At 61.0% G+C, this 114,733-nt stretch carries 99 protein-coding genes, 4 tRNA genes, 4 pseudogenes and 1 riboswitch (2 of these 108 running past the window's edge); of the genes and pseudogenes, 66 read left to right on the forward strand and 41 right to left on the reverse strand.

All coding sequences use genetic code 11. The features are described from left to right. From murI to ACPDZI_RS21465, 3 genes are all read right to left on the reverse strand, one after another. Positions 1-327: the beginning of a glutamate racemase gene (murI, locus tag ACPDZI_RS21455; protein ID WP_323945830.1), read on the reverse strand. Its footprint begins 468 nt before the window's first position; only the first 327 of its 795 coding nucleotides appear in the window; the start codon lies at positions 325-327; its stop codon lies off the left edge, out of view. Between the two features lie 105 nt (positions 328-432). After that, complete coding sequence (locus ACPDZI_RS21460; protein ID WP_438833764.1) at positions 433-2,310, reverse strand: TonB-dependent receptor domain-containing protein; 1,878 nt, start codon at positions 2,308-2,310, stop codon at positions 433-435. 52 nt (positions 2,311-2,362) lie between these two features. Then, a riboswitch (cobalamin riboswitch) is annotated at positions 2,363-2,540 on the reverse strand. A 35-nt stretch (positions 2,541-2,575) separates the two neighbouring features. Beyond that, positions 2,576-3,478, reverse strand: a complete 903-nt coding sequence (locus tag ACPDZI_RS21465) for a LysR family transcriptional regulator (protein WP_438833765.1) — start codon at positions 3,476-3,478, stop codon at positions 2,576-2,578. 111 nt (positions 3,479-3,589) lie between these two features. Between ACPDZI_RS21465 and ACPDZI_RS21470 the strand changes: the two genes are divergently transcribed. The 4 genes from ACPDZI_RS21470 to ACPDZI_RS21485 all read left to right on the forward strand — a co-directional run bounded on the left by ACPDZI_RS21470 (position 3,590) and on the right by ACPDZI_RS21485 (position 6,515). Next, complete coding sequence (locus ACPDZI_RS21470; protein ID WP_438833766.1) at positions 3,590-4,516, forward strand: sodium-dependent bicarbonate transport family permease; 927 nt, start codon at positions 3,590-3,592, stop codon at positions 4,514-4,516. A 4-nt stretch (positions 4,517-4,520) separates the two neighbouring features. Further along, positions 4,521-4,823, forward strand: a complete 303-nt coding sequence (locus tag ACPDZI_RS21475; RefSeq protein ID WP_005306985.1) for a P-II family nitrogen regulator — start codon at positions 4,521-4,523, stop codon at positions 4,821-4,823. Positions 4,824-4,884: 61 nt separating this feature from the next. Further along, complete coding sequence (gene purE / locus ACPDZI_RS21480) at positions 4,885-5,394, forward strand: 5-(carboxyamino)imidazole ribonucleotide mutase (protein WP_323934508.1); 510 nt, start codon at positions 4,885-4,887, stop codon at positions 5,392-5,394. Continuing rightward, positions 5,391-6,515, forward strand: a complete 1,125-nt coding sequence (locus ACPDZI_RS21485) for a 5-(carboxyamino)imidazole ribonucleotide synthase (protein ID WP_438833767.1) — start codon at positions 5,391-5,393, stop codon at positions 6,513-6,515. The genes purE and ACPDZI_RS21485 overlap by 4 nt, the downstream gene beginning before the upstream one ends. Before the next feature lie 74 nt (positions 6,516-6,589). Here the strand turns inward: ACPDZI_RS21485 and ACPDZI_RS21490 are convergent, their stop codons facing one another. The 3 genes from ACPDZI_RS21490 to ACPDZI_RS21500 form a co-directional block, all read right to left on the reverse strand. After that, positions 6,590-7,780 carry an L-lactate MFS transporter gene (locus ACPDZI_RS21490; protein ID WP_005306992.1) on the reverse strand — a complete coding sequence of 397 codons (1,191 nt, stop codon included), beginning with the start codon at positions 7,778-7,780 and terminating at the stop codon, positions 6,590-6,592. A gap of 109 nt (positions 7,781-7,889) precedes the next feature. After that, positions 7,890-8,621 carry a LytR/AlgR family response regulator transcription factor gene (locus ACPDZI_RS21495; RefSeq protein ID WP_335853247.1) on the reverse strand — a complete coding sequence of 244 codons (732 nt, stop codon included), beginning with the start codon at positions 8,619-8,621 and terminating at the stop codon, positions 7,890-7,892. Between the two features lie 46 nt (positions 8,622-8,667). After that, the gene (locus ACPDZI_RS21500) at positions 8,668-10,341 is read right to left on the reverse strand and encodes a sensor histidine kinase (RefSeq protein WP_017410531.1); all 1,674 of its coding nucleotides are present in this window, start codon (positions 10,339-10,341) and stop codon (positions 8,668-8,670) included. 171 nt (positions 10,342-10,512) lie between these two features. On the opposite strand from ACPDZI_RS21500, the gene ACPDZI_RS21505 reads away from it, so the two are divergent. Then, complete coding sequence (locus tag ACPDZI_RS21505; RefSeq protein WP_101150446.1) at positions 10,513-10,953, forward strand: hypothetical protein; 441 nt, start codon at positions 10,513-10,515, stop codon at positions 10,951-10,953. A gap of 172 nt (positions 10,954-11,125) precedes the next feature. Here ACPDZI_RS21505 and ACPDZI_RS21510 read toward each other — a convergent pair whose 3' ends face one another. Beyond that, positions 11,126-14,575, reverse strand: a complete 3,450-nt coding sequence (locus tag ACPDZI_RS21510; RefSeq protein ID WP_438833768.1) for an ATP-binding protein — start codon at positions 14,573-14,575, stop codon at positions 11,126-11,128. A 2-nt stretch (positions 14,576-14,577) separates the two neighbouring features. After that, positions 14,578-15,201, reverse strand: coding sequence for a response regulator (locus ACPDZI_RS21515; RefSeq protein WP_429045279.1), 624 nt, complete (start codon positions 15,199-15,201; stop codon positions 14,578-14,580). A 597-nt stretch (positions 15,202-15,798) separates the two neighbouring features. Between ACPDZI_RS21515 and ecpA the strand changes: the two genes are divergently transcribed. From ecpA to ACPDZI_RS21545, 6 genes are all read left to right on the forward strand, one after another. Further along, complete coding sequence (gene ecpA, locus ACPDZI_RS21520) at positions 15,799-16,371, forward strand: common pilus major fimbrillin subunit EcpA (RefSeq protein ID WP_438378113.1); 573 nt, start codon at positions 15,799-15,801, stop codon at positions 16,369-16,371. 59 nt (positions 16,372-16,430) lie between these two features. Next, the gene (locus ACPDZI_RS21525) at positions 16,431-17,096 is read left to right on the forward strand and encodes a hypothetical protein (protein WP_438833769.1); all 666 of its coding nucleotides are present in this window, start codon (positions 16,431-16,433) and stop codon (positions 17,094-17,096) included. Positions 17,097-17,177: 81 nt separating this feature from the next. Next, positions 17,178-19,241 carry a TcfC E-set like domain-containing protein gene (locus ACPDZI_RS21530; RefSeq protein WP_438833770.1) on the forward strand — a complete coding sequence of 688 codons (2,064 nt, stop codon included), beginning with the start codon at positions 17,178-17,180 and terminating at the stop codon, positions 19,239-19,241. A gap of 116 nt (positions 19,242-19,357) precedes the next feature. After that, complete coding sequence (locus ACPDZI_RS21535; protein ID WP_438833771.1) at positions 19,358-19,624, forward strand: CS1-pili formation C-terminal domain-containing protein; 267 nt, start codon at positions 19,358-19,360, stop codon at positions 19,622-19,624. Further along, positions 19,624-21,249, forward strand: coding sequence for a hypothetical protein (locus tag ACPDZI_RS21540; protein ID WP_438833772.1), 1,626 nt, complete (start codon positions 19,624-19,626; stop codon positions 21,247-21,249). The genes ACPDZI_RS21535 and ACPDZI_RS21540 overlap by 1 nt, the downstream gene beginning before the upstream one ends. A 2-nt stretch (positions 21,250-21,251) precedes the next feature. Beyond that, positions 21,252-21,938 carry a fimbrial biogenesis chaperone gene (locus ACPDZI_RS21545; RefSeq protein ID WP_438833773.1) on the forward strand — a complete coding sequence of 229 codons (687 nt, stop codon included), beginning with the start codon at positions 21,252-21,254 and terminating at the stop codon, positions 21,936-21,938. A gap of 43 nt (positions 21,939-21,981) precedes the next feature. Here ACPDZI_RS21545 and leuE read toward each other — a convergent pair whose 3' ends face one another. Next, positions 21,982-22,620, reverse strand: coding sequence for a leucine efflux protein LeuE (gene leuE / locus ACPDZI_RS21550; RefSeq protein ID WP_323945845.1), 639 nt, complete (start codon positions 22,618-22,620; stop codon positions 21,982-21,984). A gap of 199 nt (positions 22,621-22,819) precedes the next feature. Here leuE and ACPDZI_RS21555 point away from each other — a divergent pair, with 199 nt between their 5' ends. Beyond that, a complete protein-coding gene (locus tag ACPDZI_RS21555) occupies positions 22,820-24,040 on the forward strand; it encodes an MFS transporter (RefSeq protein WP_411637850.1) in 1,221 nt (406 codons plus the stop codon). 187 nt (positions 24,041-24,227) lie between these two features. Here the strand turns inward: ACPDZI_RS21555 and ACPDZI_RS21560 are convergent, their stop codons facing one another. The 3 genes and pseudogenes from ACPDZI_RS21560 to ftnA all read right to left on the reverse strand — a co-directional run bounded on the left by ACPDZI_RS21560 (position 24,228) and on the right by ftnA (position 26,096). Next, positions 24,228-24,443 (reverse strand): NAD(P)/FAD-dependent oxidoreductase, encoded by a 216-nt coding sequence (locus ACPDZI_RS21560; protein ID WP_438833774.1) that lies wholly within the window; start codon positions 24,441-24,443, stop codon positions 24,228-24,230. After that, positions 24,443-25,414: pseudogene (locus tag ACPDZI_RS21565) on the reverse strand (aminoacetone oxidase family FAD-binding enzyme); the annotation flags it as partial. The gene ACPDZI_RS21560 and the pseudogene ACPDZI_RS21565, both read right to left, overlap by 1 nt. Before the next feature lie 157 nt (positions 25,415-25,571). Continuing rightward, a complete protein-coding gene (gene ftnA, locus ACPDZI_RS21570; protein WP_016348910.1) occupies positions 25,572-26,096 on the reverse strand; it encodes a non-heme ferritin in 525 nt (174 codons plus the stop codon). A gap of 209 nt (positions 26,097-26,305) precedes the next feature. Between ftnA and ACPDZI_RS21575 the strand changes: the two genes are divergently transcribed. After that, complete coding sequence (locus ACPDZI_RS21575; protein ID WP_438834607.1) at positions 26,306-28,096, forward strand: diguanylate cyclase domain-containing protein; 1,791 nt, start codon at positions 26,306-26,308, stop codon at positions 28,094-28,096. Positions 28,097-28,112: 16 nt separating this feature from the next. Here ACPDZI_RS21575 and fabV read toward each other — a convergent pair whose 3' ends face one another. Continuing rightward, entirely contained in the window at positions 28,113-29,300 is a 1,188-nt protein-coding gene (fabV, locus tag ACPDZI_RS21580; protein WP_438833775.1) for an enoyl-ACP reductase FabV, read from the reverse strand. A gap of 465 nt (positions 29,301-29,765) precedes the next feature. On the opposite strand from fabV, the gene ACPDZI_RS21585 reads away from it, so the two are divergent. Both ACPDZI_RS21585 and trpS read left to right on the forward strand, forming a co-directional pair. Next, entirely contained in the window at positions 29,766-30,200 is a 435-nt protein-coding gene (locus ACPDZI_RS21585; protein ID WP_010635648.1) for a universal stress protein, read from the forward strand. Between the two features lie 191 nt (positions 30,201-30,391). After that, positions 30,392-31,405, forward strand: coding sequence for a tryptophan--tRNA ligase (gene trpS, locus ACPDZI_RS21590; protein WP_202012354.1), 1,014 nt, complete (start codon positions 30,392-30,394; stop codon positions 31,403-31,405). On the opposite strand, the gene ACPDZI_RS21595 is transcribed toward trpS, so the two are convergent. After that, positions 31,384-32,358: a LysR family transcriptional regulator gene (locus tag ACPDZI_RS21595; protein WP_011704088.1), complete on the reverse strand. Its 975-nt coding sequence runs from the start codon at positions 32,356-32,358 to the stop codon at positions 31,384-31,386. The two genes, trpS and ACPDZI_RS21595, sit on opposite strands and share 22 nt — an antisense overlap. Positions 32,359-32,449: 91 nt before the next feature. Here ACPDZI_RS21595 and ACPDZI_RS21600 point away from each other — a divergent pair, with 91 nt between their 5' ends. Both ACPDZI_RS21600 and ACPDZI_RS21605 read left to right on the forward strand, forming a co-directional pair. Beyond that, entirely contained in the window at positions 32,450-33,349 is a 900-nt protein-coding gene (locus ACPDZI_RS21600) for a DMT family transporter (RefSeq protein ID WP_185423346.1), read from the forward strand. Further along, positions 33,334-33,495 (forward strand): hypothetical protein, encoded by a 162-nt coding sequence (locus ACPDZI_RS21605; protein WP_016348904.1) that lies wholly within the window; start codon positions 33,334-33,336, stop codon positions 33,493-33,495. The genes ACPDZI_RS21600 and ACPDZI_RS21605 overlap by 16 nt, the downstream gene beginning before the upstream one ends. A 138-nt stretch (positions 33,496-33,633) precedes the next feature. On the opposite strand, the gene ACPDZI_RS21610 is transcribed toward ACPDZI_RS21605, so the two are convergent. Beyond that, complete coding sequence (locus ACPDZI_RS21610) at positions 33,634-34,092, reverse strand: DUF6314 family protein (protein ID WP_429045292.1); 459 nt, start codon at positions 34,090-34,092, stop codon at positions 33,634-33,636. A gap of 43 nt (positions 34,093-34,135) precedes the next feature. Here ACPDZI_RS21610 and ACPDZI_RS21615 point away from each other — a divergent pair, with 43 nt between their 5' ends. Continuing rightward, positions 34,136-34,990, forward strand: a complete 855-nt coding sequence (locus ACPDZI_RS21615) for a carboxylate/amino acid/amine transporter (RefSeq protein ID WP_039214096.1) — start codon at positions 34,136-34,138, stop codon at positions 34,988-34,990. A gap of 7 nt (positions 34,991-34,997) precedes the next feature. Here ACPDZI_RS21615 and ACPDZI_RS21620 read toward each other — a convergent pair whose 3' ends face one another. Next, the gene (locus ACPDZI_RS21620) at positions 34,998-35,861 is read right to left on the reverse strand and encodes a GGDEF domain-containing protein (RefSeq protein WP_175610366.1); all 864 of its coding nucleotides are present in this window, start codon (positions 35,859-35,861) and stop codon (positions 34,998-35,000) included. Positions 35,862-35,931: 70 nt separating this feature from the next. Further along, positions 35,932-36,645 carry a 3-deoxy-D-manno-octulosonic acid kinase gene (locus tag ACPDZI_RS21625; protein WP_011704082.1) on the reverse strand — a complete coding sequence of 238 codons (714 nt, stop codon included), beginning with the start codon at positions 36,643-36,645 and terminating at the stop codon, positions 35,932-35,934. A gap of 152 nt (positions 36,646-36,797) precedes the next feature. Here ACPDZI_RS21625 and ACPDZI_RS21630 point away from each other — a divergent pair, with 152 nt between their 5' ends. The 7 genes from ACPDZI_RS21630 to ACPDZI_RS21660 all read left to right on the forward strand — a co-directional run bounded on the left by ACPDZI_RS21630 (position 36,798) and on the right by ACPDZI_RS21660 (position 44,301). Continuing rightward, positions 36,798-37,892 (forward strand): glycosyltransferase family 9 protein, encoded by a 1,095-nt coding sequence (locus ACPDZI_RS21630; RefSeq protein ID WP_438834608.1) that lies wholly within the window; start codon positions 36,798-36,800, stop codon positions 37,890-37,892. 271 nt (positions 37,893-38,163) lie between these two features. Next, positions 38,164-38,790, forward strand: coding sequence for a guanylate kinase (gmk, locus tag ACPDZI_RS21635; protein WP_045788738.1), 627 nt, complete (start codon positions 38,164-38,166; stop codon positions 38,788-38,790). A gap of 79 nt (positions 38,791-38,869) precedes the next feature. Beyond that, positions 38,870-39,145 (forward strand): DNA-directed RNA polymerase subunit omega, encoded by a 276-nt coding sequence (gene rpoZ / locus ACPDZI_RS21640; protein ID WP_005307060.1) that lies wholly within the window; start codon positions 38,870-38,872, stop codon positions 39,143-39,145. A 136-nt stretch (positions 39,146-39,281) separates the two neighbouring features. Continuing rightward, positions 39,282-41,399: a bifunctional GTP diphosphokinase/guanosine-3',5'-bis pyrophosphate 3'-pyrophosphohydrolase gene (gene spoT / locus ACPDZI_RS21645; protein ID WP_011704079.1), complete on the forward strand. Its 2,118-nt coding sequence runs from the start codon at positions 39,282-39,284 to the stop codon at positions 41,397-41,399. A 222-nt stretch (positions 41,400-41,621) separates the two neighbouring features. Next, positions 41,622-42,365, forward strand: a complete 744-nt coding sequence (gene trmH / locus ACPDZI_RS21650; RefSeq protein ID WP_024945900.1) for a tRNA (guanosine(18)-2'-O)-methyltransferase TrmH — start codon at positions 41,622-41,624, stop codon at positions 42,363-42,365. Next, complete coding sequence (locus ACPDZI_RS21655) at positions 42,355-43,395, forward strand: alpha/beta fold hydrolase (protein ID WP_438833776.1); 1,041 nt, start codon at positions 42,355-42,357, stop codon at positions 43,393-43,395. The genes trmH and ACPDZI_RS21655 overlap by 11 nt, the downstream gene beginning before the upstream one ends. 93 nt (positions 43,396-43,488) lie before the next feature. After that, positions 43,489-44,301, forward strand: a complete 813-nt coding sequence (locus tag ACPDZI_RS21660; protein WP_016348894.1) for a Cof-type HAD-IIB family hydrolase — start codon at positions 43,489-43,491, stop codon at positions 44,299-44,301. Between the two features lie 47 nt (positions 44,302-44,348). Here the strand turns inward: ACPDZI_RS21660 and ACPDZI_RS21665 are convergent, their stop codons facing one another. From ACPDZI_RS21665 to ACPDZI_RS21680, 4 genes are read right to left on the reverse strand one after another with little or no spacing between them, the layout of a single operon-like run. Further along, on the reverse strand, positions 44,349-44,663 hold the full coding sequence (locus tag ACPDZI_RS21665; protein WP_438833777.1) for a hypothetical protein: 315 nt from the start codon (positions 44,661-44,663) through the stop codon (positions 44,349-44,351). 51 nt (positions 44,664-44,714) lie between these two features. After that, positions 44,715-45,992: a sigma-54-dependent transcriptional regulator gene (locus ACPDZI_RS21670; RefSeq protein ID WP_438833778.1), complete on the reverse strand. Its 1,278-nt coding sequence runs from the start codon at positions 45,990-45,992 to the stop codon at positions 44,715-44,717. Next, complete coding sequence (locus tag ACPDZI_RS21675) at positions 45,976-48,408, reverse strand: ATP-binding protein (RefSeq protein WP_438833779.1); 2,433 nt, start codon at positions 48,406-48,408, stop codon at positions 45,976-45,978. The genes ACPDZI_RS21670 and ACPDZI_RS21675 overlap by 17 nt, the downstream gene beginning before the upstream one ends. Next, positions 48,405-49,664, reverse strand: coding sequence for an ABC transporter substrate-binding protein (locus ACPDZI_RS21680; RefSeq protein WP_438833780.1), 1,260 nt, complete (start codon positions 49,662-49,664; stop codon positions 48,405-48,407). The genes ACPDZI_RS21675 and ACPDZI_RS21680 overlap by 4 nt, the downstream gene beginning before the upstream one ends. A gap of 313 nt (positions 49,665-49,977) precedes the next feature. On the opposite strand from ACPDZI_RS21680, the gene ACPDZI_RS21685 reads away from it, so the two are divergent. Beyond that, positions 49,978-51,315 (forward strand): MFS transporter, encoded by a 1,338-nt coding sequence (locus tag ACPDZI_RS21685; protein ID WP_076362528.1) that lies wholly within the window; start codon positions 49,978-49,980, stop codon positions 51,313-51,315. A 67-nt stretch (positions 51,316-51,382) separates the two neighbouring features. After that, complete coding sequence (gene pyk / locus ACPDZI_RS21690; protein ID WP_438833781.1) at positions 51,383-52,462, forward strand: pyruvate kinase; 1,080 nt, start codon at positions 51,383-51,385, stop codon at positions 52,460-52,462. A gap of 4 nt (positions 52,463-52,466) precedes the next feature. On the opposite strand, the gene ACPDZI_RS21695 is transcribed toward pyk, so the two are convergent. The 5 genes from ACPDZI_RS21695 to ACPDZI_RS21715 form a co-directional block, all read right to left on the reverse strand. After that, positions 52,467-52,976 carry a ricin-type beta-trefoil lectin domain protein gene (locus ACPDZI_RS21695; protein WP_438833782.1) on the reverse strand — a complete coding sequence of 170 codons (510 nt, stop codon included), beginning with the start codon at positions 52,974-52,976 and terminating at the stop codon, positions 52,467-52,469. A gap of 185 nt (positions 52,977-53,161) precedes the next feature. Then, a tRNA-Pro gene (locus ACPDZI_RS21700) sits at positions 53,162-53,238 on the reverse strand. A 72-nt stretch (positions 53,239-53,310) separates the two neighbouring features. Next, positions 53,311-53,396 (reverse strand) — tRNA-Leu (locus tag ACPDZI_RS21705). A 20-nt stretch (positions 53,397-53,416) separates the two neighbouring features. Continuing rightward, positions 53,417-53,492: transfer RNA gene (locus ACPDZI_RS21710), tRNA-His, on the reverse strand. A 50-nt stretch (positions 53,493-53,542) separates the two neighbouring features. After that, positions 53,543-53,619 (reverse strand) — tRNA-Arg (locus ACPDZI_RS21715). Positions 53,620-53,879: 260 nt separating this feature from the next. Here ACPDZI_RS21715 and ACPDZI_RS21720 point away from each other — a divergent pair. The 10 genes and pseudogenes from ACPDZI_RS21720 (at position 53,880) to ACPDZI_RS21765 (ending at position 70,330) form a co-directional block, all read left to right on the forward strand. Beyond that, positions 53,880-54,443: a TetR/AcrR family transcriptional regulator gene (locus tag ACPDZI_RS21720; protein WP_016348886.1), complete on the forward strand. Its 564-nt coding sequence runs from the start codon at positions 53,880-53,882 to the stop codon at positions 54,441-54,443. A gap of 32 nt (positions 54,444-54,475) precedes the next feature. Further along, positions 54,476-55,582 (forward strand): efflux RND transporter periplasmic adaptor subunit, encoded by a 1,107-nt coding sequence (locus ACPDZI_RS21725; RefSeq protein WP_011704066.1) that lies wholly within the window; start codon positions 54,476-54,478, stop codon positions 55,580-55,582. A gap of 15 nt (positions 55,583-55,597) precedes the next feature. Continuing rightward, positions 55,598-58,678 carry a multidrug efflux RND transporter permease subunit gene (locus ACPDZI_RS21730; protein WP_076362530.1) on the forward strand — a complete coding sequence of 1,027 codons (3,081 nt, stop codon included), beginning with the start codon at positions 55,598-55,600 and terminating at the stop codon, positions 58,676-58,678. 122 nt (positions 58,679-58,800) lie between these two features. Beyond that, entirely contained in the window at positions 58,801-60,768 is a 1,968-nt protein-coding gene (locus tag ACPDZI_RS21735) for an ATP-binding protein (protein ID WP_175610364.1), read from the forward strand. Between the two features lie 76 nt (positions 60,769-60,844). After that, positions 60,845-62,194 (forward strand): glutathione-disulfide reductase, encoded by a 1,350-nt coding sequence (gene gorA / locus ACPDZI_RS21740; protein ID WP_146061492.1) that lies wholly within the window; start codon positions 60,845-60,847, stop codon positions 62,192-62,194. 348 nt (positions 62,195-62,542) lie between these two features. Next, positions 62,543-64,224: pseudogene (gene kdpA, locus ACPDZI_RS21745) on the forward strand (potassium-transporting ATPase subunit KdpA). A 55-nt stretch (positions 64,225-64,279) separates the two neighbouring features. Continuing rightward, positions 64,280-66,337 (forward strand): potassium-transporting ATPase subunit KdpB, encoded by a 2,058-nt coding sequence (kdpB, locus tag ACPDZI_RS21750; protein ID WP_438833783.1) that lies wholly within the window; start codon positions 64,280-64,282, stop codon positions 66,335-66,337. A 60-nt stretch (positions 66,338-66,397) separates the two neighbouring features. After that, positions 66,398-66,925, forward strand: coding sequence for a potassium-transporting ATPase subunit C (locus tag ACPDZI_RS21755; protein WP_106553656.1), 528 nt, complete (start codon positions 66,398-66,400; stop codon positions 66,923-66,925). A 103-nt stretch (positions 66,926-67,028) separates the two neighbouring features. Further along, positions 67,029-69,616, forward strand: a pseudogene (locus tag ACPDZI_RS21760) (DUF4118 domain-containing protein). Positions 69,617-69,646: 30 nt separating this feature from the next. After that, positions 69,647-70,330, forward strand: coding sequence for a response regulator (locus ACPDZI_RS21765; protein WP_011704058.1), 684 nt, complete (start codon positions 69,647-69,649; stop codon positions 70,328-70,330). Positions 70,331-70,334: 4 nt separating this feature from the next. On the opposite strand, the gene ACPDZI_RS21770 is transcribed toward ACPDZI_RS21765, so the two are convergent. After that, positions 70,335-71,462: a multidrug effflux MFS transporter gene (locus ACPDZI_RS21770; protein WP_438833784.1), complete on the reverse strand. Its 1,128-nt coding sequence runs from the start codon at positions 71,460-71,462 to the stop codon at positions 70,335-70,337. A gap of 92 nt (positions 71,463-71,554) precedes the next feature. Between ACPDZI_RS21770 and ACPDZI_RS21775 the strand changes: the two genes are divergently transcribed. Next, on the forward strand, positions 71,555-72,379 hold the full coding sequence (locus ACPDZI_RS21775; RefSeq protein WP_438833785.1) for an AraC family transcriptional regulator: 825 nt from the start codon (positions 71,555-71,557) through the stop codon (positions 72,377-72,379). On the opposite strand, the gene ACPDZI_RS21780 is transcribed toward ACPDZI_RS21775, so the two are convergent. Further along, entirely contained in the window at positions 72,309-72,542 is a 234-nt protein-coding gene (locus ACPDZI_RS21780; protein ID WP_016348875.1) for a hypothetical protein, read from the reverse strand. The two genes, ACPDZI_RS21775 and ACPDZI_RS21780, sit on opposite strands and share 71 nt — an antisense overlap. Before the next feature lie 283 nt (positions 72,543-72,825). Here ACPDZI_RS21780 and ACPDZI_RS21785 point away from each other — a divergent pair, with 283 nt between their 5' ends. Further along, complete coding sequence (locus ACPDZI_RS21785) at positions 72,826-74,082, forward strand: valine--pyruvate transaminase (RefSeq protein WP_168968389.1); 1,257 nt, start codon at positions 72,826-72,828, stop codon at positions 74,080-74,082. A gap of 73 nt (positions 74,083-74,155) precedes the next feature. Here ACPDZI_RS21785 and ACPDZI_RS21790 read toward each other — a convergent pair whose 3' ends face one another. Further along, on the reverse strand, positions 74,156-74,596 hold the full coding sequence (locus ACPDZI_RS21790; RefSeq protein ID WP_108614333.1) for an Hsp20 family protein: 441 nt from the start codon (positions 74,594-74,596) through the stop codon (positions 74,156-74,158). Positions 74,597-74,688: 92 nt separating this feature from the next. Beyond that, positions 74,689-75,102: an Hsp20 family protein gene (locus tag ACPDZI_RS21795; protein ID WP_041214186.1), complete on the reverse strand. Its 414-nt coding sequence runs from the start codon at positions 75,100-75,102 to the stop codon at positions 74,689-74,691. 280 nt (positions 75,103-75,382) lie between these two features. Here ACPDZI_RS21795 and ACPDZI_RS21800 point away from each other — a divergent pair, with 280 nt between their 5' ends. The 4 genes from ACPDZI_RS21800 to ACPDZI_RS21815 all read left to right on the forward strand — a co-directional run bounded on the left by ACPDZI_RS21800 (position 75,383) and on the right by ACPDZI_RS21815 (position 78,418). Then, on the forward strand, positions 75,383-76,153 hold the full coding sequence (locus ACPDZI_RS21800; protein ID WP_438833786.1) for an MBL fold metallo-hydrolase: 771 nt from the start codon (positions 75,383-75,385) through the stop codon (positions 76,151-76,153). Between the two features lie 91 nt (positions 76,154-76,244). Next, entirely contained in the window at positions 76,245-77,204 is a 960-nt protein-coding gene (locus ACPDZI_RS21805) for a helix-turn-helix domain-containing protein (protein WP_438833787.1), read from the forward strand. 65 nt (positions 77,205-77,269) lie between these two features. Then, complete coding sequence (locus ACPDZI_RS21810; protein WP_438833788.1) at positions 77,270-77,974, forward strand: helix-turn-helix transcriptional regulator; 705 nt, start codon at positions 77,270-77,272, stop codon at positions 77,972-77,974. A 66-nt stretch (positions 77,975-78,040) separates the two neighbouring features. Next, positions 78,041-78,418: a VOC family protein gene (locus tag ACPDZI_RS21815; protein ID WP_168968381.1), complete on the forward strand. Its 378-nt coding sequence runs from the start codon at positions 78,041-78,043 to the stop codon at positions 78,416-78,418. 116 nt (positions 78,419-78,534) lie between these two features. Here ACPDZI_RS21815 and gyrB read toward each other — a convergent pair whose 3' ends face one another. The 4 genes from gyrB to dnaA form a co-directional block, all read right to left on the reverse strand. After that, the gene (gene gyrB, locus ACPDZI_RS21820; protein ID WP_016348869.1) at positions 78,535-80,946 is read right to left on the reverse strand and encodes a DNA topoisomerase (ATP-hydrolyzing) subunit B; all 2,412 of its coding nucleotides are present in this window, start codon (positions 80,944-80,946) and stop codon (positions 78,535-78,537) included. After that, entirely contained in the window at positions 80,943-82,046 is a 1,104-nt protein-coding gene (recF, locus tag ACPDZI_RS21825; protein WP_438833789.1) for a DNA replication/repair protein RecF, read from the reverse strand. The genes gyrB and recF overlap by 4 nt, the downstream gene beginning before the upstream one ends. A 2-nt stretch (positions 82,047-82,048) precedes the next feature. Next, positions 82,049-83,152 carry a DNA polymerase III subunit beta gene (gene dnaN, locus ACPDZI_RS21830; protein WP_011704048.1) on the reverse strand — a complete coding sequence of 368 codons (1,104 nt, stop codon included), beginning with the start codon at positions 83,150-83,152 and terminating at the stop codon, positions 82,049-82,051. Between the two features lie 83 nt (positions 83,153-83,235). Continuing rightward, a complete protein-coding gene (dnaA, locus tag ACPDZI_RS21835; protein WP_005307141.1) occupies positions 83,236-84,606 on the reverse strand; it encodes a chromosomal replication initiator protein DnaA in 1,371 nt (456 codons plus the stop codon). 313 nt (positions 84,607-84,919) lie between these two features. On the opposite strand from dnaA, the gene ACPDZI_RS21840 reads away from it, so the two are divergent. The 8 genes from ACPDZI_RS21840 (at position 84,920) to mnmE (ending at position 91,195) form a co-directional block, all read left to right on the forward strand. Beyond that, a complete protein-coding gene (locus ACPDZI_RS21840) occupies positions 84,920-85,678 on the forward strand; it encodes an amino acid ABC transporter substrate-binding protein (protein WP_005307144.1) in 759 nt (252 codons plus the stop codon). Next, positions 85,679-86,347 (forward strand): amino acid ABC transporter permease, encoded by a 669-nt coding sequence (locus ACPDZI_RS21845; RefSeq protein WP_011707929.1) that lies wholly within the window; start codon positions 85,679-85,681, stop codon positions 86,345-86,347. A 12-nt stretch (positions 86,348-86,359) separates the two neighbouring features. After that, positions 86,360-87,094, forward strand: coding sequence for an amino acid ABC transporter ATP-binding protein (locus ACPDZI_RS21850; protein WP_011707928.1), 735 nt, complete (start codon positions 86,360-86,362; stop codon positions 87,092-87,094). Between the two features lie 269 nt (positions 87,095-87,363). Then, entirely contained in the window at positions 87,364-87,498 is a 135-nt protein-coding gene (gene rpmH / locus ACPDZI_RS21855) for a 50S ribosomal protein L34 (RefSeq protein WP_005307156.1), read from the forward strand. Further along, on the forward strand, positions 87,498-87,857 hold the full coding sequence (rnpA, locus tag ACPDZI_RS21860) for a ribonuclease P protein component (RefSeq protein WP_011707927.1): 360 nt from the start codon (positions 87,498-87,500) through the stop codon (positions 87,855-87,857). Before rpmH ends, rnpA begins: the two co-directional genes overlap by 1 nt. Further along, positions 87,824-88,072 (forward strand): membrane protein insertion efficiency factor YidD, encoded by a 249-nt coding sequence (gene yidD / locus ACPDZI_RS21865; RefSeq protein WP_081013031.1) that lies wholly within the window; start codon positions 87,824-87,826, stop codon positions 88,070-88,072. Before rnpA ends, yidD begins: the two co-directional genes overlap by 34 nt. 5 nt (positions 88,073-88,077) lie before the next feature. Further along, the gene (yidC, locus tag ACPDZI_RS21870; RefSeq protein ID WP_438833790.1) at positions 88,078-89,724 is read left to right on the forward strand and encodes a membrane protein insertase YidC; all 1,647 of its coding nucleotides are present in this window, start codon (positions 88,078-88,080) and stop codon (positions 89,722-89,724) included. 109 nt (positions 89,725-89,833) lie between these two features. Beyond that, positions 89,834-91,195: a tRNA uridine-5-carboxymethylaminomethyl(34) synthesis GTPase MnmE gene (gene mnmE, locus ACPDZI_RS21875; RefSeq protein WP_201355072.1), complete on the forward strand. Its 1,362-nt coding sequence runs from the start codon at positions 89,834-89,836 to the stop codon at positions 91,193-91,195. Positions 91,196-91,266: 71 nt separating this feature from the next. Here mnmE and fhuB read toward each other — a convergent pair whose 3' ends face one another. The 5 genes from fhuB to ACPDZI_RS21900 all read right to left on the reverse strand — a co-directional run bounded on the left by fhuB (position 91,267) and on the right by ACPDZI_RS21900 (position 98,844). Next, the gene (fhuB, locus tag ACPDZI_RS21880; RefSeq protein ID WP_438833791.1) at positions 91,267-93,249 is read right to left on the reverse strand and encodes a Fe(3+)-hydroxamate ABC transporter permease FhuB; all 1,983 of its coding nucleotides are present in this window, start codon (positions 93,247-93,249) and stop codon (positions 91,267-91,269) included. After that, the gene (locus tag ACPDZI_RS21885; protein ID WP_194760177.1) at positions 93,246-94,172 is read right to left on the reverse strand and encodes an ABC transporter substrate-binding protein; all 927 of its coding nucleotides are present in this window, start codon (positions 94,170-94,172) and stop codon (positions 93,246-93,248) included. Before ACPDZI_RS21885 ends, fhuB begins: the two co-directional genes overlap by 4 nt. Positions 94,173-94,190: 18 nt before the next feature. Then, entirely contained in the window at positions 94,191-94,955 is a 765-nt protein-coding gene (locus ACPDZI_RS21890; protein ID WP_005307174.1) for an ATP-binding cassette domain-containing protein, read from the reverse strand. Positions 94,956-94,977: 22 nt separating this feature from the next. Then, positions 94,978-96,636, reverse strand: coding sequence for a multidrug ABC transporter permease/ATP-binding protein (locus ACPDZI_RS21895; protein WP_429045333.1), 1,659 nt, complete (start codon positions 96,634-96,636; stop codon positions 94,978-94,980). A 78-nt stretch (positions 96,637-96,714) separates the two neighbouring features. Next, a complete protein-coding gene (locus ACPDZI_RS21900) occupies positions 96,715-98,844 on the reverse strand; it encodes a TonB-dependent siderophore receptor (RefSeq protein ID WP_438833792.1) in 2,130 nt (709 codons plus the stop codon). Positions 98,845-99,227: 383 nt separating this feature from the next. Between ACPDZI_RS21900 and mioC the strand changes: the two genes are divergently transcribed. From mioC to glmU, 15 genes and pseudogenes are all read left to right on the forward strand, one after another. Further along, positions 99,228-99,677, forward strand: coding sequence for an FMN-binding protein MioC (mioC, locus tag ACPDZI_RS21905; RefSeq protein WP_408800152.1), 450 nt, complete (start codon positions 99,228-99,230; stop codon positions 99,675-99,677). 509 nt (positions 99,678-100,186) lie between these two features. Then, complete coding sequence (gene mnmG, locus ACPDZI_RS21910) at positions 100,187-102,076, forward strand: tRNA uridine-5-carboxymethylaminomethyl(34) synthesis enzyme MnmG (protein ID WP_106553672.1); 1,890 nt, start codon at positions 100,187-100,189, stop codon at positions 102,074-102,076. 20 nt (positions 102,077-102,096) lie between these two features. Further along, on the forward strand, positions 102,097-102,723 hold the full coding sequence (gene rsmG, locus ACPDZI_RS21915) for a 16S rRNA (guanine(527)-N(7))-methyltransferase RsmG (RefSeq protein WP_024946269.1): 627 nt from the start codon (positions 102,097-102,099) through the stop codon (positions 102,721-102,723). Positions 102,724-102,749: 26 nt separating this feature from the next. After that, positions 102,750-103,553 carry a ParA family protein gene (locus ACPDZI_RS21920; protein WP_011707916.1) on the forward strand — a complete coding sequence of 268 codons (804 nt, stop codon included), beginning with the start codon at positions 102,750-102,752 and terminating at the stop codon, positions 103,551-103,553. Then, the gene (locus ACPDZI_RS21925) at positions 103,550-104,458 is read left to right on the forward strand and encodes a ParB/RepB/Spo0J family partition protein (protein ID WP_011707915.1); all 909 of its coding nucleotides are present in this window, start codon (positions 103,550-103,552) and stop codon (positions 104,456-104,458) included. The genes ACPDZI_RS21920 and ACPDZI_RS21925 overlap by 4 nt, the downstream gene beginning before the upstream one ends. 190 nt (positions 104,459-104,648) lie before the next feature. Further along, a pseudogene (locus ACPDZI_RS21930) lies at positions 104,649-105,058 on the forward strand (ATP synthase subunit I). An 8-nt stretch (positions 105,059-105,066) separates the two neighbouring features. Then, positions 105,067-105,849: a F0F1 ATP synthase subunit A gene (atpB, locus tag ACPDZI_RS21935; protein ID WP_011707913.1), complete on the forward strand. Its 783-nt coding sequence runs from the start codon at positions 105,067-105,069 to the stop codon at positions 105,847-105,849. A 58-nt stretch (positions 105,850-105,907) separates the two neighbouring features. After that, the gene (atpE, locus tag ACPDZI_RS21940) at positions 105,908-106,150 is read left to right on the forward strand and encodes a F0F1 ATP synthase subunit C (protein ID WP_005307205.1); all 243 of its coding nucleotides are present in this window, start codon (positions 105,908-105,910) and stop codon (positions 106,148-106,150) included. Positions 106,151-106,202: 52 nt separating this feature from the next. Beyond that, positions 106,203-106,673: a F0F1 ATP synthase subunit B gene (gene atpF, locus ACPDZI_RS21945; protein WP_011707912.1), complete on the forward strand. Its 471-nt coding sequence runs from the start codon at positions 106,203-106,205 to the stop codon at positions 106,671-106,673. A gap of 13 nt (positions 106,674-106,686) precedes the next feature. Further along, a complete protein-coding gene (gene atpH / locus ACPDZI_RS21950) occupies positions 106,687-107,220 on the forward strand; it encodes a F0F1 ATP synthase subunit delta (RefSeq protein ID WP_011707911.1) in 534 nt (177 codons plus the stop codon). 15 nt (positions 107,221-107,235) lie between these two features. Beyond that, positions 107,236-108,777 (forward strand): F0F1 ATP synthase subunit alpha, encoded by a 1,542-nt coding sequence (gene atpA, locus ACPDZI_RS21955; protein ID WP_011707910.1) that lies wholly within the window; start codon positions 107,236-107,238, stop codon positions 108,775-108,777. Between the two features lie 43 nt (positions 108,778-108,820). Beyond that, positions 108,821-109,687 carry a F0F1 ATP synthase subunit gamma gene (gene atpG, locus ACPDZI_RS21960; protein ID WP_011707909.1) on the forward strand — a complete coding sequence of 289 codons (867 nt, stop codon included), beginning with the start codon at positions 108,821-108,823 and terminating at the stop codon, positions 109,685-109,687. 33 nt (positions 109,688-109,720) lie between these two features. Next, complete coding sequence (gene atpD, locus ACPDZI_RS21965; protein ID WP_005307215.1) at positions 109,721-111,109, forward strand: F0F1 ATP synthase subunit beta; 1,389 nt, start codon at positions 109,721-109,723, stop codon at positions 111,107-111,109. An 18-nt stretch (positions 111,110-111,127) separates the two neighbouring features. Beyond that, entirely contained in the window at positions 111,128-111,556 is a 429-nt protein-coding gene (locus tag ACPDZI_RS21970; RefSeq protein ID WP_005307217.1) for a F0F1 ATP synthase subunit epsilon, read from the forward strand. A 92-nt stretch (positions 111,557-111,648) separates the two neighbouring features. Then, the gene (gene glmU / locus ACPDZI_RS21975; protein WP_438833793.1) at positions 111,649-113,010 is read left to right on the forward strand and encodes a bifunctional UDP-N-acetylglucosamine diphosphorylase/glucosamine-1-phosphate N-acetyltransferase GlmU; all 1,362 of its coding nucleotides are present in this window, start codon (positions 111,649-111,651) and stop codon (positions 113,008-113,010) included. A gap of 50 nt (positions 113,011-113,060) precedes the next feature. Here glmU and creD read toward each other — a convergent pair whose 3' ends face one another. Next, complete coding sequence (gene creD, locus ACPDZI_RS21980) at positions 113,061-114,422, reverse strand: cell envelope integrity protein CreD (RefSeq protein WP_201905850.1); 1,362 nt, start codon at positions 114,420-114,422, stop codon at positions 113,061-113,063. A 117-nt stretch (positions 114,423-114,539) separates the two neighbouring features. Further along, positions 114,540-114,733, reverse strand: the final stretch of a protein-coding gene (gene blaOXA / locus ACPDZI_RS21985) for an OXA-12 family class D beta-lactamase (protein WP_043161813.1). It continues 601 nt past the right edge of the window; 194 of the gene's 795 nt are visible here — the last part of the coding sequence; its start codon lies beyond the right edge, outside the window; the stop codon is at positions 114,540-114,542.

Here is a 114,733-nt window from a genome sequence, read left to right on the forward strand (position 1 = left end):
GCAACCATTGCGGGTAAGTGCGGCCGCGGGCTTGATGGCGGGTACCACGCCGACGACCGGTACTGTCATGACTGCGCGCAGGGACGGCAGAGCGATGGTGCTGGCCGTGTTGCAGGCAATCACCACCAGATCGATTGCATGCTCGACCACCATGTGGCTGACCAGTCTGGTGCAGGCTTCGGTAAGGGCGGCCTCGCTCAGCTCACCATAGGGGAAGTTGGCGTTGTCGAAGCAATAGATATAGTTGTGTGCCGGCAATGCGCGGCGGATCTCGCGGTAGATGGTCAACCCACCCATACCGGAGTCGAACACGAGAATATTGGCCACTTGAGCTCCCCTTTGCTGCAGGTCGGCGATCATACTCCCGCCGACCGCCAATAGAAAAGGCCCCACCAATGGCGGGGCCCCTCATTTATACAATCACGGTCGGGATCAGAGTGAGTAGTCGACCGTCACGTAATAGGCACGCTCGTCGGCCGGGTAGCCCACCGCAGTCTGGTACTCCTTGTCCAGCAGGTTGTTGATCTTGCCGGAGACCTTCCAGGAAGGTGCGACCTGATAACCTACAGCCAAGTTCCAGACGCTATAGCCACCCAGCTGGGTCGTGTTGGCTGCGTCGCCATAGCGCTCGCCCTGATAGATCCAGCTCAGGGAGCCATCAAACTGCTGCCACTGTGCCTGGGTAACCCACTTGGCGCCCTTGCGAGAGATCAGTTGCAACTGCTTGTCGGTCACCTTGTCCTTGGGATCCTTGTACTCGGCAGAGACCCGGTGGCTCAGCCAGCCGGTGTCAAATTCCCCTTCCAGCTCGACACCCTCGATCCGCGCCTTGCCAACGTTCTGAGGGCTCCAGAGGCTGTTAGAATCACTCGGATTAGTGGGTGCCCACTGGATCATCTGCTCGAAGTCGTTGCGATAACCAGTCACACGCCACTCGACACCGGCAGTCTGGCCATCGAGCATCAGCTCGCGGCTCTTTGACTCTTCCGGCTTCAAGTCAGGGTTGCCTGAGCTCGGGTAATAGAGGTCATTAAAGGAGGGAGCGCGAAAGCCGGTGCCGTAACGGGCACTGAGGCGATAATCCTCCGCGAAGCGCCAACCAGCCCCGGTCTGCCAGGTGTTGTGACGACCAAACTGCTTGTTGTCGTCACTGCGACCGCTCAGCTCGGCCTGCCACGTCTGGTTGTCAAACTGGGCCAGAGCATAGAGCCCGGTGTTGTCGCGCTCGTCGGCATCGCTCGGGAAGGCGGAGCCGGAGGAGCGGGAACTAGCATCCAGCATGTCGCGCTGCCAGTCGGCGCCGCCACCCAGGGTCCAGTTCTCGTCCAGTTTGACGTTGTTGACCCAGTTCAGGGTGTACTGACGGGTATAGAGCCGGTCAGTGGCCTGATCGCGACCGCTGCTGTCCGGGTAGTCGTAGGCATCCTGTTTGGAGAAGGCACCGCGCAGTTCGCTCAGGTAACGCTCGTCGTGATAACGGGACCCCAGCTGGTAGCTCTGGTTCTCGGTCCAGGTTTCGTTGCGCTGATGGTAGGACGGGCCCCAGGCAGAAGCGGCGGACGATCGGTCGTACTGGGCAATGTTGCGGAACCAGCGGGTCGTGCCGAACAGATCCCAGTTGCCGGTCAGCGCATGCTGATAGTCCAGCATGGCGTTATAGCCCCGGTGACCATGCTTGTCGCCATCGTTCACCCCTGCGATGGGGTGGACGTTGTAGCCGGTCTCATCATCAAAGCCCCCGGCAACCTTGAGCTGGCCAGCTTCACCGATCTGGCTGGCGCTGCTGAAGGCGGCCTGGCGCTGTTTGTGAGAGCCGGCACCGACATTGAATTTGTGCTTGTTGGTCGCGGGATCGGGACGGGTGATGATGTTGATCACCCCGCCGATGGCATCCGAACCATAGATAGTGGCGCGCGCACCGCGGATATATTCGATGCGCTCCACCTGGTTGAGCGGCAGGTTGTTGAGCTCCGTCATCCCGGCGGTCAGGGAGGCGCTACGCACCCCGTCCACCAGCACCAGGGTCTGGGAAGAGGTGCCGCCACGCACCCGCAGCGAGCTCAGCTGGCCACGGCCGCCATTGCTCACCACTTCCACGCCGGGCAGGGTCTTGACCACATCGGTCACGGTCTGGGCTTGCAGACGGTCGATCTCGTCACGGGTCACCACGTTAACGGGAGCCAGCACGCTGGAGGCAGGTTGGGCGACACGGGTGGCGGTCACCACCATGGTGGGGTTGACGGGGATGGTCAGTGGCTGGGCGAAGGCCGCCGTTGGCAACAGGGCAGCCGCCAATAATTTCTTGGACATGAGAGATCCTTAAGTTCGCGTAAGCATCTACTTCGTGGCCGGTTTCTCTCGGCCCGAAATACGAACTTTGGCAGGTCTTCGGGCTGGGGGGCTGATGGCCTACGGCGACGGCTTCCCACCTGACGGCAGTGCCCTGATGTCGCTTCGTTCCCCCTTACCGCTGCGCGCCAGCTCCGGATTTTCACCGGATTCCCTATTAAGCATGATGCGCCAAAGCGCAGGGATTATAGGCAGGGCGGAGGTGGATGTATAGCCATCCAGATTTCTATTTCTTGTCAGCCAGTGCAGCCAACCGCTGCTTCGCCCCCTCCATCACCGCCTGTACGCCGGGATGGGAGAGGTGACGACCGGCCGACACCAGATAGTAGGAGAGCGTCACCTCGGTCAGGGTTGCAATGCGTTCGACACCGTAGAGTCGCGCGATCTCGTCGGCCATGGCCAGCGGCGCCGGAAAGATCCCCATCCCCGCCTTGCCGAATGACTTCATCAGGGTGGAGTCATCGAACTGACCGACCAGATGGGGATGAATGCCTTGCTGCCGATACCAGGCCAGCAGGCTGTCATGAGTCGCCGACTTCTCCCCCGGGATCAGCAGCGGCAGCCCTTCGAGGGAGGCAGGAAAACCCTGCCGCGCCCGGGCAGCCAGCTCGGGGCTGGCAAACAGCGCCAGCGGGCTGCGTCCTAGCTCGTGGTTATAGCCGCGCACCCCGCTGTCGGGGGGGAGCGGGCGATCGATCAGCACCATGTCCAGCTTGTGGCTGGCCAGCTCGCTGAACAGCTGTTCCGCCCGCTCTTCATGGCACACCAGCCGCAGCGGGGTGGCCAGCGCCATGGCGGGCGCCAGCAGCTCGAACGCCAGGGTGCGGGGCACGGAGTCGGCGATCCCCACCTGCATGGTCAGCTCCTGGCTGGCATGGCGCAGGGTATGCTCCAGATCGGCGCCGAGCGAGAAGATGGCGCCGGCCTGTTCGAGCGCCTGGCGACCGGCGGCGGTCAGGGCAAGCCGCCGCCCCACCCGGTTGAACAGCGCCACCCCGAGCGAGAGCTCCAGCTCGGCCACCTGACCGCTGACGGTCTGCGGCGTGAGGTGCAACTGCTCGGCGGCCCGCGTCACACTCCCGCTGCGCGCCACGTGCCAGAAGTAATAGAGCTGTTTGTAGTTGAGCATCGGGCCCCTTATCAGTTTCTACCGAACAATCATCAATAAAAATCTGATTTTATCGAAACATCTTGCACTCTAGCATGCAACCACCCTGTGAATTGCCTCCTGCGAACTCCCATGCTGGATGTTGTTGTACTCTTTTTCCTGTTTGGCCTGCTGGCCGGTCTGGTGCGCTCCGAGCTCAAGCTGCCGCCCGCGCTCTACGATACTCTCTCCCTCTTTCTGTTGCTGGCCATCGGCCTCAAGGGTGGCGTCGGCCTGGCGCAGCAATCACTGCAACCGTTATTACCGCAACTGGCACTGGTGATCCTGCTCGGCATGCTGCAGACCCTGGCCGGGTTTGCCGTGCTGCGCCTCAAGATGAATCGGGTCGATGCCGCCGCCACCGCCGCCCACTACGGCTCGGTCAGCGTGGCGACCTTTGCGGTCGGCGTGAACTGGCTCACCGAGCGCGGCATCAGCTTCGAATCCCAGCTCTCCATCTTCCTGGCGGTGATGGAGATCCCCGCCATCCTGGTCGGCATCGTGCTGGCCCAAGGGGTGAGCCGGCAGACCCGCTGGCGCCAGCTGGCCCATGAAACCTTCCTCGGCAAGGGGGTCACCCTGCTGCTGGGCGGCATGGCCATCGGTTATCTGGCCGGTCCCGACGGGATTGCCCCGCTCAAACCCCTGTTTGTCGACCTGTTCAAGGGGGCGCTGGCGCTGTTCCTACTGGAGATGGGCCTCATCGTCGCCCGCCAGTGCCAGGACCTGCGCCGCCACGGCCTGTTCCTGCTCGGCTTCGCCCTGCTGATGCCACTCGCCTCGGCTGGCCTGGGCCTGGTGATCGGCCAGCTGATGGGGCTCTCCCTCGGGGGCCTGACCCTGCTGGCCACCCTGGCAGCCAGCGCCTCCTATATCGCCGTGCCGGCCACCATGCGCATCGCCGTGCCCCAGGCCAATCCGGGCCTGTCGCTCAGCGCCGTACTGGGGGTCACCTTCCCGTTCAACATCATGCTGGGGATCCCGCTCTACCACAGCTGGGCCCGCCACTTCACGGAGTAGCCACATGCAGACCGAGATCCGCACCCTGCTCACCGTCATCACGGAAGCGAACCTGGAACCCACCCTGCTGCGCACCCTCACCCGCGAGGGGCTACGCGGCTACACCATTACCGATGCAAGAGGCCGCGGCGACCACGGTGAGCGCAACGCCAGCTGGAGCGAGAGCGGCAACATCCGGCTGGAGGCGATCTGCAGCCGCGAACAGGCGGAACGCCTGCTCGCCCACCTGCAGAGTCGCTACTACCCCGACTATGCCATGGTCGCCTTTTTACAACCGGTCGAAATCGTGCGACCCGAAAAATTCTGAGCCTGCTTGCCGGCTTTTTTGCCAACCAGAGACAAACGTTTTACTTCAAGGAGTCACAACCATGAACACCCCTCCCCTGATCGGCCTGGTAATGGGATCCGACTCCGACTGGCCCGTGCTGCAGGCCGCCGCCCGCATCCTCAAGGAGCATGGCGTCCCTTACGAGGCGCGCGTGGTCTCGGCTCACCGCACCCCGGATCTGCTGTTCGAATATGCCGCCAGCGCCCGTGAGCGTGGCCTGCGCGCCATCATCGCCGGGGCTGGCGGCGCCGCCCATCTGCCGGGCATGGTGGCCGCCAAGACCACCATTCCGGTGCTGGGTGTGCCCATCCCGACCCGCCAGCTCAAGGGGATGGACTCCCTGCTCTCCATCGTGCAGATGCCCAAGGGGGTGCCGGTCGCCACCTTCGCCATCGGCGAGGCGGGCGCCGCCAACGCCGGCCTGTTCGCGGTCTCCCTGCTCTCCGTTGCGCAAGACGGCGATGCCCCCCGCTATCAGCAGCAGCTCGACGGCTTTCGCGCCAACGAACGCGACCGGGTGCTGGCCCTCACCCTGGAGGACCCGGCATGATACTGCCACCCGCCACCCTCGGCATGCTGGGGGGCGGCCAACTTGGCCGCTACTTCGTGATGGCTGCCCACCGTCTCGGCTACAAGGTGATAGTGCTGGACCCGGACCCCATCAGCATCGCCGGTGCGGCAGCCGATCACCATATTGTTGCCGCCTATGACGACCCGACGGCGCTGCACGATCTGGCCAGCTGCTGCGCCGCCGTCACCTGCGAGTTCGAGAACGTGCCGGCCACCGCCCTGGCCCTGCTGGAGCAGTACCAGCCGGTACGCCCGGCCGCCGGTGCCGTGCGCATCTGTCAGGATCGCCGCGAAGAGAAGGCCTTCTTGAGCAGAGCCGGCATCCCGGTCGCGCCGAACCAGACCCTGCAGCCGGGTGAGCCGCTGCCGGCACTGCCCGCCTCTCTCTTCCCCGCCATCCTCAAGACCGCCCGCGAGGGGTATGACGGCAAAGGCCAGTGGACCATTCAGGCCGCCGACCAGCTGCCGGCAGCGCTGGCCGCCAGCGGCGTACCCTGCGTGCTGGAACAGCGGCTGGCGCTGGAGGGCGAGTTTTCCCTGACCCTGGCCCGCAGCCCGAGCGGTGCCATCGGTGCCCTGCCGCTGGTGCAGAACTGGCACAGCGGCGGCATTCTGGACCAGACCCGCTCCCCGGCCAATGTGCCAGCGCTGGAGGCCGACGCCAGACACATCGCCGAGCAGCTGATCGCCGCCCTCGACTACGTCGGCGTGCTGACGGTGGAGTTCTTCCTGGTGGCAGGGAAGCTGCTGGTCAACGAGCTGGCGCCACGCCCCCACAACTCGGGCCACCCCAGCCTCGACAACGCCGAGTGCAGCCAGTTCGAGCTGCAGGTGCGCGCCCTGTGCGATCTGCCGCTGCCAGTCCGGATCGCCGTGCGCCCCGCCATGCTGCTCAACCTGCTGGGGGATCTCTGGCAGGCTGGCACACCAGACTGGGCCGCCCTGCTGGCACTGCCCGGCGTGCATTTGCACCTCTACGGCAAGGGGGAACCCCGCCCCGGCCGCAAGATGGGCCATGTCACCATCACCGCCGCCGACTGGCCAACGGTGGAAGAGACCTGCCAGCGGGTGCGCCAGCTGTTGGGGCTGCCGCCACGCTGAGCCCTGAGCCGCGCACAAAAAAAGACCCGGGCCTGGCCCGGGTCTTTTCATTGCTTGCTGCGGTAAGAAGGTGATCAGGCCCGCTCGACCGATACCGGCGCCGGCAGGCGGATGGTGAGGGAGAGCACCAGCGCCACCACCAGCAACACCAGGATCAGGTTGAAGGTCGCCATGAAGCCGCCGAACAGGGAGGCCACGATGGAGCCGATGATGCTGCCCAGACCAAAGCCCAGATAGATGACGCCGTAGTTCTTGGTCAGGTTGTTGAGACCGAAGAAGTCGCTCACCAGCGAGGGGTATACGGTGATGGTGCCGCCGAAGCTGAACGCCACGCAGGCCACCGCCACGAAGAACAGGTTGGCGTTGAGCGGCACGAACAGCAGCAGCGCCATCCCGGCCAGGGTAATCAACTGGGCGATGGTGATGACCCGGATGCGGGACATCTTGTCGGAGAGGATGCCCAGCACCAGCCGGCCGCCCAGGTTGGCCATGGCGATGATGGCGACGGCGTTGGCGGCGACCACGGCCGGCAGGCCCACCATGTTCTCGCCGATGTCCTTGGCCACGCCGATGACGTAGAGACCGCTCATGCAGGCGGTGAGGAACATCAGCGCCAGCATCCAGTATTGGGGCTTGCGCATCGCCTCGGCCAAGGTGAAGTCGCGGCTCTCGCTCTGCTGCACGGCGGCCGCCTGCTTGGGCGCATCCTTCATCAGCATGCCACCCACCAGCACCATGGACATGGCGATCAGCCCCCACAGCTGGAAGGTGGTCTCCAGCCCGTTGCTGGAGAGCAGCAGCAGGTTGATGTACTTGAAGCCCAGGCTGCCGAGGCCGTAGGCACCGATGGAGCAGGCGGAGATCAGCCCCTTGCGCTCCGGGAACCACTTCACGCAGTTGGAGAGGGTCATCAGGTAACCGGTACCGTCGGCAAAACCGACCAGGATGCCGGCGCAGAGGTAGAGCATCGCCAGGTTGCTGGCGTGAGCGGTGAGGAAGAAGCCGATGCCGAGCAGCACGCCGGCACCCAGGGTAACGTTGCGCACCCCGAACCGCTCCTGCAGCTTGCCCGCCAGGGAGGAGGCCACCGCCAGGGAGAGGCTGAGCAGGCCGAAGGCGAAGGCGACCTGGCTGACCGGCTCGTCCAGCTTGTCGGAGAGCTGGGCGTTGAACAGGCTCCAGGTGTAAACGGATCCCAGTGCGAACTGGGTGATGATGGTCCCCAACAGGGTGAGGTAGCGGGTGCGATTCAGATCGATGGTCATGATGCGTCTCGGTCAATGGCCTTAAGGAAACTGGGGCCACTATAGGCAAGACGCCATTCCCGCCGACCGATTAAGGCATGAAATGCAGATCGGCGGGAATGAATGACAATCAGAGCCGCATCAGCTGACGGAACGCCTTGATGTTGCTGCGGCTGACCGGCACCTCGAACGGCAGGTCATGGAGCCGGATGAGATAGGTGCTGTTGAACCAGGGCACTATCTCGCGGATCTTGTTGATATTGACACAGTAGGAGCGGTGGCAGCGGAAGAACCCCTCGGCAGGCAGCCGACTGACGAACTCGCTGAGGGTCATGGTCATCACGTAGCGATCATCGCGGGTGTAGACATGAGTGAGCTTCTCGTCAGCTTCCGCGTAGTAGATCTGCTCGCAAGGGGTGACGATGATGCGCTCCCCCTTCACCAGATTGACGGTGCGATTGTGCGGCGTGCCCGGCTCGCTCCCCTGCCCCGCCTGCGACTTGCCCGCCAGCTCCAGCTTTTGCAGCAGACTGATGAGGCGCGGTTCGTTGTAGGGTTTGAGGATGTAGTCGAACGCCTCCAGCTCGAACGCCTCCACCGCAAACTCCTTGTAGGCGGTGACGAAGACGATGTGGGGCGGATGGCTCGACTTGTGCAGGTTCTTGGCCAGCAGCAGGCCGTCGATGGAGGGGATCTGGATGTCGAGGAAGACCACATCCACCTCGTGATCCTGCAGGTATTTGAACGCCTCCAGCCCATCCTCGAAGCTCGCCACTATCTCGATGGTGCTGTGCTGCCCTACCAGGTAGGCCAGCTCCTCGCGAGCCAGATATTCGTCTTCCACTATGATGGCTTTCAGCATGGCAACGCCTCGCGAGTCAGACACTTAACCTCCTCAATGATGGCCTTCAGCATGGCATCGACTCCTGATCCGGCAGATAGAAACTCACCTCGGTACCCGGTTCCAGCCGCTTGAGGTGCAGGCCGTCACCATAGAGCAGCTTGACCCGCTGATGCACGTTCATCAGGCCGATGCTGCGGCTCTCCACCCGACCGGCGGCGACCCCGTCGATCACCTCCTGGCTGATGCCGTAACCGGTATCCCGCACCGCGACCCGGATGCCGCCCGCCAGCTGCTTCACCTCGATGGTGACCCGACCCGGCGCGCTGCGGGGCTGGATGCCGTGCAGGATGGCGTTTTCCACCAGCGGCTGCAACAACAGGCTCGGCACCTGGATGTGCACGTCGTCCACCTCGAATACCACCTCCAGCTTGTCGCCGAAGCGGGCCTGCTCGATGGCCACGTAGTCGCGCACCTGCTGCAGCTCCTCCTGGATGTCGATGAGGGTATCCCCCTTGTTGAGGTTGTAGCGCAGGTAGTCCGCCAGATTGGCAATCAGCTGGCGCGCCTGCTGGGGCCGAATGCGGATCAGCGACGAGATGGCATTGAGGGCGTTGAACAGAAAGTGTGGGTTGATCTTGCTCTGCAGCGCGGTGAACTCCGCCTTGCGGGTCATCTCCTTGAGCTGCTCGATGCGCGATACCTCCATCTGGGTGGAGATGAGCTGGGAGAGGCCCACCGCCATCTCCTTGAGGGAGCTGGTGATGCTGTGGGTGCGGCGGTAGTAGATCTTGAGGGTACCGCTCACCGAGCCGTTTTCCCGCAGCGGAATAATGATGACCGAGTGGAAATCGGATAGGTGATACTGGCGCAGATCGTTGTTGATGATGATCTGGTCCAGCAGCACCGCCCGCTGGGTCATGTCGCTGATGGCGTGGTGCTCGTCCAGCTCGTAGTAATCCTTGCCCACCCCTACATAGGCCAGCACGTCGCGAGTATCGGTGATGGCCACCGCATCGGCGCTGATCTCGCTGCGAATGATGCCGCACACCTGGCTCAGGGAGTGGCGATCGATGTTCTGGAAGAAGGGCAGCGTCTTGTTGGCGATGTCGAGTGCCAGCTTGGCCTGCTTGGCGGCAATCAGCTCCTTCTCGTCATCCAGATCCTGCACCAGCTTGATGATGAGGCCGATGCAGAGCGCCCCGGCGATCATCGGATAGGCGATGTGGCTGACAATCTCCACTCCTACCGCATGGGGCTCGGTCAGCAGCCAGATGAGCAGCATGGTGAGCCCTTCACACAACATCCCCGCCAGTATGCCGTACAGCCAGAGCCGCGACTTGCGACAGCGCAGGTGCAGCCAGGTGGCGAGCAGGCCGGCGATGATGCTGGCGATGAGGCACGGGATCGAGGTGTGGCCATCCATGTCGATGAGATAGCGATGCAGACCCGAGATGACCCCGGCCGGAATGCCGACCCAGGGGCCAAACAGGATACCGCCGGAGATGATGGCGATGATCCGCACGTTGATGAGGGCCCCTTCGACCGGAATGCCGGTATAGGTGCTGAACACCGCAAACAGGCAGAAGATGGCTGCCACCAGCACCAGCTCGGCCGGGGTGTGATCCCGCTTCTGGAACAGCCGCTGGAATGGCCGGGTACGGGTCAGGAAGAAGAGGGTCATCAACATCAGCGCCGCCCGTTCGAACACCGCCAACAACATCATCTGATTTTCGAGCAAAGCAGGGATTCCATATCTATGACTAAAGGGAGGGCAAGGCGCGGGATCATACCTTGTATCCCGTGTCAGCTCATTCCGAATAGTGGGTTCCAGATTAAGCTTTGCTGCTGGCGGGTCGATAAATGAGTGACCCCGGCAGCGGGGTAACCTCGATATCCAGGAGATAATCATATGTCTCAGAAAGGAGTTCTGGTGGCATTACTGGCTGGTAGTTGCGCGATGGCAGCTCAGGCCGACACGCAAACCTATCAGCTCACTTGGCCCGCCACCGCCAGCAAGAGCACCGGGATGGAAATCTCGCTCACCCACCCGGGCCAACAACCGGTCAATTCCCCTTTCACATCCAGCCCGGTCCAGACCGAGGCCATCAACCTCAGCAATCCGGATTTCAACACCACCTACCAATTGCAGGCTCGCACCCTGTATGCCAGTTTGCCAGAACAGGCCGGTACCGACTTCAAGCTGGCCCTCAACGGCCAGCCACTGCCACAACACCATGCTCTGCCTCTGACCCAGGCCACCCGCTACTTCCTCAGCTATCTGGCCCCGGCAGCCAAACCGGACCAAACCGGAGCAGCCGCCTACGAACTGCTGGTCTACTGGCACGGTTGACCATCCATGAAGGCATGCCAAGCATGCCTTCATTTCTATCCCGGTTCGGACTGCATTTGCACCATGGCCTGCCTGACAATCCCGTAGGCATGCTGCAACTGCAGCAAGGCCCCCCGCAACCCCTGTGGCGCGAGCCCGCCTGATTCTATCTCGCCACACACCGAAACCAGTGTCATCGCCCCCATGATCCTGGCCCCCCCTTCAGGCGGTGCACATAGTCGAGAAAGCGGGCCAGTTCGGCGTCATCGGCGGCTTGCTGCAGGCCCAACAGGTCATCGTCGCTGGCCCGCACAAACTCACTCAACAAGGGTTGCATCAGCGCAGGCTGATTGCCGGTCAAAGGTCCGAGACTCTGTTTGATCTCCTGCATGCAGTGCTCGATCTCCCGCTGCCCCTCATGCTGCATATGGCGACACAGGCAACGCTCCAGCTCCTCCAGCCCCACCGGCTTGAATAGACAGTCGTCCATGCCGGCAGTCAGCCCCTCGCTCACCTGTTCCTGGCGGGCATCCGCCGTCAATCCGAGGATGAGGCAACGATGCGTACCCCGGCTCAGCTCCAGCGCCCGATACTGGCGGGTCAGTTCAAAGCCGCTCATGCCAGGCATGTTGAAATCGGTGATCATCACGTCAAAGGGTGTGTTGGCAAACAGTGCCAGCGCCTCGCTCCCTGACTCGGCAGCCGTGGCATCATGCCCGAGGTATGCCAGCTGCTGGCTGACCAGCAGCCGGTTGGTGGGATGATCGTCCACTATCATGACCCGCAGCCGCCGGTGATGGCCTGTCATCGAGCCCAAAGCCACAGGCGGCACTGACTCGACGGCACTCGCCAACGGCAATTTCATCTCGATGCTGATGCACGTACCGTGTCCGGGTTCGCTCTCCAGCAGCAGCGAGCCCCCCATCGACTCGCACAGCGAGCGGGAGATCATCAGTCCCAGTCCGGTACCGGAGCGCTGGATGTGCTCGGGCTGCCTGGCCTGACCGAAAGGCTGAAACAGCCTGGCTTGCTCCGCAGGCGCAATCCCTATGCCCGTATCCCGGATCACCAGTTGCAAGGTACACCAGCCATCGCTGGTTTTTGACTGCAGCTCGACCCGCACCGATCCCTGATCCGTGTACTTGATTGCATTGCTGATGAGATTAGAGAGGATCCGTTTGTAACAGAGACCATCGATCTGCACCCAGCGGGCCTCTCCGGCAATCAGCTCCAGTTGCAAGTGCTTCTGCCTGGCCAATGCACTGAACACGGTGACGACAGAACCGGTCAGCGCAGCAATGTCGTGGGGCTCCGGCTTCAGTTCGAGCCGACCGGACTCTATCTTGGAAATGTCCAGAATATCGCCAATCAGGCTCAGCAGATCATTGGCCGAACCATGGGCGATGGAGAGTGAGGCCTTGTCCTCTTCGTGCAGTCGATCGCGTCGCAGGGTCAATTCCAGCAACCCTATGATGGCGTTCATGGGTGTGCGGATCTCGTGGCTCATGGTCGCCAGAAAGGTCGACTTGGCACGATTGGCCTCCTGGGCATCCTGACTGGCCAGAGCCAGCTCTTCAAGCAGACGCAGCCGCTCGCTCACGTCGATCCAGCCACCGATTCCGCCCTGAACATTTCCCTCGAGGTCATAGTAGGGCTGTACCCAGTGATAAACGGTCACAGACCCTGTCGCCATGGACAGCCGATGATCTCCCTGTCTGGCACAGCGCACTGAACCCGCGGTGCTCAGGTCCTCGAACAAGGGAGCCAGAAAAGGCCAGCGCTGCACATCCTCCGCCATGGTGGCGCCCAGCAGGCGGCTTTTCTCTTCACCGAAAAAACTGGCATAAGTACTGTTGCAGAGCACCAGCCGACCCTCCTGATCTCTGGCGTAGATGGGATGGGGTGTGCCGTCCACCAGATCTTCGATGAACTTGAGCTGGGTGCTCAACGCGATCTCAGCGACACGACGCTGACGCACCTGTTTGTGCAGGGACAGCCCCCACAAACCAATCCAGATAGTCAGCAGCATGATCAAGGCGATAATGCCGCCAAATTCACGTATCAACTCTTGCCAGGTAATGGCCTCCTGCTGGGTACTGACTCGCCAGCGGTTGGAAAGTCCCTCCAGCTCATCCGGCGGAATGACTGCAATCACCCGGTCCAGAATGTCACGCAACATACGCTGCTTGGGCGAAACGGCAAACGCCGCACCAATCGGGATGGAGTCGAACAGCTCGCCAGTGATGAGCAAACTGTCCGGAAACTTGCTGTTGATGTAGTACTTGGCAACCCGCAATGGCAACACGGTCACATCGCAGTGCTCGGTCGCCACGCAGCGCAGCGCATCTTCGATCCGCGCAAACTTTCTGGTGGTCAGCTTGCCATACTTGTCCTCTATCGCCTGCTCGGAAATGAAGTCCTTGATCATGGCGACCGTACCAGTTTTGAGCAGCGTCTCCGGCACCGTCGCCTCATGTCGAACGCCCACCACATAGGCCAGCGGGTCGAGCACAAAGGCGCGGCTGAACAGGTAACGGCTGCGACGCTCTTCCGATGGGCTCAACACGGCAATATCTACCTGGCCGTCCTCCAGCTGTTGCTGTACCTGCCTTGGCGTTTTGACCGGCACCACCTCTATTTCAACGCCCAGCTTCGCGCGCAATACCTGCAGCAAATCGGCCACCACTCCATGCAAGGTATCGTTGATGTCGAGAAAACTCAGTGGCGGTACCCCACTGTTGACGGCAATCCGGATTTTTTTCTGCTGGCCCAGCCAGGTCCATTGCTCACTGGTCAACTCAACCTTGCTAGCCCCGATGGAGAGCCCCCCGCCATTCCAGCGTTTGGCAATTTCCTCCCGCTTGCCTTCCAGAATTTCATCCAGAGCGATATTGATGATTTTTTTAAGCCGCTGATTTTTCCTTTCCAGCGAAAACGAGAAACCATGGGTGTCTATATAAAGAGGTTTCAGTAATTGAATGCTGTCTTGATAAAACTTATTGACAATGAAGTTCCCAGAAATCATGTCCAGCATGACGGCATCGACCTGGCCATATGCAACCGCAGACAGCGCGCTATAACGAGAGGAGTACATTTTTACTTGGACATTGGGCAGGTAGCGCATCACATCAAGTGCTGGCAAATAATACTCCGGGACGGCCACCGTTCTTATCTCACGCTCCTTTACGTGTATATTCTTATATATGGCCGGGTCATCCGGCATATATTTATCGGTCAATAAGAGTTGCTGCTCCTCTTCGTAGGCATTGGAGGTACTCAGCAGATCGACCTCTCCTCGCTTGAGCGCATCAATAGCTGCGGCGCGAGACGGCAGATTCTTTACGACTATCTCAACACGCAACAGATGGCTCAGCATGCCGACAATGTCGGCGGTAACGCCTTCGTAAGCATTGGCACGCAGGGTGATATCCATCGGCGGATTGTCGGGCATGGGTACCCCGAGCACCAGCCGGCCGCGATTTCTCAGCCATATCCAGTCCTCCGCATGCAGCGGCAAAGTCTGCCTCCCGAGGTACTCGCTGTCGTTGCGCGCATAGACATGTAGAAAGGGCGCCGCCAGTTCATGCGCAGAAGCGCATAAGGCACAGAAACAGATCAGCAGAGCTGCAAGCGAATGCCTCATGATCACAGCAACTCTTGGCGTTTGGCCAGGCTGATCAGATCAACCATGGTGGTGACATTGAGCTTTTGCATCAGCCGGCTCTTGTAAGTGCTGACCGTCTTCTCACTGAGCAACATGCTCTCTGCAATCTGCTTGTTGGTATGCCCCTGACATATCTGCAACAAGACGCTCATCTCTCTATCCGAGAGCGCCGACAAGAGATCTTTCCGATCGACTGCATGGGCATTCTTGGCGCCCGCAATCACATCGCGGGGGAAATAGAGCTGACCTTTCCCTATCTTTACCAACACACTTTTCAGCAAGGAAAGGTCATCCAACTTGGATATGAAGCCGTTGGCACCGGCTTGCAGGCAGCGCACCATAATGTGATGCGTGGCTTGTGCCGACAATATTACCACCTTGATATCAGCATCCATCTCTTTCAGTCTTTTTATCACCTCAATGCCGTCCAGCCTGGGAATGCCGATATCCAGCACAACCATATCAGGTTGATGTTTTCTCGCCATTGACACTGCATCAACGCCATTATCAACCTCGGCAACAATATGATGCTCATCCTGCTGCAGCAGGATATTTACAGCCATTCTGATGGCAGGGTGATCATCTACTACCAATACTTTTGCCATATATTTTCCTGTCATTACCTCATTTGATTCAACGTATATTAACTACAAAATCAGTACGTGTACCATATGGCGACCAAATATTAAATATATGTTACATGTTTCAGGTTGAGACTCATTTTCTCGCTCCTCATTCATTTTTATTTGATATTTTTATAGATGATCATCAAATACTTACAGATATATATATTCTTTTGGATCTCTGTTTTTTCTTGTATTCATTCCCGCACGGCAACGCCTCCCACACAACCCCACCAGAGGGACACGCTATCTAGATAAGAAAAGCACCAAAACTCTTAAAAATCAAAATCATAAAAAAATAAAAAGCACTGATAAGAGAATGAACAAGGTTTATTTTAAGTTGTAGACAACAACCATCTTTTAGGACTTTTCCTACACAGCATTCAATCGATCAGGGCAGGTCCGTCCAGTATCTTTGTCGGCGAAAAGATGAGCTGGCTGATGAAGCATTGCGCTTCGGCAACCGGCACGGTTGCTTGGACAAACCTGTCCAGCAAGGTGAAAAGGAATGCACTCTGGGTGCGTGAAATCAAACGGGTGGCAAATGCCCCCATCAGGAAATGTGTAGGAAATATCAAGATGAAAAAGACTCTGATTGCGCTGACTGTTGCAGGACTGGGCTTCGCCGCCGCCGCTCAAGCTGCTGTAGAAGCAACATCCGTTGCCAAATGGAAGGCAACCGCCAAAAAGGACACCGAATCGGCACTGGTTGTCACGCCGCTCGACAGCCTCTCTTTCCAATACGCGGAAGGGATCAAGGGTTTCAACACCGTGAACGGCCTGTTCGACGTAGCCATCAAGGGTGATGCCAGCGCCACCGACTTCACGCTGAAGGCCAAGAAGCTGAGCGGCACCCTGAACCACCTGAGCGGCGGCTCCACGGTTGATGTCGGCGTGTTCTGGATGGGTCAACCGGTCCCCGCAAACACCTATACCACGCTGATCGATACCGCAGCCGGTATCACGGGCGGTGACCTGTCTCCGCTGGCCAGCGCCTTCAAGGATGACACTCAGCGCAGCACCGCCCAGGGCTCGTTCACCTTCAACATCGAGAGCGCGACCGTCAACGGCACAGAAGCCGCTTTCGACACCCTGCCGGATGGCCTGTGGAGTGGGGAAGTCAACGTCGAGTTCGTTGCCAACTGGTCCTAATTGCCGCGACGCATAGTATTAGGGGCCCTGCGGGGCCCTTTGCAATCATAGGAGTTCCCATGAACCTGAAAATGCTGATGGCATGGATGCTGTTTATTCCCGGGGTCAGCCAGGCCATCAACGTCGGTTCCGTTACCACCTTCATCGATGCGGGCAGCCAGGATGTTGCCAAGGAGATCGAGAATGGCAGTGCTCAAGCCAGGCTGGTCACCATCTCCGTCAGCCGCATCTCTTCACCCGAAGAGGGTGGCCAGGAGATCCCGATGGAAGTGGCCGGCGAGCTGATGCTCTCCCCCAGCCGACTAATGCTGCCCGCCCATGCCAAGAACAACGTTCGTTTCTTTTACAGGGGACCGCAGGACGGCAAGGAGCGCTACTACCGCATCCGCTGGCTGGACACCGCCCTGTCGATGGACGACCAGAGCAACAATCGCCGCCAGGCGGTTGCCACCACCTCTGCCCAGATAGGCACCATTCTGGTGGTCACGCCACGCCAACAGCACTTCGCCTACAACCTGCAAAACGGAATGTTGAGCAATCAGGGGAATGCCTCTTACCGCACCGTGGCCTACGGCCCCTGTCTGGACCACAAGGCACAGGCGCAGTGCAAAGAGACCTACTACGACCTGCCCGGCAAGCAACGCCGCTTCAAGAAAGTCGATATGCAGGATCCGCAAAGTCATCTTGGCCTCTGGCTGGGTCAAGAATTCGTCGTCGTTAAATAACCCGTTTGTGCTGGTACTGCCTTCACCACCCGGTTGAGTGGCGGTGTTGTTTTGCCGAAATCTGAAACCATGGTGCGTGATATGTTGAAAAATACCTGTTTGTTGCCGCTCTCATTGCTGATGGTGATCTCCGCCTCGGCCAACAGCGCAGCGCCACTCAAGATCGCCAACGTCATCATTCCGGCCAGTTTTGCCCAGGCTCTGGCAGAAGGGCTGGCCGTTCCCGTTCGCCTGCAGTACACGGATGAAAAAAACCGGCTCGACACCCTGACCGATAACCCGATCGGCAATGCCACCCTGCTGCTGCAGGACGGCAAGCTGCATCTGCTGCACATCGATTTTGGTGCTGGCCAAGAGCAAGGTCTGCTCAACGACCAGCTGACCGCCATGCTCGCCAGTGAAGAGAAGCGTACGTTTTCTGCCGAGGGCAGCTTGCAGATAGATGCCAATGCCAACATGCAGCTTGACCTGGTGGCCATGTTGCTGACGATTCGGGTTTCACGTGATGCATTCGGCCAGGCCAAGCAACCGGACAACCGGGTGACCTTGACCCCGACCGTCGACGCCCTGACCGGGGTGCATCGCTACAATCTGGGCTACTCCTTCAACAGCAATCGGCAAAACGGTCACAGCGACTCCAACTTCCTGCAACTGGACAGTACCGTTGGACTGGGCGCCCATCACGTGGCGCTGGACGCATCCCTCTACAACCTCGGGGAACCTGAGCAGAGCGGTGACATCTATCGTGCCATGTACGAACGGGATCTTGACGATCGCCGTATCGCGGCCGGCATGGTCTCGACTTGGGATCTGCAGACGCTGGGGGTGGTGACCGGCCTGAGCACTGGCCGTATTTATGGGGCATCGTACGGCAACCAGGCCCAGTCACGTAAACAGAAAGCCGATGCGTCGACGACCCCGGTACAAGTCTTCATGCCTGCCAATGGCGAGGTCAGGGTGTACCGAGAGGATCGCCTGATCAGCCTGCAGAACCTGGCCATCGGCAACCAGAATATCGACACCTCAGCCTTCCCTAGTGGCATCTACAACGTCACGGTCGAAGTCTATGTCGATGGACGGCTGACCAGCACCACGACCCAGCGCGTCACCAAGCTGGGCGGCAGTCTGGGCTTTACTCAGGAGTGGGGATGGCAATGGTGGGGAGGCATGATGGAAGGCACCCAGAACAACGGCGATTCACCGCTGCTGGGGGCATCGCTGGCACGTTCGCTGGATACTCTGGAGCTGGCCACCACAACCTATGCTTTCAAGGATGCAGCAGTAGGTGAAGCCCGTGCAAACTGGCAGGCAACCGATCGTATCAGTGCCCAGTTGCAAACCATGCTGGCCTCCGATCAATCGTGGCGCTTCGCATCCAGCCTTGTCCTGCAGGCCCATGACAATGCCTCCTTGTGGCTCAGCCAGGAGAAACTCGAGACCGGCAGCGCCCTGACGGTAAGCAACGCAGAGCTCTACTCCGCCGGCATCACGCTCAATCTGGGTGGCTGGGTCAGCGGTCTCGGCCAGCTCACCTTCAACACCCAGCACGACCACCAGATGAACAGCGATCGCAGTTATGCCGATTACTACCAGCACCTTTATGCCGGCAAATACGGCAACCTGTCGCTGCGCGCCAGCCTGCAGAGCGACAGCGGCACGCTCAACGGATTCAACAACAAGAGCATCACGCTGGATTACTCAATCCCGTTCGACAACCTGTTCAGCTTTGGCATGAGCAGCAACGAGCAGGGCCAGACCACGGCCAACCTCAACTACCAGAAACGCATGGACGGCGTCATCAATCTGGCCTCGTTCAATGCCTCGCGCATGATGCACGGCAGTGATGAACACAATATGGCGCTCTCCGGCACACTGGGGTTCGAGAACAGGGTCATCGGCGGCACCATGACACTGGGCCGCGGCCATGGTGGCGACATGAATGGCAACCTTATTGCGCGCGGCGCCCTGGTCACGACGGAGGACTCACTGGTCGCCTCGAGTCGCAGCTCTTCAGGGGCCGGCTTGATCATCAATACCGGGATAGATCGCGAAGGACAGATGCTCGCCAAGGTCAACGGTCAGGATTATCCCCTGCAGGGCGAGCAGACCTTTCTCGCACTCCCCCTTACGGGGAGTACGAGATAGAGCTGCTCAACAGCAAACGGGGCAAGGACAGCTACGACATCAATACCGGCAAGCAGCGCTACACTCTGTTTCCCGGCAACGTGGCCACCCTGGATGCAAGCAGCACGATCAAGGAGATGGTGACTGTCTTCGGCATACTCAGGGCGGAAGACGGCTCCTTGCTGGCCAATGCCCGCATCGACAACCATATCGGCACCACGGTGACCAACGAGGCTGGCGAGTTCTCGCTGGATGTGGATAAAGCCAACCCCATGCTGACCTTCCGCCAGGGGAATGACTTCTGTGAGGCCGAACTCGATCTTGAAACACACACCGGCGCAGCCTGGGTAGGCACCATTACCTGCCAGGGGCTGCCCACCTATGCCATGGTGAGAGAGTACTGATGATGAATCCCGTATATAAATGGCTATTGGCGATGGTAATTGCCACCAGCTTGGCCCCGCAGGCCAGTGCAGCTGTATCCAAAACTGTCTGGCCAGATGCTTCGCTACGAAACTTTCTGTTTATTGAGAATCAGGAAGACAACAACCTGTTTGTGGCACCTACCGACGGATTAGATCCACGTTTGACCGGTGCAAACGCCTGGACCTCCCTTAAAGGGAATGGGCAAGTGAGCCTGGCGTATGTTGATAATGGATACAACACCGATATTAACAATTGGAACGTCGACATGTGGGAAAACGGTCCGATCCGTCACCCTTATGTCAATCAACGTTGCATCATGACATATACCCGCTGTGATCCCAACACGGCAGAAGCGGTTAACAAACCCGCCGTGGTAGATGATCTTGGTTTTTTCGGTCTCATTGGCGCATCCGCGGGATGGGGGCACGGCAAGCTCAGTGCAAGTTTCTTTGACTATCTGCGCACCATGCCTGTCGGAGGTGTTTTGAACAGGGAAATGAACCTGTGCAGGACCACGCTAAAATACGACGCTGCGGCTGGAGATCGCTGTATCAATCAGAGCAGTGGTAACTGGTACGTGAGAAACATACCGCACAAGAAGGCAGGTCATCTACGCTTCGTGCAAACCAACGCGATTAGTGAAGTCATTGTGGACAGCAATGGCGTTCCTTATGTCTTGCCCGGTTCACAAGGCTGTGAAAATTACAGACTGGGTACTCGAGATGGGATTTTGTGTCGTTTCCTTGATTACAACTTCAACGAAGATGGCAGTCAGAACTACACCGAGCCCTATATGTATACCAATGTCAAAAACAGCTCGCTGAATAGCGCCATTGCCTCTGCAGATCTGCAAATGAGCGCAGATTTGAAAAATTGGGCAAGCAAAGGCTCTCGCTACAACATCAGCTATTTAAGAGGGCAGTCGTCCGTTTATCTTTTCTTGTCCAGCAACTTCTTCAAACAAGTTTTGAGGCTGGGACTACAAGATCAACTGACTCGTAGTCTGATCAACTTCAATATGAAGAATGGATATGCTCCCGAGAGTGGATATTATGAGTTCAGTGGCACAACAGAGATACATATTAAACCACGGGACTTCAGCGTATCGATTTTGTCATCCGATGGTATAACCACCCCCTACAGAGAAGGTAGTGTTGGAAAAGATATTCTGAATTTTCCCTACAATATTTCTGATAGTGGCCCGATTAGTGCCGATCTGCTCGAAATATCTATTTCACAAGACCAAGGCGCACCTTATCAAGGGCATTGCACTTTTTACCCTGCCGGGAAGGTATCATCCGAGCAGGCAGTGCCAATCCCGACCAGGCTGGTGTTTGATTCAGGGACTCATGGTGCCGCTTCCCAGCATTCCATTGAATGTGATGGACGCTCTGTAGATATCCGGGCCTTGGGCATACAAGACAACCAACCACCACAAGAGTGGGACGATCCCATCAACGGGAAAGGCATTACCCGATTCTACAAGCTGGCGCTGGAATTCGATCTGACCGATCCCATAGTGCAACGAACGATTGGCAACGATTTGTGGGAAGGAGAAGTACAGCAAAGCGGAACCATTACCATCAAAGGGACCTGGCGCTGACCATGAAAAATGACATGTATCGCATTCTCTGGCTCTTGCTGGCCAGCACGCTGACCCCACAGACCATGGCCATCGACATAGGCGCCATGACGCTTGCCATGGCACCGAACGAGGAGTTCATCGCCCGGACCGTCACCAACACCAGCGACTCGCCCAAGGTGTACGAAGTGCAGATGGAAAAAATCAGCAATCCCACGGCCACGGGGACAAGCGTTCCGACAGTGCCCGGCGAGCTGCTGTTCGCCCCCAAGCGCTTCACCCTGCACGCCAAGCGCATGCAGAACGTCAAGTTCTACTACAAGGGACCAGCGGATGGGCAGGAACGTTACTATCGCATCACCTTCACCGAGTCACCGGCGGCCCAGTTTGATGAAAGTGGCCAGGCCAGGCGCCGTGGCGCGTTGGAGATGAAACTGGCGCTGCAATCGACTCTGGTGGTGCGCCCGCGCCAGGTGCATTTTCAATACCAGCTGGACCCGGCAAGGAGCAGCATTACCAATACCGGCAACACCTACTTCGAATTCATGGTGAAACGAGGGTGTCAGCAGGCGGACAGCGAGGCCGACAGCAAATACCTGCTGCCCGGTGAAACCTACCAGAACCCCGGGATCGGCCAAGTAGGCAACCAGAAGCTCATCGTCTACCGATCACGGTTCATCCGGGTTGGCAAGGATTGCTGGCCTGACTAGCCGCTCGCGAGCGGGCGACCGGGATTGGGCAATGACCCGACCATCAGGATGACAACGTGGCCAGCCGGGCGGCAAAACCCATGAAGAACAGGCCGATGAGACCGTTGCCAAGTCTGGCGAGGCGTACCTTGCGCGCAAAGAAGCGCGCCATCAGGGTGCCGCCGAAGATCAGCAGGGTCAGATAGACGAAGCTCATGGCCTCCAGCATGCTCGCCAGCACCAGGTAGGAGACCCAGGTATGGGCGTAGTTGAAGTCGACAAACTGCACGAAGAAGGAGACATAGAACAGGATCGCCTTGGGGTTGGTGAGGCTTAAGGTGAGCGCCTTGGAGAAGTAGCGCTCGCCGTGCTCGACCAAGGGCGCCTGCCCTTCCCGCCTGGCGATAAAGTTGGCGTGCAAGATCTTCACCCCCAAGTAGAGCAGATAGAGGGCGCCGAGATAGCGCACCAGGGTGAACAGCAAGGGGGTGGTGCGAATGAGGGAGGCGATGCCCAGATAGGCGCAAAAGATCAGGATGGCATCGCCGACGAAGACCCCGAGGGCCGCCTGGTAGCCCGGGCCGATGCCGCGGCTCGCCCCGGTACGCAGCACATAAATCGAGTTGGGCCCCGGCGCTATGATGATGAAGAAGAGCCCCACCAGATAGGTCCAGACATTGATGACTCCCAGGCTCTCAAACATGATCCCTCCATGGCGGGTAGCGACCCACATAATGCGACGACGAGGTTTCTATACTAATCCTCCGCCCGCCGAGCACAAGCACCGAGCAATGATCCGCTCGTCTCTGGGCAACCCATCCCCGCACTCACCACTTTGTGGTGTCCAGACGCGTCGGGATCAGGCATGTTAAGCCATACCCAGACTCACAGAACCCGCCCTCATGGAAAAGAGCCTCAGTACCGATCAGCCACTCGCCGCCGCTGCCGCGCACGACACCTTGAATCGCACCAGCTATCCGGTGATCGCCGCCATCAGCTTCTCGCACCTGTTGAACGACATGATGCAGTCGGTGTTGCTGGCCATCTATCCGCTGCTCAAGCTCGGCCTCAACCTGTCGTTCGCCCAGATCGGCCTCATCACCCTCACCTACCAGTTTACCGGCTCGCTGTTGCAGCCGCTGATCGGCCTCTACACCGACCGCCGGCCCATGCCCTATTCATTGCCGTTCGGCATGGGCTTTACGATGATCGGCTTGCTGTCGTTGTCGCAGGCGGCCAGCTTTGGCGCCGTGCTGCTGTCTGCCATGCTGATCGGCATCGGCTCGTCGGTGTTCCATCCGGAATCTTCCCGGGTCGCCCGCATGGCGGCCGGTAGCCAGCCTGGCCTAGCACAGTCCCTGTTCCAGATCGGCGGCAACCTGGGGTCGGCCATAGGCCCGCTGCTTGCCGCACTGATCATAGTGCCGCAGGGCCAGGGCAGCGCGGCCTGGTTCTCGCTGTTCGCCCTGGTCGGCGTCATCGTGCTCAGCCTGGTCGGGCGCTGGTCCAGCCACCACGCCGCCAACTTCCATAAACGGATGAAGGCGCACCTCGGTCACGGTCTGAGCCGCCGCCAGATAGGCTGGTCGCTGGTCATCCTCGGCCTGCTGATGTTCTCCAAATTCTTCTACATGGCCAGCCTGAGCAGCTATTACACCTTCTATCTGATGGACAAGTTCAGTCTGTCGCTCGACAGCGCCCAGCTCTATCTGTTCGCCTTCCTGTTTGCCGTCGCGGCGGGTACCGTGCTCGGCGGGCCAATTGGCGATCGCATCGGCCGCAAGCGGGTGATCTGGATCTCCATCCTCGGCGTCGCCCCCTTCACCCTGCTGCTGCCCCATGTCGACCTGTTCTGGACCTCGGTGCTCTCGGTCATCATCGGCCTGATCCTGGCCTCGGCCTTCTCTGCCATCCTGGTCTACGCCCAGGAGCTGGTTCCCGGCAAGGTCGGCACCATCTCAGGCCTGTTCTTCGGCTTCGCTTTCGGCATGGGGGGCATAGGGGCTGCTCTGCTCGGCCAGCTCGCCGATGCCACCAGCATCGAAACCGTGTACCGGGTCTGCGCCTACCTGCCGCTCATCGGCTTGCTGACCGCGTTCTTGCCAACCCTTAGAAAGGGATAACGGGCCACCCCGCGAGGGATGCCACCCATAAAAAAACGCGGCCGAAGCGGCCGCGTCTGAAATTGATGAGGGCAAGGGTAGGTCAGCAGTACTGGCCAGCCACCCAGCCGCCAGGGCTACAGCCCCACTGGAAGTTGCCCCCCAAAGGCCGCTATCGCGCTCATCGACGATATAGAAGCAGCCTCCATCAGCAGTACTGGCCGGCTACCCAACCGGAAGACCAGGCCCACTGGAAGTTGTAGCCACCGAGCCAGCCAGTCACGTCCACCACCTCGCCGATGAAGTAGAGACCGGCCACCTTGCGCGCCTCCATGGTCTTGGAGGAGAGCTCGTTGGTATCCACCCCCCCAGGGTCACTTCGGCGGTGCGATAACCCTCGGTGCCGTTGGGCAGGATCTGCCAATCCCCCAGCAGGGTGGCTACCGCCTCCAGCTCCCGCTCGTTGTACTGGCGCATCGGCTTGCTGATCAGCTGGCCCAGCTCCACCAGCTTGTCGACGAAGCGCTTGGGCAGCTCGCGCCCCAGCACGGTTTTCAGCTCCTGCGCCGGATGGGCCTGGGCCCACGCCCTGAGGGTGGCGGCGATGTCGAGCTCCGGCAGCAGGTTGATGTGGATCTTCTCCCCCGCCAGCCAGAAGGAGGAGATCTGCAGGATGGCGGGGCCCGAGAGGCCGCGATGGGTGAACAGCATGGCCTCCTTGAAACAGGTACCATCCTCGGCGGTCACCGCTACCGGCAGGCTGACCCCGGCCAGATCGGCGAAGGCCTCTTTCTCGGCCTGATGCAGGGTAAAGGGCACCAACCCGGCGCGGGTCGGCAACACCTTGAGGCCGAACTGCTCCGCCAGCTTGAAGCCGTAGGGGGTGGCGCCGAGTTTCGGCATGGAGAGGCCGCCGGTGGCCACCACCAGCGAGTGGCAGCTGATCTCCCCCTGACTGGTGGTCAGCACGAAACCCTCGTCACTCTTGCTGACGGTGAGGATCTCGGTCTGGAACTGCAGGGCCACGCCGGCCCAGTCGCACTCGGTCAGCAGGATGTCGACGATCTCCTTGGCACTCTCGTCACAGAACAGCTGGCCCAGGGTCTTCTCGTGATAGCTCAGTCCATGCCGGTCCACCAGATCGATGAAATCCTGCTGGGTGTAGCGCGCCAGCGCCGATTTGCAGAAGTGGGGGTTGGCCGACAGGAAGGCATGAGGACCAGCCTGATGATTGGTGAAGTTGCAGCGACCGCCGCCACTGATGAGGATCTTGCGGCCCGGCTTCTTGGCGTTGTCGAGCACCAGCACGGAGCGGCCCCGATAACCGGCCTGGGCCGCACACATCAATCCGGCCGCCCCGGCACCGATCACCACCACATCAAACTGCTTCATCATCACTCACTCATCCAAAGAAAAACGACCCCTTTATACGAAGACCGTCATTGTATCCGGCAGCAACCAGCAACGCGGTTTCATGGCTGCAACAATAGAAAACGGCCCCTGTTAAGAGGGGCCGTCATTGTACTGGCTGAACACTAAGTGTCCACGACTATCAGGCGTTGCCATCCATGATGCTGGCAGGGGCGCCCTTGGCCAGCTCGGCCAGCTCCTTGTCGATGAAGTAGAGGCCCTTGCCGTCTTCACCCACCAGCGACAGGCGGTCGACGATGCTCTTGAACAACTTCTCCTCTTCGTGCTGCTCAGCCACGTACCACTGCAGGAAGTTGAAGGTGGAGTAGTCCTGAGTGGTGAACGCCACGTGGGCCAGACCGTTGATGCACTTGGTGATGTGGTACTCGTGCTCGAGGGTGGTGCGGAAGATGTCACCCAGCGACTTGAACTCGTGGGGAGGAGCATCGATGGCACCCAACAGCGGCATGGCACCGGTCTCGCTCACGTAGGTGAACAGGCGCTCCATGTGCTGACGCTCCTCGACGGCGTGCTGGCGCAGGAAGTTGGCCGCCCCCTCGAAGCCCTTGTCCTCGCACCAGGCGCTCATCTGCAGGTAGAGGTTGGAGGAATAGAATTCAAGATTAATCTGCTCGTTCAACTTCTCGATCATGGCTTTGGCCAACATGATGATTCTCCACTGTGATTTGGTCACGATTGTCGCCACAGTTTCGTTATGAAGCAACCAGATACCGCTGCCCAAGCTCTCAGTTGTGACAGCTTTTCGCCTCATCCTATCCCCCATACGGTTATAGAGAAGCAAAGAAACATGGTGTAGGTGGATTCAGCCATTATGATGGCGCCAGTGGTCGGGGAAAGGATTCAATGAGATTCATAATGGCACTGGCGCTGCTCTGGATGACCCAGCTGCAGGCCACTCCCTCCTTGCTGAAAGAGGCTGAACTGCAGGCGGCGCGCGATCCGGTCGGCTATCTGCAACGCCTCGACGCCAACCCGCAGCAGGACATGGAGCAGTTTTACGCCAGAGCCCTGGCCCAGGCCGCACTGGGGCACTATCCGCAAGCCCTGCTCGACAACGCCCGTGCCCGCGGGCTGGCCAGTGCCCAGCAGGAGACCCAGCGCCTGCTCGACTTCCGCTTGCAGCAGATCGCCCTCACCCTGGATACCGAAGCGCCGGATCAGGCGCTCACCCTGCTGGAGCAGCTCAAACCCGCCGTCGCCGGCCATCCGCAGCAGACCTCGGAGTGGCACGCCCTCAACGGGCTCGCGCTCTATCGCACCCAGCAGCTCAGTGCGGCGATCGCCGAGCTCAAGACCGCCTTTCGCCTCAAGCAGACGATACCAAACTCCACCATCGCCAGCCTGCAGTGCGCCCGCCTGCTGATGACCCTTGGCAACCTCTACGCCGACCTCAATCTGGCGCGGGAGGCCGAAAGTTATTATCTGGAGGCGCTACAGCGCATGGTGCAGCTGGACGAGCCCAACAGCCAGATCATCATCCGGGCCAACATGGCGCGGCTCTATATCGATACCGAGCGCCCCGCCCAGGCCAGACGGCTGCTGGACAATCTGCTGGCCAACCCGGCGCTGGCGCCGGACTACCGTGCCATCATCCTCGGCTATCAGGCCATGGCGCTCAATGCCGAGCGCGACTGGGCCGGCTCCCTGCGCGCCCTGGACGAGGCGCAGGCACTTTATCAACAACTGGGCTACCCGGAAGCCGGGGTGCGTCTGCTGGAGACCCGAGCCAGGGCGCTGCAGGGCAGCGGCGAGAAGCAGCTGGCGCTGCAACTGCTGACCAGCCAGGGGCCTGCCGGTGCCGGCAGCAAGGCCTTGCAGGCCAGTCTGCTGGCGGATCAGGGGCGCTACCCCGAGGCCTATCAGGCGCTCAATGAATATGTGAACGACTACAAGCAGCACTTTAACCAGACCCTGAGCCAGCATGCCGCCGCCTTCCAGGCCGAGATGGATCTGGCCCGCAGCGAGGCCAGCAACCGGGTGCTGCAACAGGAGAACGAAAACAAGCGCCAGCAACTGCTGCATCAGCAGAGTGCCCGCCACTACCAGCTGGCGCTGGTCGGCCTGCTGGCCAGTGCCCTGCTGCTGCTGGGCGTCACCACCCACCGGCTGCACCGCAGCTCGCGCCACCTCTACAAACTGGCCACCTTCGATCAGCTGACCGAACTGCCCAATCGCCGCGCCCTGCTGGAACGGCTGGCCACCCAGTGGCAACAAGAGGGCCCGCTCACCCTGCTGATCATCGACATCGATCACTTCAAGCAGATCAACGACCGTCACGGCCATCAGGCGGGAGACAGGGCCATTCAGCGGCTGGCGCGGGAACTGAGATCCTGGGCACCCGACCTGCAACTGGTCGGGCGCTGGGGCGGCGAGGAGTTTCTGGTAGCGGTGCCGCTGCCGGCGGCGGATTGCTGGTATCTGGCAGAGCAACTGCGCCTGCGCATCGGCCAGATCGACACACCCCGCATGACCATCAGTATAGGGGTAGCCGGTCGCTCGGCCGCCGACGACGAGCTGGGTCAGCTCATCCACCGAGCCGACATGGCCATGTATCAGGCCAAGCGCCAGGGCCGCAACCAGACCATCCTGGCCGCGGAGCCGAGCAACCCGAAGCAGCCGGAGACCCTGGCCAGCAGCGTGGCCTGACCCTCAGCCCCCTGGCTCAGGGCAGCAGCTCGGTCAGTGAGGCCAGATCCACCGGTGCGCCGTAGTCGACGCCCGGCAGCTCGAAGCCGTTGAGCTGCATGAAGTCCTGGCGCAGCCCGGCAAAATCCCCCAGCGCGTGGAAGTTGTCCGGCGTCACCTTGGACCAGAGCGCCGAGACGGCGGCCTGAATGGCCGGGTCGAGTTCGTGGTCATCCATCCGGATCAGCCGGTTGCCGTCGGCCACCACCCCTTGCGGGCCGTACATCTTGGTGGCGAACAGCCGCTGCATCTGCTCGATGCAGCCCTCGTGCACGCCGCGCTCCTTCATCACCCCCATCAGCAGACCCAGATAGACCGGCAGCACCGGAATATAGGCGCTCGCCTTGGTCACCAGCGCCTTGCAGACCGACACCCAGGCGTGGCCGCCAATCTGCGCCAGCTGCAGGTTGATGGTCTCGGCGGTGGCGTGCAGATGCTCCTTGGCATAACCGATGGTGCCGTCCCGATAGAGGGGGTAGGTCGATTCGGGGCCGATATAGGAGTAGGCCACCGTCTGGGCGCCGGGCGCGAGACAATCCGCCTGCTGCAGCGCCTGCAACCAGAGCTGCCAATCCTCGCCGCCCATCACGCTGACGGTGCCGCGGATCTCCTCCGGGGTGGCCGGATCCAGCGACTGCTGCACCAGGGTGTCCTGTTCCAGATCCAGCCCCCAGCCGCTGAATGGCTGGCCGGTGGTCTTGAGCACAGAGCGCACCTGAGTGCCGTCAGGCAACACCCGGATGCCGCTCGCCAGCGAGTAGATCACCAGATCCACCTGCCCCAGCTGCTGGCGGATGGTGTCGATGGCCTGCTGACGCATCCCGGTGGAGAAGGCATCCCCGAGCAGATTGATGGCGATGCGGCCGGCCTGCTCCGCCTCCTTGCGAAACCAGATGTTGTTGTACCAGCCGGCGCTGCCCGGCCCCTTGTCGGAGGGGCCCCGCTCGAACGACACGCCGACGGTGTCGGCCCCGGCTCCGAAGGTCAGGGCAATGCGCGACGCCAGCCCGAAGCCGGACGAAGCGCCCAGCACCAGCACCCGTTTCGGCCCGTTGAACGGGCCCGCCGCCCGGATCCGCTCGATCTGCTGCAGCACGGCGGCACGGCAGCCGATGGGATGACAGTTGCGGGCGACGCAGCCCTGGATCTGTGGGTGAATGATCATCAAGGAGTCTCCAAGGAATCAATACGATACGCAAAATGACAGTGCAGACCGACCCGTATCCAACCGGGATCCGGTGTTAACTGGCCGGCGACGGTCTGCCAAAGGAACTGGCTACAGCATAACCAAGCGAGGCGGGATTACCTTGATGTCGGGCGGAATATCGGCGAGAAGGCGGCAGAAAAACAAAAGGGAGCGCGAGGCTCCCCAAAGCGGTATTCAGATGCTTTTTGTTGTTTTGTGTTCATTGCGAAGCACGGGCACATCCTATGCCTGTCACCGGCCGCGGGCAAGCCGGCGGATGTGACCTGCCTCAAACTCCTGTTCGATTTATAGCCAGTTTATTGGCTGTCGTCGGCGACAAGCTCCATAAGAAACTCGTTTAAATCCCAAAACTGTGCCGGGGACACCATTTTAGTTTCAGCAGACATTGGTATAGTGGACTCAGGATCAGTGAGGAGAACTCCCATGAATGGAACCTATTACAAACACATACTGGCCGCGATCGACCTGTCGGAAGACAACCGCAAGGTGATCGAGAAAGCGGTCGACCGGGCTCGCTCCAACGGCGCCAAGCTGTCGGTGATCCATGTCGATGTGGACCTCAAGGATCTCTACACCGAGATGATCGACATCGACATCGACAACGTGCAGGATCAGGTGATCGCCGAAGCGAAAGAGAAGCTGGAAGCCTTCCTGGCCTCGGTGGACTACCCCATCGAGAAGAAGCTGGTGATCTGTGGTGATTTGAGCGAGCGGGTCAACCAGGCGGTCAGGGATTATCAGATCGATCTGCTGGTGTGCGGCCATCGCCAGAGCTTCTGGAGTCTGCTCACTTCGAGCGCACGCCAGCTGATGAATACCGTGCCCTGCGATCTGCTGGTCGTCCCCTTGCAGAAGTGATCAAACAGGCGTAGTTTGATTTGCCATGAATATGACCTCATTCAATCACAACTACTGGTGGTGCTGCTCTTAAACAGGCGGCACTGCTTTTCTATGTAAAATTTCCCAAAGAAAACACCGTGACCGCCGAGAGGCGGTCATTGTTTTCATCCCTTTGTCGCCTCCCGGCTCACCCAACTGGAGAGAGTGACATGCACAACCCCGTTATCCTGACCGGCGACCGTCCCACCGGCAAACTGCACATCGGCCACTATGTCGGCTCCCTGCGCCAACGCGTCGAAGCCCAGCACCACTACCGTCAATTCGTGATGATCGCCGATCTGCAGGCGCTGACCGACAACGGTCACAACCCGGCCAAGGTGACCGACCACGTGCTGGAGGTGATGGCTGACTACCTGGCCGCCGGCCTCGACCCGGCCAAGACCACCTTCTGTCTGCAGAGCGCCCTGCCCGCCCTCGCCGAGCTGACGACCTATTACCTCAACCTAGTCAGCGTCGCCCGGCTGGAGCGCAACCCAACCGTCAAGGCGGAGATCCAGCAGAAAGGGTTCGAGCGCAGCCTGCCTGCCGGCTTCCTGATCTACCCGGTCAGCCAGGCCGCCGACATCACCGCCTTTCGCGCCACCCATGTGCCGGTGGGCGAGGATCAGCTGCCGATGCTGGAGCAGACCAACGAGATAGTACGCCGCTTCAACACCCTGGTGGGCAAAGAGGTGCTGACCGAGTGCCAGCCCATTCTGAGCGACACCGGTCGTCTGCCCGGCATCGACGGCAAGGCCAAGATGTCCAAGTCCCTCGGCAACACCATAGAGCTCGGCATGTCGAGCGACGAGATCAAGCAGGCGGTGTTCGCCATGTATACCGACCCCAACCACCTCAAGGTGAGCGATCCGGGTCAGGTGGAGGGTAATACTGTGTTCGCCTATCTGGATGCCTTCCACCCCGACAAGGCACTGGTGGCCGAGATGAAGGCCCACTACCAGCGCGGCGGACTGGGGGACATGCGTTGCAAGCAGGTGCTGAACGACTGCCTGCAGACCCTGCTCGCCCCGATGCGGGAACGGCGCGAGGCGGCCATCGCCGACAAGCGCCAGCTGCTGCGCCTGTTGCAGCAGGGCACCGAGCAGGCGCGCGCCCTGACCGACGAGGTGCTGGCCGAGGTGAAGGGGGCGATGGGGCTCGACTACTTCGCCGGATTGAACTGATCCGCCCCGCGCTGCGCCGGGCTGCCGAGCGCATCCGCGCCGTAGCGTTCGAACGCCAGCCGGTGCAACAACCCCTTGAACCAGCCGATCGCCTCGTCATGGGCGGTGAGCGGGTGGCCCGCCATCAGGTAGACGATGGGGATGTCGGGGTCCAGCTGGTGCAGCCGCAACGGGTAGTAGCGGCAGAAGTGGCGCCCGATCATCTCGGGCACCACCACCAGATACCGGCCGGTCGCCATCAGCGGCGGCACCGCCATAAAGCTCGGTAATCGGACACCCAGTTCACGCTCCACCCCGAAGCGGGCCAGCCAGAGATCCACCATGGCCTGACTGTGGCCCCAGCTGGAGGTGTGGATGTGGGGCCGGCTGACCAGATCGTCCGGCCCCAGCACGTCCGGCAGCTCGCTGCCAAGGGGCGACAGACAGACCAGCGGGTTGTTGAACCAGGGTTCGCGCCACAGCCGGGGCGAGAGGTGATTGGCATCAGCGAAGCCGATCACCAGATCCAGCTCCCCCTTCTCCAGCTCCCGCTCGTAATCGCTGTCCGCCAGTTCGCACACCTCCAACCGGCAGTGCGGGGCATGCCGGTGCAGCCGCTCCACCAGCGCCGGCACCAGGCCGTGTTCCACCGAGCCCGGAGTGGCGATGCGAAAGATCCGCCGCGCACTGGCGGGGTCGAACCCCTTCGCCTGCCGCAACCCCTGCTCCAGCATGGCCAGCGCCTGGCGCACCGGGCCGGCCAGCGCCTTGGCGCGCTCGGTCGGCATCATCTCGCGCCGGCTCATCACGAACAGGGGGTCATCCAGCGCCGTTCGCAGCCGCCCCAGCGCATGGCTGACGGTGGACTGGGAGAGGTGCAGCCGCTCGGCGGCACGAGTGACGTTGCGCTCCTGCATCAGCATGTCGAACACGGTGAGCAAGTTGAGGTCGAGGCGGGAAAGGGGCAGTTCCATCGATATTGGCCATGGTTGAATGACGACAATTCATTTTTGGCATAGTAGCAGATTGCATAGAATGCGCAGGCGAATTACATCGGAGATTAAAATGCGTAGCTATCTGTTGTTGCTGGCGATTGGCCTGTTGTGGGGCTCCCAGTTCATTTTCATGCATCAGGCCGTGACCGAATTGCCCCCCATCATGGTGGCAGCGGGTCGCGCCTTGTGTGGCAGCCTGACCCTGGGTCTGCTCTGCCTGTTCATGCGTCTCAAGAGCGAGCACACCCCGTGGCGTACCTATATGCTGATCGCCCTGCTCGATGCCACCCTGCCCTTCATCATGGTGGCCTGGGGCCAACAGTATGTGGATAGCGCCATCGCCGCCGTGGTAATGGGTTGTATCCCGTTTGTCACCATCCTGATGGCACCCTTGTTGGTTTCCGGTGAAAAAATCACCAAGGGCGGTCTCGTCTCCGTAATCATCGGCTTCGTCGGCGTGCTGGTGCTGTTCTGGCCGAAACTGGCCAGCGGCATGAATGCCGGCCTGCTCGGCGCCATGGCCATCCTGTTCGGGGCCAGCTGCTTCGCCATCGGCCTGCTGATGATCAAGCGCTTCGCCAAGGACCACCCGGTGGTCGTGGCACGCAACATCCTGATCTCTTCGGCCATCCAGCTGCTGCTGGCCGCGCCGTTCGTCACCGATCTGAGTGCGCTCACCATGCCGAGCCAGCATGCCATCGGCGCCGTCGCGGTGCTCGGGGTGTTCTGTACCGGTCTGGTCTACTTCCTCTACATGGCGCTGATCCAGAAGGCGGGCCCGACCTTCGCCTCCTTCAGCAACTACCTGGTGCCGCTGTTCGGCGTCATGCTGGGTGCCCTGTTCCTCGGCGAGCAGATCCAGTCCACCACCGGCGTGGCACTGGCCCTGATCCTGGGCTCGGTCGCCCTCAACCAGTGGGCTCAGCAGCGCCGCGTCCAGCGGGAGGCTGCCCTATGTCAGGCATCCTGACCACGCTCTGCGGCGGCCTGGTGGTGATCGCCGGCTGGCAGTATCGCCAGCGGCTGATGGGTCTGCTCGGACTGTTGATGGTGCTGCTGCCCTGGTTCTTCGACAGCAAGCTGCAAGCCATGCTGAGCTATGCGCTGAGTGCCTGACATCCGTCTCTGAATGTGTGACGAGAGTGTATCTCTCCTGTTTTTGGGACCGTTTTTCAAAAAAACCTCCGATTTGTCCCTTCTACCGGCGCTCTGCGCCGGTTTTTTTATGCCTGCCTTGCCCCGTCCTGCCGCCCGTCACACCCGATAGCGATAACTGAGTCGCTCGTTCTTGCGCGGGCCGGTGATCTGCCAGCCGAGCAGAAAGTCGTCCCCGGTCGGCGTCAGCTCGGCGCTGTAGTGATCCTGACCGCACAGGTGGGGCTCGGCGGTGAGCCAGCGACCATCCCCCTGCGGCAGCAGCTCGAACAGTACCACCGGCTGCTCGTAGCGCAGATGGGAGAGCCGGATCCCCCGCTCGCTGCGCTGCCACCAGAAGCGGTTGTGCATGGTCAGCACCCGGCCATGGGGCGTGGTGTAGCGGCCCTGCTCGGCAAACAGCCAGCCCCCCTGATGATCGGTCACCGTCACTTCCCCCTCGCCGCTGCCGCACCAGTCAGTGGCGGAGCCTTCCCCGTTGCTCGCGGTAAAGGCAAATGCTCCGATCTGTGGCAACTGGCGCCATAAACGCTGGATCAAGGCTTCCATCTCGGCCATCATAGCCCCCTTCAAAATTGACAACTGACGACAAATCAACCACATGAACTACTTGATAGGGGTTACCCTGCTCTGGTCATTCTCCTTCAGCCTGATCGGGGTCTACCTCGCCGGTCAGGTGGATGCCTACTTCTCGGTACTGACCCGCATCGTGCTCGCCAGCCTGGTGTTTCTGCCCTTTCTCAGACGGCGCTGGTTGCGCCCCGACCTGGTGGCCAAGCTGATGGCCCTCGGCGCTACCCAGCTCGGCATCATGTACCTGTTCTATTACCACTCCTTCCTGCTGCTGACGGTGCCGGAAGTGCTGGTGTTCACCATCTTCACCCCCATCTACGTCACCCTGATCCATGACCTGCTGGAGCGGCGCTTCAAGCCCACCTATCTGTGGGGAGCCCTGCTGGCGGTGCTGGGGGCGGCCGTCATCCGCTTCGATGGGCTGACCGAAAGCTACGTGCTGGGCTTCCTGGTGGTGCAGGGTGCCAACATTTGCTTCGCCATCGGTCAGGTCGGCTACAAGGTATTGCTGGCGCGGGAGAAGGAACAACCCCCACAGCTCGCCGTGTTCGGTTGCTTCTATCTGGGCGCCCTGGCCGTGGCCCTGCCCGCCTGGTGGCTGCTGGGCACGCCGCAATACCCCACCAGTACCCTGCAGTGGGGCATTCTGCTGTGGCTGGGGATTGGCGCTTCCGGGCTTGGTTACTTCCTGTGGAACAAGGGAGCGACCCAGGTCAGCAGCGGTGTGCTGGCCATCATGAACAACGCCCTGATCCCGGCGGGTCTGCTGGTCAATCTGCTGCTGTGGGGCAAGGATACCGACCTGCTCAGGCTCACCCTGGGCGGCCTGCTGATGCTGGCCTCCCTCTGGGTATGCCAGCGTCATGGGGTAAGTGAGCGCTGACTAAAAATCAGCCAACGACGGTGTTGTGCTCCCGTCTGGCCTGGCCGTGGCAAGTGGCCAGCCGGGCCAGCAGGTGATCGATCTGCTCGCCGGCCTGGCTCTGCACCAGGCCGATGCTGACGGTCACCGGTCGCTGCGGCAGCAGGCTGGCATCGGCGATCTCCAGCCGCAACCGCTCGGCAATCTCGAGGCCGCTCAGCCGATCGGTCTGGGAGAGCATCAGGATGAAGCCATCTTCATCCCAGCGGGCGAAGGGGTCTTCCCGCCGCAGCTCGTGACGCACGATGCGGGCCAGCTTGGCCAGCATGGCATCGCAGGCCACCTCGCCAAACAGCTGCTGGATCTTGGCCCTGTGGTCGACGCTGAATTGCAGCAGGCTGAAGCTGCCGCTCTCGCTGGCCAGCCGCTCATCGAGCAACAGCTCGAAGTGGCTGCGGCTCTCCAGCCCGGTAAGGGGATCGGTGCCATGCCGCTCTTCCACCAGCAGTGTCTGTGAGTCGAGCAGACGTACCACCCCCAGCACCTGGCCGTGAACATCGCGCCGGGCCCGCTCCTCCAGCCGGACATAATGGCCGTCGTGATGCAGGATGCGGTATTCGAGCCGGATCTGGGCCACCCGCCCGCTCTGGCAGGCGGTCAGCGCCTCCTGCAGGCTCCCCACGTCGTCGGGGTGCACCCGCTCCAGCCAGCCGAGATCGTCCAGACCGGCTTCGTTCAATCCCAGCAGCCGCAGACAGGAGAGATCCCGCTGCACGCCCTGCTGCGGGCTCCAGCTCCAGAGCCCTGCCTCCAGCAAGGAAATGGCATCCGCCATCAGCGCCAGATCAAACCGGGTAATTGCCTCCCTGAGGGGAGCCTTGAGCATGTCCATCGAGCGCCTCGACACCGAATCTGAAGACCTTCTCAATAAGTAACATTGGCTCTCGCGCCGAGCAACAGGGTCAGCTCGCTTTTCCTTGATAGCCGTTCATCAGGGCCTGCCAGTTCTCCGGTACGAAGTGAAAACTGGTATGCAACTGGGACTCCTTGTTGAAGGAGCGCAGCAACCGTTCCAGGTTGGCCTGCTGCCAGTTGCCGGGAGAGCGGATGGCCCCCTTGTCGAAGTCGATCACCCACACCTTGCCCTCCTTGTCGAGCAACAGGTTGTGGCTGTTGAGATCGGCGTGATAGACCCCGGCGTCGTGCAACCGGCGCACCGTCTGGCCCACCTTGTGCCACACCTCGCCGGCAATCGGCCCCTGCTTGAGCAGGGCCACCAGATCCTTGGCGCCGCGGATGCGCTCGATCAGGATGTCGGCGCGATAGAAGGGGCCCTGCTTGGCCATCCGGGCGGCAAACGGACGCGGCACCGGCAACCCCTGGGCGCTCAACTTGGCCAGCAGCGTGTATTCGGCCATGGCCCGGCTCGATTCGACCCCTTCGAACCAGAAGCGATCCCGCACCACCTTGCCCACCATGCCACCGCGATAGTAGTGACGCAGCACCAGGTGGCGGGATTCATCCTTGACGAACCAGGTCACTCCGCGGCCGATGGAAGACCCCACCACCTGGCGATGTGTCTGCCACCAGGCCGGATCAAACAGCTCGGGAGAAGGGTCGCGAAACGCCCCTTCGGCGTACCAGCAGATCTGGTTGTGTTCGGTCTGAATTTGCATTTTTGGCGATTCCGGTCGGTCAGTCATGGCTACACAAGGCAAGGGCAGGCAACGGCAACACGGGCCCTGTCAGGAGCACCGGCTGCCGGTCGTGCGCAATTTTACAATCCACGGGGGAGTTTGCATAATGCCATCCATCCATTTTGCCACCATTGCGCCACATCATGCCGCTGTTCCAAACGCCGCCCTCCTCCATCTGTATCCTGCGGCTCTCCGCCATCGGCGACTGCTGCCACGCGCTGGCGCTGGTGCGCGTCATCCAGCGGGCCTGGCCGACGACCCGCATCACCTGGATCACCGGCAAGATTGAAGCGACGCTTTTTGCCGATTTGCCCGGGGTCGAAGTGATCGCCTTCGACAAGAGCAAGGGCTGGCGCGGCTACCGCGAGCTTTGGCAGACCCTCAAGGGGCGCCAATTCGATGCCCTGCTGCACCTGCAGGCGGCCATGCGGGCCAGCATCGCCACCCTCGGCATCCGGGCCAAGGTCAAACTGGGTTTCGACCGGGAACGGGCCAGCGACGGCCAGTGGCTGTTCACCAACCACAAGGTGCCATCCCCCGCCTCGCCCCACGTGCTGGACGGCTTTCTCGCCTTCGCCAAAGAGCTCGGCATCCAGGATCTGACCCCGGACTGGCAACTGCCCATCAGCACCGAGCACCAGGCCTGGGCGAAAGAGAAGATTGACGGCAAGCCGACCCTGCTCATCTGCGCCGCCGCCAGCAAGGCGTTCAAGAACTGGACTGCCGCCGGCTATGCCGCGCTGGCGGATCACGCCGCAGACAAGGGTTTTCAGGTCTATCTGTGCGGCGGGCCGGCCAAACTGGAGCGGGATCTGGCCGCCGACATTCAACGGCTGAGCCACAGCAAGCCGGTGGATCTGGTGGGGCAGACCAACCTCAAGCAGTTGCTGGCGCTGATCAAGGAAGCCAGCCTGGTGCTGGCCCCCGATACCGGCCCCACCCACATGGCGACCCTGGTGGGCACGCCGGTGCTCGGTCTCTATGCCCACCACAACCCGGACCGGACCGGCCCCTATCTGTGCCGCGACTACGCGGTCAGCGTCTATCAGGAGCTGGTCGAGCAGGAGACCGGCAAGCCGCTGGCCGAGCTCGGCTGGCGCACCCGCCTCAAGGATCCGGACGCCATGAGCAAGATAACCCGCGAGCGGGTCATCGCCGCCTTCGACCGGCTCTGCGCCGATCGCCAGTTGCCCGCCGGACAGCAACTCGGAATTTCCGAGCAGTGAAGCAGGGATAATCTGCTGGCCCACCCGCACGGCGGCAGGCAGAATGGCGGCTGATGTGGGTGACGCTCCCGCAGCAAGCTACGAATACTTTGATCGGCTGGAATATGATTCCGGCCGTTTTTTTATCCGCTACCTTCTGTTAAAATTCGCCGCCTTTACATCCCTCTTAATTCAAGAATTTTCCGCGTTTCGGATTTGGCTGTCTCCCTTTCGGGCACAAGACGGCGGCCTCTGCTACAACCAAAACACGGTCTCGCTTAAAGGTACAGACATGGCGCAACAAGGCACTCTCTATATCATCTCCTCCCCGAGCGGAGCGGGTAAATCCAGCCTGCTCAACGCCTTGCTGACCCAGCACAACAGCGCAGGCAAGATGCAGCTGTCGGTTTCCCACACCACCCGAGCCACCCGTCCCGGTGAAGAGCACGGGGTGCACTACCACTTCGTCAAGGTGGAAGAGTTCAAGGCGCTGATCGAGCGTGGCGACTTTCTGGAGTGGGCCGAGGTGTTCGGCAACTACTACGGCACCTCCCGCGCGGCCATCGAAGCCTGCCTGGCACAGGGGATCGACGTGTTCCTCGACATCGACTGGCAGGGTGCCCGCCAGATCCGCGACCAGATGCCGACCAAGTCCATCTTCATCCTGCCGCCCAGCCGCGAAGAGCTGGAGCGCCGCCTGATCGGTCGCGGCCAGGACAGTGCCGAGGTGATCAAGGGCCGGATGGAGAAAGCCATTGCCGAAATGGTGCACTATGACGAGTATGACTATGTCATCATCAACGAAGACTTTGAGCAGGCACTGTTCCAGCTGAGGGCCGTCATCGAGTGCCAACGGCTGGAATTGCGCCAGCAGCAGCAGGCCCAACAAAACTTGCTGCAACAGCTACTAGCAGAATAGGCCAAAAACAAGTAAACTTTTGCGTCATTTTTAAACACCGCTTTTTTAAACCGAGAAAGCCCAAACACTGGAGTCCTGCATGGCACGCGTTACTGTAGAAGATGCTGTAAAACAGGTAGGTAACCGTTTTGACCTGGTGCTGGTCGCCGCCCGCCGCGCCCGCCAAATCGCGGTTCAAGGCAAAGATCCCCTGGTTGACGAAGAGAACGACAAGCCGACCGTGATCGCCCTGCGCGAGATCGAACTGGGTCTGGTGAACAACCAGGTGATGGACACCCAGGACCGTTACGAGCAGCAAGAGCAGGAAGCCGCCGAGCTGGCTGCCGTTGCTGCCATCGCCGAAGGCCGCGGTTAAGTCAGTTATTTCCTATAGTCGGCGCCCGCCCGGGTGCCGACTGCTCTCCCCATTTACAACCGCTCGAAAACCTCGCAAACTCAGGACTATACCCTCTATATCCACGGATTGCCGTTTCACCGCTGCGGGGACTGTCTTGTATTTATTTGAAAATCTTAAAGAAATAGCCAGTTCCTACCTGCCACCCGAGCAGGTGGAGAAGCTCAGGCAAGCCTATGTGGTGGCCCGTGATGCTCACCAGGGACAGATGCGTTCCAGCGGCGAGCCCTATATCACCCACCCGGTTGCCGTTGCCCGCATTCTTGGCGACATGCGCCTCGATCATGAAACCCTGATGGCCGCCGTGCTGCACGACGTCATCGAAGATACCCCTGTCACCAAGGCCGACCTGGCCGAACTGTTTGGCGATGCCGTCGCCGAGCTGGTAGCGGGCGTCTCCAAGCTCGACAAGCTGAAGTTTCGCGATCGCAAGGAGGCCCAGGCCGAGAACTTCCGCAAGATGGTGATGGCCATGACCCAGGATATCCGGGTCATCCTGATCAAGCTGGCCGACCGCACCCACAACATGCGCACCCTGGGCTCCCTGCGACCGGACAAGCGCCGCCGCATCGCCCGGGAAACTCTCGAGATCTTCGCCCCCATCGCCAACCGCCTCGGTATTCACACCATGAAGAACGAGCTGGAAGAGCTGGGCTTCGAGGCGCTCTACCCCATGCGCTCGCGCGTGTTGCGCGAATCGGTGCGCCGCGCCCGCGGCAATCGCCGCGAAATCATCGACTCCATCCAGAGCGAGATTGAAGGCCGGCTGCGCGAGGCAGGCATCGAATCCCAGGTCAGCGGCCGCGAGAAGAACCTGTTCTCCATCTACAACAAGATGGAGAAAAAAGAGCTGCAATTTCATGAGGTAATGGATATCTACGCCTTTCGTGTGAGGGTGAAGGACATAGATACCTGTTACCGGGTGCTGGGCCAGATGCACAGTCTCTACAAGCCCCGCCCCGGCCGCTTCAAGGATTACATCGCCATCCCCAAGACCAACGGCTACCAGTCGCTGCACACCTCCCTGGTGGGGCCGCACGGAGTGCCGGTGGAGGTGCAGATCCGCACCGAATTCATGGATCAGATGGCCGACAAGGGCGTCGCCGCCCACTGGGCCTACAAGCAGGATGGCGACAGTTCGGGTACCACCGCCCAGATCCGCGCCCAACGCTGGATGCAGAGCCTGCTCGAGCTGCAGCAGAGCGCCGGCAGCTCCTTTGAATTTATCGAGGGGGTCAAGACCGACCTCTTCCCCGACGAGATCTACGTGTTCACGCCGGAAGGGCGCATCATGGAGCTGCCCGCCGGCGCTACCCCGGTGGACTTCGCCTACACGGTGCACACCGACATCGGCCACGCCTGCGTCGGTTCGCGGGTCGACCGCCACCCCTATCCGCTGAGCAGCCCGCTGCATTCCGGCCAGACGGTGGAGATCATCACGGCGCCGGGGGCTCGCCCCAACGCGGCCTGGCTCAACTTTGTGGTGACCACCAAGGCCCGCTCCAAGATCCGCCAGTTCCTCAAGAACCTGCGTACCGAAGAGTCGGTGGTGCTGGGTCGCCGCCTGCTCAACCATGCGCTCGGCGCCAAGAACATCGAAGACATCCCGGAGCCGCGCATCAAGCAGGTGCTGGCCGACACCAAGCATGAGAACCTGCAGGGCCTGCTGGCCGACGTGGGTCTTGGCAACGCCATGAGCGTCATGGTGGCGCGCCGCATGCTGGGGGATGAACTGCCGCCGGAAGAACAGCCCAAGTCCAGCAGCAAGAAGATGCCGATCAAGGGTGCCGACGGCATGCTGGTCACCTTCGCCAACTGCTGTCGCCCAATCCCGGGGGACGCCATCATCGCCCACATCAGCCCGGGCAAGGGCCTGGTGATCCACCAGGAAGCCTGCCGCAACATCAAGGGCTACAGCAAGGAGCCGGACAAGTACCTGCCGGTACAGTGGGAAGTGGACAAGGAGCAGGAACAGGAGTTCCGCACCGGCATCAGCATCGAGATCGTCAACCACCAGGGTGCCCTGGCGGAGCTGGCCAACGTGATTGCCGCCACCGGCGCCAACATTCACGCCATCAGCACCGAGGAGAAGGATGGCCGGGTCTATCTGGTCACCCTGCTCATCACCACCAAGAGCCGGATCCACCTTGCCAACATCATGCGCAAGATCCGGGTGATGCCGAACGTGCTCAAGGTGAGCCGACAGAAAAACTGACCACAGGCGGCGCAAGCCGCCTGCTGCTTTTCAAGAGACAAGCTTGTCCCACCGCCGCAGGCACGCTCGTTCAACCTGGCGAGTGGACAAACCCGGCTTCGGCAGAGCCGACATGACCGCGAAACGCGTCGAACGAATTTACGACAGGCTGGCCCCGCCAGCCCGATTTGATCCTGTGCATGCAAGCGATGCGTGTACACACCTCACGACATAGAAACCGATATGACTCCTGAACGCTTCAAGCGCATCACCGACATGCTGGCCCAGCGCCAGCTCGATCTGACCGTCTGCATGGAAGAGGTCCACAAACCGCACAACCTGGCCGCCATCGTGCGCACCGCCGATGCCATCGGCATCCATCGGGTGCACGCGGTCTGGCCCAAAACCTGGATCCACAAGCGCAAGGGTACCGCCCGCGGCAGCCAGAACTGGGTGGACGTGAAGCTGCACCCGGACATCGGTAGCGCGGTGGCCGAGCTGAAAGCCTCCGGCATGCAGATCCTGGCGACCCACCTCTCCGACAGCTCGGTAGATTTTCGCGCCATCGACTACACCAAGCCCACCGCCATCCTGGTGGGCCAGGAGAAGCACGGCATCGGCGAAGAGGCGCTGGCCCTGGCCGATCATCATATCGTCATCCCCATGGTGGGCATGGTGCAGTCCCTCAACGTCTCGGTGGCCGCCGCCGCCATCCTCTATGAGGCCCAGCGCCAGCGCGAACTGGCCGGCTGCTACCAGCGCGGCTGCCCGCTCGACCTGGAGGAGCAGAACAGCATACTGTTCGAGGGGGGCTACCCCATCTATGCCCAGCTCTGCAAAGAGAAAGAGATGCCCTATCCCCAGCTCGGCCCGGCCGGCGAAATCCTGGCGGACGAGCAGTGGTGGCAGCAGATGCAGCTGACCCGCAAGGGCTGGGCCGCCCAGCAATCGGATGACCCCTCGGAAGAGTACGCTGATGAAGCTTAACCACCTGCCCCTGCTGGCCCTGACCCTGTTTTCTGCCGGAGCCCTCGCCGTGAACAATCCCTATCAGCTGACGCCGGAAGCCGACGTTGCCACCCTCCATCAGCAGACCCTGCCCGACTTCTGGCGCCAGCACGCCGTCGAGAGCGCCTTCAAGGGCAAGGACGGGGTCACCATCCGCTATGCCGCCCTGCGCCAGGCCAAGGTCGATCGCGCCATCCTCATCGTCAACGGCCGGGTCGAAAGCTACCTCAAGTATCAGGAGCTGGCCTGGGATCTGTGGCGTCAGGGCTACAGCCTCTACCTCATCGACCACCGCGGCCAAGGCTTGTCCGATCGGCTGCTGGCCGACCAGGAGAAGGGATATGTCGACCATTTCGACGATTATGTGCTCGATCTCAAGCAGTTTCATGATGAGGTGATCGCCCAGGACCAGCCCGCCAAGCTGTTCCTGCTCGCCCACTCCATGGGCGGCGCCATCTCGGCCCGCTATCTCGAGCGCTGGCCCGATGATATCGAGGCTGCCGTGCTCTCCTCCCCCATGATGGGCATCAACCTCGGCGGCCTGCCCAAGTGGCTGGCCAAAGGGCTGGCGGCTACCATCGGCACGGTCGGCGGCTGGCTGGGCGAGCCTCCCTACGGCCCGGGTCAGGGCCCGTACGAGAGCCACGACTTTGCCGACAACGGTCTGAGCCATAGCGAAGCCCGCTATCAGGCCTTCCGCGAACTCTATGAGCAGCGCCCGCAGATCAAGCTGGGAGGCGCTACCGCCCACTGGATCTATCAGGGACTGACAGGGGCGGACGCCGCCGTGGCCGAGGCTGGCGCCATCAAGACGCCGCTGCTGGTGCTGCAGGCCGGTGACGACGGCGTGGTGGACAACGCCGCGCAGGATGCCTTCTGTGCGCTCGCTCGCTGCGAGGGAGGCAAGCCGCTGCGCATAGAAGGGGCCTGGCACGAGCTGTTCATGGAGGCCGATCCCCAGCGCCAGGCCGCGCTCAACGCGACTCTGGCCTTCTTCGCACGCTACTAGCGGCTGGTTATTTTTTGTATCCCTAAATAAATGGGGTAGCGGGAGCGGTTGCTGTACACTGCTCCCGCTTTCATTCGTAACCCCGAGGTGATGATGTATAAGGTCGTTGTATCCGATCTCGATGGCACCCTGCTCAACGGGCAGCACCAGATCTCCCCCCGCACCCGCGATACCCTGCACCGTCTGGTGGATCAGGGGATCAAGTTCGTGGTGGCCACCGGCCGTCACCATGTGGATGTGCGCAGCATCCGCGACACGCTCGGGCTCGACATCTATCTCATCACCTCCAATGGCGCCGTGGTGCACGACAAGCAGGATCAGCTGATCTTCAACCAGGCCCTGCCGGACAGCGTGGCGGCTGAGCTGATCGCGCTGGAGCGCGACCCTTCCATCCACATCAACCTCTACTATGGCGACGAGTGGCTGGTTGAAGAAGAGATGCCCTGGCTGCTGCAGTTCCATCATGAATCCGGCTTCAGCTATCGCCTGACCGATCTCGCCAGCCATCCGCTGGACAAGGTCAACAAGGTGTTTTACATCGGCGAGCACGAGAAGCTGCTGCAGATCGAGGCAGAGCTGAACCAGCGTTATGGTGATCGGCTCAACGTCACCTTCTCCCTGCCGGACTGCCTCGAGGTGATGCACGCCGGGGTGCACAAGGGCAATGCCGTGCGCGCCGTGCTGGAGCAGCACGGGCTGGAGATGTCCCAGGCGGTGGCCTTTGGCGACGGCATGAACGACTTCGAGATGCTGAGCATGGTCGGCCGCGGCGTGGTGATGGGCAATGCCCACGACCGGCTCAAGCTGGCGCTGGCCGACCACGAGCAGACCCTGAGCTCCGACGAGGATGGCGTTGCCGTCTATCTGGAGCAGTTGTTCGCCCTGCAGGGCGTCAACGTCGCCTGAGACAAGGCGCCATGAGCAGCTCTGCTGCTCATGGCGCACTACCCCCTTCAGCGGCTGAAGCGATGGCCGCAGACCCCGCAGCAATACTGGCGGGACAGGCTTCGATCCAGGGTGCGCCCCAGCCACCAGCCCAACCCTCCCCCTATCAATCCACCCAGCACGGCACCACCCAACGCTCCCGCCAGGGCACCGACAACAGTGCCGACACCGCCCAGCGCCGAGCTCGTTGCGGCCCCCATCCTGGCGAGCGTGGCAGCGCAGGCATAGCCGCCCGCAGCCCCCAGGCCCAACGCGCAGGCTCGCTTCACCCGTTCATCCTCGATCCGTGCTACCCCTTCACTCATGCAATGCGGACATCTCATGGTGTGCTCCTATGCGGATAACCGTCTGAACGACTCGACCGGCAGCCGGGCTCAGGTGGCCGGCTTGAACCGCTCCTTGTCGAGCTGGTGCTTCTTCATGCGCAGATAGAGCTTCTTGCGCGGAATGCCGAGGTACTGGGCGGCATCGGTCACCCGGCCGGAAAAGAGGAACAGGGTATCCTCGATCACCCGCCGCTCGAACTCCTCCACCAGATCGTCCAGCGGCTCCTTGCCACTGGCCAGGGGGATGACCTGCTCCGCGCCGGCCAGCTTGACGATGCCCACCGCATAGAGCTCGGCCACGTTGCGCAGTTCACGCAGGTTGCCGGGCCACTGATGCCGCTTGAGCGTCTCCAGATAGGCGCGGTCCACCGCCGGCACCGGCCGGCCGATGCGCTTGCAGCCCTGTCGCAGAAAAGCCCGGAACAGGGGGATGATGTCACAGCTCCGCTCCACCAGCCGGGGCAGCTTGAGCCGCACCTGGGAGAGGAAATAGTAGAGCTCCGGCATCAGTTGCTGGCTCTCCACCAACGCCTCCGGCGACTCGTCAAACAACCCTATGGTACGCAGCGACTTGCTCCCTTTGCGCTCCTGATCCAGCAGGTGGTTGCCGAGCCAGCGCTGACAGTCGGCACTCAGGCGGGCCGGGGATTGCAGCACCAGGGTACCCTGCCCCGCCTGTGCCAGGCTGGCCTGCACTTCCGCCAGGCTGGGGGCCGAGACGCAGTCGTGCAGCTGGAAGACTTGCTCCCGACGGGCGCTGATCCTGTGCAGCAGCCGGGCCAGGGTGTGACGCCCCGAGCCGGCAGGCCCTTCCAGCAGCAGGTCCTTGTCGGTCTGTGCCAGCTGGTTGAGCTGGCTGCGAAGCGTCACTATCTGTGGACTGGTGCCGATCAGCTCGTCATCCACCGTCGCCTGGATCTCGCTGCGGCGCGCCAGCACGGCGCTGCGCTGTCGGCAGGCCCGCTCCAGCAGGCCCAACAGATCTTGCGGATTGAGCGGTTTCTCCAGAAAGTCGAATGCCCCCTGCTTGACCGCCCGTACCGCCAGCGGAATGTCCCCGTGACCGGTGATCATGATGACCGGGATCTCGGCATCCAGCGCCTTCACGCTGGCCAGCAGGTCCATGCCGTTCATGGCCGGCATGTAGATGTCAGAGACCAGCACCCCTGGCCACTGATCGGCCAGCAGCGCCAGCGCCTCGTGGGGCGAAGTCGTCGCCCTGGGGTGGTAGCCGGAGAGGCGTAGCAGGTGGCAATAGGATTCCAGCACGTCCTCGTCATCGTCCACCAGCAGCACGTTGGCAGGACGGTTAGCGGGCAACAACATCGATGGCGTTCTCCTCGTTCTGATGGGCGACCGACCCTGCAGGGTCGGCCAACGCAAATTCCATGATCACCATGGCGCCGCCGGTCAGCGCCGATCCCAGCATGATTTCGCCGCCACAGCGGGCCAGCAAGGAGCGACAGATGGTCAGCCCCAGCCCCAGTCCAACCTCCTTGGAGGTGGTGAAGGGGGTGAACAACCTGGGCAGGATGGCCTCGCTGAAGCCGGCACCGCTGTCGACCACCGCCAACCGCAACCGGACCTCGTTTTGTTCCAGCAACTGCAGCCTGATCTCGCGCCGCGCCAGCCCGGCCACCGCATCCAGTCCGTTCACCAGCAAGTTCACCAGTACCTGTTCCAGCAACACGGGGTCGGTATCGAGCCAGAGCCCGTCCGGCAGTTCGTTGCAGAGGATGCAGCCATCGCGCTTCGCACGCGTCTCCAGCAGCAGCATGGCCTGCTCAGCCAGCACCCCCAGTTCGAGCCGGACCCTTACCTCCTCGGCCGGCGACTTGCGGGCAAAGTGGCGCAGGGCATTGATGATCCGGCTCATGCGCCGCCCCAGCTTGTCGAGCTTGCCCAGATCCTGGTCCAGTGCCTGCAACTGACCGGCGGCGAGCGCCGTCCGGCTGGTGTAGAGGTAGGTCATCATCGCCGACAGCGGCTGGTTCAGCTCGTGGGCCAGGCTGGTCATCGCCTGCCCCACCACCGCCATCTTGGCCGCCTGGATCAGCTCATCCTGGGTCTGCAGCAGGGTGCGCTCCGCCTGCTGGCGCTGCACCACCTCCTCCGCCAGCAGCCGGTTGTTCTCGGTCAGCTCACGGGTACGCTCCGCCACCCGCTGGCTGAGCTCCCTGGCCGTCAGCTCCTGGCGGGTGACATCCGTGATGGTGATGATGAACCTGTACCCGCGCCCCTGCTCGAAGCGACGCAGGTTGAGGTGCAAAAAGCGGGGCGCCTCACCCAGCCCACAAGCCAGGGTGCACTCGCAGTGGCCGAACCGGTGCAGCGGCTGGCCGGCCCTGAACTGATCGGCCAGCACCGCCCCCGCCTCTGGTGGAAAGGCCTGCCACAACGGCTGACCCGGTTCGACACCGGTCTGCTGGAACAGGGTGAGCGCGCTCGGGTTGACCGACTCGATGGTGCCATCCGGATGGCAGGTGATGAGGCAGGCCTGGGTGTTGTTGATGAGGTTGAGGGCATTGGCCCGCTCCATCTGCTGCAACTGCAGGCTGAAGTGGCGCAGGCTGTCGCCCAGCCGACCGATCTCGTCCCGGCCGCAGGTACTGACCGGCACGTCCAGCCGGCCTGACGCCACCCTGTCCAGCTCCTGTCCCAGCAAGTCGAGCCGTTTGATCAGCCGGCGGCCGATCAACACCACCAGCACGAAGATGCTGAGCAACAGGGTGAGCGCCAGCACCACCAGGATCACCAGCTTGCCGGTCGCCACCAGCTGGCTGCTGTCTTCCCCCAGTGCACTGAGGGAGCGGTTGGCGTCACTCACCATCAGGCTGACCCGTTGGTGATAACGCGAAACTGCGTCGTCCAGTCGCGGCCGCAGAGCCGTCAGCTGCTGGTGGGTCAGCACATCCGCCAGCAGCAGCCGGTGCAGCGGGCCGTCCGGCTTCACCAGGGTGATGATGTCCTGCAGGATCTGGCGATAACTCACGGTCGAGGGGTACTCCGCCAGCCGCGAGGTCAGCGCGTCTATCTCGTCAATCTTGTAGCCGATGAACAGGAAGGCGCTCTCCAGATCCTGCTGATAGCGCTGGGCGATCACCTCGCCCACCAGCGACTGCAGCTCGTTCTCCTTGAAGGTGAGATCCTGCAGGGCGGAGAACTCCTTGATGACGTTGCCAAATTCGCTCATGTCATCCGGGCTGGCCACCATGCTGGTCAGGTGCCACTCCACCTCCTGCAGCAGAGGGGCGGCATCGTCCACCAGATCCTGGTGCAGCCAGTTGCTGCGCTTCTGCAACTGTTGCAGGGTTTCGGCGTGCTCGATCTGCTGCTTGAGGTAACGCCCATGATCCGCCACCAGCGCGCTCAACTCCTCGAACGCCTGGCGCTGCGAGGGGGTCTGATCCCCCGGGGTACCCAGCAGGTAGGCGCGCTGGATATCCCGCAAGGTGGTGGACACAGCGTTGGAGAGGCGCTGGTACTGCACCGGGTCCCGGGTATCGCGCAGTTGGGCCAGCAACAACAACAGACGGGAGCTGGCTCGCTCCAGCTGGTAGGCGCCGTCGATGGCGGGCAGGCTCTCCTCCACGATAAGGTGGATCTGCCGGCCCAGCCGATCCCACATCACATAGGCGGCCATGCCCATGGCACCGGTCAGGGCCGTGATGGTCACGAAGGCGAGGATGAGCCGCCGTCCCAGGCTGCGCGGCATGGCCAGCATGCGCCCCAGCCGGCTCATGGTCTGGCTGCCTGTTCGACCAGACGCTGCGCCTCATGCAAGCGAGCCTCGGTCGCCTGGCGCCACTGATGCATCACCCGCTCCGCCTGCGGATTGCCCTGCTCCCGGTCATAGAGGCCGTCAAACAGCGCCAGCAACGCCTGCTCCTGCGCCTCCTGCTCGCTCAGCGGCGGTGTGCTCGCCTTGGCGACGGCCTGCTCCAGCAGCGCGACCCGCCAGGGCTCGCCATGGGTATTCAGACCGTTGATCCCCTGCCAGGTCATCTTCAGCCTGGGTAGCTGCTGGGTGATGGTCTGCTCGAACAGGGCCTTGAGCAGACCGGCCCGCCGATAGAGCAGCGCCTTGTCGGTGACGTAACGGGTCTGCCGGGCCAGCCGGGGTTGGCTCAAGGTGGCCTTGGCCATACCGGGGGTAGCAATGATCGCTTGGCCGCGATCGGAGAGCAGGAACTGGATGAACAGAGCCGCGCTGGCCGGCTGGGTGCTGTGGCGCGCCACCCCCAGATAGGTCGGCAGGATCACCGAGTCGGGCATGATGTTGAAGCCGACGTGATCGAAGCGGGCCTGACTGTTGAGGGCGTAGCTGTCGATCACCAGGCCAGCCCCCGCCAGACCCCGGCTGATGCCGTCGCTCACCCCGAAGCTGCGCGCCGTGATGGCCGACAGGTTGCCGCCCAGCCGCATCAGCAGGGCCCAACCCTGCTGCCAGCCATATTGCTGCAGCACGCTCTCCACCATCATATGGGTCGTGCCTGACTGGGAGGGCGAGCTCATCATCACGTGCCCCATGAAGAGCGGGGACGCCAGCTGCTGCCAGGTGGTGGGCAGCGGCAGCTGATATTTGGCCAGATAATGGCGGTTATACATGATCCCGCTGCTGGAATAACCGACCACGGCCACTTTATTGCCCAGCCCGAGAGTATGAGGAGCAAGCCATTTTGGCGGCATAGTTTCATTTGGCAAAGCCGCCAGCAAACCAGCTTTGTCCAGCGTGTTAAAGAAAGTCGGCGATGACGACATGATAATATCGACTTTCGGTGCACCTGCTTCCGTTAATAAGCGCAGGGAAGGAATGGTACGCCGATAAATAACCTCGACCCGGATCCCGGGATATTGTTCTGAAAAGCCCTCGATCACCGCCTTCACCGGCACCTCCGAAAAGGAGGTAAGCACCGTCAGCGAGGCAGCCTGAAGGGTGCTGAATGGCAACAAAATGCAGCCCATGAGCAGGGCCAGCCGGCGGAAAAAAAGGTGCATGACTATCGGTCGACTCGCGCTTTAATTCAGGATTATGTGCAGTACATCTAATATTTGGTACATGCCGTTATTTTTATTTCCACGAGGATGAGCCAGTTCTGACTCATTATGCCTCGGCATGCCGCTATTGTTATTCATCGAATATCAATAGGACAGTTCAAATATGTCATTTTTGACTCATGGTTTTCCCATGATTGAGTCAGAGTTGACCCATATCCGGCTTTTTGCCGGCTGAATTTCTCCCTTCATATGATGGCAACCGTTATCAGAGCACCCTCTGAAACCAAGCTGCCAAATATAAACGGAGAACCCCATGTTCAACTTTTTTAAGACGCGAGCCGACCTGCCGGTCATGGATGCCTCGCCCGATAAAATCCGCTCCATTTACCGCAAGTACCAGTGGCAGGTCTTCCTGGGTCTGGTACTCGGTTACGCCATGTTCTATGTCGTGCGCATGAGCCTCAACGTGGTCAAGAAGCCCATGCTGGACTCCGGCGTGGTGACCCTGGAAGAGCTGGGGGTCATCGGCTCCGCCTTCCTGTTCACCTACGCCGTCGGCAAGTTCTCCAACGGCTTCCTCTCCGACTACGCCAACATCGGCCGCTTCATGTCGGTCTCGCTGGGGCTCTCGTCCATCTGCACCATCCTGATGGGCATGAACACCGCCACCTTCTTTCTGGTGCTGATGTGGGGCCTGAACGGCTGGTTCCAGTCCGTCGGATCCGCCCCCTCCTGCGTCTCCATCTTCCAGTGGTTCTCGCCCAAGCAGCGGGGCTCGGTCTACTCCATCTGGGGCGGCTCGCGCAACATAGGGGAAGGCATCTCCTGGATCCTGACCGCCACCATCGTCAGCTACTTCGGCTGGAAGGCCGGTTTCATCGGCGCCGGCATCGCCTCGCTGATCGCCGCCCTGTGCATGTATCTGGTGCTGAAAGATCGCCCGCAAACCTACGCCCTGCCAGAGCCGGCCGTCGCCTTTGGTGAAGCACCCGAGATTGCCAAGAAGGTGGACCCGGCCGAAATCCGCCGCGCCCAGCTGTTCGTGCTCAAGCAGCCCGCCGTCTGGCTCATCGCCGCCGCCTGCGCCTGCATGTACATGTCCCGCTACGCCATGAGCTCCTGGGCCGTGCTCTACCTGCAGGAGCAGAAAGGCTACAGCCTGATCGACGCCGGTTTCGCCATGTCGGCCTATCCCATCGCCGGCTTCCTCGGCGCCATTCTGGCCGGGATCATCTCCGACAAGCTGTTCAACGCCAACCGCCATATCCCGACCCTGCTCTACGGCTTGGCCAACGTGGCCGGCATGTGCCTGATGTTCTGGGGCCCCCAGAGCCGCATGATGGATGCCGTCGCCCTCGCCCTGATCGGTTATGCCATCGGCGGGCTGGTGGTCTTCCTGGCCGGCCTGACCGCCTGCGACCTGATGCCCAAGACCGCAGTGGGCGCCGTGAAGGGCTTCATCGGCCTCTGCTCCTACATCGCCGCCTCCATCCAGGAGCTGGTCTCCGCCGCCCTGATCAAGACCAGCGAGATTGACGGCGTCACCCACTACGACTTCAGCAGCGCCCAGTACTTCTGGCTCGGTGCCTCCGTGCTCTCCATGTTGCTCGCCATGACGGTGTGGAATGCCAAGAAAGTCGTCAACCACTGATCCCCGTTCAGCACAAGGGTGGCCCGTCGGCCACCCTTGTGCATTTTCCTCGCAACAGGAGCATCCCATGCGCAAGACCAAAATCATCGCCACCCTGGGCCCCGCTAGCTCATCCACCACCATGGTGGAGCAGTTGATCCAGGTGGGAGCCAATGTATTCAGGCTTAACTTCTCACACGGCAGTCCGGAGCAACACCTGGCCCTGGCGGCCAAAATCCGGGCCTGCGCCGCCCGCCTCGACCGCGAGATAGGTATCCTCGCCGACCTGCAGGGCCCCAAGATCCGCATCGCCAGCTTTGCCGACGGCAGCATCCGGCTGCAACCGGGCGACCCCTTCATCATTGATGCCGGCCTGGGCAGCCACCTGGGCGATCAATCTCGGGTCGGTACCGACTATCCGGCGCTGGCTGGCGAACTGCAGACGGGCAACGTCGTACTGCTGGATGACGGCCGCATCCAGCTCTGCGTGGAACAGGTGATCGACGAGCGTATCGAGACCCGGGTACTGGTTGGCGGTACCCTGTCCAGCCGCAAGGGCATCAACGTGCTGGGCGGCGGTCTGAGCGCTCCGGCCCTGACCGACAAGGACAAGGCCGACATCCTGACGGCCCGCCTGCTCGAGGCCGACTATATCGCCGTCTCGTTTCCTCGCAGCGCCGCCGATCTCGAAGAGGCCAGAACCCTCATTCGTGCCAGCGGCAGCAGGGCGGCCATCGTGGCCAAGGTGGAACGGGCGGAGGTGGTGGCGTCAGTGGCCGCCATGGATGAGCTGATTCACGCCGCCGACCTCATCATGGTGGCACGTGGGGATCTGGGGGTCGAGATTGGCGATGCCAGGCTGCCCGGCGTGCAGAAAAGGCTGATCCGGCGCTGCCGGGCACTCGGTCGCCCGGTCATCACCGCTACCCAGATGATGGAATCCATGATTGCCAGCCCCATGCCCACCCGGGCCGAGGTCATGGATGTGGCCAACGCCGTCATGGATGGCAGCGATGCGGTGATGCTGTCGGCCGAGTCGGCAACCGGCCACTATCCGGTGGAAGCGGTCGCCGCCATGGCCCGCATCGCGCTGGCCGCCGAGCAGGAGATGGAACCAGCAGGGCATGGCCTCGCGGCCAGCCACGGGGAGCTGGCCAGGTTGGCCTGACACCCTACCAGATGAGGCTTTTCAGGTGCAGCTTGTCGAGCATGCTGCCCTTGTTCTGCCATTCGAAGCTCTGGTTGGCCCCACCGAAACAGTCGGCCAGCCGCAGCGGGGTGCCCGGCTTATGACGACGGCCGGCCACATCCAGACAGCGGTCAGCCTTGCTGTTGAACAGCCGATCTTCCTGCCACTGCCATTGCCGGCTCTCATCCTGGCACTCGGCCATGGTCAACTCGCTCACGCCCTTGGCCACCAGGCAACGCTGGTCAAGCTGCAAGGCACCGGCATCCCAGCTGAACTGCTGGCGAACAGTCTGGTCACAAGGCAGGGTGATCAGCTGATTGTGGTCATTGAGGGCCACGCAGAATCCGGCATCGGTTACCAGCGCAGAGGTGGCGGTACTCTGCATGGGGGCAGCCCCCATCAAGATCTCATCGGGTTTGGGTTTGTATGAGCAGCCGCTGAGGGCCACGACAACCAGCGCCAGTGTGCTGACGCGAAAAGAATTTGGGTGCATATGACATGTTGGCCTGAATTGTGTTCAATAACGCCCACTTGCCGTGGGTCTGCGTCCCAGCATACCCGAAGCGACAGCGAGAAAGTGCCAACAGAAATGTAAACAGACGTGACAGAAACCTGCGGCAGCAGGCTGGCAGACGGCAGAAAGCAAAAAACCCCGCCTGAGCGGGGTTTTTCAGAATGTGGTCGGTGATAAAGGATTCGAACCTTTGACCCTCTGGTCCCAAACCAGATGCGCTACCGGGCTGCGCTAATCACCGAGGCTTTAATAAAGCTTTCTTTTCAAAACACAAAGACGACCATAAACGGTCATCCTCGTCATACAGCAAGTATGGTGCGAAGAGAGGGACTCGAACCCTCACACCCGGGGGGCACTAACACCTGAAGCTAGCGCGTCTACCAATTCCGCCACCTTCGCATACCTGACAAGCTGTAAAATGGGGTGGCTGATGGGGCTCGAACCCACGACAACCGGAATCACAATCCGGGACTCTACCAACTGAGCTACAGCCACCACAGCTGTTTTCGTTCTTCAACTCGCCCGCTTAACCGGCGCACTTTTGATGGTGCGCCCGACAGGATTCGAACCTGTGACCTCTGCCTCCGGAGGGCAGCGCTCTATCCAGCTGAGCTACGGGCGCTACGCTGTCGAACGGGGCGCAATATTAATGATGGGGACCCACCTTGTCTACTATTTTTTTATCTCGCAGAATCAACCGCTTGTTTTTCCATCGTTTCTGGCTTTTTTTAAGCGTTTTTGTTTCATTCAGGCTGGATCCAGCCCAGCTCCGCTACTTTTGACTCCCCCCACATAGCAATCCGATGATGGGCAAAACTTGACTTGCCTCAAAGCCCCCCTAGAATGAATGAACGTTCATTCAGCCGTTGTGATTATCCCGTCATGAACAAGAAAGAACGCATTTTCGATGCGGCTCATGAAGTACTCGGCGAACAGGGTTTCCACGGTCTCTCCATTGCCGTGGTGGCCAAGAAAGCCAGGGTGGCGGCAGGCACCATCTATCGCTATTTCAGCGACAAGGATGACCTGATCCGCCAACTCTATCGGCACACCATCCTCCAGTGTCATCCCCTGGTCATGGAAGGCGTGCAGACAGAGGAGGTATCGTTCGAACAATTTCGGCGTTTGTGGCTCAACATCCACGCCATCTTTGTCGACGAACCGAACGCGCTCAAATGCAAATTGCAGTATGAAACGTCCCCGCTGGGAGCAGAGCTGGAGCAGGACCCGGTCATCAAGGCTGCCTGGGCCCCGCTGGATCGCTTCTTCGAACGGGGTCTGGAACAGGGTCTGTTTATCGACCTGCCCGTCCGGGTACTGCAGGTGCTGAGCCTGGATTGCGTGGCAAATATGGCGCTGCAAAGCCAGGTGCACCAATTCGAACTGACGCAAGACCAGCTGGAAGCCGTGATCCGGGCCTGCTGGCGAGCTATTTTGACCCCTTAAACATTGCACTCATATCTCAGGAGCGAGAGTTCATGAAAAAGTGGATGAGCATCATGTTGCTCATCGCGCTGGCCCTGTTCGGCAGCGTGATTGGCTTCAACCTGTTCAAGCAAAAGATGATAGCCAACTACATGGCCAACATGCCGGAGCCCGAGTTTCCGGTCACCACCCACAAGGTGGAGACTCGTGACTGGGTGCCGACCATCGAGGCCATCGGTTTCATCGAACCCAACCAGGGGGTAACCCTGTCAACCGAGCAATCCGGCACCATCGACAGCATCTCCTTCGAGTCGGGTGATACCGTCAAGCCGGATCAGCTGCTGCTGAGCCTGGATGCCAGCGTCGAGAAGGCCAACCTGCGCGCCTCCATGGCCAAGCTGCCGGCGGCCAAGGCCAAGTTCGATCGCTATCAGAACCTGTTCACCAAGGGATCCATCTCCCGCGACCAGCTGGACGACACCGAGGCGACCTACCGCTCCCTTGAGGCCGATATCGAGAGTCTGAAATCGACCATCGCCCGCCGCGAAGTGCGCGCACCATTTGCCGGCGTAGTCGGCCTGCGCAACGTCTTCCTCGGTCAGTACCTGCAACCGGGTACCGACATCGTCCGACTGGAAGACACCAGCGTGATGCGCCTGCGCTTCACCGTGCCGCAGACCGATATCTCCCGCATTCGCCTGAATCAGGACATCCTGATCAACGTGGATTCCTACCCGCATCGCCAGTTCAAGGGCCACATCAGCGCCATCGAACCAGCCGTCAACTACCAGAGCGGCCTGATCCAGGTGCAGGCGGACATCCCCAACAACGATGGCCAGCTGCGCTCCGGCATGTTTGCCCGCGCCAGCATTCTGCTGCCGGCCCAGAAGGACCAGATCGTGCTGCCGCAGACCGCCATCACCTTTACCCTGTATGGCGAGAACGTCTACCTGGTCAAGGAGAAGGATGGCGTGAAGCGCGTCGAGCAGGTGGTGGTCAAGGTCAGCGAGCGCAAGGGCAACGATGCGCACGTGGTCTCCGGCATCAAGGCGGGTGACGAAGTGGTCATGTCCGGCCAGGTACGCCTGAGCAACGGCGCCAAAGTGAAAATCGTGCAGGACCAGGGCCTGAAGGTTCCGGACCAGGTTCCCATGCTGTAAAACGCGGAGAGACAGATGCGCTTTACCGATATATTCATCAAGCGGCCCATCCTGGCCATCTCGATCAGCTTTCTGATCGCGTTGCTGGGTGTCCAGGCCGTGTTCAAGATGCAGGTGCGGGAATACCCCGAGATGACCAACACGGTCGTCACGGTCAGCACCAGCTACTATGGCGCGAGTGCCGACCTGATCCAGGGCTTCATTACCCAGCCGCTGGAACAGGCCATCGCCCAGGCGGACAACATCGACTTCATGACGTCGTCCACCCAGCTCGGCAGCTCGACCATCACTGCCTACATGAAGCTCAACACCAACCCGAATGCGGCCCTGTCCGACATTCTGGCCAAGGTCAACTCGGTACGTTCCCAGTTGCCGAAGGAGTCGGAAGATCCCTCGGTGACCATGTCGACCGGCTCGACCACGGCGGTGCTCTATATCGGCTTTACCAGCCCAGAGCTCAACGCCAGCCAGATCACCGACTACCTGGAGCGGGTCATCAAGCCCCAGCTCTTCACCGTCGGCGGCGTCTCCAAGGTCGACATGTACGGTGGTACCAAGTACGCCCTGCGGGTCTGGCTGGATCCGGCCAAGATGGCGGCGTTCAACCTGACCGCCGCGGACGTGATGAGCGTGCTCAACAGCAACAACTATCAGTCCGCCACCGGTCAGGCCACCGGCTACTTCACCCTCTACAACGGCAATGCCGAGACCCAGGTCAACACCACCGAGGAGCTCGAGCGCCTGGTGGTGGCCACCCGTGACAGCAAGGTGATCCGTCTGGCAGACATCGCCAAGGTCAGCCTGGAGAAGAGCCACGATACCTATCGCGCCACCGCCAACGGCCGCGAGGCCGTGGTACTGGCCATCAACGCGGCGCCGACCGCCAACCCGATCAACATCGCCCACGACGTGCTGGAGATGCTGCCGAGCCTGAAGAGCAACATGCCGAGCACCATGGAGGCCAACGTCCTCTATGACTCGACCGTTGCCATCAACGAGTCGATCAGCGAGGTTATCAAAACCATCGCCGAGGCAGCCGCCATCGTGCTGGTGGTGATCACCCTGTTCCTTGGTTCGTTCCGGGCGGTCATCATCCCGATTATCACTATTCCCCTCAGCCTGATCGGGGTGGTGATGGTGATGCAGATGTTCGGCTTCTCCATCAACCTGATGACCCTGCTGGCCATGGTGCTGGCCATCGGTCTGGTGGTGGATGACGCCATCGTGGTGCTGGAGAACGTGGATCGCCACGTCAAGGAGGGGGAAGAACCATTCCGGGCCGCCATCATAGGTACCCGTGAAATCGCCGTGCCGGTCATCGCCATGACGGTCACCCTGGCCGCCGTGTATGCGCCCATCGCCCTGATGGGGGGCATCACCGGCTCCCTGTTCAAGGAGTTTGCCCTCACCCTGGCCGGCGCCGTGTTCGTGTCGGGCATCATAGCGCTGACCCTGTCGCCCATGATGTGCGCCAAGATGCTCAAGGCCAACGAGGAGCCGGGCAAGTTCGAGAGCAAGGTACATCACCTGCTCGACCGCATGACGGTCCGCTACGATGCCATGCTGCACGCCGTGATGCAGAAGCGCATCGTGGTGGTGCTGTTCGCCGTCATCGTCTTCGCCAGCCTGCCGATGCTGTTCAAGTTCATTCCGAGCGAACTGGCACCGAACGAAGACAAGGGCGTCATGGCCGTGCTGGGTACCGCTCCCTCCAACGTCAACCTGGACTACATCCAGGGCACCATGGAGCAGGTGAACAAGGTGCTGGACGAACAGCCGGAAGTGGCCTTCTCCCAGGTCTTCTCCGGGGTGTTCAACGCCAACCAGGCATTCGGTATCGCCTCCATGGTGCCGTGGAGCCAGCGTGAAGCGAGCCAGAAAGAGGTGCTGGAACGGATTGGCAAGCTGGTCGAGAACGTGCCCGGCATGTCCATCACCACCTTCCAGTTCCCGGAATTGCCGGGTGCCTCGAGCGGCCTGCCGATCCAGTTCGTCATCACCACGCCGAACAACTTCGAGAGCCTCTATCAGGTGGCAAGCGAGATCCTGACCGCGGCCCAGGGGAGTGGACGCTTCGTCTACTCCGAGCTGGACCTGCAGTACGACTCCGCCACCATGAAGATCAAGATCGACAAGGACAAGGCGGGTGCCTACGGCATCACCATGCAGGACATCGGCATTACCCTGGGCACCATGATGTCGGACGGTTACGTCAACCGGATCGACCTGGATGGCCGCTCCTACGAGGTGATCCCGCAGGTCGAGCGCAAATACCGCCTCAACCCCGAGTCGATCAAGGGCTACTACGTGCGGGCGGCCGACGGCCAGTCCATCCCGCTCGGCAGCCTGATCAGCATCGAGGTGGTCGGCGAACCGCGCGCCCTGCCCCACTTCAACCAGCTCAACTCGGCTACCATAGGTGCCGTGCTGATGCCGGGCACCACCATGGGCAACGCCATCGCCTGGCTGGATGCCACCGCCAGCGAGAAGCTGCCGCAGGGTTACCGTTACGACTACATGGGTGAAGCCCGCCAGTTCGTGACCGAAGGCAGCGCCCTGTACGCCACCTTCGCCCTGGCGCTGGCCATCATCTTCCTGGTGCTGGCGATCCAGTTCGAGTCGGCCCGCGACCCGCTGGTGATCATGGTCTCCGTGCCGCTGGCCATCAGTGGCGCACTGATCGCGCTGGCCTGGGGTGCCGCCACCATGAACATCTACTCCCAGGTGGGTCTGATCACCCTGGTCGGCCTGATTACCAAGCACGGTATCCTGATCTGCGAGGTGGCCAAGGAGGAGCAGCTGCTGCACGGTCGCAACCGGATGGAAGCCGTGATGGCCGCCGCCAAGGTACGTCTGCGTCCCATCCTGATGACCACGGCCGCCATGATCGCCGGTCTCATCCCGCTGCTCTATGCAACGGGGGCCGGGGCTGCCCAGCGCTTCAGCATCGGCATCGTGATCGTGGCCGGTCTGGCCATCGGCACCCTGTTCACCCTGTTCGTGCTGCCGGTGATCTACACCTACCTGGCCTCCGAACACAAACCGCTGCCGGTGTTTGACGAATCCATTCCGCCCAAGGCGAAAGGGAGTCATTAAAAACCGTTCTTAATCAACAAGGCCCCGTTTCGGGGCCTTGTTTTTATCACGCTAACGAAACACGACATAAGTGCATGAAGCAGTTAAACTAAATGGCAATATATCCAGACCGCAAGGACGCCATGTCAGGACTCTTCTCCAAGACCGCTAGGGCCGTCGGCCGTAACGGACTCTCATACCGCCTGCTCTCCTACATTCTGGTGTGCAGTACCGTATTGGCGATGATCATTACGGTGTTGCAGCTTGCCTGGGATTACCGCAAGGACGTGGCCGTGATCGAGGACAGCATCGGCCAGATCGAGGCCTCCTTCCTGCAGCCCATCGCCGCCAGCCTGTGGAACCTGGACGAAGAACAGGTCAAGGTACAGATCGAAGGCATCATGAACCTGCCCAACATGCAGTTCGTGATGGTGAAGGAGATGCTCGGCAACTCGGAAGTGCCGCTGCTGACCCAGGGAGTGGAGCGGGAAAGCTACGACATCTCCCGCGAGTTCAACCTCACCTATCAGGGCGAAGTGGTAGGCAAGCTGTTCGTCGCCGCCTCCCTCGAGCAGATCTACCAGCGCCTGATCGAGAAATCGGTGCTGATCATGGTCAGCCAGACCATCAAGACCCTGGTGGTCTCGTTCTGCATCCTGATCATCATCTACTACCTGGTGGTGCGACACCTCAACCGCATCGCCAACTATGCCCAGAAGTTCAATCTGGACCGGCTGGCCATCGAGCTGACCCTGGAGGGGCGCCCCCTGCCCCGCAAGAAACCCGATGAGCTCGACACCCTGGTCGCCACCCTCAACCAGATGCGCACCCGGCTGAACGACGAATTTGCGGCGCGCCATCAGGCTGCCGAGCAGCTGCAACAAGAGCGTGACTTCTCCGCCACCCTGATCAACTCGGCCAACATGGTCATCTGCTGCATGGAGCCGGACCTCAACATCGCCAGCATCAACCCGGCCGCCATTCTGCTGACCGGCTACCACCAGCAGGAGATACTGCAGCACAACTGGCTGGATCTGTTCGTCAGCAAGGCCCAGCGCGATGAGCTGGCGGCCACCCTGGCCGATCACGGCTCCATCGAGGACAAAGAGGTCATCATGCATGACCAGCAGGGCCACGAGCTGGTGTTGCAGTGGACCTTCGCCCCCTTCTACGAAGGGCCCAACCTCAAGTATCTGATCGGCTTTGGCTACGACATCACCCGCCTCAAGAAGGTGGAGCGGGAGATCATCCAGCTCAACGAACAGCTGGAGGGCAAGGTGGTGGAGCGCACCCGCAGCCTGAGCGATGCCAACGACCAGCTGGGCAAGGCCTACGACGACCTGAAACAGGCCCAGCAAACCTTGGTGGAGTCGGAGAAGATGGCCTCCCTCGGTTCGCTGGTGGCCGGCGTGGCCCACGAGATCAACACCCCCATCGGCATCAGCGTGACCGCCTCCTCCTACCTGCAGGAGCGGGTGGCCGACTTCAAGCAGCACATCGAATCAAAACAGTTGTCACGCTCCTATCTCACCGAATTTACCGTCAACCTCGACGAATCCATGCAGCTGCTGCAGGGCAACCTGCGCCGCGCTTCGGAGCTTATCGCCAGCTTCAAGCAGGTGGCGGTGGATCAGTCGTCCGAGGCACGCTACAACTTCAGCCTCGCCGACAACCTGCACCAGGTGGTGGTCTCCCTCGGCCACAAGCTGAAGAAGGCCCAGTGCGAGGTGGATATCCAGTGCGATCCCAAGCTGTCGATCTTCTCCTTCCCCGGCAGCTTCACCCAGATATATTCGAACCTGATCCTCAACTCCATCAACCACGGCTTCGACAACTGGGACAAACCCAAGAAGATCACCATCAAGGTGGAACAGCAGGGTGAAGAGCTGCTGATCGACTACAGCGACAACGGCCGCGGCATCCCGCCCGAGATCTTGCCGCGCATCTTCGACCCCTTCGTCACCTCCAAGCGGGGCCAGGGCGGCAGCGGGCTTGGCACCCACATCATCTACAACCTGGTGGTGCAACTGCTGCGCGGTCGCATCAACTGTGTCAGCGAGCCGGATAACGGCGCCCAGTTCCATATTCGCCTGCCGATCCAACATAACTGAGCGCTGGCTCTTGTGAGCCAGCCGCTTTATCCCCATCATGCTGTGATTGCATTCTTAATGAGCGGAGAACCTCGCAATGGCACAGCATTTTGACTATATCGCCATCGGCGGCGGCAGCGGCGGCATCGCCTCGGCCAACCGGGCTGCCATGTACGGTAAGAAAGTTGCCCTGATTGAAGCCAAAGAGTTGGGTGGAACCTGCGTCAACGTCGGCTGCGTACCGAAGAAGGCCATGTGGTATGCCGGCCAGATCGCCGATGCCCTGAAATATGGCGCCGACTACGGCTTCGACACCACCCTCAACCACTTCAACTGGGCCAAGCTGGTCGAGTCCCGCCAGGCCTACATCGGCCGCATTCATCAGTCCTACCAGAACGTGCTGGGCAAGAACCAGATCACCGTCATCAAGGGCTTCGCCCGCTTCGTCAGCAGCAACACCATCGAAGTGAATGGCGAGCAGTACAGCGCCGATCACATTCTGATCGCCACCGGCGGCCGTCCTGAAGTGCCGGCCATCCCGGGTGCCGAGCTGGGCATAGATTCCGACGGCTTCTTCGAACTGCCGGAACAACCGAAACGGGTTGCCGTGGTGGGAGCCGGCTACATCGCGGTAGAGATCGCCGGCGTGATGCAGGCGCTCGGCTCAGAAACCCATCTGGTGGTGCGCAAACATGCGCCGCTGCGCAACTTCGACCCCATGATCCACGAGACCTTGGTCGAAATCATGGCGCAGGAAGGGCCCAAGCTGCACACCCACGCCATTCCGAAGGCGGTGGTCAAGAACGCCGATGAGAGCCTGACCCTGCAGCTGGAAGATGGTCGCCACCTCACCGTCGACTGCCTGATCTGGGCCATCGGCCGCGTCCCGGCCACCGACAACCTCAATCTGGCCGCCGCCGGTATCGAGTTGGACGAGAAGGGCTTTATCCCGACCGACAAGTTCCAGAACACTGCCGTCGCCAATGTCTATGCCGTCGGTGACAACACCGGCCGCATCCAGCTCACCCCGGTGGCCGTCGCGGCGGGCCGCCGCCTCTCCGAGCGGCTGTTCAACAACAAGCCGAACGAGCACCTCAACTACGATCTGGTGCCGACCGTGGTGTTCAGCCACCCGCCCATCGGCACCATAGGACTGACCGAGCCGGAAGCCGTTGCCGAATACGGTGAAGATCAGGTCAAGGTCTACCGCAGCCAGTTCACCGCCATGTACTCAGCGCTGACCCAGCATCGCCAGCCTACCCGGATGAAACTGGTCTGTGTCGGGCCGGAAGAGAAGGTGGTCGGCCTGCACGGCATCGGCTTCGCCATGGACGAGATCCTGCAGGGCTTCGGCGTCGCCATGAAGATGGGTGCCACCAAGGCGGACTTCGACAACTGCGTTGCCATCCATCCCACCAGCGCGGAAGAGTTTGTGACCATGCGATAAGCATGTTTGAAACTGGCCTGTCACTATCAGACCAGTCTCAGTCACTTGCTACCAAACCCGGCCCAGGCCGGGTTTTTTGATCGCGTCCCACCCCTCCCACTCTGCCAGCCCTTCATTTTTACGCCGATTTTACGCCAGCCAAATCGGGCTTTATGGCGCCTTTACGCCCGTTTTACATACCCTTTCAGCGTCAATGAGACCTATGGGATCGACACGGATATGCATCGATCCCTGACGCTAATTACCTCAACGGAGTCGTTATGAATTGGCTATATCTGCTGCTGGTCCTCGCCCTCGCGGGTTATCTGCTGCGCGCCCTCGCGCGCACCCATGAGTGAGGAACCGGATATGTGGCAAGAGATCATCTATCCCGTCGCGTTCGTGCTGCTGGTGCTGCTGCCGGCGCCTCTGCTTGGCAACTACCTGTATCGGGTGTTTGAAGGCAAGAGTCGCTGGCTGGCCCCGCTTGAGCGCGCCACCCTGGCCTGCTGCGGCACGGACGGGCGCGAGCAGGACTGGAAGTCCTACGCCCTCAGCCTGCTGGCCTTCAACGGCGCCGGCTTCGGCCTGCTGTTCCTGATCCTGCTGGCACAGGGGCTGCTGCCCCTCAACCCGCAACAGCTGCCCGGGCTGAACTGGCAACTCGCCTTCAACACCGCGGTCAGCTTCATGACCAACACCAACTGGCAGGCCTACTCCGGCGAAGCCAGCCTCTCCTACTTCAGCCAGATGGTGGGGCTGACCACCCAGAACTTCGTCTCCGCCGCCACCGGCGCGGCCGTCGCCATCGCCCTGTTTCGCGGCATCGCCCGCCAGCAGACCACCCACCTCGGCAACTTCTGGCAGGATCTGGTGCGTTTCTGTCTCTACGTGCTGCTGCCGATGGCGCTGATCCTGGCGTTGCTGCTGGTCTGGCAGGGGGTGCCCCAGAGCCTGTCTGCCTACCTGCCGTTCCACGCGCTGGAAGGCCAGGAGCAGCTGCTGCCGCTCGGCCCGGCTGCCTCCCAGATCGCCATCAAGCAGCTCGGCTCCAACGGCGGCGGCTTCTTCGGCATCAACTCGGCCCATCCGTTCGAGAACCCGACCGCCCTCTCCAACTGGCTGGAAATGGTCACCCTGCTGACGCTGGCCGCCGCCATGGTCTGCACCCTGGGTCGTTACGTGAAGGATCTGGCCCACAGCCGCGCCATCCTCATCGCCATGACCATCATGCTGGTGCTGGGGCTCTGCCTCGCCATCGGCCAGGAGCTGAAACCGGATCCCGCCCTCGCCCACCTCACCAGCGAAGCCGGCAACTGGGAAGGCAAGGAGAGCCGCCTCGGCCCCGTGCTGTCCAGCATCTGGGAAGTGGCCACCACTGCCGCCTCCAACGGCTCGGTCAACGCCATGCACGACAGCTTCGCCCCGCTCGCCGGCATGGTCGCCATGATCAACATGCTGCTGGGTGAAGTGGTGTTCGGCGGCGTCGGTGCCGGTATCTACGGCATGATGCTGTTCGTGCTGCTGACCGTGTTCCTGTGCGGCCTGATGGTGGGGCGCACTCCGACCTATCTGGGCAAACGGCTCGGCATCACCGAGATGAAATGGGTGGTCGCCAGCATGCTGGTGATGCCGGTCGGGGTATTGGTGATCGGCGGCATTACCCTGCTGATGCCGAACTCCGCCACCGTCATCGGTCACGACGGCCCCCACGGCCTGTCACGACTGATCTATGCCTACGCTTCGGCCGCCGGCAACAACGGCTCCGCCTTCGCCGGCTTTGCCGCCGCCGACAGCTGGCAGTGCATCGCCATCGGGCTGGCCATGCTGCTCGGCCGCTTCGGCTACATCATTCCGGTACTGGCCATCGCCGGCCAGCTGGCCCGCGCACCACGCCAAGAGACGAGCGAAGGGGACTTCCCGATCAGCGGCCCGCTCTTCATCACCCTGCTGATCGTCACCGTGCTGCTGATGGGGGTCTCTCCTTCCTGCCGGTGCTGGCGCTGGGCCCGGTGGCGGAACACCTGAGCCTGCTGGGAGGTGCCTTCTGATGCTGCACACCCGACTGATCTGCGTGACCAACTATTCGATGCAGGGAGCTTTCCAATGAGCAAGTCCGCTTCAATGAGCACCGACACCGTTCAGGTGAAGGGCAAGAAACAGAAATCACAGATCCTGCAGGCCATGGTGGAAGCCCTCTATCGCTTCAACCCCAGGGCGCTGTTTGGCAGCCCCATCCTGTTCACCCTCTGGCTGGCGGCCGTGATGGCGACCCTGGAGTCGCTGCTGGGGCAACCGCTCTCCGGCGTCGCCCCTTCGCTGGCCTGGCAGCTGACCGCCTGGCTCTGGCTCACCCTCTGGTTTGCCAACTTCGCCGAGACCCTGGCCGAGGGGCGCGGCAAGGCGCGGGCCGACAGCCTGAAGGCCGGCATGAGTCAGTTAAAGGCACGTCGAGTCACCAGCCCGCAGGATGACAAGGGCGAGTGGGTACCGGCCACCAGCCTGCTCAAGGGCGATCTGGTGCTGGTGCGCAGCGGCGAGATGATCCCGGCCGACGGCGAAGTTGTCGCCGGCATCGCCTCGGTCAACGAGGCGGCCATCACCGGCGAATCCGCCCCCGTCATCCGCGAGTCGGGCACCGACCGCAGCGGCGTGACCGGCAACACCACCGTCGTCTCCGACCAGATCTGGGTGCACATCAGCAACAACCCGGGCGAAAGCACGCTGGATCGCATGATTGCGCTGGTGGAAGGGGCCAAGCGGCAGAAGACCCCCAACGAGATGGCGCTGGACGCCCTGCTGGTGGGGCTGACCCTGATCTTCCTGCTGGTGGTGGCCACTCTGCCCTGGTTCCTCGACTACAACGGCACCCAGGTGCCCCGGCTCTATCTGCTGGCGCTGTTCATCACCCTGATCCCGACCACCATCGGCGGTCTGCTCTCCGCCATCGGCATCGCCGGCATGGACCGGCTGGTGAAGCTCAACGTGATCGCCAAGTCGGGCCGCGCGGTGGAAGCCGCCGGCGACGTGCGCACCCTGCTGCTGGACAAGACCGGCACCATCACCTTCGGCAACCGGATGGCGGACGAGCTGATCCCGGCCCCCGGCGTGGATCCCTCCCTGCTGGCCCAGGCCGCCATGCTGGCCTCGCTCGGCGACAACACGCCGGAGGGCAAATCCATCCTGACCCTGGCGGGCAAGAGCCACACCAGACCGAGCCAGCTGGAGAGCGACATCCTCATCCCCTTCAGCGCCGAGACCCGGCTGAGCGGGCTGGATCGCAACGGCCATCACTATCGCAAGGGGGCGGTGGATGCAGTGCTGCGCTACCTCTCGCTCGATCGCAAGGCGGTGCCCGAGCTCATCCTCAAATCGGTGGACAACATCGCCCGCCAGGGTGGTACCCCGCTGCTGGTCTGCACTCACGAGAAGCTGCTGGGGGTGGTGTTCCTCAAGGACATCATCAAGCCGGGCATCAAGGCCCGCTTCCAGATCCTGCGCCACATGGGGATCCGCACCGTGATGATCACCGGTGACAACCCGCTGACCGCCGCCGCCATCGCCGCCGAGGCCGGGGTGGACGACTTCATCGCCGAGGCAACGCCGGAGAAGAAGCTGGCCTACATCCGTCAGGAGCAGGCCGACGGCCGGCTGGTCGCCATGTGCGGGGACGGCGCCAACGACGCCCCGGCGCTGGCCCAGGCTGACGTGGGCCTGGCCATGAACGAGGGAACCCAGGCCGCCAAGGAGGCGGGCAACCTGGTGGATCTCGACTCCAACCCCACCAAGCTGCTGGACGTGGTGCTGGTGGGCAAGCAGCTGCTGGTGACCCGTGGCGCCCTGACTACCTTTTCCATCGCCAACGACGTGGCCAAGTACTTCGCCATCCTGCCGGCCCTGTTCATCACCGCCTATCCGCAGCTGGGGGTGCTGAACCTGATGCAGCTGGGCAGCCCGGAAAGCGCCATCCTGTCGGCCATCATCTTCAACGCCCTGATCATCGTCGCGCTGGTGCCGCTGGCCCTGCGCGGGGTCAGCCTGCAGGGCTCGGCCGCCAGCCTGCTGCGCCGCAACCTGCTGATCTACGGCGTCGGCGGCCTGATAGTGCCTTTCATAGGCATCAAGCTGATCGACCTGGTCATTACCGGCCTGGGTCTGGTGTAACGGCATAACCGGGATGCGGGTCAGCCCGCATCCACACAACGAATTTGGAGCATATCCATCATGATCGCAATCAGAACCCTGCTGACCCTGACCCTGCTGCTGGGCGTGGGTTATCCGCTGGCCGTCACCGGACTGGCCCAGCTGCTCTTCCCCTGGCAGGCCAACGGCAGCCAGCTGACCGACAGCAAGCAGCAGCTCATCGGTAGCGCCCTGCTGGGGCAGAAATTCGAGCGGGCTGACTACTTCCACCCCCGCCCTTCAGCCAGTGATTTCAACACCATTGGCGGTAGTGCCAGCAATCTGGGGATGAGCTCACCGCTGCGGACAGAGTTCGCCGAACAGGCCGCCAAGGCACAGCCTGAAACCAGCTCTCCCGCCATGCTGACCCGCTCCGCTTCCGGCCTCGATCCCCACCTGCCACTCGATGCGGTGCTGGCGCAGGTGGATCGCGTCGCCAGAGAACGTGGACTGGATCCCGCCCAACTGACGGAGCAGGTCAAGTCGGCGGCACAAGCTGGTATCCTTGGCCCGCAGGTGGTCAACATTCTCCAGTTGAACCTGCAACTCGATCATCAAAAGGGCGCCTGAGGGCGCTCCTTGCCGTTCGGGACAGGCTCCCTTTCGACAACGGGGACAAGCATGAGCAATGAGGTCACGGCCGCGGTTCGGCCGATGCAACGGGAGCACGGGGATGCGTGATGAGGTGAGGGCGGACGCCCTGCTGGCGAGCCTGGAACAGGAGCACAGGGGCAAGCTGAAGGTGTTTCTCGGTGCCGCCCCCGGCGTCGGCAAGACCTACGCCATGCTGCAAGCGGTGCGGGAGCAGGCCAAGGAGGGAGTCGATATCCTGATCGGGGTGGTGGAGACCCACGGCCGTCAGGAGACCTTGGCCCTGCTCGACAAGCTCGCCATCCAGCCGCGCAAGCTGCACCTGCACCGCCAGCAGCGGCTGGAGGAGATGGATCTGGACGGTCTGCTGGCCCGCAAGCCCGCCATCGCCGTGGTGGACGAGCTGGCCCACAGCAACGCCCCCGGCAGCCGCCACGAGAAACGCTGGCAGGATGTGGAGGAGCTGCTCGGCGCCGGCATCGACGTCTACAGCACCCTCAACGTGCAGCACCTGGAGAGCCTCAACGATCTGGTGTGGCAGCTGACCGGGGTCAGGGTCAAGGAGACCCTGCCGGATCAGGTGCTGCTGGAGGCCGACAGCCTGGTGCTGATAGACCTCCCCCCAAGGAGCTGCTCGGCCGCCTCAAGGAGGGCAAGGTCTATGTGCCCCATCAGGCCAAGGCCGCCCTGCAGTCCTTCTTCTCCCTCAACAACCTGACCGCCCTGCGCGAGCTGGCGATGCAGACCGCCGCCAGCCACGTGGAGGGGGATCTGCAACTGCAGTGGCAGGCGGCCGGCAAGACCACACTGCCGCTGCGGGGCAAGCTGATGGTCTGCCTCGGCGATCAGCACGGCGCCGCCCTGGTGCGCTACGGCCACCGCTTCGCCCAGCGCCGTCAGCTGCCCTGGCTGGTGGTGCACATCGACAGCAAGGGGCAGCGTTCGGTCGAGCTGGAGCAGGCGCTGGCGCTCGCTTCCCAACTGGGGGCCAAGGTGCTGACCCTCTCCAGTCCGGCGGTGGCCAACACCCTGCTGGAAACCGCCGAGCAGCAGCAGGTGTCGCAACTGCTGCTGGGCAAACCCCACAAGGCCCCCTGGCGTCGCTCGCTGGTGCAACACCTGCTCAAGCAGGCGCAAGGACTCGAGATCACGCTGGTGGATACCGAGAAGCGCAAGCCCAGCCTGGGTTTGCAGCCGCTCCATCCCAAGGACATTCGCCAGAGCCTGCTGGCAGTGGCCATCATGGGGACCACCTCGGCCGCCGTCTGGGGCCTCTCCCACTGGCTGCCACCTGCCTCCCTGCCCATGCTGTTCGTACTGGGGGTGCTGGCCACCGCGCTCACCACCAGCCTGATGCCCGCCATCCTGGCCGCCGTGCTGGGCTTCGTCGGCCACAATCTGCTGTTCACCGCCCCCTACTTCTCTTTGAGCGTGGCCAGCCACAGTGATCTGCTCACCCTGTTCGTGCTGCTGATCGTCGGCATCACGGCCGGGCGGCTCGCCTCCCGTCAGCGCCAACAGCTGATCGGCCTGCGCGAGACCCAACAACTGGGCAATGCCCTGCTGTCGCTGAGCCAGGGGCTGGCCACCGCCAGCAGCCCGGAAGAGGTGCTCAGACAGGGCTCCCAGGCCATCTCGCTGGCGCTGGGCCAGCCCGTGTTCGCCCTCGATCAGCACTACCAGCACAGGGCCGGTTCGACCCAGCACAAGCCGGGGCAGACCGACAAGGCGGCCATCGACTGGTGTCTGGCCCAGAAGCAGAGCGCCGGCGCCCACACCGCCACCCTCAACGCGGCCGAGGCCCAGTACCATCACCTCAGCGATGAACTGGTGCTGGGGATAGTGCTGGCCAATCCGCTCGCCTCCTCGGCCGAGCATCAGCTGCAGGCCCTGCTCACCGATATCCGCGCCGCGCTGGCCCGGATCGATCTCAACGAACGGCTGGCCGACAGCCAGCTGCAGGCGGAAACCGACCGGATGCGCGCCGCCCTGCTCTCCTCGGTTTCGCACGATCTGAAGACGCCGTTGGCCACCATCATGGGGGCCGGCAGCACCCTGCTGGAATATGGTGACCGGATCAGCAGCGAAGATCGCAGCGAGCTGTTGCACTCGGTGCAGGACGAGGCACGCCGCCTGCACAGCTATGTGCAGAACCTGCTGGACATGACCCGCATCGGCTCACCGGATTTCCAGCTGAAACGGGACTGGGTCGACCTGGCGGATCTGGTGGAGAACGCCCGCCGCCGGCTCGACTCCTCCTGGCGCCAGCACAAGCTGCTGGTGCACTTCGATCAGCAGATCCCCCACCTCTATGTGCACGGCGCCCTGATCGAGCAGGTGCTGGTCAACATTCTCGACAACGCCTCCCGCTATTCGCCGGCCGGCACCCCCATCGAGTTCAAGGTGATGCTGGCGGACCCCGATCTCATCCTCGACATCATCGACATCGGGGTCGGTATTGCCGAGTCGGATCGGGACAAGATCTTCAATCTGTTCTACACCCAGCCGGTCGGCGACTGCGGCAGCCGCGGCACCGGGCTTGGCCTCGCCATTTCCCGCGCTATGATAGAGGCCCATGGCGGCCGCATCTGGGCATTTTCCGGCCCCAACGGCAACGGTACCTGCATGCGCATCTCCCTGCCGCTGGCGCTCAATGCAGCGGCGGCCTGAACCTTTTTACTCTATCCAGCTGGAGGCTGAATGGCTCACATACTGGTCATCGACGACGAGGCGGCCATCCGCCGTTTTTTGCGGATCAGCCTGATCGCCGAGGGGCATCAGGTGAGCGAGGCGGTCGGTGTCAACGAGGGGTTGGCGCAGTATCGCCACCTCAATCCCGATCTGGTGATCCTGGACCTCGGCCTGCCGGACGGAGACGGCATTCAGGTGTTGCAGGCCATTCGCGAGCACCATCAGCACCCAGTACTGGTGCTGTCGGCACGGGACTCTGAACAGGAGAAGGTGCGCTTGCTGGATGCGGGGGCCAACGACTACATGAGCAAGCCGTTCGGCATCGGCGAGATGATGGCCCGCATCCGGGTACTGTTGCGCCAGCGGGCCGGGGTCAGCAGCGGCGAGCAGCGCCACTTCCCCCAGTGCGGGCTGACCCTGGACAGCAGCAGCCACAGGGTCACCCTAGGGGAGGAAGAGGTGCCCCTCTCCCGCAAGGAGTTCGCCCTGCTGCAGGCGCTGGTGTGCCATCCCGGCAAGCTGGTGCTGCAGACCCAGCTGCTCAACGACATCTGGGGGCCGAGCCACAAGGAGGACACCCACTACTTGCGCATCGTCATCGCCAGCCTGCGCAAGAAGCTGGGAGATAACCCCCAGCAACCCACGCTGATAGAAACCGAATCCGGCATCGGCTACCGTTTTATTGGCAGCTGATGTTTCACGTGGAACGACGCCAACAGCAACAGAGAGCCAGCAGGCCGCAACTGCCAAGCAGCAGACCGAGATCCTGCAAGCTGGCGGCAACCGCCAACCCCAGGCTGAGCAACAGGTAGTAACCGAGCCCGAACAGGGCACCGGCACTGCCTGCCACCTCCCGATAGGCCAGCAGCGCCTGGCTCAGCACATTGGGGATCGCCAGCCCGAACGCCACCACCACCCCCATCATGGGCAGCAGGAACCAGAGCGAAGTCTGACTGGCCCACACCAGCCAGCCGGACCCCAGCGCCAACGCGGCAGCGAGCCGGATCAGCGAGGCAGGCGACCAGCCACGCCCCAGCAGGCGCTTGTTGAGCAGGCTGCCCCCCAGGGTCGCCAGCGCCAGCAAGATGCCGGAATAACCAAACTCGCCCGCACTCAACCCCAGTCCGGCAAACAGGAAGGGCGCCAGACTGTAGTAGCCGAACAGCATGGTGTTGAACAGCGCCACCAGAGCGGCGCGGCGCCACAAGGCTGCATCACGCACCATCCGTTGTGCCAGCGGCCAGAGCGCCACCCGCTGGGTGATGGCCGGCCGGGTTTCCGGCAGCTGCCAGCAAGTGACCAGCAGCAATCCGGCGGCCAACACCAGCAGGGCGCTGAATACCCCGAGATGGCCGAACCCGCTCGCCAGCTGGCCGCCGCTCACCAGCCCCAGCACCGGACTGAGGGAGAGCGCGATACCCATCACCGAAAAGACCCGCGCCAGATCGCTGCCCTGATAGCTGTCGCGCAGCATGGTCTGGGTCACCACGGAGCCCACGGCGGCACCGAAGGCCGCGATGACCCGGGCCAACAGCAGGGTTTCAAATTGAGTGGCCAGCAAAGCCAGCAGAGTGCCGGCACCATAGGTCATCAGCCCCGCCAGCATGGCGGGACGCCGCCCGACCAGATCGCACAGTCGGCCCCAGCAGACCACGCCCGCCGCAAACGCCAGAAAATAGACCGACAGGGTCTGGGATGCCTGCCCTTCGCTCACCCGAAACTGGCTGGCGATATGGGTCAGCACCGGGCTGTAGATGGTCTCCACTATCTGCGGAAACATCATCAATCCGACCACCAGCCAGAGCGGTGGCAACTTGTTGTTCATGACAAACCTCCTTCACAAGAGGCCGTCATTCTAGAGTGATGCCGATTGTCCGATTACAATAAGCAGGACTATAAACATCAATAATCGGACACATGGCCATTATTCTTCCCGATCACCCTTTTGACCCGGATCAGCACGAGGGCAGCGCCATCGGGATTGCCTCCGCCCTCGGCTGGCACGACTCCGGCCGTCATCAGCACAGGCGCCATCAGCTGCTGTTCGCCCAGGCAGGCTGCATGACCATAGAGCTGGACGATCAGGTCTGCCTGCTGCCACCGACGCGGGCGGCCTGGCTGCCGGCAGGCCTGCCCCATCGGGTGCTGATGCGCGGAGTGGTGGCGTATCGCTCCCTCTACTTCCAGCCGGAGCCCGGCTTGCCGACCGAGATGGCGGTGCTGGCGGTCAACCCGCTGCTGCGGGAGATCATCGAGCGTATGGCGATCTGGCCGTGGGACAAGCCGGCAGCGGAGCAGCATTGCACGCTGGCGCTGTTGCAGGAGGAGCTGGCGCAAGCGCCGCGGGAATCCTGGCAGTTGCCGCTGCCGTCAGACTCGCGTCTGGCCGGCTGGCTGCAGGAAGTTAAGCGGGGCGACACCCTGCCCGATCGGCTCAACCGGCTGGCCGAACGGGTGGGTGCCAGTGACAAGACCATAGGTCGCATCTTCATGCGGGAGACCGGCATGAGCTACCAGGCCTGGCGCCAGCAGTGGCGACTGTTGCGGGCGCTGGAGCTGCTGGCCGAGGCCGAACCCATCAGCCGGGTGGCGGCAACGCTGGAGTTCGCCAGCGACAGCGCCTTCATCAGCTTCTTCAAGCAACACACGGGGCAGACCCCGCTGCGCTATCTCAACTCTCGGGGTGAGTCGCATCGGCCGAGCTCGCCTCCACCACCAGGGTCTCCAGCGCCAGCGGCTTGAGGTTGTGGATCGCCTCCTCCACCACCGCATGGGAAGCCTGCTGCTGCTGGGCCGCTATCTCCTGCGCCAGCTTGGCGCTGTCCAGTTCGGGTCTGGGGTACTCGTCGGCCATGACGTTCAGGCTCAGGCTGCTGGCAATCAAGGTTGCGATCAGGATTTTCATCTGGTGTGCTCCGGTGTGGTTGAGATGACCAGATAGCTATTCCAATTGTTGTGCCACATCTATAACGACATGATTTTATTTAAATTAATTGTTTTTAGATGATAAGTGGCGCCAGTTGGAAAGCATCCTGTAGTCAGGATTAAACCAACAAGTGGTCATTTTCACCACGCTTAATTTTTGTCTGCTGTTCCACGTGGAACGTCCCATTTTTTTGATCGACACCCGCTTTTAAACTGAGCTATGGTGCTAGCTCCCCCGTAACTGACTCAGGATCTGTCACCGAATGGAATTTTCCTTGTTCGGCGAGAAGTTCACTCGCCATGCCGGTATTACCCAACTCATGGATGACCTTAATCAGGGGCTGACCAATCCGGACGCCATCATGCTGGGTGGCGGCAACCCGGCCCCCATCCCCGCCATGCTGGAACGCTTCCAGGCCGAGGCCAAGAGCCTGCTCGACAACGGTGAGCTGGTGAAGGCGATGGCCAACTACGATGGCCCCCAGGGCAAGGACAGGTTCACCAAGGCGCTGGCCGCACTGCTCAGCAAGGAGCTGGGGTGGGATATTTCGGCCCGCAATATCGCCCTGACCAACGGTAGCCAGAATGCCTTCTTCTATCTGTTCAACCTGCTGGCGGGCGAATTTGCCGATGGCCGCAAGAAGAAGGTGCTGTTCCCACTCGCCCCCGAGTACATCGGCTATGCCGACTCGGCACTGGCGGACGACTACTTCGTGGCCTACAAGCCCACCATAGAGAAGCTGGCCGACGGCCAGTTCAAGTACCACGTGGACTTCGAGAGCCTGCAGGTGGGCGACGACATCGGGGTGATCTGCGTCTCCCGCCCGACCAACCCCACCGGCAACGTGCTGACCGACGAAGAGATCGAACACCTCGACCAGATTGCCCGCGACAAGGGCATTCCGCTGCTGATCGACAACGCCTACGGCGTCCCCTTCCCGGGCATCATCTTCAGCGAAGCCAAGCCGTTCTGGAATGCCAATACCATCCTCTGCATGAGCCTCTCCAAGCTCGGCCTGCCGGGTACTCGCTGCGGCATCGTCATCGCCGACGAGAAGATCATTCAGGCCATCACCAACCTGAGCGGCATCATCAATCTGGCGCCGGGCAGTCTGGGTCCCGCCATCACCATCCCGATGATCGAGAGCGGCGAGATCATCGCCCTCAGCGAACAAGTGGTGAAACCCTTCTATCGGCAGAAGGCGGAGCTGGCGGTGCAACTGCTGCGCGAAGCGATCCCCGATCCGCGCTTCCACATCCACAAGCCGGAAGGCGCCCTCTTCCTCTGGCTCTGGTTCGAAGGCCTGCCGATCCACTGTCAGGAGCTGTACGAGCGATTGAAGGCGAAGAACCTGCTGATCGTGCCGGGGCACTATTTCTTCCCCGGCATCGACGATCCAAAGTGGCGTCACAGTCAGGAGTGCATCCGCCTCAACTACTCCCAGAGCGAGGAGTTGGTACGGCGCGGCATCGCCATCCTGGCCGACGAGATCAACGCCCTCTACGCCGACGCCGGCTAAGCCCAGTTCGGCGATCCAAAAACAGAGAGGCCTGCAAATGCAGGCCTCTCTTGTTTATCGCGATCCGGTTTGCTTAGCCGGGCAGCGCCAGCTGCTCGGGTTTGCCGATGGGGATGGCGCGGGGCTTGAGCGCCTCCGGCAGTTCGCGAGCCAGATCGATGGTCAGCAGCCCATGCTCCAGCTTGGCACCCTGCACTTCCACGTGCTGGCTCAGCTTGAAGGCGAGCTCGAAGTCGCGCTCAGCAATCCCCTGATGGAGGAACTGACGCTCACCGGCCGCAGCCCCTTTGCGCCCCTTCACCTTGAGGGTGCCGTTTTCGGTCTCCAGCTCCAGCTCTTCGCGCTCGAAGCCAGCCACGGCGACCGTAATGCGATAGCCATCCTGATCGCGCTTTTCAATGTTGTAAGGGGGGTAAGCGGTGGTCTTCTGCTCGAACAGACCTTCCAGCTCACGGGCCATCCGCTCGAAGCCGACGGCGTTGGAATAGAGATGAGAAAAATCGAGGTTACGCATAATCCTATCCTTCTAATAAGCAACAGGTTCAACTCTCCACAGGCCCGTCATCGGCACCCGGGAAACGTCAACAATTCAATGAGGTCAGGCTATCAGCCGTTGATCTCGATCTTGCGGGGCTTCATCGCCTCGGGCACTTCGCGCACCAGGTCAATGTGCAGCAGACCGTTTTTCAGATCGGCGCCTTTCACCCGCACATAGTCGGCCAGCTGGAAGCGACGCTCGAAACCGCGTTCGGCTATGCCTTGGTAGAGGTAGTTGCGCTCGGTATCGGACTGCTTGTTGCCCTTCACTGTCAGCAGATTTTCCTGGAAGCTCAGCTCCAGCTCTTCCTGGGTAAAGCCCGCCACCGCCATGCTGATGCGGTAGTCGCTGTCACCCAGCTGCTCGATGTTGTAGGGGGGATAACCGGCATTGCCATTGCTGGCCGCAGATTCGATGAGATTGGCCAGACGATCGAAACCGATGGCAGAACGATAGAGCGGAGAAAAGTCGATAGAACGCATAGTATTACCCTCTTGTGAGCGATAACGGATTGTTTGCCCTCCTTATGGACGGGCGCCTGGTCGAAACCTCTGTCGAGCGTTCCGGCCTTGTTACCTATATAGGGGCTCACTTTTTCCTTTCAAGGGGATTTTTTCAAATTTTTTAAATGGCCGCGCAGACCTGTAGAACATCAACCTGTTGGCCCGATAGTGATGATAATCGACCCGTGGGCCACTGATGGCAACTCACTCCGTCTCCCATAATTGGTTGCATATCCACCAGCCAACATGGAGCCATCCCATGAAGATTACCCAGGTTCGCAACGCCACCTTGCTGCTCGACTATGCCGGCACCCGCTTTCTGATCGACCCCATGCTCTCTGCCAAGGGGGCCTTCCCCGGCTTTGAAGGCACTGCCAACAGCCAGCTGCGCAATCCGCTGGTCGAGCTGCCGCTACCGATCGATGAGCTGGTCGATGTGGACGCCGTTATCGTCACCCACGACCATCCCGACCACTGGGATGATGCCGCCAGAGCCCGGATCCCCAAGCATCTGCCGCTCTTGGTGCAACATCAGAAAGATGCCGATGCCATTCGTGCCAGTGGCTTTGAGGATGTGCGCCTGTTGAGCGACCAGCCCGAGTTTGCCGGTATTCGCCTGCAGCGGACCGGTGGCCAGCACGGCAGCGACCAGTTGATGGCGGTACTGGGCGAACACATGGGAGAGGTGTGCGGCGTGGTCTTCTCCCACCCCGATGAACAGTGCCTCTATCTGGCCGGTGATACCATCTGGCATCCCTGGGTCGAGCAAGCCCTGCAACAGCATCAGCCCGAGGTCATCATCCTCAACTGTGGCGATGCACAGGTGCCCGGGCTCGGTTCCATCATCATGGGCAAGGAGGATGTCGCCGCCGTTTATCAGGCTGCACCGCAAGCCACGCTGATCGCCAGCCATATGGAGGCGGTCAATCACGCCGTGCTTTCACGCCTAGAGCTGCGCGACTATCTGGCGAAACGGGGCATGATGGATCGGGTACGGGTGCCGCAAGATGGCGAGGCGATATCACTGTGATCCACAAGAGGGCCATGCCAGATATGGCCCTTCGGCTTTCACTGCCGAACGCTTATGATGAGTGGTCTGCGCGCAGAGAGGAGCCTACACCATGACCACCCCGATCGTTGCCGTGGTGACCTTCGATCACTTCAGCCCTTTTCACTGCGCCGTCCCCTGCCTCATCTTCGGCGACATCCTGCCGGGCCAGCCGCTGTTCGAGCTCAAGATCTGCTGCGGTGATGGCAGCCCTCATTCACACTCAGCGCAAGGCTTCATCATTCAGGCTCCCCATGGGCTGGAGGTGCTGGCCGAGGCGGAGATCATCGTCATCCCCTTCTGGCACGACCCGGCAGCACGGCCACCCGCAGCGCTGCTCGATGCCCTGATTGCCGCCAGAACCAGAGGTGCCCGGTTGGTCAGGCTTTGCCTCGGCACCTATGTACTCGCCTACGCCGGGCTGCTCAATGGTCGCAAGGCATCGACCCACTGGGAGTACGAGCAGGATTTCTGCCGCCGCTTTCCCTGCGTGCAACTCGATACCAACGCCCTCTATGTCGATGATGATGGGCTGGTCACCTCCGCAGGTACTGCCGCCGGGCTGGACTGCTGCCTCTATCTGGTGCGCCAGTACCACGGCTCGGCCATCGCCAACAAGGTGGCGCGGCGGCTGGTGATCCCACCTCACCGGGAAGGGGGGCAGGCCCAGTTTATCGAGCAGCCGGTGCCCGCCTCCACCCGCGATGTCCGGATGAACCAATTGCTCGATCACCTGCGTGCCCATCTGGCCGAGCCTCACACCCTGGACTCTCTGGCAGATCACACCCTGATGAGCAGACGCACCTTTACCCGCCGTTTTCATCAGGCAACCGGCCTCTCGGTGGGTGAATGGCTGCTGGCGGAGCGGCTCAGGCGCAGTCAGGAGCTGCTGGAGGTAAGCGGCCATTCCATCGATCGCATTGCCGAGCTGGTCGGCTTCAAGAGTGCCACCTCCCTGCGCAATCACTTCCGCTCCCGCTTTGCCATCTCCCCCAGCGAGTGGCGACGATCTTTTCGTGGCCATAACTCCTGATGATGCCCGCTGTACCTGCTCACCTCGCTATGGCAGGCTAATCAGAGATCCCGAGGAGTCATTCCATGTCCCGTTCAGAACGCCTGCTGGCCCTGCTCCAGCTGCTGCGCGGCCACCGCTACGCCATCACCGGCAGCGAATTGGCCAGCCAGCTTGGCATCAGCCTGCGCACCCTCTATCGGGATATCGCCACCCTGCAGGCACAGGGCGCCCACATCGAGGGGGAAGCGGGCATCGGCTATGTGCTTCGCCCCGGCTTCATGCTGCCGCCGCTGATGTTCAGCGAGGATGAGCTGGATGCGCTGGTGCTGGGCTCACGCTGGGTGGCGGCTCATGCCGACCATGCCCTCAGTACCGCCGCCAGCAGTGCGCTGGCCAAGATAGAAGCCGTGCTGCCCGCCGACTATCGCCAGCAGCTCCAGAGCAATGCCCTGCTGATCGGCACCTCCCGCAGCGAGAGCCTCACCGATGAAGCCCCCCTGCGCAGCGCCATCCGCCAGCAACGCAAGGTGATCCTGGGCTATCGCGATCTCAATGATGAGGCCTCTGAGCGCACCGTCTGGCCATTTGCCCTCGGCTACTTCGAACAGGTGCGGGTACTGGTGGCCTGGTGCGAACTGCGTCATGGCTTTCGCCACTTTCGGGTCGATCGCATCACCCGGATGCAGCCGCAAGATTGCCGCTATCCAAAAAGCAGAGAGAGCCTGCTGAAGGAGTGGCGCGCCAGCCAGCAGATCCCGCAGCCCAAATTCATTGCTGACAGAAACTGACAGCAGGCAGCGCCATGCTGACGGGGTCGGCGCCGATGCGTCATCTCATCAGCAAGGAGCATCACCATGTTAGTCCCCCAGTTCACCATCCTCTACGTTGCCAACCCGACCCGTAGCGCGCTCTTCTACCGCGAGTTGTTCGGGCGTGAACCGGTGGAGGAGTCACCTACCTTTGCCATGTTTGTGTTCGAATCGGGCGCCAGACTGGCACTCTGGTCCAGCGCCACAGTTGAACCTGCCGTGACCCAAACGGCCGGAGCGATGGAGTTGGCCTTCGCCCTCCCCGATGATGATGCCGTCGATCGCCTATCTGCCGAGTGGCTGGCGCGCGGGCTCCCCCTGATCCAGGCGCCGACCAAGATGGAGTTTGGCTACACCTGCATGGCCCTCGATCCGGATAGCCATCGTCTGCGTCTCTACTGCCCGGCCCCCGAACTGAGCTGAGCCGGCGCCATCAAGACGGAGCCATGTTTCACGTGGAACGTGCCACCTCCTTCGCCAGAAAAACAAAAAGCCGCTCACAGGGAGCGGCTTTTTTATATCGAGCTGACAGCGTCGAATTAGACGTCGAGGTTGGCCACGCGCAGGGCGTTGGTCTCGATAAAGTCACGACGCGGCTCAACGGCATCACCCATCAGGGTGGAGAAGAGCTGGTCCGCACCGACGGCGTCGTCGATGGTCACGCGCAGCATGCGACGGGCTTCCGGATCCATGGTGGTTTCCCACAGCTGGTCCGGGTTCATCTCGCCCAGCCCTTTATAGCGCTGGATGTAGATGCCACGCTTGCCTTCGCCCATCAGCCACTCGACCGCTTCGACGAAGCTGGCGACCGGCTTCACCTTCTCGCCACGCTTGATGTAACCACCTTCCTCGATCAGGTTGGCGATCTCCTTGCCCAGCGAGACCAGCTGACGGTACTCGGAGGATTGCAGGAAGTCGTAGCTGAGCGGATATTCGCGGTCGACCCCGTGCTGGCGTACCACGGCGTGCGGCACGAACAGACGGCGCTCTTCATCGTGGCGTACCTGCATCTGGTACTGGATGCCGTGGTTGCTCTCGTTGAGCACGGCTTCCATGCTCTGGCACCAGGCCAGCAGATCGCTCTCGCTGCTCAGCAGCGCTTCGTTCAGCTCCGGCTGATAGATCAGCTGGGTCAGCACGGCTTCCGGCGCGCGGCGGGACATGCGGGTGATCAGGTGAGTCACCGAGCGATGCTGGTTGACCAGACGCTCCAGCGCCTCGCCACCGATGGCCGGGGCAGACTCGTTGACGTGCAGGGTCGCACCGTCCAGCGCCATGGCAGTCTGGTACTGCAGCAGCGCATCTTCGTCTTTCAGATACTGCTCCTGCTTGCCCTTCTTCACCTTGTAGAGCGGCGGCTGGGCGATGTAGACGTAGCCACGTTCGATGATTTCCGGCATCTGACGATAGAAGAAGGTCAGCAGCAGGGTACGGATGTGTGCACCATCGACGTCCGCATCGGTCATGATGATGATGTTGTGATAACGCAGCTTGTCCGGGTTGTACTCGTCACGACCGATGCCGCAGCCCAGTGCGGTGATCAGGGTGCCCACCTCCTGAGAAGAGATCATCTTGTCGAAACGGGCCTTCTCCACGTTCAGGATCTTGCCCTTGAGCGGCAGGATGGCCTGGTTCTTCCGGTTGCGACCCTGCTTGGCGGAACCGCCAGCAGAGTCCCCTTCCACTATGTAGAGTTCGGAGAGCGCCGGGTCTTTTTCCTGACAGTCGGCCAGCTTGCCGGGCAAACCGGCAATATCCAGCGCGCCTTTACGGCGAGTCAGTTCGCGGGCCTTGCGGGCCGCTTCGCGGGCACGGGCCGCATCGATGATCTTGTTGACCACGATCTTGGCATCGCCCGGGTTTTCCAGCAGGAAGTCGGCCAGCTTCTCACCCATCGCCTGTTCGACGGCGGTCTTCACTTCGGAAGAGACCAGCTTGTCCTTGGTCTGGGAGGAGAACTTAGGGTCAGGCACCTTGACGGAGATAACGGCAATCAGACCTTCACGCACGTCGTCGCCACTGGCGGCAGACTTGGCCTTCTTGCTGTAGTCCTCTTTGTCCATGTAGGAGTTCAGAGTACGGGTCAGCGCGGTACGGAAGCCCACCAGGTGGGTACCACCATCACGCTGCGGAATGTTGTTGGTGAAGCAGTAGACCCCTTCCTGATAGGCGTCGTTCCACTGCATCGCCACTTCGACACCGATGCCGTCCTGCTCGGTGGTGAAGTGGAACACCTTCGGGTGGATCGGGGTTTTGTTCTGGTTCAGGTATTCGACGAACGCCTTGATGCCGCCTTCGTAGCAGAAGTGCGCCTCGCGACCGTCACGCTCATCCAGCAGGCGGATGGAGACGCCGGAGTTGAGGAAGGAGAGCTCACGCAGACGCTTGGCCAGGATCTCGTAGTGGAACAGGGTATCGCTGAAGATGGTCGGGCTCGGCCAGAAGCGGACTTCGGTCCCGGTGCCGGTGCTGTCGCCAATCTGCTTGAGCGGTGCCTGCGGCTCACCCAGGTGATAGGTCTGCTCGTAGACATGGCCGTTGCGACGGATGGTCAACAGCAGCTTGTCAGAGAGGGCGTTTACCACGGAGACGCCGACGCCGTGCAGGCCGCCGGAGACCTTGTAGGAGTTGTCGTCGAACTTGCCGCCCGCGTGCAGCACGGTCATGATCACTTCGGCAGCGGAACGACCCTCTTCCGGGTGGATGTCGACTGGAATACCACGACCGTTGTCACGGACGGAGACGGAACCGTCGGAATGGATCTTGACCTGAATATCGGAGCAGTAGCCGGCCAGAGCCTCGTCAATGGAGTTGTCGACGACCTCGAACACCATGTGGTGCAGACCCGAGCCATCATCCGTATCGCCGATATACATCCCCGGGCGCTTGCGGACCGCATCCAGGCCCTTCAGTACCTTGATATTCGAGGAGTCGTAAGTATTTTCACTCATAGCTTACTCTCTGCCTTCTCTAACGTTTCGGAGATCTTGCCTTGTTCCACGTGGAACAACTTGCAGTCATTCGCATCCATCATGTCTGCGAGCTGACCGGTGTCGATGGCGGTAATGAATACCTGGGACGCACACTGCTTCAGCCTTGCGGCCAGCAACCGGCGCTTGTCGACATCCAGTTCAGAGGCAAAATCATCAATTAAAAAAATACAGCCACGGCTGCTATGTTGATTCAAATAGAGCCCTTGGGCCAGTCGCATGGCACAGACCAGCAACTTCAACTGACCCCTGGACAAAATATCCTGAGCGGGGACGCCGTTCGCCTTGAGTCGCACATCGGCCTTCTGTGGGCCTACTCCTGTGTAACCCAGCGCCCGATCCCGCTCAAACCCCGCCTCCAGCAATTCATTGAGCGGGGTATCTTTTTCCCAGCCTCGATAGAATCCAAGACTGATATCGAATTCCGGCAAAAAATCCGCCGTCATCTCCTTGATCAGGGGCGTAATGGCCTGACAATAACTGGCGCGAAACTCGGCCAATTCACCACCCAGCCGTACCAATTCCTGATCCCAGTACGCCAGCTGGCGATACTGGCTGCTCTGACGCAGCAGCGCATTGCGCTGTTTCAGCAGCCGACGCACTCGCCCCCACAGGGAGAAGAAGGTCGGCTCCTGATGAAAAACACCCCAGTCGAGCCAAGCTCGACGAGCCTGAGGCCCGCCGGTCAGCAGATTGAAGCCATCCGGATGGATCAACTGCACCGGCAGCAATTCGGCCAGCTCGGCCAGACGCTGGGCCTGGGCACCGGCGATCTTGAGCTGGGTCTCGCCACTCTTGTCCTTGGCAAGGCCGATGGGCACCTGGCGCCCTTCCAGTTCACACTGGGCAAACAGGGTAAACGCCCTCTCCCCCTGGCGGATGACCCGCCCGGTCAGGTGAGTACGAAAGGAGCGACCGAGACCGAGGTAGTGAATGGCTTCCAGCACGCTGGTCTTGCCGCTGCCATTGCACCCGACCAGGATATTGAGGCCGGGCGACAGCGCGAGACTGGCCTGCTGGATATTGCGAAAGTCGCCGAGCTGGAGTTTGACCAGAGACACGACTAGATCCGCATCGGCATTACCACGTACTGAGCATCCTGACTGTCAAAATCCTCAATAATGGCGCTGCTGATGGAATCGCTCAGGCTGATCCGGATTTGGTCACATTTTAACGTATTCAGCACGTCCAGCACATAAGAGACGTTGAAACCAATCTCCATCTCGCCAGCTTCGTATTGTACGTCAAGCAGCTCTTCGGCTTCTTCCTGTTCCGGGTTGTTGGCGGTGATGCGCAGCAGGTTTTCCTGCAGATTGAGACGCACCCCACGGAATTTCTCGTTGGAGAGAATGGCGGCACGGGCAAAGGCCTGGCGCAGATCCTCACGACCGGCGATCAGGGCCTTGTCGCTGTTGCGCGGAATGACGCGGCGCCAGTCCGGGAAGCGACCATCCACCAGCTTGGAGGTGAAGATGAAGCCATCCAGCGCGGCGCGCAGGTTGCTGCGACCGATCTGCAGCCGCACCGGCTTGTCTTCCGCTTCCAGCAGGCGCACCAGTTCCAGCACGCCCTTGCGTGGCAGGATGACCTGATGATCGGGCAGCGATTCCGTTACCACTTCGCGGCGGCAGGTCGCCAGCCGGTGACCATCGGTCGCCACGGTACGCAGGCCGTGGCCCTCGCTCTCGAACAGCATGCCGTTCAGGTAGTAACGCACGTCCTGGCTGGCCATGGAGAACTGAGTGGCATCGATGAGCTTTTTAAGCTCCAGCTGGCCGATGTCGAACTCGAGCACGGATTCCCAATCCTCGATGTTCGGGTATTCGGTGGCCGGCAGGGTCGACAGGTTGAAGCGGGAGCGGCCGGAGCGGATGATCAGGCGCTCGCCTTCGGTATTGAGGCGAATGTCCGCCCCCTCCGGCAGACCGCGGCAGATGTCCAGCAGCTTGCGCGCCGGCACTGTGGTGCGGCCATCCTGACTGTCGCTGTTGAGATAGACCTGACCGATCATCTCCACTTCGAGGTCGGTCCCGGTCAGTGACAGCAGACCGTTGCTGACATCCAGCAGCACGTTGCCGAGGATTGGCAGGGTCGGCCGGCCACCGAGGGCACCGGACACCAGTTGCAGAGGACGTAACAGGGCCTCACGGCTAATTTCGAGCTGCATCTGTGCTCTCCGTTGTTATTAGGAGGAAAAGGTTCGGATCAGGTTGGAATATTCGAACTGCATCTGTCCACTCCGTTCCGTTGTCAGGAAGAAAGGGTACGGATCAGGTTGGAATAGTCTTCCTTGATGTCGTGACTCTCTTCCTTCAGCTGCTCAATCTTGCGGCAGGCATGAAGCACGGTAGTGTGATCACGACCACCAAAGGCATCACCTATCTCCGGCAAGCTATGGTTGGTCAGCTCCTTGGCCAGCGCCATCGCCAGCTGGCGTGGGCGGGCAACAGAGCGGGAACGCCGCTTGGAGAGCAGATCCGCCAGCTTGATCTTGTAGTACTCCGCCACCGTCTTCTGGATGTTGTCGATGGTGACCAGCTTCTCCTGCAGCGCCAGCAGATCGCGCAGCGCTTCGCGCACGAAGTCGATATTGATCGCCCGACCGGTAAAGTTGGCGTTGGCGATCACCCGGTTGAGGGCACCTTCCAGCTCGCGCACGTTGGAGCGCAGCCGCTTGGCGATGAAGAAGGCCACTTCGTCCGGCAGGTGGATCTGGTTCTCGTCCGCCTTGCGCATCAGGATCGCCACCCGGGTTTCCAGCTCCGGCGGTTCGATCGCTACCGTCAGGCCCCAGCCGAAGCGGGACTTGAGACGATCTTCCACTCCGTTGATCTCCTTCGGATAACGATCCGAGGTCAGGATGATCTGCTGGTTGCCTTCGAGCAGGGCGTTGAAGGTGTGGAAGAACTCCTCCTGGGAGCGCTCCTTGTTGGCAAAGAACTGGATGTCATCGATGAGCAGGGCATCGACGCTACGGTAATAACGCTTGAACTCTTCAATGGCGTTATTCTGCAGCGCCTTCACCATGTCCTGCACGAACCGTTCGGAGTGCATGTAGATGACTTTGGCGTCCTGCTTGCGCTCCTTGATGGCATTGCCGACGGCATGCAGCAGGTGGGTTTTGCCCAGACCGGTGCCGCCATAGAGGAACAGCGGGTTGTAGGCCCCGCCCGGATTGTCGGCAACCTGACGGGCAGCCGCACGGGCCAACTGGTTGGACTTACCCTCGACGAAATTCTCGAAGGTATAGTTCACGTTGGTGTTGCTCTTGTGGTTCGGCTCGGGTTTGGCCTCGGCCTTGCTTTCCCAGCTTTTCTGCGAGTTATTCACAGGATCCGCACCCCGCGCCGGCGCTCTGGCGACTGCGACGGGATGGGGACGATTACCGATGTCAAAACGCAGAGTGGGGCCGTCGACCCCGCAGAGTTCATTGATGATGCCGTTCACCCGGATGAGATACTTGTCTCGAACCCAGTCCAGAACAAAGCGATTCGGTGCATACAGGGTCAGAGTATTGTCACTCAACTCCGCTTGAAGCGGCCGGATCCACATGCTGAATTCTGCCGAGGGCAACTCATCTTGCAGCCGGTTAAGGCACTGCTGCCATAGCGAAGCAGTCACTCTAAACTCCCGTCGATTGATTAACTAAAGACCGGCTATTCTACGTTTTTAGCGGCTGGATCTCTAGCCGCGACCTCGCGGATCCAGCAAATAAGATCCTTGACTTTCAAGGATCCAGCAACGCCGAATCCGATTTCATCCCCAAAGTTACCCACAGCCAGATCCATCGACGGGGGCACCAAAGATCCAGACCTGAAGCGGTTATTTTATATAACCAAATATCATTTATTCTTTAGCTTTTATTCCAATAACATCAGCGCAAATCCAGTGTTTACAACTAAAAATACAGAACAACAGAGAGAGAGGAATCCCCATGACGTCATCCATCAAGCTGGTCTCCGGCGCCGCCATTCTGCTGGCCGCCCTGTCCGGTCAAGCCATCGCCCAGGAAACCATCAAGGTCGGCATGTCCGGCAAGTACTTCCCGTTCACCTTCGTCAAGCAGGACAAGCTGCAGGGCTTCGAGGTGGATATGTGGAACCAGATCGGTGAGCGCACCGGCTACAAGGTCGAATTTGTGACCGCCAGCTTCTCCGGCCTGTTCGGCATGCTGGAAACCGGCCGCGTCGATACCATCTCCAACCAAATCACCATCACCGACGAGCGCAAGGCCAAGTACGCCTTCTCCCAGCCCTACGTCTATGACGGTGCCCAGATCGTGGTCCGCAAGGGCAACAGCACCATTCACGGCATCAAGGATCTGGAAGGCAAGAAGGTAGCGGTGAACCTGGGCTCCAACTTCGAAGAACTGCTGCGCAAGAACGACCCGAACAAGAAGATCGACATCCGCACCTATGACTCCGCCTTCGAGCAGGATGTCGCCCTGGGCCGGATCGATGCCTTCGTGATGGACCGTGTCTCCACCGCCCAGCTGATCAAAGAGTCCAAGCTGCCGCTACAGCAGGCTGGCGCACCGTTCGAAACCATCGAGAACGCCCTGCCCTTCCTGAAAACGCCTGAAAAGCAGGCGCTGCTGAAGAAGGTCGACGATGCCCTCACCGCCATGCGCAAGGACGGTTCCCTGCGTCAGATCTCTGAAAAATGGTTCGCTTCCGACATCACCGACAAATAAATGATGGAATTTGACCTCGAATACACGCTGGGGCTGTTTCCCATCCTGCTCAAATATCTGGGCACCACGATGGAGATGGCCCTGTGGGGATTCGTCTTGGCACTCGTACTGTCGCTGGCCCTGGCGATAGTACGGGTGTTTCGCGTTCCCGTGATCCACTGGCTGGCGATGCTCTATATCTCGTTCTTCCGGGGTACACCGCTACTCGTCCAGCTGTTCCTGCTCTATTACGGGCTGCCGCAGCTGTTCCCCATCTTCGTGGGAATGGATGCCTTTACCGCCGCCATCGTCGGCCTGACCCTGCACTTTGCCGCCTACATGGCCGAATCGATCCGCGCCTCCATCATTGGCATCCACAAGAGCCAGATGGAAGCCGCCCTCAGTATCGGCATGAGCCGCTACCAGGCGATGCAGCGGATCATATTGCCGCAGGCGGCCCGCATCGCGACCCCGTCGCTGATGAACTACTTCATCGACATGATCAAGAGCACCTCGCTGGCCTTTACCCTGGGGGTGGCCGAGATCATGGGCAAGGCGCAGATGGAAGCCTCCTCCTCCTTCAAGTTCTTCGAGAGCTTCATGGCGGTGGCGCTGGTCTACTGGGTGGTGGTGATCTTCTTTACCCGCTTGCAGCATCTGCTGGAAGTCCGGCTCAACCGTGCCTATTAAAGGAGGGCTCTCATGATCAAGCTAACCGGCCTCTCCAAGGCATATGACGGCAATCAGGTGCTGAACAGCATCGATCTGGAGGTAAAAAAGGGGGAGATAGTGGTCATCATCGGCCCCTCCGGCACCGGCAAGTCGACCCTGCTGCGCTGCCTCAACCTGCTGGAAACCCCGGATGCCGGCAACCTCGCCATCGACGACCTGCAGCTCAACCTGGCCAAAGCCAGCGAGCAGCAGGCGATAGAGCTGCGCAAGCGGGCCTCCTTCGTGTTCCAGAACTACGCCCTGTTTGCCAACAAGACGGCGCTCGACAACATCGCCGAAGGGCTGATCACCGTCTGGAAACAGCCGAAGGCAGAGGCCCGTGCCACCGCCCTCGGCATCCTCAAGGACATCGGCCTCGCCGACAAGCAGGACGCCTATCCGGCTTCCCTGTCGGGTGGTCAGCAGCAACGGGTCGGCATCGGCCGAGCCATGGCCGCGCACTCCAAGGTAATCCTGTTTGACGAGCCCACGTCGGCACTCGACCCCGAGTGGGTCGACGAGGTACTGGGCCTGATGAAGGAGCTGGCCCGCCAGCACCAGACCATGGTGGTGGTAACCCATGAGATTGAATTTGCTCGAGATGTTGCCGATCGGGTGATCTTCATGGAGGGGGGCCGGATCGTGGAGCAAGGCCCGCCGGATCAGATATTGGTCGATCCGCAGGATCCCCGTACCCGGGAGTTCCTGCGCAAAGTGCTTAAATAGCTCTCTCTTTGGCGGCATTGCCGCCTTTTTTATTGGAGGATCCTTGTTAAACCCCGGGTTGCCAGTATAATCCGGAGCCCTCGATCCTCTGGATCCTCACTGCCGGTTCGGGCCTTTGCAAGGTCAGGGCAGGAAGAGAGGGAACGGCGGATTGACTAAAAGCCGAACTCTGTTTAGAATTCGGCCTCTTTTGCTAGTCGTCACACGCTATAGCTGGCGCGTCGGCTAAGTGTGACAATCAAAACTGTACAGAAATACGGAATCGAATCATGAAACGTACTTTTCAACCGTCCAACCTGAAGCGCAAGCGCTCTCACGGTTTCCGCGCCCGCATGGCAACTGCCAACGGTCGTAAAGTTCTGGCCGCTCGTCGTGCCAAGGGTCGTGCCCGCCTGGTAGTCTAATGCCTACCCAGCACACCTTTTCTCGGGAGTTACGTCTGTTAACTCCCGAACACTTCAAACGCGTTTTCGCCGAGCCTGTCCGGGCCGCTTCTCCGCAAATTACGCTTCTCGCCTGTCCCAATACCCTCGAACATCCTCGCCTTGGTCTCGCTGTGCCCAAAAAAGCACTCAAGCGTGCCGTCTGGCGCAACCGTGTAAAACGGGTGGTTCGGGAAAGTTTCCGCCTCAATCAGGCCAATCTGCCCGCTATCGACATCGTCGTGATCGCCAAGGCCGGTGTGAAAGAGATGGATAACGAGGAACTGTTCAAGTTACTGGAAAAGCTATGGCGCACTCTATCACGCCGTTGCAATGGGTAGCTGTCAAACTGATACGCCTGTATCAGCTAATCATTAGCCCGCTGCTCGGGCCGCGCTGCCGTTTCACTCCGACTTGTTCCCAATTTGCGATAGAAGCAATCCGACTTCACGGTTTCATAAAAGGCGTTTGGTTAGCCAGCAAACGTCTATTAAAATGCCATCCCTTATCCGAGGGTGGTTATGACCCGGTTCCGCAACCAAAGCGAAGAAACTGAAGACTATGGAATCACAACGCAATCTCATCCTGATCGGTTTGCTGTTCGTGAGCTTTTTGCTCTGGCAACAGTGGGAGTCCGACAAGGCTCCGAAGCCGGCCCCGACTACCGTGGCCCAAACCGAACATTTCGTACCTGAAGCCGGTCAGACCGGTGATATTCCTCAGGTTTCCGAGCAAGCCAATGCGAACACCGCACGCAAGCTGATCACCGTATCCTCCGACGTGCTCAAGCTGACCCTGGATACCCAGGGTGGCGACATCGTCTCTGCCGCTCTGCTGGCCCACAAGCTGGAAGAAGGCAAGGATCAACCGTTCGTACTGCTGACCAGCCAACCTGAGCACCTCTATGTTGCCCAGAGCGGTCTGGTTGGTCGCAATGGTCCTGACAGCCAGGCCCAGGGTCGTCCCACCTACGAAGCCGCCCAGACCAGCTACCAGCTGGCCGATGGTCAGGATCAAGTCGTCGTACCGATGACCTGGACCGACAGCAAGGGCGTGGTCTTCACCAAGGAGTTCGTCCTCAAGCGTGGTGACTACGCCGTTGGCGTCGATTACAAGATCGACAACAAGTCCGCCGAGCCGGTTCAGGTGCAGTTCTACGGCCAGCTGAAGCAGACCGTGACTACCCCGAAAGACCAGCAGGGTCATGCCATGGTGGCCAGTGCCTACCGTGGTGGTGCCTTCTCCAGCGAAGATACCCGCTACAAGAAGTACACCTTCGACGAGATGAAGGATGCCGACCTGAACAAGACCACCAAGGGTGGTTGGGTCGCCATGCTGCAACACTACTTCGTCTCTGCCTGGGCACCGAATGCCGACGATACCAACAGCTTCTACAGCCGCGTGATCCCTGGCAAAGACCAGGCCATCATCGGCTACAAGGCGCCGCTGGTTGACGTGGCTGCCGGCCAGCAAGCCGAAGTGACCAGCAAGCTGTGGGTAGGTCCCAAGCTGCAAGACCAGATGGCCAAGGTGGCAAACCACCTCGACCTGACCGTTGACTACGGCTGGCTCTGGTTCATCGCCCAACCGCTGCACTGGTTGCTGACCGTGTTCCACGGTTTCGTCCAGAACTGGGGTGTGGCCATCATCATGCTGACCCTGCTGGTACGCGGCATCATGTTCCCGCTGACCAAGGCCCAGTACACCTCCATGGCCAAGATGCGCATGCTGCAGCCCAAGCTGGCCGCACTGCGTGAGCGCTTCGGCGACGACCGCCAGAAGATGTCTCAGGGCATGATGGAGCTGTACAAGAAGGAGAAGGTCAACCCACTGGGTGGCTGTCTGCCGATCCTGGTGCAGATGCCGATCTTCATCGCCCTCTACTGGGCACTGATGGAATCCGTTGAGCTGCGCCACGCGCCGTTCGCCCTGTGGATCACCGACCTGTCGGTGAAGGACCCCTTCTTCGTGCTGCCGATCCTCATGGGTGCGTCCATGTGGTACCTGCAGAAGATGAGCCCGACCACCATCACCGACCCGATGCAGCAGAAAGTGATGCAGTTCATGCCGATCATCTTCACTTTCATGTTCCTCTGGTTCCCGGCAGGTCTGACCCTGTACTGGCTGGTGAGCAACGTCATCTCCATTACCCAGCAGACCATCATCTACCGTCAGCTGGAGAAGAAAGGCCTGCATACCCGCAGCTAATCGCTCCCGATGGCAAAATGGATGACAAAAGAGGCGGCCTTCGGGCCGCCTTTTTTATTACAATGACCCCACTGCTGTGAACCATCAGCGAACAAATGAGCCAAGCAAGATGACTACAGATACCATCGTGGCCCAGGCCACCGCCCCCGGCCGGGGTGGCGTCGGCATAGTCCGCGTCTCCGGTCCTGCCGCCGAACAGGTCGCCGAGATAGTGCTCGGCAAGCTCCCCCGGGTGCGTTATGCCGAATATCTGCCGTTCAGGGATGAGCAAGGCCAGCCGCTGGATCAGGGCATCGCCCTGCTGTTCAAGGCCCCCAACAGCTTCACCGGCGAAGATGTGCTGGAACTGCAGGGCCATGGCGGCCCGGTGATCATGGACATGCTGGTGCGCCGCATCCTGCAGATAAAAGGGCTGCGCCCTGCCCGCCCCGGCGAGTTCAGCGAACGCGCCTTCATGAACGACAAGCTGGATTTGGCCCAGGCCGAGGCCATCGCCGACCTTATCGAGGCGTCCAGCGAGCAGGCGGCCCGCAGTGCCATGCACTCCCTGCAGGGGCAGTTTTCCGGCAAGATCCAGCAGCTGGTGGAGAGTCTCACCCGGCTGCGTATCTATGTGGAAGCCGCCATCGACTTTCCGGATGAGGAGATCGATTTTCTCTCCGACGGCAAGGTGGCGGGCGATCTCTACGCCATCATGGCGGAGCTCGATGACGTACGCGGCGAGGCCAAGCAGGGCGCCCTGCTGCGTGAAGGGATGAAAGTGGTGATCGCCGGTCGTCCCAACGCCGGCAAATCGAGCCTGCTCAACGCCCTGGCCGGCCGCGAGTCGGCCATCGTCACCGAGATCGCCGGCACCACCCGCGACGTACTGCGCGAGCACATCCATCTTGATGGCATGCCGCTGCACATCATCGACACCGCCGGCCTGCGCGACACCCAGGACAAGGTGGAGCAGATCGGCATCGAGCGTGCCTGGGCCGAGATTGAGCAGGCCGATCGGGTGCTGTTCATGGTGGATGGCACCACCACGGACGCGGTCGACCCGCGGGAGATCTGGCCGGAATTTGTTGATCGGTTGCCAAAAAAGATCGGCCTCACCGTGGTGCGCAACAAGGCCGACCTGACCGGCGAAGATCTGGCACCGAGCCAGGAGCAAGGCCACGCCGTCTACCGCATCTCCGCCAAGACCGAGCTGGGGCTGCCCGCCCTGCGCGAGCACCTGAAGGACTGCATGGGCTTCCAGGGCAACACCGAGGGGGGCTTCATGGCCCGCCGCCGTCACCTGGATGCGCTGGAACGTGCCGCCGAGCGGCTGCTGGTGGCCAAGGAGCAGCTGGAGGTGTTCGTGGCCGGCGAACTGGTGGCCGAAGAGCTGCGCCTGGCGCAGGAGTCCCTCTCCGAGATCACCGGTGAGTTCAGCTCCGACGATCTGCTGGGCCGCATCTTCTCCAGCTTCTGCATCGGCAAATAACGCCACACGGCAGGCAATAAAAAGCCCGGGTTCATCCCGGGTTTTTTATTGCGCGTTTTTCATCCACCAACCTATAGGCGGCGCAGGCACCACATGAAGTAAGCGCCCCCTAACAAGGTGGAGACCAGCCCCACCGGCAGCTCCTGCGGGAACAGGATCTGCTGGCCGATCCAGTCCGCCGACACCATTAGCAGGGCGCCGGAGACGGCGGCACCGAGCAGGTGCCAGCGTGCCCGCACCAACCCCATCAGCTTGGCCATGTGCGGTGCCAGCAGGCCGACGAAGGAGAGCGGCCCCACCACCAGGGTCGCGCTGGCGGTGAGCACGGCCACCAGCAGCAGGATGGCGAGCTGCGCCCGGTTGAGCCGAATGCCGAGCGCGGCGGCCACCGCCGGCCCCATCGGCAACAGATCGAGCCAGCGGCTGAGCAGCAGGCAGGCTGCCAGCAGCGTCAGCGCCAGCACGACCAACCCGCCGGCAAGCGGCAGGGTGACGTAATAGGTGGAGCCTGACATCCAGGAGAGCAGTTGCTGCACCCGCAGGTCACCGTTGGCCAGCGCGATGGCCTGCAGCGGCTCGAACAGCGCCGTGATGGCGATGCCGGAGAGCAGCAGCCGCTCTGGCTGGAAGCCATGGCTGCGATTGACCAGCAGCAACAGCAGCAGACAACCGAAGGCACCGATCAGGCCGCCGGCCAGCATCATGGGCAACGGCAGGGCGGGTAGCAGCAGCGCCGTGGCAATCACCCCCATGAAGGTGCCACCACTCACCCCCAGCAGCTCAGGGCTCGCCATGGGGTTGCTGCTGACCCGTTGCAGCAGGGTGCCCGCCAATGCCAGCAGCACGCCCGCCGCACCGGCCGCCAGGGTGCGCGGCAGCCGCCACTCCAGCTGGGCCTGCCAGCGCAGCCAGCCCGGCCAGTGCCAGCCGTCCATCCCCTGCCCAAACAGCAGGGAGGCGATCACCGCCAATACCAGCCCCAACAACATCAAGTTGACAAGGCGGGCCGGCGCCGGGTGGCGGGCCACCAGCAGGGCAGCATTCGCCTTCGGCGTGCCCGACTTGATACCCAGGCGCGGGATCAGCCACAGCAGCAGTGGCGCCCCCAGCAGGGCCGTCATGGCACCGGTCGGGATGAGCACAGAGCCGCTGCGGCTCAGGGATTGCAGCAGCAGATCGGTAGCAGCCAGCAGCAGAGCACCCAGTACCGGGGCCCACAGCAGCCGCAGGGCCAGTTTTCTCACCCCCAGCAAGCGCACCAGGGCGGGCGCCGCCAACCCGATAAAGCCGATCAGCCCCACCACGCTCACCACGCAGGCGGTGACGAACACCGCCAGCCCCAGTCCCGCGAAACGCAGGTGCGAAAGGGAGACCCCCAGGCTGCGGGCACTGGCATCGTCCAGCTCCAGCACCGCCAGCGGGCGCACCAGTACCGCGGCCAGCACGCCGGCCAACAGCAGACGGGGCAGCAGGTAGCTCACCCCGCTCCAGCTGTTCTGCACCAGCGAGCCACTACCCCACACCAGCAAGCCTTTCAGCTCCTCCTGAAAGAACAGCAAGAGCCCCATGCTGATGGCCGCCAGATAGAGGTTGATCACCAGCCCGGCAAAGACGATGACCACCGGATTGAGCTGGCGACGCCAGGCCAGGGCAAACACCAACCCCATGGCGAGGCTGCCGCCGGCCATGGCGATCCACTCCCGCCCCAGCAGCAGCCAGGAGGGAGCAAACAGGGTCACCATCATCAGCGCCAGCTGGGCGCCGGAGGCCACCCCCAGGGTGCTGGGCGAGGCCAGCGGATTGCGCAACACCTGCTGCATCAGGGTGCCGGCCAGCCCGAGGGCGGCGCCGGCCAGCAGGCAGACGGCAAGACGCGGCAGCCAGCTGAAGTGGACCACCGCCTGGCTGGCATCGGTCAGATCCGGCGACAACAGGGTCGCCAGCCAACGCGCCACCGGCAACTGACCGGCCAGCTCCCAACCGGCGAGCGCCAGCGTCAGTCCCAGCAGCAGGCTGACAGGCAGTCGCAGCGGCGACGGAAAAATCCGGTTCATTGCAGCCCCTCCCCGCTTTGCCCATCTTGCTGCAGCGCAGTACTCAACTGCACGGCAAAGCGACGCGCCGCCAGCACGCCGCCAAAACTCCACACCGCGGGCAGATGCAGCACGGCCGCCGCCCTCACCTGTGGCAGCTGTTGCCACAGACCGGGCTCCTGCAGCCGCTCGCTCACTCCGACCGGGATCGGATCGACCACCACCAGCCGCGCCTGCGGCAGCGCCATCAACTGCTCCAGGCTGGCCACGGCAAAACCCCAGGCATTGGTTTCCCCCTGCCAGCCATTGCGCAGGCCGAGCCGCTGCATCACCGCCTCGAACAGGCTGTGGCGGCCAAATACCCGCACATGGCGTTCATCGATGAACTGCACCACCAGCAGGGGCGGCAGATCTTCGGGTAATGTGGCCCGCATCTGCGCCAGATCCTGGTCCAGCCTGGCCAGCAGTTGCTCGGCCTCGGCGGTCTTGTTCACCAGCGTGGCGATGGTCAGGGTCGCCTCGTGCAGCCGCTGCCAAAGATCGGCATCCGGCTCGTAGAGCGCGATGGATTGTACCGGCGCGATGCGGGAGAGGGTCGGCGCCAGCGGGGCCGCCAGCGGCGAGATGAGGATGCGATCGGGTTTGAGCTCGGCCAGCAGCTCGCGGTTGGGCTGGGCGCGCTGGCCGATATCCACCACGGCGGCCGGCAGCAGCGGTTCGCCGACCCAGGCGCGATAGGAGCCGACATCCCCCACCGCCAGCGGTGTCACCCCGAGCGCCAGCAGGGTTTCGGCTATGGTCCAGTCGACGGTGGCGATGCGGGGTACCGACTTCACAGCATCGGCTTGAGGGTGGTCTGCAGCGGCAGGCATCGCTGGCTCGGCCTGCAACATAAACGGAGCCAAGAGGCAGCAGAACCAGCCAACTTTCTTGAATAAGAGCATCGAGATAACAAGCCTTATCTAAACGATGGCGATGGCGTGATCATGGGCCGGGTGGCGAATGACCTCCATCGGGATGCCGTAGATGGCGTGCAAGGTCTCGCCAGTCATGATCTGTTCGGGTTCGCCGTGGGTGAGCAGGCGGCCGGAGTGCAGCGCCACCAGCCGATCGCAGAAGCGAGAGGCCATGTTGATGTCGTGAATGACGATGATGACCCCGAGCTTGAGCTGACGGCTCAACTGCTTGACCAGCGTGAGCACCTCCACCTGATGGGCCACGTCCAGCGCGGCCAGCGGCTCGTCCAGCAGGATGAAACGGCTCTCCTGGGCCAGCAGCATGGCCAGCCACACCCGCCCCCGCTCGCCGCCGGACAGCGTATCCACCAGCCGGTCGGCAAAGCGTTCGGTATGGGTCAGCGCGATTGCCCGTTCGACCTGGCGGTGATCCTCCGCCCCCATCCGGCCCAGCAGGCCGCGCCAGGGGTAGCGCCCCATCTCCACCAGCTCCCGCCCGAGCAGGTTTTCGGCGCTCGGCAGATGCTGGGGCAGATAGGCTACCTGACGGGCGAAGTCGCGTGCCCCCCACGCCGGCAGCGGCTTGTCATCGAACCGGATCTCGCCGTCACTGAGCGGCTGCTGGCGTGCCAGCAGCTTGAGCAGGGTGGATTTGCCCGAACCGTTGTGGCCGATGAGGCCATAGACCTTGCCCTGCTCGAAACAGAGATCGGTGGGGTGCAACAGCGTGCGGTCATTGACCGCGAAGCTGGCTGATTTCATCTCAAACATAAGCGGTTCCTGTTGGCCGGGTTCAAACCGGCACCCCTGCATTCAAGTCACAATCGAGATGGGCGACCGCATCGCGGCTCACCTGCTCGCGCCGCTCGCCGGTCAGCTCGCTGAGCCGGCCCTGGCGCATCTCCAGCAGCCGGTCGGCCTGGGAGAAGTAGAGATCGTCGTGGCTAATGGCGATCACCGTCTTGCCCATCTCCTTCAGGCGCGGCAACAACAGCTGATAGAAGATGCGGCGGAACTGGGGATCCTGGTCCGCGGCCCACTCGTCAAACAGCATCACCTCGCGCTGCTCGGCCAGCGCCAGCAGCAGGGCGACTCGCTTGCGCTGCCCCTGGGAGAGGTCGATATCGGCGATGAAGCCATCTTCGATGGTGAGCTTGCTGCCCATCTGCAGCCACTCCAGCCACTCGGCCACCAGCTCATCCTTGGGCTCCGGCCCCAGCAGGTGCTGGAACAGGTGATAGTCGGTGAAGATGGCGGAGAAGAGCGCCAGATAGGCGTTGCGATCGGTGACCGGCTCCCCATCCAGCAGGATCCGGCCCGATACCGGCTGATAGAGGCCGGTCAGCAGCATGGCCAGGGTCGACTTGCCGGAGCCGTTGCCACCGATGATGAAAAGTTGCTCCCCCCGCTCGATCACCAGATTGATGGGACCCACGACGAAACCGCCCTCCCCCTGATAGTGAAAGCTCACCTGCTCCAGCTCGATGCGCTGCCAGGCGCGGGGCGCGGACGGCAGCGGGAAGGCGGCGTCCGGCGCGGCCAGATTGAGCGCCGCAATCTTGTCGAACGCCACCTGGGCGGAGAGCAGGGTCGGCAGAGCGCCAATGCCCTGCAGCAAGGGGGTACGCAAAAACAGCAGGGTCAGCGCGAAGGTAGCGGCCACCTGGGTGTCGGCCCAACCCAGCCCGTTGGCTAGGAAGAAGACCAGGCCGATGGCCCCCAGCATCATGATATTCGACCAGTTCACTGCGCTCAGGTGATAGGTGTCGGCGCGGATGATCTGCTCCCGATAGTCCTGCGCATTCTGCTGATAAAGCTGGTGGTAGACGAAGTGAGCCCGCTCGCGGTTGAGCGCCAACTCCTTGCTGCCGGCGATGATGGCCTGATAGTTCTGATAGAGCCGGTCCTCGGCCTGACGCATGTGAGAGAGATGGCGATAGACCCGGTTCACCAGCAGCCAGCCCACCACCATGGTGAAGGTGACCCAGAGGGTGGTGACGCCGAGCAGGGCCGGCGACAGCCAGCCGAGGTAGAGGGCCGACCCCAGGGTGAGCACCAGCCCCTGCACCAGCTCCGGCAGGCGCACGAAGGCGATGGTGATCTGGCCGATGTCGCTGGAGAGAGAGGCCAGCAGCGGCCCCTGGCCAATCTGGCGCAGACGGGCCACATCGGTATCCAGCAACTGCTTGAGCAGGCGCCCGCGCAGCCGGTAGACGAAATGATGGCCGAGGGTGGTCAGCGCCAGCTGAGAGCCGAGCGTGATCACCAGCAGCAATAAGATGAGGCCGATCAGCTGGCCGAGCACCGGCAGCGGATCGCCGACGGATTCGACGAGAGACTGATTGATAAAGGCAATGACACCAATCCCGCTGACGGCACTGAGCAGGCTGAGCAGGGTAATGGCGATGAAGGGCCAACGATATTGGCGATAAACCAGAGACAAGAGTTCCATAACGGACCGGTATTCCAGAGAGATCAGAGCACTGCAGGTGAAAAGAAGGGCGGGAACCAGGTTCCCGCCCCACTTCGATTACCAGCGGTAGTTGATGCTGCCCACTACGCTGCGCGGCTCGCCGTAGTAGCAGTAGTAGTCGCAGCTGGCCACGTAGGTATCACCCAGCAGGTTGTTGACGTTGAGCTGAGCCCGCCAGTTCTTGGCAAAGTCATACCCGATCATCGCATCCCACACGGTATGGGCCGGCACCTCGGCCGAGCCATAGATGGGGGTATAGTCCGCATTCACGGCGCCGATGCCGACGCTGGAGCCGACGTAGCGCACGCCGCTACCCAGTTCCAGACCGGAGACCGGACCCTGCTGCACCTTGTAGTTGCCCCAGAAGGAGGCCTGGTGGCGCGGGATCAGACTGGCACGGCGATCCCCCTTGCCGGTGTCGTTGGTTTTGGCATCGGTATAGGTGTAGGCGGCGGTCAGGCGCAGCGCCTCGGTGGCCTGCACGCTCCCTTCCAGCTCGACGCCCTGGGAGGTCACTTCACCGGCCTGGGTCTGCTGGCCGGAACCGGTGGAGACCAGCGAGTTGGTCTGCTCCAGATCGAACAGGGCCAGGTTGATGTAGCCATCAAGGAAGCTCGGCGCGTACTTGACGCCGGTCTCGTACAGGGTGCCCTTGAGCGGCTTGTAGGACTGGCTGGTGTTGGGGTCGATCCCCGGCAGCACCTCGAACGACTCGGCATAGGCAATATAAGGAGAGAGACCGTTGTCGGCCAGGTACATCAGGCTGCCGGAGAGGGAGAGCTCGTGATCATACTGCTTCTCGTTCTTGCTCTTGGCTTCGCTGATGTTGTGGGTCTCCACGTAGTCGAAGCGACCGCCACCAGTCAGCAACCAGCGATCGTCCCAGCGGATCTGGTGCTGGGCATAGAGGCCGCTCTGGCCCTTGGTGCTCTTCTGGTGGGTGGCGGTGGATTCATCAAAACCGGGGAAGCCGCTGTGATCTGGGTGCTGGGTATCTATGGTACCCATCCACGGATCAGCTTCCATCCCCTCGTTGACATGACGCTGTAGATCCACCCCCAGCAGCAGAGTCTGTTCGGTGCTGTCAGTATTCCAGTAGCCCACCATCTGGTTGTCCATGGTGGCGCTCTTGGTGTTGCCATCCCGATAGATCATGCCACGGCCACGAACCGGCATATTCTCATCGGGTGTCGCTGGCCAGGCTGCCCAAGGATATATATAGGTCTGGCGCAGCAGCAGATCGTTGTAGTTGAAGCGAACGTTCTGCTTGAACTCCCAGGTCTGGTTGAGCTGGTGGGCCAGCTCGTAACCGGTGGAGATCTGGGTGTTGCGGTTGCGATCGTAATCCGGCTGGCTCAGGTTGGTGCTGGGATCGATCTGGCCACCGCTGGTATTGAGGGTGCCGTAAACCGGGAAGAAGCCGTTGGTCGGCACCCCTTCGTCGTGCAGGAAGCTGGCCAGCAGGGTCAGGCTGGTGCGATCCGAGAGATCGAAGGTCACGCTCGGCGCCAGATAGACGCGATCGTTGTAGGTGCCGTCCAGCACACCATCACGCTCTTTATATAGAGCAACCATGCGGTAGCGGCTGTTGTCGGTCAGTGCATCGGAGACATCCACCCCGATCTGGCGATGATCCCGGCTGCCCAGCTGCAAATCCAGCAGCCCCTGCGGGGTGGCGGTCGGCCGCTTGCTGATGGCATTGATCACGCCACCGGGAGGCGCCTCGCCGTAGAGGATCGAGGCAGGCCCTTTCAGCACTTCCACGCTCTCCAGGCCGAACGGCTCCGGCGTCCAGAGATAATAACCGATGCCGAACAGACGGTTGCCATCCAGATAGGAGGCGGCATCGAAGCCACGCACCTTGAACCAGTCGGTATTGTTGTCGGATCCATAGAAGCCGCTGAGCACGCCAGAGCGGTAGCGCAGTGACTCGTCAAGCTGCTGCACCGCGTGCTGATCCAGATCCTCGCGGTTGACCACGGAGACGGCGCGAGGCGTCTCGGCCATCGGCACTTCCACCTTCATGGCGGTGCCGGTAACCACCATGGTTTCGCTGGCCTTGGGCAGTTCTTTTGGTTGTTCGACCGCCAGCACGGGCAGGCTGGCCAACAGGCAGGAGAGCGGCAACAGTTGCTGTGCGCTTCTCTTTCGCATTGCTGCGATGGGGGTGTCTTTTTGCGCAATCATAGTAAGTGTCTCAAATATCAATGAGTTGTTTCTGATTTCTTATTATTGGTGCCCGGTCATGCCGGCGGCCCGGTTCCTCAGGCGAATAAAGCAGCGACATGCTACTACAGGAGCCATGATCGAATCGATTCAATAATTGCTAATCATTTGCATCTGCATTGTTACTTGACGTGTCAAGGCGTCGATTGGAAAACATATGAAGAGGGGGAGCAGATCTTTTTCTGCCAGTCGGCAAGAAGGCGTCAACGGAGCGTCGGGGATCCCCATTGATGGGCAAAAAGCACAGAGGATCCATTATCCCCAAGCTTTATCCATATTTATCCACACCCTTTGGCGGTAGAATCCGGCTTTCCCTCGCTTCGTCTGAAATCAGGATCCATTCCATGGCCAAACTCAATCTCGTCGTCGGTTCCATGCTGGGAGCCGCCGAATATGTCGCAGATCACGTCGCCAGCTTGCTGGAACAGGCAGGCCATCAGGCCGAGGTCCACAATCCGGCCAGCCTGGCCGAGGTGCTCGCCGAGCCAGAAGCCATATTGCTGGTGGTCACCTCGACCCACGGCGCTGGCGATGTGCCAGACAACCTGCAGCCCTTCGCCAAGGATCTTGCAGAGCAGCATCCGGATCTTAAAACATTGAAATATGGCGTGATCGCGCTGGGTGACAGCAGTTATGACACCTTTTGCCAGGGCGGCAAGACACTGGATCGACTGCTGGCGGAGTGCGGCGCCAGCCGGATTGGAGATCGTCTGGACATCGATGTGACCCAGCACGAGATCCCGGAAGATGCCGCTGAAGGCTGGATCCGGGACTGGCTGGCATTGATCGCCTGAACGGGAGCGGGAGATCCGGTAAAAAAGGCCTTGATCTCCCCGCTTATCCCCAGATCGCTATCCACCAGGTTATTAACAGATGGATCCGGATAAGTTGTTCTACGCTGTTACCCACAACGTTGCCGGTAAATGTGTATAACTATGGTGTAAAACTCTGTAAAACCTATAGTTATCCATGTATGAGATCCAGAGCGGCAAGCCTCTGTGTATAAAAACCCTTGTTATCCCCCAGCTCACCGGGCCAGGATCCAAGCTTTTCCACAACCTGGGATCGTCTTTAACACGATGATCTTTATGATCAAAAAGTGCTTATCAACAGAAGTGGCGGATCCTAATAAAAGATCCAATAAAAGATCGATCTAAAGATCCTTAAGATCTATTTAGTGGATCCTCCCTCCATACTGAACGCTAAGTAGACGTTCCCCTCAGGGCGTGAAACAGATAGAATGTTCCGCCCTTCAGCCCAGGCAAATAAAGATCTTCAGGCGTGCAGATCAAGGTGATCCCCAATGCAATACCATGAACAATTTGATGTGATCGTCGTTGGCGGCGGTCATGCAGGAACCGAAGCAGCAACAGCGGCAGCCCGGATGGGGCTGAATACCCTGTTGCTGACCCACAATATCGATACGCTGGGACACATGTCCTGTAATCCGGCGATCGGCGGGATCGGCAAGGGACACCTGGTCAAGGAAGTAGATGCCCTCGGCGGGATCATGGCGCGCGCCATCGATCTTGGCGGGATCCAGTTCCGCACCCTCAACTCCTCCAAAGGACCGGCAGTACGCGCCACCCGTGCCCAGGCGGATCGCCTGCTGTACAAGGCCGTCGTACGCCAGATGCTGGAGAACTACCCCAACCTGAAGATCTTTCAGCAGGCCTGTGACGATCTGATCATGGACGGGGATCGGGTTGCTGGCGTGGTCACCCAGAGCGGGATCCGCATCAGTGGCAAGACGGTAGTACTGACCGTCGGCACCTTCCTGAACGGCCTGATCCACATCGGGATGGAGAACTACAAGGGCGGCCGCGCCGGGGATCCTCCCTCGATCGCCCTCGCCCAGCGCCTGCGTGAACTGCCATTGCGCATCGATCGCCTCAAAACCGGCACTCCGCCGCGCATCGATGCCCGCAGCGTCGATTTATCGGTGATGCAGGCCCAGTACGGCGACGATCCGCGCCCGGTCTTCTCTTTCATCGGCGACGCCAGCCAGCACCCGCGTCAGGTGCCCTGCTACGTTACCCATACCAACGAGCGCACCCACGAGGTGATCCGCAACAACCTGGATCGCAGCCCAATGTACGCCGGGGTGATCGAGGGGATTGGGCCGCGTTACTGCCCGTCGATCGAGGACAAGATCACCCGTTTTGCCGACAAGACGGCGCACCAGATCTTCGTCGAGCCGGAAGGCCTGACCACCCACGAACTCTACCCGAACGGGATCTCCACCAGCCTGCCGTTCGACGTGCAGGTGCAGATCGTCCGTTCCGTGCGCGGCTTCGAGAATGCCCACATCACCCGTCCCGGCTACGCCATCGAATATGACTTCTTCGATCCGCGGGATCTCAAGGCCAACATGGAGAGCAAGTGCATTCCAAACCTGTTCTTCGCCGGCCAGATCAACGGCACCACCGGCTATGAAGAGGCGGCCGCCCAGGGTCTGCTGGCCGGTCTGAACGCCGGTCTGCGGGCGCAGGAGAAAGATGCCTGGCATCCGCGCCGGGATCAGGCCTACATCGGCGTGATGATGGACGATCTCTCCACCCTGGGGACTCGCGAGCCCTACCGCATGTTCACCAGCCGCGCCGAATATCGCCTGCTGCTGCGCGAAGACAACGCCGACCTGCGTCTGACCGGCATCGGCCGTGAACTGGGTCTGGTGGACGACGAGCGCTGGGGCAAGTTCAACGCCAAGATGGAGCAGGTGGAGCAGGAGCGTCAGCGCATGCGCTCGACCTGGATCCACCCGCAGCATCCGTCGCTGGAAGCCGTCAATGCCCTGGTCAACACCCCGTTGACCCGCGAGCAGAGCCTGGAAGAGCTGCTGCGTCGCCCCGAGGTGACCTATGAGGCCCTGATGGCCATCGAGGGGGTCGGCCCGGCCCTGACCGATACGGCCGCCGCCGATCAGGTGGAGATCCAGATCAAGTACGCCGGCTACATCGAACGCCAGCACGACGAAGTGGAGAAGCAACTGCGCAACGAGAACACCCTGTTGCCGCTAGACATGAACTACCGCGACGTCAACGGCCTCTCCAACGAGGTGATCGCCAAGCTCAACGATGCCAAGCCGCAGACCATAGGTCAGGCGTCACGCATCTCAGGCATCACCCCGGCGGCCATCTCCATCCTGCTGGTTCATCTGAAAAAACACGGCCTGCTGCGTAAAACCGCCTGAGGACCCTACCGTTGCAAAACATGCTGGAAAGATTGAACGGCCTGCTCATGCAGGCCGGAATTGTTATCACCGATACCCAAAAGACCCAGTTGGTTCAGCTTGTCGAGTTGCTGCACAAGTGGAACAAGGCTTACAATCTCACCTCGGTACGAGATCCGGACGCCATGCTGGTCAAGCATATCCTCGACAGCCTGGTGGTGAGCCAGCACCTGCACGGTGAGCGCTTCATCGATGTGGGCACCGGCCCGGGCCTGCCCGGCCTGCCGCTGGCGATCATCAACCCGGACAAGCAATTCGTGCTGCTGGACAGCCTGGGCAAGCGGATCAACTTCATCCGCCAGGTGATCCTGGAGCTGGGCTTGACCAACGTGACGCCGGTCAAATCCAGGGTCGAAGAGTATCAGCCCGAGGTCGGATTTGACGGCGTGCTGAGCCGGGCATTCGCCTCGCTGGAAGACATGCTGAACTGGTGTCACCATCTGCCGTCGGCCCAGGGCAGCTTCCTGGCGCTCAAGGGACAATTCCCCGAGCAGGAGCTGGCCCAGTTGCCCGCCAACATCCATCTGGTCGCCTCCCATCAACTGGTGGTACCGGAGCTGGAAGGCGAACGTCATCTGCTGGAATTCAAACATATCCAGCCCGAATAGGGTCGCAGTTTCATTTAGGGGACAGTGTGGGAAAAGTCATCGCCATAGCCAACCAGAAGGGTGGAGTGGGTAAAACCACCACCTGTGTGAACTTGGCCGCCTCCATGGCCGCTACCCGCCGCAAGGTGCTGGTGATCGATCTGGATCCGCAGGGCAATGCCACCATGGGCAGCGGCGTCGACAAGTACGACGTCGAGCGCACCGCCTATGAGCTGCTGATCGAGGATGCCCCCATCGGCGAGGTGATCATCCCCGAAACCTCCGGGGGCTATCACCTGATCGCCGCCAACGCCGACGTGACCGCAGCCGAAATCCGGCTGATGGAATTCTTCGCCCGCGAGATCCGCCTGCGCAATGCGCTGGCCTCGGTACGGGACAAATACGACTACGTCTTCATCGACTGCCCGCCTTCTCTCAACATGCTGACCGTCAACGCCATGGCCGCCGCCGATTCCGTGCTGGTGCCCATGCAGTGCGAATACTATGCGCTGGAAGGGCTTACCGCCCTGGTCGACACCATCAGCAAGCTGGCAGCCGTGGTCAACCCGGAGCTGAAGATCGAGGGGGTGCTGCGCACCATGTTCGATCATCGCAACCGGCTGGCCAATGATGTGTCCGATCAGCTTAAACAGCACTTCGGGGACAAGGTCTATCGCACCATCATTCCCCGCAACGTAAGACTGGCTGAGGCGCCGAGCTTCGGTGCGCCGGCCATGCACTATGACAAATCATCGGTGGGCGCCAAGGCCTATCTGGCTCTGGCTGGCGAGATCCTCCGCCGTCAGGAGCAGGAACGTCAGGTGACCATCGCAGACCGAGAGAGCATATGACGCCGAAAAAACGTGGGTTGGGCAAGGGGCTGGACGCTCTGCTCAGCACCAGCACGGCCGCGCGCCAGAAACAGGTGATGAGCGACCAGCGCACCGAGCAGGCCATGGCCCCGACCAACCAGGGCGAGCTGCGCAAGCTGCCGGTGGAGTGGCTGCAATCCGGCAAGTACCAGCCGCGCAAGGATATGTCGCAGGATGCGCTGGAAGACTTGGCCAACTCCATCCGTGCCCAGGGGGTGATCCAGCCCATCGTGGTGCGTCCGCTTGGCGAGCACTCCTTCGAAATCATCGCCGGTGAGCGGCGCTGGCGCGCCTCCCAGCTAGCCCGCCTCGAGGTGGTGCCCTGCCTGGTCAAGGACGTGCCTGACGAGGCGGCCGTCGCTATCGCGCTGATTGAGAACATCCAGCGCGAGGATCTCAACGCCATCGAAGAGGCGGTCGCCCTGCAGCGGCTGCTGACCGAATTTGAACTGACCCACCAACAGGTGGCCGAGGCAGTGGGCAAGTCCCGCACCACGGTCACCAACCTGCTGCGCCTCAATCAGCTCAACGACGACGTGAAGCGTTTCGTCGAGCACGGCGACCTCGACATGGGCCATGCCCGCGCCCTGCTGGCGCTGAGCGGCCAGGCCCAGTCCGAACTGGCGAAACTGGTGGCCCAGAAGGGGCTGACAGTGCGAGATACCGAGAAGCTGGTGCAAAAAGCGCTGGAACCGGCAAAAGCCAAGGTCGAGCCTGTCCGTGATCCCCAGTTTGGTTATCTCGAGCGCCAGATTTCAGAAAAAATTGGCAATCAGGTACAACTTCAGCCGGGAAAACAGGATAGCGGTAAGTTAGTAATAAGTTACGAGAACTTGGCGGATTTGGACCGGGTATTGGGCTATTTTGGCCTGTCAGAAACGTGATTTTTACGCTTTTTGTAGTAATAAAACATCCATTCCTTTTGATATGAACATAACCTTAATTCTGTGCGGAAAGCCGCAAAAATTAAGGATTTTTGCCATGTTGCAATAGCTGTCTTCAAGGGTATAATTTGACCGGCTTTTTGGGCTGTAAACGCGGGGTCTTCGGATCCCGATTTTTTACAGTTCTGTAATGTTCAGGGGTAGGTTGGTGAAGCAGAAAATAGCCTTGGAAGGTTTAACGCTGGCCTTGGCTATGCTCGTTTGTCAGCTCGTCCTGATCCTGGCGATCAGTACCGTCTGGTTTTACCAGACCGGTGCGTTTGCCGGACGCTCCTCCCTCTTCGGGGGGGCATGTACTGGGTTCCTCAAGCCCTGTTCACGCTCTGGGTTCTGCGCCGCAAGGTGACGAAGGAGAGTGTGGGCCTGGTTCTGCGGGACTTTTATGGTGGGGCAGGGATTAAGCTCATTACTACAACAGGACTTTTCGCCCTGATGTTTGGCGCCGGGATCGAGGTCGATACCGTCTCGTTCTTCGCCACTTATATCCTCGCCCTCGTTGTACAGTGGATAGTCTCATTCACGCTTAACAACCACTATTAGGAAAACTCATGTCTGCAACCGGAGAAGTCCTGACTCCTCAGGGATATATCTCCCACCATCTGACCCATCTGCAAGTCGGGTCTGGGTTCTGGACGGTGAATATCGATTCCATGATATTTTCCGTCTTGCTAGGCGCTCTGTTTATCTGGTCGTTCCGCCGTGTCGCCGTCAAGGCTACCAGCGGTGTGCCCGGCAAACTGCAGTGCTTTGTGGAGATGCTGGTCGAGTTTGTGAGTGGTAACGTCAAGGACATCTTTCACGGTCGTAACAAGGTCATCGCACCTTTGGGCCTGACAGTGTTCGTGTGGATCTTCCTGATGAACCTGATGGATCTGATCCCCGTTGACTTTATCCCCCACGCTGCACAGTTGATGGGTGTTCCCTATCTGCGTGTGGTTCCCTCTGCTGACGTTAACATCACCATGTCCATGGCTTTGGGCGTGTTCTTCTTGATCCTGTACTACAGCATCAAGGTCAAGGGTATCGGCGGGTTCGTGAAGGAGCTGACGCTTCAGCCTTTCAACCACCCGGCGGCCATCCCGGTTAACCTCATCCTGGAAACTGTTACGCTGATTTCCAAACCTGTTTCTCTGGGTCTTCGACTGTTCGGCAACATGTATGCTGGCGAACTGATCTTTATCCTGATTGCGGGTTTGCTACCCTGGTGGTCACAGTGGATCCTGTCCGTGCCTTGGGCAATTTTCCACATCCTGATCATCACTTTGCAGGCGTTTATCTTCATGGTGCTGACCATCGTCTATCTGTCGATGGCACAAGAAGACCATGGTTGATGCAACTCAAATAATCCTTTTTATACAATCAATTACATCTAAATAAATGGAGATCCTCATGGAAAACTTGAACATGGACCTGCTGTACATCGCTGCTGCAATGATGATGGGTCTGGCGGCTATCGGCGCGTCCATCGGTATCGGTATCCTGGGTGGCAAGTTCCTGGAAGGCGCTGCTCGTCAACCTGACCTGATCCCTGTTCTGCGTACCCAGTTCTTCATCGTGATGGGTCTGGTGGATGCGATCCCGATGATCGCCGTTGGTCTGGGTCTGTACGTGATGTTTGCGGTTGCTGGCTAAGTCTCAACGACTCCCGGACATAACCCATTAACTAACTAAGAGGACATAGGCTGTGAATATCAACGCCACCCTCCTCGGCCAAGCAATTGCTTTTTTCATCTTCGTAGTGTTTTGCATGAAGTACGTATGGCCGCCGCTGATGGCAGCCATCGAAGCCCGTCAGAAAGCCATTGCTGACGGTCTCTCTTCCGCGGAGCGTGCCAAGAAAGATCTGGATTTGGCCAAGGCCAACGCCACCGATCAGCTGAAAGAAGCCAAGCTCCAGGCTGCAGAAATCATTGAACAGGCTAACAAACGTAAAGCCCAGATCATTGATGAGGCTGCTGCCGGTGCCCACTCTGAGCGGGAAAAAATCCTGGCTCAGGGCCGTGCCGAGATCGAAGCTGAACGTCATCGTGCCAAAGAAGAACTGCGTAAGCAGGTTGCTGCTCTTGCCATTGCTGGTGCAGAGAAGATCCTGGCGCGTCAAATCGACCAGGCTGCCAACAGCGACATCGTCGACAAACTGGTAGCAGAACTGTAACGGGAACGGGGCTATGTCTGAACTGACTACAATCGCTCGCCCCTACGCCAAGGCTGCTTTCGAGTTTGCCGTTGAGCACAAGGCGGTTGACCAGTGGCTGGGGATGCTCGGCTTCGCTGCACAAGTAGCGGAGAACGAGACCATCCACAACCTGGTAAACGGCTCTGTGGCTGCTGAAGAACTGGCAAGTATCTTTGTCGGTATCTGCGGTGAGCAACTCGACGAGCATGGTCAGAACCTGATCCGGGTGATGGCTGAGAATGGTCGCTTGGGTGTGCTGCCGGCGGTCGTTGCTGAATTCGTCGCGTTCAAGGCTGAACTGGATAAAGAAGTTCAGGCTGACGTGATTTCGGCGATCGAACTGACCGACCAGCAGAAAGCCAATATTCAGGCTTCTCTGGAACAACGTCTCGCGCGCAAAGTGAAGCTGAATTGCAGCATGGATGCGTCCTTGATGGCCGGGGTGCTCATCAAGGCCGGTGATCTGGTTATCGACGGTACAGTCCGCGGTAAGCTGGATCGCATGGCTGACGCGCTGCAATCTTGATTGGGGTATTAGAGCATGCAACTGAATTCCACTGAAATCGCCGAGCTGATCAAGCAGCGCATTGCGCAGTTTGATATCAAGAGCGAAGCGCGTAACGAAGGTACCATCGTCTCTGTGAGCGACGGTATCATTCGTATTCACGGCCTGGCCGATGCCATGCAAGGTGAGATGATCGAGCTGCCGGGCAACCGCTACGCTCTGGCATTGAACCTGGAGCGTGACTCCGTCGGTGCGGTGATCATGGGTTCCTATGACGGTCTGTCAGAAGGAATGAAAGTAAAAGGGACTGGCCGCATTCTGGAAGTGCCGGTCGGTCGTGGTCTGTTGGGCCGGGTGTTGAACACCCTGGGTCAGCCGATCGACGGTAAAGGTCCAATCGACAACGACGGTTTCTCGCCGATCGAAGTGATTGCACCGGGCGTTATCGAGCGTAAGTCTGTTGACCAGCCGGTCCAGACCGGTCTGAAAGCCATCGATGCCATGATCCCTATCGGTCGTGGCCAGCGTGAGCTGATCATCGGTGACCGTCAGGTTGGTAAGACCGCCATCGCGATCGACACCATCATCAACCAGAAAGACTCCGGCATTAAGTGTGTCTACGTTGCGATCGGCCAGAAGGCCTCCACCATCGCCAACGTGGTGCGCAAGCTGGAAGAGCACGGCGCCCTGGCCAACACCATCGTGGTGGTTGCCTCTGCTTCCGAAGCTGCCGCTCTGCAGTACCTGGCTCCGTATGCCGGCTGCTCCATGGGTGAGTACTTCCGTGACCGCGGTGAAGACGCGCTGATCATCTATGATGACCTGTCCAAGCAGGCCGTAGCTTATCGCCAGATCTCCCTGCTGCTGCGCCGTCCGCCAGGACGTGAAGCTTACCCGGGTGACGTTTTCTATCTGCACTCCCGTCTGCTGGAGCGTGCTGCTCGCGTCAACGCCGAGTACGTAGAGAAGTTCACCAATGGTGCCGTGAAAGGCCAGACCGGTTCCCTGACCGCGCTGCCGATCATCGAAACCCAGGCGGGTGACGTATCTGCATTCGTACCGACCAACGTGATCTCCATCACCGATGGTCAGATCTTCCTGACCTCACAGCTGTTCAACTCCGGTATTCGTCCGGCGGTTGACCCGGGTATCTCCGTATCCCGTGTGGGTGGTGCTGCTCAGACCAAGATCGTCAAGAAGCTGTCCGGTGGTATCCGTACCGCGCTGGCCCAGTATCGCGAACTGGCGGCATTTGCCCAGTTCTCCTCCGATCTGGACGACGCAACCCGCAAGCAGCTGGACCACGGTCAGAAAGTGACCGAGCTGATGAAGCAGAAACAGTACTCTCCGCTGAGCGTGGCTCACCAGTCTCTGGTGCTGTTCGCCGCGGAAAAAGGCTATCTCTCCGATGTCGAGCTGAACAAGATCGTCGACTTCGAAGCCGCTCTGCTCTCTTACGCCAATACCCAGCATGCTGAGCTGATGGCTGAAATCAATGCCAAGGCCGACTACAACGACGCGATCGTTGGCAAGCTGACTGCGTTGCTGGATGACTTCAAGGCAACCCAGACCTGGTAAGCGTGTGTGGCAGCGCGAGCTGCCACCTGATGGAGAGTAAGAGATGGCCGGCGCAAAAGAGATACGTAACAAGATCGGGAGTGTGAAAAACACTCAGAAGATCACCGGCGCTATGGAAATGGTGGCAGCAAGCAAGATGCGCCGTGCGCAAGATCGCATGTCTGCCAGCCGTCCGTACGCTGAAACCATGCGCAAGGTGATCGGCCATATCGCTCAGGGGAACTTGGAATACAAGCACCCCTACCTCATCGAACGTGAGGTCAAGCGAGTGGGTTACATCGTCGTCTCCACCGACCGTGGCCTGTGTGGCGGTTTGAACATCAACCTGTTCAAGGCTGCCCTCAATGATATGAAGCAATGGAGCGCGAAAGGAGCCAAGGTTGACCTGGCTCTGATCGGCAACAAGGCCTCCAACTTCTTTGAACGGCACGGCGCCAAGGTGAAAGCTCATGTCGCAGGACTGGGCGATAACCCGAGCGTCAATGACCTGATTGGTTCAGTCAAGGTCATGCTGAAGGCTTACGACAACGGTGAGATTGACAGGCTGTACCTGGTGTACAACAAGTTCGTCAACACCATGGTTCAGCAACCACGAGTCGATCAACTGCTGCCTTTGCCCGTAACTGAAGACAGCAAGCTCGCCAAGAAACACCACTGGGATTACCTCTATGAGCCGGATCCCAAGCAACTGCTGGATACCCTGCTGATTCGCTACGTCGAATCCCAGGTCTACCAGGGGGTAGTGGAAAACTTGGCAAGTGAACAGGCAGCCCGAATGGTTGCCATGCAAGCCGCGACTGACAACGCCGGTAACCTGATTAACGATCTGCAACTGGTATACAACAAGGCCCGTCAGGCCAGTATTACCCAGGAACTGACAGAGATCGTATCCGGTGCTGCTGCGGTGTAAGGCAAGGGTTATCAAAGGTTTAGAGGATTTGACATGAGTAACGGTTTCATCGTCCAAATCATCGGCGCTGTGGTGGACATCGAGTTCCCGCAAGATGCCGTGCCCCAGGTGTACGATGCACTGAAGGTTGTCAGCGAAGGTCAAGGCCAGGGTCTGGTGCTGGAAGTTCAGCAACAGATCGGTGGCGGCGTCGTTCGTTGCATCACCATGGGCTCCTCCGACGGTCTGCGTCGTGGGTTGGAAGTAGTGAATAGCGGTAAATCCATCCAGGTGCCGGTCGGTGTATCGACTCTGGGTCGGATCATGAACGTACTGGGCGATCCGATCGACGAAAAAGGTCCGATCGGTGAAGAAGAGCGTTGGTCCATCCACCGCGCGGCTCCCAGCTACGAAGATCAGTCCAACAGCAACGACCTGCTGGAGACTGGCATCAAGGTTATCGACCTGGTATGCCCGTTCGCCAAGGGTGGTAAGGTTGGTCTGTTCGGTGGTGCCGGTGTAGGCAAGACCGTAAACATGATGGAGCTGATCCGTAACATCGCGATCGAACACAGCGGTTACTCCGTGTTCGCCGGTGTAGGTGAGCGTACCCGTGAGGGTAACGACTTCTACCACGAGATGATGGAGTCCAACGTACTGGACAAAGTATCTCTGGTTTACGGTCAGATGAACGAGCCGCCCGGAAACCGTCTGCGCGTGGCGCTGACCGGTCTGACCATGGCCGAGAAGTTCCGTGACGAAGGTCGTGACGTGCTGTTCTTCGTGGACAACATCTACCGTTACACCCTGGCCGGTACTGAAGTATCCGCACTGCTGGGCCGTATGCCCTCCGCAGTAGGTTACCAGCCGACCCTGGCCGAGGAGATGGGCGTTCTGCAGGAACGTATCACCTCCACCAAGACCGGTTCCATCACCTCCGTACAGGCCGTTTACGTGCCTGCGGATGACTTGACCGACCCGTCTCCGGCGACCACCTTCGCCCACCTGGATGCGACCGTCGTACTGTCCCGTCAGATCGCGGCTCTGGGTATCTACCCGGCCGTTGACCCGCTGGACTCCACCTCCCGTCAGCTGGATCCGCTGGTGGTTGGCAAGGAACACTACGAGACTGCTCGTGGCGTTCAGACCGTACTGCAGCGCTACAAAGAGCTGAAGGACATCATCGCCATCCTGGGTATGGATGAACTGTCAGAAGAAGACAAACTGACCGTAGCCCGTGCCCGTAAGATCGAGCGTTTCCTGTCCCAGCCGTTCTTCGTGGCAGAAGTGTTTACCGGTTCCCCGGGCAAATACGTGCCGCTGAAAGAGACCATCCGTGGTTTCCAGGGCATCCTGAAAGGCGAGTACGACGATCTGCCGGAGCAGGCGTTTTACATGGTTGGCAGCATCGACGAAGTTGTCGAGAAAGCCAAGAAACTGTAAGCCTCGATAGGAGGGCCCATGGCAGAGATGATCTCCTTTCACCTGGACGTGGTGAGCGCTGAAGGAAAACTGTTTTCCGGTCGCGTGCAGTCCGCTCAGGTATCAGGCTCCGAAGGTGAGCTGGGTCTCCGCCACGGTCATGCTCCGTTGCTGACTGCCATCAAGCCGGGCCTGGTCCGCTTGGTGAAGCAGAATGGAACTGAAGAGGTGCTGTACATCTCCGGCGGCATGCTGGAAGTACAACCCGAAGCCGTGACCGTGCTGGCGGACACCGCGATTCGTGCCGACGATTTGGATGAGGCGAAAGCCCAGGAAGCCAAACGCGCGGCGGAAGAGCGGATCCACAGCTCCCATGGTGATATCGACTACGCCCAGGCCGCCACCGAGCTGGCCAAGGCGATGGCTCAACTGCGGGTCATCGATATCGTCAAAAAGAATTACCGTTAATAACGGTGAGGTAAAAAGCGACCTGCGGGTCGCTTTTTTTACTCGTTGGATAGACTCCGCCGAGAATTTATTCATGTTCCAAAGGTCGAATTATGCCACTCAACGTCGTGATCCTGGCTGCGGGTAAAGGTACCCGTATGCGCTCCTCCCTGCCCAAGGTGCTGCACCCGGTCGCCAACAAGCCGATGGTTTCCCATGTGATCGAGACTGCCCGCAAGGTCGGTGCCGAGCAGCTGCATCTGGTGTACGGCCACGGTGCCGAACTGCTGAAGGAGCGGATCCAGGCATCCGACCTGAACTGGGTGCTGCAGGCGCAGCAACTGGGTACCGGCCACGCCGTCGCCCAGGCTATCCCGTTCTGGCAGGACGAAGACGACGTGCTGGTGCTGTACGGCGATACCCCGCTGATCCAGCCGGAAACCCTGCAGCGGCTGCTGGCCGCCAAGGCAAGCGATGGCATGGCGCTGCTGACCGTGGTGCTGGACAACCCGACCGGCTATGGCCGCATCGTGCGCAGCAACGGCCAGGTGGTCGGCATCGTCGAGCAGAAGGATGCCAATGCCGAACAGCTGGCCATCCGTGAAGTGAACACCGGCGTGCTGGTGGCCAACGGTGGCCAGCTGCGCAGCTGGCTGTCGCGTCTGGACAACAAGAATGCCCAGGGCGAGTTCTATCTGACTGACGTGATCGCCATGGCCCATGCCGACAACTGTCCTATCGCCGCAGTCCACCCGGACGACGCCATGGAAGTGGAAGGGGCCAACAACCGGGTTCAACTGGCCCAGCTCGAGCGCAGTTACCAGAAGATGCAGGCCGAGCGGCTGATGATCGCCGGCGCCACCCTGATCGACCCGGCCCGCTTCGATCTGCGCGGCACCCTGGAAATCGGGGAAGAGGTGGTGATCGACGTCAACGTCATCATCGAAGGCAAGGTGCTGCTGGGCAACCATGTCCGCATCGGGGCCGGCAGCGTGCTGAAGGATTGTGTGATCGGCGACCACACCGAGGTGAAACCCTACTCCGTCATCGAAGGGGCGCAGATCGCCGATCAGTGCTCGGTCGGTCCCTTTACCCGACTGCGCCCGGGCGCCGTGCTGGAGCAGGACGCCCACGTCGGCAACTTCGTCGAGATGAAGAAGGCCCGGCTGGGGGTTGGCTCCAAGTGCGGTCATCTGACCTATCTGGGGGATGCCGAAGTAGGTGCCAAGGTGAACATCGGGGCCGGCACCATCACCTGCAACTACGACGGGGTGAACAAGTTCCAGACCATCATCGAGGATGACGTCTTCGTCGGCTCCGATACCCAGCTGGTGGCGCCGGTGCGCATCGGCAAGGGGGCGACCCTGGGGGCCGGCTCCACCATCACCAAGGACGTGGCCGAGAATGAGCTGGTGATCACCAGGGTACCCCAGCGTCACATCAAAAACTGGGCTCGCCCGGTCAAGAAGAAGTGATGCCCGATCAATGAAATGCAAACCGGCGCCTGATGGCGCCGGTTTTGTTTTCAGTTCTCCTGCCCGCTGGCGGGGGGCGTCGGGGCGCTTCCCATCACCCGATACCAGTCCAGCTTGCGGGTCAGCACCATGACCAGCGCCAGGATGGTGAACAGCAGCAGGGCGCCGAGCAGCAGGGCTATCTCCTCGGCCTGCAGCAAGCCGAACAGGATGGCGTAGACCAGCCCGAGCAGGGCCGCGAAGCCGAGCCCCTGTTTGGGGCCGCCCAGCACATGGCTGAGGTAGAAGCCGTTAAGGGCCACGCTGGCCAGGGCGGCAATCAGATAGGCCCAGGCAAAGCCGAGGTGTTCGGTCAGGGCCAGCAGCACCAGATAGAAGATGGCCAGCCCCATGCCCACCAGCGCGTACTGGATCGGATGCACCCGTAGCCCCTTGAGCAGCTCGAACATGAAGAAGCTGAGGAAGGTGAGGCCGATGAACAGCAGCGCATACTTGGCGGCCCGCTCGTTCTGCTGGTAGTGATCCACCGGCTGCACCAAGCTGACGCTGAAGGCGGGCAGATCACCGCTGGCACCCTTCATCATCCGGTTGAAGCGGCTCTCCATGTCGGTGGCAAACCAGCTGCTCTGCCAGCTGGCCTCGAAACCGCTGGCGTTAAGGGTGCGGCTGCCCGGCAGAAAGTCACCGATGAAGTTGGGGTGGGGCCAGTTGCTGGCGAGGTTGAGCCTGCTGTCCTGGCCGAGGGGCACCACTTCCAGCTGGTTCATCCCCTGCAGATCCAGCTCGATGTGAAAGGTGCCGTCTGCTCCCGGCAGGGTGGCAAGCGGTGCATGGATGCCGGCCAGCCCGTCACCCAGCAGGGCGCCGGGAGCAAACGGAATGCGCTGCTCCCCCAGTTGCAGCTCAGGCACCCGGTTGATGCCGCGGGCATCGGATAGCACCAGGCTCAGATAGGGTTTGCCTGCCACCAGGGCGGGATCGGCACCATCGACAGTCAGATCCGGTTCGCCGCTAATCAGGGTTTTACCATTCAGTTCGGCAGGCAGTCGCCCGGAGAGGGAGAGCCGGGTGTGATAGACCTGGGCCTGGTAGATACCGAGCTTGCGCGGGGTCACTTCCATGCTGGCCTGCACGTCCAGCTGCTCCGGCAGCAGGTAGCGGTAGAGCTGCAGCTTGCGCTCGAAGCGCTTACCATCCTGCTCCACCGTGACGGTGCGGGTATAAGGCTGCACCACGACCGGCCCCAGCAGTCGCTGCGGGCCGCTGCTGCTGGCCATGATGCTGTGGATGGCCTGGCTGCGATAGGCCTGGCGCTCCCGGTTCAGCTCCATGATGGATTGCACCGGCACCATCAGCAGCAGGCTGAGCAACAGCAGCAGAAAGATCTTGTGGCTGAATATCTGTTTGACCATGACACGTCTCCTTGTTGATGGCACCAAGTGTGACGGTCGTGGGTGAAGGGGAGATGGGGTTGTGTGAAGCGGGGGTGAAGGGGGATAAAAAACCGGCGCCTGGCGCCGGTCTGGGTATCACAGGGTTTGCAGTTTGGCTGGCAGGGCGGCCAGTACCTCTTCCTTGGCCTTGAGCGAGGCGAACTGCTTGCCGGGTTTCTGCACCACGGTATGGACGAAGATGAGTTGCTTGCCCGGCTTGCTGGCCCAGCCGACGAACCAGCCTATCTGCTGCTCCCGGTTGAGGCTGCCATCCAGCTTCTTCGGGTAGC

It is taken from the genome of Aeromonas oralensis (assembly GCF_049665575.1).
In the GTDB taxonomy this organism is placed as follows: domain Bacteria; phylum Pseudomonadota; class Gammaproteobacteria; order Enterobacterales; family Aeromonadaceae; genus Aeromonas; species Aeromonas hydrophila.

Excerpts from the sequence above, each read along its gene's own strand:
- ACPDZI_RS21780 (WP_016348875.1), bottom strand. The coding sequence starts at position 72,542 with ATGAAAATCCTGATCGCAACCTTGATTGCCAGCAGCCTGAGCCTGAAC.
- ACPDZI_RS21695 (WP_438833782.1), bottom strand. The coding sequence starts at position 52,976 with ATGCACCCAAATTCTTTTCGCGTCAGCACACTGGCGCTGGTTGTCGTG.
- ACPDZI_RS21610 (WP_429045292.1), bottom strand. The coding sequence starts at position 34,092 with ATGGCCGAGATGGAAGCCTTGATCCAGCGTTTATGGCGCCAGTTGCCA.
- ACPDZI_RS21805 (WP_438833787.1), top strand. The coding sequence starts at position 76,245 with ATGACCACCCCGATCGTTGCCGTGGTGACCTTCGATCACTTCAGCCCT.
- fabV (WP_438833775.1), bottom strand. The coding sequence starts at position 29,300 with ATGATCATTCACCCACAGATCCAGGGCTGCGTCGCCCGCAACTGTCAT.
- ACPDZI_RS21890 (WP_005307174.1), bottom strand. The coding sequence starts at position 94,955 with ATGTTTGAGATGAAATCAGCCAGCTTCGCGGTCAATGACCGCACGCTG.
- ACPDZI_RS21685 (WP_076362528.1), top strand. The coding sequence starts at position 49,978 with ATGTTCAACTTTTTTAAGACGCGAGCCGACCTGCCGGTCATGGATGCC.
- ACPDZI_RS21545 (WP_438833773.1), top strand. The coding sequence starts at position 21,252 with ATGAAAAATGACATGTATCGCATTCTCTGGCTCTTGCTGGCCAGCACG.
- ACPDZI_RS21555 (WP_411637850.1), top strand. The coding sequence starts at position 22,820 with ATGGAAAAGAGCCTCAGTACCGATCAGCCACTCGCCGCCGCTGCCGCG.
- leuE (WP_323945845.1), bottom strand. The coding sequence starts at position 22,620 with ATGTTTGAGAGCCTGGGAGTCATCAATGTCTGGACCTATCTGGTGGGG.
- ACPDZI_RS21660 (WP_016348894.1), top strand. The coding sequence starts at position 43,489 with ATGTATAAGGTCGTTGTATCCGATCTCGATGGCACCCTGCTCAACGGG.
- ACPDZI_RS21925 (WP_011707915.1), top strand. The coding sequence starts at position 103,550 with ATGACGCCGAAAAAACGTGGGTTGGGCAAGGGGCTGGACGCTCTGCTC.
- creD (WP_201905850.1), bottom strand. The coding sequence starts at position 114,422 with ATGGTCAAACAGATATTCAGCCACAAGATCTTTCTGCTGCTGTTGCTC.
- ACPDZI_RS21530 (WP_438833770.1), top strand. The coding sequence starts at position 17,178 with ATGTTGAAAAATACCTGTTTGTTGCCGCTCTCATTGCTGATGGTGATC.
- ACPDZI_RS21815 (WP_168968381.1), top strand. The coding sequence starts at position 78,041 with ATGTTAGTCCCCCAGTTCACCATCCTCTACGTTGCCAACCCGACCCGT.
- yidC (WP_438833790.1), top strand. The coding sequence starts at position 88,078 with ATGGAATCACAACGCAATCTCATCCTGATCGGTTTGCTGTTCGTGAGC.
- ACPDZI_RS21800 (WP_438833786.1), top strand. The coding sequence starts at position 75,383 with ATGAAGATTACCCAGGTTCGCAACGCCACCTTGCTGCTCGACTATGCC.
- ACPDZI_RS21490 (WP_005306992.1), bottom strand. The coding sequence starts at position 7,780 with ATGACCATCGATCTGAATCGCACCCGCTACCTCACCCTGTTGGGGACC.
- atpA (WP_011707910.1), top strand. The coding sequence starts at position 107,236 with ATGCAACTGAATTCCACTGAAATCGCCGAGCTGATCAAGCAGCGCATT.
- ACPDZI_RS21535 (WP_438833771.1), top strand. The coding sequence starts at position 19,358 with ATGGTGACTGTCTTCGGCATACTCAGGGCGGAAGACGGCTCCTTGCTG.
- ACPDZI_RS21725 (WP_011704066.1), top strand. The coding sequence starts at position 54,476 with ATGAAAAAGTGGATGAGCATCATGTTGCTCATCGCGCTGGCCCTGTTC.
- ACPDZI_RS21770 (WP_438833784.1), bottom strand. The coding sequence starts at position 71,462 with ATGAACAACAAGTTGCCACCGCTCTGGCTGGTGGTCGGATTGATGATG.
- atpD (WP_005307215.1), top strand. The coding sequence starts at position 109,721 with ATGAGTAACGGTTTCATCGTCCAAATCATCGGCGCTGTGGTGGACATC.
- ACPDZI_RS21655 (WP_438833776.1), top strand. The coding sequence starts at position 42,355 with ATGAAGCTTAACCACCTGCCCCTGCTGGCCCTGACCCTGTTTTCTGCC.
- ACPDZI_RS21605 (WP_016348904.1), top strand. The coding sequence starts at position 33,334 with ATGTCAGGCATCCTGACCACGCTCTGCGGCGGCCTGGTGGTGATCGCC.
- ACPDZI_RS21665 (WP_438833777.1), bottom strand. The coding sequence starts at position 44,663 with ATGAGATGTCCGCATTGCATGAGTGAAGGGGTAGCACGGATCGAGGAT.
- gmk (WP_045788738.1), top strand. The coding sequence starts at position 38,164 with ATGGCGCAACAAGGCACTCTCTATATCATCTCCTCCCCGAGCGGAGCG.
- ACPDZI_RS21525 (WP_438833769.1), top strand. The coding sequence starts at position 16,431 with ATGAACCTGAAAATGCTGATGGCATGGATGCTGTTTATTCCCGGGGTC.
- ACPDZI_RS21775 (WP_438833785.1), top strand. The coding sequence starts at position 71,555 with ATGGCCATTATTCTTCCCGATCACCCTTTTGACCCGGATCAGCACGAG.
- gyrB (WP_016348869.1), bottom strand. The coding sequence starts at position 80,946 with ATGAGTGAAAATACTTACGACTCCTCGAATATCAAGGTACTGAAGGGC.
- ACPDZI_RS21510 (WP_438833768.1), bottom strand. The coding sequence starts at position 14,575 with ATGAGGCATTCGCTTGCAGCTCTGCTGATCTGTTTCTGTGCCTTATGC.
- trmH (WP_024945900.1), top strand. The coding sequence starts at position 41,622 with ATGACTCCTGAACGCTTCAAGCGCATCACCGACATGCTGGCCCAGCGC.
- ACPDZI_RS21735 (WP_175610364.1), top strand. The coding sequence starts at position 58,801 with ATGTCAGGACTCTTCTCCAAGACCGCTAGGGCCGTCGGCCGTAACGGA.
- dnaN (WP_011704048.1), bottom strand. The coding sequence starts at position 83,152 with ATGCAGCTCGAAATTAGCCGTGAGGCCCTGTTACGTCCTCTGCAACTG.
- ACPDZI_RS21620 (WP_175610366.1), bottom strand. The coding sequence starts at position 35,861 with ATGGACATGCTCAAGGCTCCCCTCAGGGAGGCAATTACCCGGTTTGAT.
- ACPDZI_RS21680 (WP_438833780.1), bottom strand. The coding sequence starts at position 49,664 with ATGCACCTTTTTTTCCGCCGGCTGGCCCTGCTCATGGGCTGCATTTTG.
- atpE (WP_005307205.1), top strand. The coding sequence starts at position 105,908 with ATGGAAAACTTGAACATGGACCTGCTGTACATCGCTGCTGCAATGATG.
- ACPDZI_RS21540 (WP_438833772.1), top strand. The coding sequence starts at position 19,624 with ATGATGAATCCCGTATATAAATGGCTATTGGCGATGGTAATTGCCACC.
- ACPDZI_RS21790 (WP_108614333.1), bottom strand. The coding sequence starts at position 74,596 with ATGCGTAACCTCGATTTTTCTCATCTCTATTCCAACGCCGTCGGCTTC.
- ACPDZI_RS21585 (WP_010635648.1), top strand. The coding sequence starts at position 29,766 with ATGAATGGAACCTATTACAAACACATACTGGCCGCGATCGACCTGTCG.
- ftnA (WP_016348910.1), bottom strand. The coding sequence starts at position 26,096 with ATGTTGGCCAAAGCCATGATCGAGAAGTTGAACGAGCAGATTAATCTT.
- ACPDZI_RS21485 (WP_438833767.1), top strand. The coding sequence starts at position 5,391 with ATGATACTGCCACCCGCCACCCTCGGCATGCTGGGGGGCGGCCAACTT.
- ACPDZI_RS21465 (WP_438833765.1), bottom strand. The coding sequence starts at position 3,478 with ATGCTCAACTACAAACAGCTCTATTACTTCTGGCACGTGGCGCGCAGC.
- ACPDZI_RS21730 (WP_076362530.1), top strand. The coding sequence starts at position 55,598 with ATGCGCTTTACCGATATATTCATCAAGCGGCCCATCCTGGCCATCTCG.
- ACPDZI_RS21515 (WP_429045279.1), bottom strand. The coding sequence starts at position 15,201 with ATGGCAAAAGTATTGGTAGTAGATGATCACCCTGCCATCAGAATGGCT.
- yidD (WP_081013031.1), top strand. The coding sequence starts at position 87,824 with ATGGCGCACTCTATCACGCCGTTGCAATGGGTAGCTGTCAAACTGATA.
- atpH (WP_011707911.1), top strand. The coding sequence starts at position 106,687 with ATGTCTGAACTGACTACAATCGCTCGCCCCTACGCCAAGGCTGCTTTC.
- ACPDZI_RS21475 (WP_005306985.1), top strand. The coding sequence starts at position 4,521 with ATGCAGACCGAGATCCGCACCCTGCTCACCGTCATCACGGAAGCGAAC.
- mnmE (WP_201355072.1), top strand. The coding sequence starts at position 89,834 with ATGACTACAGATACCATCGTGGCCCAGGCCACCGCCCCCGGCCGGGGT.
- pyk (WP_438833781.1), top strand. The coding sequence starts at position 51,383 with ATGCGCAAGACCAAAATCATCGCCACCCTGGGCCCCGCTAGCTCATCC.
- rnpA (WP_011707927.1), top strand. The coding sequence starts at position 87,498 with ATGCCTACCCAGCACACCTTTTCTCGGGAGTTACGTCTGTTAACTCCC.
- rsmG (WP_024946269.1), top strand. The coding sequence starts at position 102,097 with ATGCTGGAAAGATTGAACGGCCTGCTCATGCAGGCCGGAATTGTTATC.
- ACPDZI_RS21495 (WP_335853247.1), bottom strand. The coding sequence starts at position 8,621 with ATGCTGAAAGCCATCATAGTGGAAGACGAATATCTGGCTCGCGAGGAG.
- ACPDZI_RS21670 (WP_438833778.1), bottom strand. The coding sequence starts at position 45,992 with ATGTTGTTGCCCGCTAACCGTCCTGCCAACGTGCTGCTGGTGGACGAT.
- ACPDZI_RS21885 (WP_194760177.1), bottom strand. The coding sequence starts at position 94,172 with ATGCTCTTATTCAAGAAAGTTGGCTGGTTCTGCTGCCTCTTGGCTCCG.
- gorA (WP_146061492.1), top strand. The coding sequence starts at position 60,845 with ATGGCACAGCATTTTGACTATATCGCCATCGGCGGCGGCAGCGGCGGC.
- mioC (WP_408800152.1), top strand. The coding sequence starts at position 99,228 with ATGGCCAAACTCAATCTCGTCGTCGGTTCCATGCTGGGAGCCGCCGAA.
- ACPDZI_RS21850 (WP_011707928.1), top strand. The coding sequence starts at position 86,360 with ATGATCAAGCTAACCGGCCTCTCCAAGGCATATGACGGCAATCAGGTG.
- ACPDZI_RS21595 (WP_011704088.1), bottom strand. The coding sequence starts at position 32,358 with ATGGAACTGCCCCTTTCCCGCCTCGACCTCAACTTGCTCACCGTGTTC.
- ACPDZI_RS21625 (WP_011704082.1), bottom strand. The coding sequence starts at position 36,645 with ATGCAAATTCAGACCGAACACAACCAGATCTGCTGGTACGCCGAAGGG.
- ACPDZI_RS21785 (WP_168968389.1), top strand. The coding sequence starts at position 72,826 with ATGGAATTTTCCTTGTTCGGCGAGAAGTTCACTCGCCATGCCGGTATT.
- ACPDZI_RS21600 (WP_185423346.1), top strand. The coding sequence starts at position 32,450 with ATGCGTAGCTATCTGTTGTTGCTGGCGATTGGCCTGTTGTGGGGCTCC.
- ACPDZI_RS21900 (WP_438833792.1), bottom strand. The coding sequence starts at position 98,844 with ATGATTGCGCAAAAAGACACCCCCATCGCAGCAATGCGAAAGAGAAGC.
- rpoZ (WP_005307060.1), top strand. The coding sequence starts at position 38,870 with ATGGCACGCGTTACTGTAGAAGATGCTGTAAAACAGGTAGGTAACCGT.
- purE (WP_323934508.1), top strand. The coding sequence starts at position 4,885 with ATGAACACCCCTCCCCTGATCGGCCTGGTAATGGGATCCGACTCCGAC.
- ACPDZI_RS21575 (WP_438834607.1), top strand. The coding sequence starts at position 26,306 with ATGGCACTGGCGCTGCTCTGGATGACCCAGCTGCAGGCCACTCCCTCC.
- rpmH (WP_005307156.1), top strand. The coding sequence starts at position 87,364 with ATGAAACGTACTTTTCAACCGTCCAACCTGAAGCGCAAGCGCTCTCAC.
- ACPDZI_RS21675 (WP_438833779.1), bottom strand. The coding sequence starts at position 48,408 with ATGAGCCGGCTGGGGCGCATGCTGGCCATGCCGCGCAGCCTGGGACGG.
- ACPDZI_RS21765 (WP_011704058.1), top strand. The coding sequence starts at position 69,647 with ATGGCTCACATACTGGTCATCGACGACGAGGCGGCCATCCGCCGTTTT.
- ACPDZI_RS21845 (WP_011707929.1), top strand. The coding sequence starts at position 85,679 with ATGATGGAATTTGACCTCGAATACACGCTGGGGCTGTTTCCCATCCTG.
- kdpB (WP_438833783.1), top strand. The coding sequence starts at position 64,280 with ATGAGCAAGTCCGCTTCAATGAGCACCGACACCGTTCAGGTGAAGGGC.
- ACPDZI_RS21755 (WP_106553656.1), top strand. The coding sequence starts at position 66,398 with ATGATCGCAATCAGAACCCTGCTGACCCTGACCCTGCTGCTGGGCGTG.
- ACPDZI_RS21795 (WP_041214186.1), bottom strand. The coding sequence starts at position 75,102 with ATGCGTTCTATCGACTTTTCTCCGCTCTATCGTTCTGCCATCGGTTTC.
- ACPDZI_RS21470 (WP_438833766.1), top strand. The coding sequence starts at position 3,590 with ATGCTGGATGTTGTTGTACTCTTTTTCCTGTTTGGCCTGCTGGCCGGT.
- ACPDZI_RS21970 (WP_005307217.1), top strand. The coding sequence starts at position 111,128 with ATGGCAGAGATGATCTCCTTTCACCTGGACGTGGTGAGCGCTGAAGGA.
- fhuB (WP_438833791.1), bottom strand. The coding sequence starts at position 93,249 with ATGAACCGGATTTTTCCGTCGCCGCTGCGACTGCCTGTCAGCCTGCTG.
- ACPDZI_RS21895 (WP_429045333.1), bottom strand. The coding sequence starts at position 96,636 with ATGGAACTCTTGTCTCTGGTTTATCGCCAATATCGTTGGCCCTTCATC.
- ACPDZI_RS21505 (WP_101150446.1), top strand. The coding sequence starts at position 10,513 with ATGTCTCAGAAAGGAGTTCTGGTGGCATTACTGGCTGGTAGTTGCGCG.
- glmU (WP_438833793.1), top strand. The coding sequence starts at position 111,649 with ATGCCACTCAACGTCGTGATCCTGGCTGCGGGTAAAGGTACCCGTATG.
- ACPDZI_RS21460 (WP_438833764.1), bottom strand. The coding sequence starts at position 2,310 with ATGTCCAAGAAATTATTGGCGGCTGCCCTGTTGCCAACGGCGGCCTTC.
- ecpA (WP_438378113.1), top strand. The coding sequence starts at position 15,799 with ATGAAAAAGACTCTGATTGCGCTGACTGTTGCAGGACTGGGCTTCGCC.
- ACPDZI_RS21615 (WP_039214096.1), top strand. The coding sequence starts at position 34,136 with ATGAACTACTTGATAGGGGTTACCCTGCTCTGGTCATTCTCCTTCAGC.
- trpS (WP_202012354.1), top strand. The coding sequence starts at position 30,392 with ATGCACAACCCCGTTATCCTGACCGGCGACCGTCCCACCGGCAAACTG.
- atpB (WP_011707913.1), top strand. The coding sequence starts at position 105,067 with ATGTCTGCAACCGGAGAAGTCCTGACTCCTCAGGGATATATCTCCCAC.
- mnmG (WP_106553672.1), top strand. The coding sequence starts at position 100,187 with ATGCAATACCATGAACAATTTGATGTGATCGTCGTTGGCGGCGGTCAT.
- atpG (WP_011707909.1), top strand. The coding sequence starts at position 108,821 with ATGGCCGGCGCAAAAGAGATACGTAACAAGATCGGGAGTGTGAAAAAC.
- ACPDZI_RS21720 (WP_016348886.1), top strand. The coding sequence starts at position 53,880 with ATGAACAAGAAAGAACGCATTTTCGATGCGGCTCATGAAGTACTCGGC.
- ACPDZI_RS21840 (WP_005307144.1), top strand. The coding sequence starts at position 84,920 with ATGACGTCATCCATCAAGCTGGTCTCCGGCGCCGCCATTCTGCTGGCC.
- ACPDZI_RS21810 (WP_438833788.1), top strand. The coding sequence starts at position 77,270 with ATGTCCCGTTCAGAACGCCTGCTGGCCCTGCTCCAGCTGCTGCGCGGC.